The sequence below is a fragment of the Klebsiella sp. 54 genome, assembly GCF_018223875.1.
Lineage (GTDB): Bacteria > Pseudomonadota > Gammaproteobacteria > Enterobacterales > Enterobacteriaceae > Klebsiella > Klebsiella quasipneumoniae.
Window position 1 is genome coordinate 1 of sequence record NZ_JAGRRA010000013.1, and the last position, 110,430, is coordinate 110,430.

A 110,430-nucleotide genomic window follows, 5' to 3' on the forward strand; every position below is an offset into this window, starting at 1 on the left:
ACCCAGGGGCGGGCGGTGGAACAGGATCTGCCGGTGGCGCTGCGTCCGGAAACCTTCGACGGCTATATGGCGGATATCGAACGGCTGGTCAGCCGCTATCACGACCCCCGGCCCGATTCTCTGCGCCGGGTGGTGATGGCGCCCACTACCGTCCTGCACTCCGCGCCGGGCGCCCAGCTGCGGGAGATGGCGAAGCTGGCCCGCCAGCTGGGGATCCGGCTGCACAGCCATTTATCGGAAACCGTCGATTATCTTGACGCCGCGCGGCAGAAATTCGCTATGACGCCGGTGCAGTTCTGCGCGGAGCATGACTGGCTGGGAAATGACGTGTGGTTTGCCCATCTGGTGAAGCTGCTGCCGGAGGAGATTGCCCTGCTGGGCCGCACCGGAACCGGCATCGCCCATTGCCCGCAAAGCAACGGTCGGCTGGGCAGCGGCATCGCCGATCTGCTGGCGCTGGAGCAGGCCGGGGTCCCGGTCTCGCTGGGGGTGGATGGCGCTGCCTCCAATGAGGCGGCGGATATGCAAAGCGAAGCCCACGCCGCATGGCTGCTGCAGCGCGCGCGCAAGGGGATGCTGGCGCAGCCGCGCTACGCCGGAGGCACCTTCGAGGGCGGGGCCGATGCGGCCACGGTGGAGGATGTGGTGCGCTGGGGCAGCGCCGGCGGGGCGCAGATCCTCGGCTTAGCGCAGAGCGGCACTCTGCAGGTCGGGATGCAGGCGGACCTCGCCATTTACCGGCTGGACGATCCGCGCTACTTCGGCCTGCACGATATGGCCATTGGGCCGGTGGCCTGCGGCGGGCGCGCCGCGCTGAAGGCGCTGCTGCTCAATGGCCGACCCATCGTGGAAGATGACGCCATTCCCGGTCTCGACCTTGACGCGATGCGCCACGACGCGCTGGCGGCCGTCCGTACCCTCCAACAGCGCGCCGCTGTTTAACTGATAACAGGATAATGACGATGAACGCAACCACCCAGAATCAACGCTATGCCTTACAGGAACTGGAAAAAGAGGCGCTGATGGGCGCCGAGGGCGAAGAGACCTTCGCCCGCGAAGTGCGCTGTATCGACCTGTCGAACTTTGCAGAAAGAAAACATGATATTGCCGAACAACTGTGGGAGGCGGCGGTGGAGATCGGCTTCTTCCAGGTCAGCCACCATGGTATTCCGCTGGCGGAGATCCGCCAGGCGTTCAGCACGACCGAGGCGTTTTTCAACCTGCCCGACGAGGTGAAACGCCAGTATCCGCTGGCCGGCAACGCCGGCTGGGAGAGCAAGGCGCAGGTTCGGCCATCGACCCGCACGCCGGATCAAAAAGAGTCCTATCAGATAACCCGTCCGCTGATGGATGGGCGCTGGCCCAGCGATCGGGAGCTGCCAGGCTTCCGGCAGACGATGCTCGGGTTTGAATCGCAGTGCTGGCAGCTGGGGATGAAGATTCTCTCCTGCTTTGCGTTAAAGCTTGGTTTTCCGGAATCGTTTTTCACCACCGCGCACGATCCGCAGCGTGACACCTATCAGAGCACCTTGCGCATGCTGCACTACTATGCAACCGAGCAGTCGCAGCAGGGAATGTGGCGGGCCGGCGCGCATACCGATTTTGACTGTCTGACGCTGCTGTTCCAGCGCCCCGGTCAGGGCGGCCTGCAGGTTTGTCCCGGTAAAGACCGCGAAAGCCAGCAGTGGACCAGCATTGAGCCGCGCGAAGAGGTCATCACCTGCAATATCGGCGATATGCTAATGCGATGGAGCGACGACCAGCTGCCGTCTAACTTCCACCGGGTGAGAAACCCGCTGCCCCACGAATATCAGGGGCCGCGCTACAGCCTGGCGTTTTTCTGCCAGGCCAATAAAGATGTCGAGATCCTCGGACCGCAGAGAAAGTACCCGCCCATCAGCGCCGAGGATTATCTGCAGCAGCGGATCCAGGCCAATTTTGCCAAAGGGTAAGATGCGCTCTTGAATGGTATACCTGCCGCCGGCTTTCGCTGGCCGCGCGGCAGGACATCCGGCGCTGAGCTTTTCAGGGGGTAGGGCTTGCCGATACGGGTGACAAGGGTATCTCTGCCGCAGCCATAAAATCGATAAAACAGCGTATTCGCGGTGACAGGTAGCGGCTGGCGGGCCACAGGACCGAGAAATGCCCATCCTTGACGCAACAGCCGGGCAACACCTCCTGCAGTTGTCCCTCGTTGATGGCCTCGCGCACGACAAAATCAGGCACATAAGCGATGCCCATCCCCGCCGCGCTTAAGCGAATGGCGGCCTCAATGTTATTGACTGTCATAATGGCAGCGGCCCTGAAATCTCCCGTCAGCCGCATATCGCGCAGTTCCCAGGGCTGGATCAGCCCTGTCGCGGGGAAGCGAAAAAAAATACACTTGTGCGCCGCTAATTCCGCTGGCGAGCCGGGAACGCCGTATTCCGCCAGATAGGCCGGACTGGCGCAGAGCACAAAACGAAAGCCCCCCAGCTTTCTGGCGATCAAGCGGGAGTCCGCTAGTTCGCCGCTGCGGATAGCGACATCAAATCCTTCATCGATCAGATTGACCAGCCGGTCACTAAAATCGAGATCCAGTTCAACCTGCGGATAAAGACGGCTAAAGGCGGTGAGGGCAGGGAGCAACAGGCGGTAGCCGATGACAGGCAGTGAAATCCTCAGTTTACCGGTGGGCTGTGAGAGACTGCTGGTCAGCTCAGACTCGGCCTCCTGGATCTGCTCCAGGATACTCTGGCAGCGGGTCAGAAACGCGGCCCCCTCCGCCGTCAGGCTGACGTTTCTGGTGCTGCGGTTGAACAGCCGGACCCCCAGCTTATGCTCAAGCCGGGCGACATTCTTACCCACCGCCGAGGCAGATATGCCCAGCAGCCTGGCGGCCTGAACAAAGCTTAGCGTTTCGGCGGTGCGGACAAAGGACGTCAGCGAAGTGAGGCTGTCCATCGATTATAAACCTTTTGTCTCTTAAGAAGATATTTTCAGTCTATTTATCGGCAAGAACATCCGCAATAGGATGGCGATAGTTTATTCATTCCTTGCCGACTGATGAGGGCCGCCCGATGTTACTCACCGCCAGAACACCTTCCCGATACGCCAGCGCCCTGGCCGCGCTTTCTGTCTTTATGGCGGCCTTGCTGCTGCCGTTAAGTTTTACCGGCGGCGTCATGACCACCCCGGCGATACAGCAGTCGCTGGGCGGCTCTCCCGCTGCGCTGTCGTGGCTGACCAATGGCTTTATGCTGACTTTCGGCAGCTTTTTGCTGGCCGCAGGGGTGACGGCGGATGCCATCGACAGAAAACGTATTTTTATCGCCGGCGCCGCGCTGTTTTGCCTGAGCAGCCTGCTGTTTTGTCTGACGCACAATCTCTTCCTGTCAGGCGTGCTGAGGGCGCTGCAAGGTCTGGCCGCGGCGATGATTTTAGCCAGCGGCAGTGCGGCGCTGGCCCAGCTGTATGACGGCGCTCAGCGGACGCGGGCATTCAGCATCCTGGGCACGGTGTTCGGCGCCGGCCTGGCGTTCGGCCCGCTGCTGATCGGCTTCATGACCGACGCGGTGGGTTGGCGCGGGGTATACGCCCTGTTTGCGCTGCTCTCGGCGATGGTTCTGCTTATCGGTCTGGCGTATCTGCCGGCGGCAGAACAAAGCCAGCCGCGGACACCTGACAACCTCGGCTTAACCCTGTTTACGCTGGCCCTGATGCTGTTTACTGCATCGCTTATGGTCATTCCGGCCCGCGGCTTTTTATCGCTGACCACGCTGGCCTTGTTCATCGCGTCGGCGGGACTGTTCGTGGCGTTTGCCGTGCGCTGCCAGAGGGTGAGCAACCCGGTGCTGGAACTCTCCCTGCTGCGCCATCCGCGTTTTGTCGGCGTACTGTTGCTGCCTGTCGCCACCTGCTGTTGCTACGTGGTCCTGCTGATTGTTGTTCCACTGCATTTTATGGGCGGAGAGGGGATGAGTGAGTCGCAGAGCGCGCTATATCTGATGGCGCTGACCGCGCCGATGCTGATTTTCCCATCCGTTGCGGCCCTGCTCACCCGCTGGTTTTCACCGGGGCGGGTATCCACGGGAGGGCTGATGATGGCCTCCGTCGGGTTGCTGTTGCTGGGCGATGCTTTTCACAGTAACCATCTTTCGCAATTGGTGCTGGCGCTGATCCTCTGTGGGGCGGGGGCGGCGCTTCCCTGGGGGCTGATGGACGGCCTGGCGATATCCGCTGTGCCGGTGGCGAAAGCCGGTATGGCGGCAGGCCTGTTCAACACCGTTCGCGTTGCCGGCGAGGGGATCGCCCTGGCGATAGTCTCCGCGGTATTAACGGCAAGCAATACCCTGACCCTGCAGAGTCGCGTTCACGGGTATGCCCCCGAGGTGATTCACCGCGCCGCAGGCTGGCTGGGAGCCGGCAATATGCCGCAGGCGGCTGCGCTTTTGCCTGACTTTTCCCTCCGGGCGCTGCGCGAGAGCTATGACTCTGCTTATACGCTACTGTTTAGTGGGCTGGCGGTCGTCACCCTGCTGTGCGCCCTGATGGTCTGGCGGACGCTATGCCGGAAGGCGGGCGCTATCCAAACCCGCGACAGCGGATGCTGAACCCCCTTGATAGCGCGGTGGCGTCACGCTTCCCGGTCTGCTTAGCGAACCGGGACTGTCATTGTTTCGCTGGCGGAACTATGCTGATCAGGGCGGCCACATGCGCCGCTCCGGCAGCGGAAACAGTGACTCACAGGTGGCGGTATGGCGATTGATCCGGAACTGATTTACATCGAGATCCTGGAAACGGTGCTGATGGCCACCCTGGATCCCGATTTGTGGAAATCGGCATTGCAGAAACTGGCGTTCCTCACCGGCCATCAGTACGCGGCATTTCTGTTCTACGATAAAGGCAATGCGCATCTGTTGACCGATTCATTCCTGTTGGAGGAGAAGGTCTTCACCGCCTATCGCGACGTGTTTCTGGCCATCGATCCCGCCGAAAAAATATTGACCGCGTTACCGGTCGGACAAATGTACCGGGACCGCGAGTATTTAGGCGATAAATTTATTGCCGGCAGCGTCTATTACAATGAGTTTCATCACCCCAACGATCTGAATAATCTTACCAGCGTCAAGCTGTGCACCCTCAATGGCTATGCCACCTATCTGTCACTGATGACGGCCAATACGGCGGCTTATCCGCAGCCGGCGCAGTTTGAGCTGTTCAGGCGTTTGATCCCGGCGCTAAAAACCGCCTGCCAGCTTCACGCCCGATTTGAACAGCTACGAGACACCATAAAATACCAGAGCGCGGTGATGGACAACGGGATCTACCCGGTATGGCTGGTGGATCATGGCGGTAAAATTCTCTACGCCAGCGCGCATGCCGAACGCTACCTGCGCGCCAACGCCCGCCTCTCCTGGTATAGCGGGGGCGATACGCTGTGCCTTGATACCGACAGCAAAAAACTGAAACGGACTATCGAGCAGGCCACCCGGACGGCAGAGCCGCCGAGGGCAGGCGTGTGCTATACCGCCGGGCGTCAGCCGAAACCAATCCTCGTGATCCCGGCGGCCCGCCAGACCGGGATGGCCTGCGTGATTATTCCCGAGCCGTTTCTCACCGGCAGCGCCTTGATGGAACTGTTTAACGTCAAGCCTGCCGAAAATGCGGTGGCGGAGCTGCTGGTGCGGGGCATGACGCCGGATGAGTGCGCCTTACATCTGGGCGTATCTATCGCCACCATCAGAACCCACCTTAGCGCCCTGTACCGGAAAACCCACACCCGTAATCAGGCAGAACTACTGCTGATCATTCGCGCGATTCACGGCTGATTTATTTCATCCACTCATTCATATGGATGAGTGGATCTGTTATTACCGCCATTATAATCCTCCTAAAACGAATGAAGGATTTAATCGCTCTCTGAGCGGTCAGTCCGTATATCTAATTCCTGCTGGATGGGAGTGGTTAATATGTTTTTCTTCCGTGTGATAGCCATCGCGATTTTATTCCCTGCTTTAATATCCTGCACAACGCAAAAAGCCCTAAATGAAACCGGGAAGGAGATTGATAAAGGCCATTATGGTGTCGCGACATGGTATGTCGCAACCTTACCCGTTGTCATGCTTTATGACGTATTTACTCTCGGCGGTACCAGCGACCCGCAAACGGGATATAATACGGTCGTCAGCGTCGCGAATAAACAACCGGTGACTCAGTCAGCCCACAGTTCATCAGGTACGCGGCCTCAATCTACAATTCAAACCGCTGCTGGCGGTTCAGTCGCGACTGTCACAACGCCTCAAAACGTCGCCCTGAGAACGGCGTCTTCGCAAGGGCCGTCATCGGTTTCTTCGTCAGTCAAATCCTATCCTCCGGCTGATAATTGCCTTACCCGTGATTCGACGTCGAATTCACGGGCAGACTTCTGGATTAACCACTGTGGCTTTGCCGTTACCGTGATGTGGTTTGATGCGAATGATTGCCGTACGGGGTGTATGGATGGCGTGGGGGCGAATTCACGCCAATCAATAACAAAAGGAAGGGCGGGAAGCGCTTATACTTCCGTGGCTTGTCCAAAACCTTCTACACCAAAAGGACCCGATGGCATTCATCAGTGGGCCAACGAAGGGCATCATCAGTGTACTTCCTGAGTCGTGGATAGCCAGGCCAGAGATATTCTGGCCTGGCTATCCAATCGAGCTTTTCGTCTCTATCGAATGGTCGACGACGTTAGCCGGAACCGAGCCAGCAAACATCGCGCGTAATCAGTCAGCAGAACGTCGCGCCGTCTGGATCGTCATCAGCGCGGCCACGATCAGCATCCCGGCGCTCAGGCAAAAGGTGCTCTCATAGCCCAGATGGTCGAATATAATACCGCCGACCGTTGCACCAAGGGCAATAGAAAACTGCACTGTGGCGACCATCAGTCCCCCGCCTGATTCGGTATCCGCTTTGCTGGCATGGGCGACCCAACTCCACCACCCCACCGGCGCTGCGGTGGAGAGTACGCCCCACAGGGCCAGCAGAATCGACACCGCAACAAGGTTTGTCGCCAGCGGGATCAGTAATAACGCAATCAGGGCCATCAGTAGCGGAATAATGATTAACGTTTTATAGAGCTGCTTTTTAATCACCAGTCCAATAGCCGTAGTCCCCGCGAGTCCGGAAATACCGATCGCTAATAATAGTAGCGAGATGGTCCTGGCATCGACCTGAGCGATCAGTTCGAGGTACGGGCGAATATAGGTGAATAAGGTAAATTGCCCCATAAAAAAAATACCGGCCGCGCCCATGCCAATCGCCACCGAACGATCGCCCAGTAGTCTGCGCAGACCGGAACCGCTAGCGGCCTGGTGCGCTCCCGCTTTCATTGAGGGAAGGCTTATCCATTGCCAGATAAAGGTTACCACGGCGATGGGCACCAGGCTCAGAAAGGCGCCACGCCAGCTGGTGACTGACGACAGATAGCTACCCAGCGGTGCGGCCACCACGGTGGCAAGCGCATTGCCGCCATTAAAAACGGCCAGAGCGCGCGGAACCTGACTAATATGGACCAGCCTGACCGCCGTGGCGACAGACATTGACCAGAAGCCGCCAATGACTACACCAATCAATGCGCGCCCTAGCATATAAATGCTGAAATTCGGCGCCATCGCTACAATTAAAGCCGAAATTCCCATCAACGCGGTCAGGAGTAACAGCAAATATTTGCGGTTCATTTTACCTACCAATCTGCGAATACACAGGCTGGTTAAAACAGCACATATTCCTGAGATCGTCATTCCCTGACCCGCGGTACCTTCGGTGATCTCCAAATCCATAGCGATGGGGGAGAGCAGACTCACCGGCATAAATTCTGAAGCAATTAGCGTAAATACGCAGAGCGTGATGGAAAATACCCCCCTCCAGTTGGAGGAGTGATTTTTATCATCATCATAAGCTGAATGTTTTCTGAGATCCATAATAGGGTTTATTACACCTTAACGTTTACGGCAGGCGTCACTCTGTATTGGTTGATCGCGAATGAAAGGGACCTTCCCGAAGCCCATTCGTATTCGCCATTAAAGCGCATTATGCAAAATAACTTCGACAACATCAGGCGAATAGGTTTCGGCGATACCAAAGGCCCGGATATGCGATTTAACATTGTCGATAATTGAAGGTAATGCCTCGGCAGAAATATTCACCTCGGAAAGTCTCACCGGCGTGCCGATTTTCGTAAACCAGGATTCCAGTGCAGCAATACCTTCTTCCGCACTTTCCACGTTAAAAACTACCCGGGCGAAGCGGTTAAACTGGGCTTTATTTTGGGACTGGTACCATTTCATCCATGCAGGCATCACCACCGACATCCCGGCGCCATGAGGCACGTCGAACAGGGCAGACAACGAGTGCTCAATCGCATGGTTAGGATAACTATAATCTGCGGCGCCGGAGAAGGTTATCCCATTTTGCGCCAGCGTCGAAGCCCAGGCAAATTCGCCGCGTGCCGCAATATTTTGCGGATCGTTAATCAGTATATCCGTCGTTTCGATGACGGTTTTAATCAATGATTCAATTAGTCTGGACTGCAGCCTGGGCAGTACGGTGGCCGTAAAGTACACCTCGATCAAATGCGAAATAATGTCCGCTGCCGAGTAGACCAGGTATTCCCTCGGAACACCCGTCATCAACGCCGGGTTTAATACCGTCACCCGTGGACGAGTGGCATCGTTACCAATGGATAATTTTTCTTTTGTTTCTTCGTTAACCACCACGGCATACGGATTCATTTCGCTACCGGTGGCCGCGAGGGTCAGAATGGCATATATCGGCAGGGCGGAGATTAATTCCCCGTCGCCAGTGAACAATTCCCAGGCGTCGCCTGGATAGTCGACTCCCGCAGCAATCGCTTTCGCGCTGTCAAGAACCGAGCCGCCACCGATGCTGATAATCGCCTGTACCTTTTCCTTACGCGCCATCTCAACGGCGCTTCTGACCGATGAAATGACCGGGTTGCTGATAATACCGCCAAATTCACACCAGCTTATTCCCTGGGATACGAGACGGCGCGTGACCTTCTCGAACAGACCCTCATTTTTGATTCGCTGGCTGCCATAGCAAATCAGCACATGATGAATACCGTCTTTGGCGATATGGTCAGCAAGGGTATCTTCTTTATCGATGCCGAATTCAATACGTGTTGGATTATAAAAATTAAAATTATGCATATTCGCTCCTGTGCGCCGGCTTAATTCCGACACAGGTATTAAAATGGTTATCAATAAAAAGTTATTTCAGAGTGGCTTTAAAGAAATGGTCCAGTTTATCAAAAGGAATTCTTCCACTCTGGTTGTCATATAAGTCCACGTGGTTAGCGCCCGGAACAATGACCAGTTCTTTAGGCTGAGCCGCTTGCTGGTAGGCGGTTTCCGCAAAGTAACGCGAATGCGCTTTCTCACCGGTAATAATCAGTACCGGTCGTGGCGAGATTTCCTTAATATGATCCAGTTGCGCGAAATTCATAAACGGCATTGGGGTTGTCACTGACCATGACCCGGCGGAGTTAACCGACCGCGGGTTATACCCACGCCTGGTGCGATAATAATCGAAGAATTCTCGAGTAATGGGATCGGCATCCGCTTGCAGCGTTGCTGGCAGGATAGTTTTATCCCGGACCACGTTACCCGCTTTATCAAAGCTGACATTGTGGCTCTCATAAGCAGGCACGCCATTCTCGGCGTCTTTCCAGCGCTGCAGGCTCATGTTTTCCAGCACTTTGCTACGCTGTTCCGGGGTATAGCTGTCCTGGAAGCCTTTACCCCACAGGCGCGACATATCATACATCACCGAGGTGGCGACAGCCTTGATACGTTTATCCATTGCCGCCGCGCTAAGGTTCAGCCCGCCGTAGCCGCAGACGCCCAACAGGCCAATGCGTTGACGGTCAACGATATCCAGCAGACCCAGATAGTCGACGGCCGCCATGATATCTTCCGTGTTGATATCGGGTGAGGCGATATTACGCGGTTCGCCGCTGCTCTCGCCGGTATAGGAAGGATCAAAAGCCAGAGTAACAAAACCACGCCGGGCCATTTCCTGAGCATAGAGACCGGATGACTGCTCCTTTACGGCACCGAATGCCCCACTGACCGCCAGGGCAGGAAGCTTACCGGCCGGGTGATTTTTCGGCACATAGACATCGGCGACAAGGGTAATACCGTAGCGGTTTTTAAAGGTGACTTTTTGATGGTCGACGGCGCTGCTCAGCGGAAAGGTTTTATCCCAGATCTGAATGAGCTTAACATCCGTGTCGCCTTTCATAGGCAGCGCCAGGTCTGCGATGGCGGCATTGGAACCAAACAGCATCGCCATCCCAACGATCATTCCCGTGCGCAGCGTTCGATGAGAAAAAGTAGCCATAAATACTCCTGAATGGTGTAAAGGACAGGCCAGGATGTCCCGTTCGGTGTGAGTGTTGATGGCGCTTATAGTAGAGAACCAAAACCGTTCTGATTAGCAGGCAAAACCGCACTTCATTAATGTGTCCATGTTATAAATAGAATCCTTGAGACCGACCAGACGCAGGAGGCAGGGTGGATATTTTTCGTCGTGAGGATTTGCATCATCTTTATCTTTTTTATCATGTGGCTAAAGAGGGGGGATTTACCCGTGCCGCGGCCAGGCTGGGGCTTGCCCAGTCGAGTATCAGCCGCAGCATCAGCATGCTGGAGAAAAGTATTAATCTGCAGTTACTGGTGAGAAGTACCCGCAAGGTCGCGCTCACCTCGGCCGGGGAAAAACTACTGCGTTCGCTCGATCAGGGGTTCGGTCAACTGGAAAATGGCTGGATGCTGCTGAATCAGCTTCGGGAGAAACCTGCAGGAACCGTGCGCATTAACGGCAGCAGGCAGGCCATCGAGCAAGTGTTGCTACCGCGACTGCAGTCGTTACGGGATGCATACCCAGATATCGCGCTGGAGCTTATTGAAAATAATACCTTTGTTGACATTGTGAAGGAGCGATATGATGCCGGGGTTCGCTACGGCAGCATGGTCAACGAGGATATGGTTTCCGTGCGTATTGGCCCCGATGTGCCGATGCGGGTTGTCGGTAGCCCCAATTTTCTTCGCCAGCATGGGATCCCCGCACATCCCCGCGAACTCGATAAGTATCCCTGTATTGGCTACCGCATGTCCGACGGTTCACCATGGGGATGGGAGATGCATGATGGCGATCGGTTATATCGACATAACCCCGCCGGAGGATGGGTGTTCAGCGATGCCGGCACAGTCATTAAAGCCGCGACGCTGGGAGTGGGGCTGGCCTATGAAGCGGCGGATCTGATGCAGGACGAACTGGCAAGCGGTCGGCTGATACCGGTTCTGGAGAATTACAGTCACACCTTTCCTGGGTTTCATATCTATTATCCGCACCGGAACGTGTCCAGTGCGCTGCGAGTGATTATCGACATTCTGAGGGACTATCCCGGAGCGGACAGCCGCGCTATCAGAACGGGCTGATCCCTTGCGGACCCGTCGCGAACCGTGGTGCCGGCAGGGCATGGCTCCCGCCGCTGGTTTTTCAGGATATCAGCGGTAGCCAACTGCCTGACGATCAGCGTCAGCTAATAGCACGCCTCTCCGGGTAAAGGTAGTCCTGGCGGGGCAGGGTGAGAAGGAGATGCTCGCCGCCGGGAAGCGGTTTACCTGTTCCGCGCATCACTTTTAATGACCTCAATCATTAGCAGGGAGTGAAGGATGAAGTTAAAGATTACTATCAATGATAACGTGCTCACCGCGACCCTGAACGGTAGTCAGGCCAGCCGCGAATTCGCTGGATTGTTACCTTTAACGTTGCAGCTCAGCGACTATGCAGGAGAGGAAAAGATAGGCGATTTACCCGCCCGGCTGTCGACGGCGGATTCGCCTGTAGGGTCAGCAGCCAGCAAGGGCGATATCATGGTCTTTTTACCCTGGGGCAATCTGGCCATTTTTTATCAGGCTCATGGTTACGTTGACGGGCTCATCCCTCTTGGGAGGCTGGATGAACCTGACGCATTACCTCTGCAGCCTTCATCATACCCGGCACGATTCGAATTAGCCGCTGCAGCATCGCTCGGGAGCGATTAGCAAGCCGTTACGGCGACGGACAGAACGGCATCATTCGCCACGAGGACGTTCCCCGAGGGAAACGTCACGGGATAAGATTCAGGAATGATGGTCGCGCAGGAAAACGGTCAGCACATCTTTCGGCGGCACGCCGCCGCATTCGCCAATCATCCAGCCTACCGCGCCGCGGTGATAGGCGCCGTGAAAGAGCATGTGGTTCAACATCTCCATCGCGGTCATATTGCCGTCGCCGCCGTCGACAAATTTGAAGGCGATACGTTCGTGGAAATCGGCGGGGGTCATGGCGCTGACGTAGTGAATGTATTCGTCCGTACAGGCGGTCATTGCCGTTTCCAGCGCATCAATGGTTGGCGTCTCGGGGGTATTCAGCGCGGTGTAACCGTGCGTCCTGCCGCGCAGATTCGCCCGGAAAATCATGTCAACGACATGGATATGGTTCATCAGCCTGAGGGTCAGGTGGCGTTTTTCGCCATGTACTGTTCCGTCTATCGTGCGGATCGCCTGTAAGGTGGCAAGGTCAATCCAGCGCTTGTACTTCAACAGCGTCACTACAGTGTCTTTGTCCATAGTCGGTCCCGGGTTGGTTGAGCCATTATCTTAGCGATGATGCCAGCGAGTTGTCACTCGCCAGCGCAAGGCACAAAAAAAGCCTCGCCGGGGCGAGGCTTTTCAATAAGCAGGTGAGTTAGTCAAACACACCGTTAATCACGGCGGTGACAATGGCAGTGCTCAGCGCTACCAGCACCAGGTCATCGCCGACCGCCCTCCATTCATAGCCCGGATAATAGGGCAGATCGTTAATCATAGAAGCTGGCAGGGTCTTTTTCGCGATACCCGGAGGGAGCGGTTTGCCGCGGGCGACATTTTTGGCGATACCCGGAGGCAGCGCCTGATAGCCGACCAGACCGTAGTTCACGGCCAGGGAGCGCGCCCGTGAGAAGCTAATATCGCTGTCGACGTGGTCGGGCTTGCCGTAGTTTTTGCGGTTGCCATGATCGGCGGTGGACTGACCTTTATTTTGTCCTTTATTACCATGGTCGCCGCTGTTACCGCTGTTACCATGATTGCCGCTATTGCCATGGTTACCACTGTTCCCGTGATTACCGCCGCCATTGCCATTGCCATTACCGTTACCCGGGTTGGCATAGGCCGGTGCCGCCATGACGGCGAGAGAAATAACCGCCGCCAGTGCTGTTTTAATAGTGCGACGCTTAAGCATGATCTTGCTTCCTTAATGTGGAGTACACGCTTAAAAAATAAGATAACGCTATGCCTCAGGCAATCTCATATAGTCTTATTTTTTTCCGGGATTTCACGGGAAGGTCATTAAGGAATAGCGGGACGCGGGCGAGCAATTCCATTGCTGCGTTTTGACAGACGGGCGACCGCGCCCCGCTAAATTTGTCGCCGGCAGGATCGCTCCCGGGCGTGTCGCAAAAAAATGCCCGAAGCCATCGGGCAAAAATGAACAAAAATATTACGCTTCATTCATAACGCGTCTCACAAGACGGAGCGGATAGTAAATCCTGGCGCCGCTGCGCACAATCGACCGGTTGTTTAGAAATAAATAACCCCCGTCGGCCGCGCTCAGGACGCGACCCAATGGCAGGCCACTCGATGGCCAGGGGCCACCTCGCGCAGCGCCGGAGCTTCTCTGCGGCACAGATCGCCGGCCTGCGGGCAGCGAGATGAAAAGCGGCAGCCGGCGGGAGGATTGGTCGGATCCGGGATCTCGCCTTGCACCAGCGCCTGCGGTTCGCTGTGCGGGTCGAGGGTCGGCACCGCGGCTAGCAGAGCGCGGGTGTAGGGATGGAGGGGGCGGCTGAACAGCGCATCGCGGCTGGCGCTTTCCACCAGTTGCCCGAGATACATTACCGCCACATCGTCACATAAATGCTCCACCACCCCGAGGTCGTGGGAGATAAACAGAAACGTGACGCCGCGGTCGTCGCGCAGGTCGGAAAACAAATTGATGATCTGCGCCTGAATCGACACATCGAGGGCCGAGATGGGCTCATCGGCGACGATAAAATCCGGGTTGAGGATCAGCGCCCGGGCAATACCGATCCGCTGGCGCTGGCCGCCCGAAAACTGATGCGGAAAGCGGGCGTAGTGTTCCGGCGCCAGGCCGCAGATCTTCATCACGTCGATCACCCGGTCATAGAGCTCATCGCGGGTGCAGAGCTTGTGCTGCAGCATGGCTTCGCCTATCGCCTCGCCAATACGCAGCCGCGGGTTCAGCGAGCTGTAGGGATCCTGAAATACCAGCTGCATCCTCGGCCGAATGGCGCGCAGGGCGGGCCCGGTCAGGTCGGCCAGCTCCTGACCGTGAAATTTCACGCTGCCGGCGCTCTTCTCGTACAGGCCAAGCAGGGTTCGGCCGACGGTGGTTTTGCCACTGCCGGACTCGCCCACCAGGCCAAAAATAGTGCCCGGACGGATGTTAAAGCTGACGCCGTCCACCGCGCGAAGCTCGCCGGTCTGCTGGCCAAAGAGGCCGTCGCGCAGCGGAAAATACTTCTTCAATCCATCCACTTCAATAACATAGCGATCGCTCATGCTGTCGCCTCCGCAAATTCGCTATAAAAGCAGGCGGCCCGCTGGCGCTCGCCGAGCAGCGGCGGAATCGCCTCCCGGCAGCGCGGCGTCGCCCGTTCGCAGCGCCCGGCAAAAGCGCAGCCCGCCGGCAGGGCGGCCAGATCCGGCACCTGACCGGGAATCGAGTACAGTCGCCGACGCCGCTCGCCCGGCACCGGGCGGGAGGCGATGAGCCCACGCGTATAAGGGTGCTGCGGATGGCGTAGCACCTCCGCCGTGGCGCCCTGTTCCACGATCCTCCCGGCATACATCACCACCACCTGTTCGGCCATCTGCGCGATCACCCCCAGGTCGTGGGTAATCAGCATCATCGCCATCTGGCTGGCCCGCGACCGGTCCCGCAGCAGGCGCAGGATTTGCGCCTGCACGGTGACGTCCAGCGCGGTGGTCGGTTCGTCGGCAATCAGCAGTTTGGGCTGACAGCTCAGCGCCATGGCGATCATCACCCGCTGCAGCATGCCGCCGGATAGCTGGTGGGGGTAGTTGGCCATCAGGCTGTCGCCGCGCGCCAGGCCGACCTCGCTTAGCAGCCGGGTAGCCAGCTGCCAGGCGGCTTTCGGCGTGGCGCCGAGGTGGCGGATCGCTGGTTCGCACAGCTGTTCGCCGATGGTCAACACCGGGTTCAGGGCCGACATCGGTTCCTGAAAGATCATGGCCAGCTGGTGGCCGCGCAGGTCGGCCATCTGTCTGGGGTTCAGCCGCAGCAGATCGCGGTCCGCGAAACGAATTTCGCCGCCGTCGATGCGCGCTGCCTGCGACGGCAGGAGGCCCATCAGCGCCATGGCGGTGACGCTTTTGCCGCAGCCGGACTCGCCCACCACGCCAACGGTTTGCCCGGCCTGAATCGTGAAAGAGACGTCCTGCACCGCGCGCACGCGATGACGTTCGCCAGCGAAAGAGACGGAGAGATGATTAAAAGAGACTAACGGTAGGGTCATTTCAGCCTCGGTTTCATATTGGGATCCATGGCGTCGCGCAGGCCATCGCCCAGCACGTTAATGGCGATCACGGTGAGAAAGATGGCGATCCCAGGCGGCATCCACAGCCAGGGACGGCGCTGGAAATCGATCAGGCTATTGGCGGCATCCATCATATTGCCCCACGACGGCGTTGGCGGCACCACGCCGAGGCCGAGATAGCTCAGCGCGGATTCGCTGAGAATGGCGTTGGCGACAGCCATGGTCGCCATCACCACCAGAATCGGAATGGTATTCGGCAGCAGGTGGCCGAACAGCCGGCGACGCGCCGACAGGCCCAGTACCCGGGTGGCCAGCATAAAATCGCGTTCGCGCAGGGAGAGACATTGCCCGCGCACCAGCCGCGCCAGTCGGGGCCACTCCAGCAGGCTGAGCATTACCACCACCATATAGATGCGCGAGTCCGGGGAAAAATCGAGCTCGGAAAGCATCGCCCCGGCGACAATCAACAGCGGCAATCCAGGGATGGTCATCACCAGGTCGGCCACGCGCATGATCACTCTGTCGGTTAACCCACCGACATAACCCGAGAGGGCGCCGAGCAGATAGCCGAGGAATACCGACATCACCATGGTCAGCAGGCCGATAATCAGCGAGATGCGCCCGGCCAGCAGCAGGCGGGTGTAGACATCGCGACCAAGGAAATCGGTCCCCAGCCAGTGTTCCGCGCCGGGCGGTTGGTTGATGCTCAGGGCGTCGGTGGCATCATCTTTCCACGGCGACCAGACGGGCCCCAGCACGCACCACACCGCCATTACGGCCAGCAGGATCAGGCAGAACATGGCCAGCCGGTTACGGCGCAGCTGTCGCCATCCCTGGCGCCAGGGAGAGGGGGTAATGTGCGCCAGCGCCGGGATAGCCGCCTGCCGCTGGCGGCGACGGGAAGCAAAGTAAGACAGGATCATCATGACCTCACCCGAATACGTGGATCGGCCCAGGCGTACAGCACGTCGGTGAGCAAATTACCGACTATCGTCAGCACCGCCAGAAACAGAGTAAACCCCATCAGCACCGGATAGTCGCGGGCGGCCAGCGAGTCGATATGGATGTGGCCTGCCCCCGGCCAGTTGAATACCTTTTCGGTAATGATCGCCCCGGAGAACAGCCCCGGCAGCTCAAAGCCCAGCAGGGTGATGATCGGCAGCAGGGCGTTGCGCAACGCATGTTTAAGGATCACCGTGCGCTCATGCAACCCCTTGGCGCGGGCGGTACGGATAAAATCCATTTTCACCACGTCGAGCATACTGGCGCGCACATAGCGCGTCAGGCTGCCCGCCTGCAGCATCACCAGCGCCAGCACCGGCAGCGCCAGGTGGGCAGCCACTTGCAGCACATACTGCCAGCCGCTTTCGTCGCTGCCGGTATTGGTCATCCCGCCTACCGGCAGCCAGTGGAGATCGACGGCAAACCATTTAATCAGCAACAGGCAGAGGAAAAAGGTGGGGAATGACATGGCGGCAAACACCGCAACGCTCACCAGATGATCAAACCAGGAGCCAGGTCGCAGGGCCGACACCACGCCGACCGCCAGGCCAATGCCCCAGTAAAAGACCAGCGCGACGCTGGCCAGCAGAAAAGAGTTCCAGATGTACTGGTTGAGCAGCTGGCTGACCGGGATCTGATACTGCAGCGAAAAGCCTAAATCGCCTCGCAGAAGCTGTCCCAGCCAGTGGAGATAGCGGGTGAACAGCGGCTGGTCGAGGCCATAGATCGCCTTCAGCTCCGCAGCGCGGGCGGCGGTCAGGGTAATATTGCCATCGATAAAGTCGCCGGGGGTTTTGGCAAACAGCATAAAAATAATGAACGAGGCCAGCAGTAGCATCGGCAGCGTTTGCAGCAGGCGCCTCAGGATGAAATTTTTCATGACGATCTCGCATCAGCCGCCGGTTAACCCGGCGGCCAGGGGATTTACTTAACGATTTTCACATCCGGCAGGCTGCCGGTCAGGCCGTTGTAGATATCCGGTTTAAAGCCGGTGACGCGGGCGCTGCTGGCGGAAAGGATGTTGCGATAGCCGAGCAGGATCACCGGCGGATCGTCGGCCAGCACTTTATACAGCTGGTGATAGATCGGCTTGCGCTTTTCGATGTCGAGCACCGCGTTGCCAGCGTTAATCAGCTTATCGACCTCCGCGTTGTGGTAGCCGGACTCTTTAGCTTCGCTGCTGTAGAAATCCCATACCCCGTCGTGCGGGTCGTTGAGAGTGCTGGTGCTGAACGAGGCGAGATCGTAATTTCCGGCTTTGCGCTGCGCCATCAGAGCGTTGAAATCCACCACCTGCGGTTTAAGCAGCACGCCGATCTGCCGCCAGTTCTCCTTGGCGATGGGGATCAACGCATCGTTGAGCACCTTCTTGCTCACCAGCAGGGTTAGCTCCAGGCGCTGGCCCTCTTTGACGCGGATACCGTCGGCGCCAGCTTTCCAGCCGGCCTCATCCAGCAGCTTTTTCGCCTGCGCCGGATCGTAATGGTAAGGATTGACGCCTTCTGCGTTAAAGGCCCAGGAGATCGGGGCGATCGGCTCGATGGCGACTTTGCCGTACCCCTGATAGACCACGTCGATCAGCTTCTGCCGGTCCAGGCCGTAAATCAGCGCCTGGCGTACCCGCTTATCCTGCAGCGCCGGACGATGAACGTTGAATTCCACCTGGCTGTAGTCGCTGGAGCCGTAAAGATTAATGTTGGCGAAGCCGAGCATCTTCAGCTGTTCGATATCGTCAGGACGCGAGGTAAAGGCGTCGTAGTCGGTCTCCCCGGTCTGGAACAACTGGAAGTTGGTCGACGGATTGGTCACGCGATAGATAAAGCGCGGCGTTGGCGGCGTCCCACGGTAAAAATGGCTATTGGCATGGAAGCGAATTTCCTGACCGGGAATATAGGTATCGTACACGTAAGGGCCGTTGCCCAGCGGCTTGCCGTGCAGTGAGCGCAGATAGTCGAGATGTCCCCGTTGATATCCTTTGCCGTACCAGGCTTTCGACAGCACTGGCCCGCCAATTTTGGCCAGCGTGGTGGCGCCTGGCTGGGTGGTGGTCACCTGAAGAGTGAGCGGGTCGATGACCTTCAGGCCGCTGACGCTGTCAGCCTTGCCGGCTTTGTATTCTGCGCCGCCAGCGATATTGGCCAGGGTGATGTCGGTATCGCCATCATATTTGGGGTCGAGCAGGACCGTCAGGGTAAAGGCGACATCTTCCGCCGTCAGCGGTGAACCATCGCTGAAGGTCAGACCAGGGCGCAATTTAATGGTATAGACTTTACTGTCCGGGCTGACCGTCCAGCTCTCCGCCAGCCCCGGGACCAGCTTGCCCTGGCTGTCCCAGTCGATCAGGCGTGAAAAAATGACGTTCGTGACGTTCTCATCCCAGCCGTTGACGAAAAAGTAGGGGTTAAAGATCCCCTGCGGCTCGGAGATCCCGGCTACCACCGTGTCTTTGCGCAGCTTGGCGCTGGCCGGGATCTGACTGGCGTCAGTGGCCGGGGTGATGCCTTCTTTCAGGAGACCCTCAGCAAAGACAGCAGAAGAAAATGCTACCACGCCGCCGAGCAGGGCCACTTTTAGCGCCAGGGCGAAGCGGGTTTTTTGGGTTTTTAATCCTTGTTGTAATCTGGACAAAAGTGCTACCTCATCAAGTGATTGCGTGGTGATTTACAATTCATGACGAAAGATAAGAGGCGCACTTCGCCCTGTCTAACACTGAAACGCTATGATTTATAACCAATTATCCTTAGCAAAGGATCGGCAATATAATTCCATTCTATGGCTATGGCGCAGTGGTTTCCGCTGCCTGAAGAGGGTGGGCTAGCATGCTGTCCGCGACCCAGCCTTTCCATCGCGAGGTTCTGAACAGGCGTCACACCTGCGCGGTATTCGCCGGATGGGCGAGAACGATGAGAGTGGACCCGTACCGACCGCCGTGTACGGCGTAAGGCACCGTGACGGTCGGTTCCGGGCGGACGTTAACGCTCCTTCGCCGTAGGGGGGAGCAGTGAGGGGGCGGTCGCGGTTAGCGGCTGCCAGAGCCGCTCGGGGTCACGAAACCCCGCTTCGACGAGGGCATAAAAGCGGCTGGCATGGAGACCATCGACGAAGGCATGGTTAAATCGCCCGGCCACCGGGATCACGCCGTTCTGCAGTTTCCCCCAGGTGAGCGCAGGAACCGCGGCGCCCACCGCGTATTCCGCATGGGTCATCGAGGTAAAGTGGAGCCACGGCAGACAGCTGGCGCAGATAAAATGTTCGCCATCGACGATGAGCGGCGCCGGCGATGTCTCTCTTGCCGCGACGATCTTCGGCGTTGCCGCGGCGCTGAAGGCGGTGAACTCGGCAGCGTTGTCGCACCATACCTGGCGGAAGCCCTCCTCGACGGTCATCACCGGCGTCATGACCGCCAGGCTGTCATATTCAATCACCTCGCCATCGCGCACGCGCTGCCGGAGCTGCGGCACCCCGTTGGCCGCGCGCAGCAGGGCATAGAGCGCGAGCTGAAAAAATGAGACCCGCCGGTCCTTCGCACATTCGTACAGGCGCTGCGCCTCTATCGGAACGCAGAGATTAAAGCTGGGGTTGGCAAATTGTCGGTAAAAGGTGAAATGGTCCCGGCGGGGCCAGGCCGCGGTGTCGATGATCCGGTAACGTGCCATGGATGCCTCCTTATAGCTGGCGGTCTACTGACTATGCGACGATTTCAATCAGGTTGCCATCGGGATCGGCGATCACCGCCTCATAATAGCCGTCGCCGGTGGTGCGCGGGGGTGAAACCAGTATTCCCGCCGCTCCAGCGCGTTGGGCAAGGGCATCGACCTGTTCTGCGCCGCCCACCGAGAGGGCCAGATGCGCCCAGCCGGTATGGTTATTATCCGCGCTGGCCTGCTGCAGGCCAGGCTTGGTCATCAGCTCGATCACTACTTCGTCGTCGATGGTGACAAAATAGGAGGCAAATCCGGGGTTGGTCTGGCTGAGGTATTTTTCATTAATACTGGCGGCAAAGAACTCGACCCAGAAGCGGGCCTGAGCCTCAAGCTGTTGGGTCCACAGAGCGAAATGGGCAATTTTCATGGTAAACCTCCGGGCAGGAACATTGACAATCACAGCAGGGCAGACGATCATGCTTACTGTTGCTCGTTTATGATTATTTAAGGAGTTGCTTTGCTCGATTATGCTGCTTTTCCCCAACAGCGACAAGCGCTGATTTGCCAGATCCTGCAGGAAAACGGCAGGGTGGTGTGTGCGGATCTGGCGGCGCGTCTTCAGGTGTCTGAACATACTATCCGCCGCGATCTGCATGAGCTTAGCCGCGAAGGCGTCTGTAAAAAAGTCTACGGCGGGGCGGTGTTGAGCCTGCCGGAAGCGGGAGACTACAGTGAACGGAAAGATAAAAACCGAGCAACAAAACTCAGGATCGCGCAGCAGTGCGCCCGGCTGGTGAAACCCGGCGGCACTATTTTCATTGATACCGGCACCACCAATCTGGCGATGGCCGAGGCGCTGCCCGCCGAGCTTGCGCTGACGGTGGTGACGAACTCTCCGGAGATCGCCGCGGTGCTGGTGAAAAAGCCGCTCTACGACGTGGTGATGCTCGGCGGTCAGGTGCAGCGGGCGAGCGGGGGCTGCGTTGGGGCCGCGGCGGTGGCTCAGGTGCAGGGGATGTTATTCGACCAGGGGTTTATCGGCGGCTGCGCCATGGCGCCAGAGTCAGGCCTGACCGGCTTTGACTATGCCGACTGTGAGTTTAAGAAAGCGGTGATTAAGCAGTGCAGCGAAATTATCATCGGCCTGACCTCGGATAAAATTCCGGCGGTGGCGCGGTTCGTGGTGGCCGCGAGCAGCGATATCGATGTGCTGGTGGTGGAGGAGAATATTAGTCGCGAATATCGCGTTGCCTTTCAGCAACACGATATCCGTATCCATACCGTGTAGCCGCTAGCGGGTGAGTGAGGTCGCGATAAGCCGCAGGCCCAGCGCCCCCAGCACCGTCGCGGTGGCGATATCGATTCGCCGCTTCAACCGCAGGTAGACCCGACGCGGGCGATCGGCGGAGAGCACCAGCGCCACCAGCGAATACCAGCTTACGTCAATCAGAAAACTCATCAGCGGCACGATGTAATAGAACGCGGTGGGGATCTGCGTCGGCAGCAGGGCGGTAAAAATCGAGGCAAACACCAGCGCGGTTTTGGGATTGCTCAGCTGGGTATACAGCCCGTCGCGGAAGGTCTTCAGCAACGAACGGTTACCGGCCATACCGTTGGCGGAGAAATCCATCGGCTGCGCCGAACCGCGGAAAATCTTATAGCCCAGCCATAACAGGTAGAGCCCGCCCGCTACTTTTAAGCCAATAAACAGCTCTGGCACCGCGGTGAGCACCTTCTGCAGGCCCAGCATCGCCATAATAGAAAAAATGGCGGCGCCGGCGCCGGTGCCGAGGGCGGTCACCAGACCATGCAGGCGCGAGCGGGCGACCGCATTGCGCGCGACAAAAATAAAGCTCGGGCCGGGACTGATCACGCCCATGATCAGCACCGCGGCAATGGCCATCAGGCTGGATAAGAACATAGCAACTCCTGGTGTGTTCGCCGCCGTCAGGCGGTCGGCAACGTGGGGGCGGTACGAGCAGACAGAGTAGCAAACTGGCTCAGGAAAGCACGTGAAAACCCTGTGGAATAGGCGAGGCTGAATGGGCATCCGCGGCGCGCGTTTTCTGCGCAACTGTTTGAATAACGATTCCCATTCTTGTCAGCAATGGTAAACTGAATAACTGTGATCTTTGTCATACCGTAATAACTACAGAGAAGAGACACTGCTATGCAACATATCATTGAGGGCTTCCTCAACTTCCAGAAAGAGATCTTCCCCCAGCGTAAAGAGCTCTTCCGCAGCCTGGCTTCCAGCCAGAATCCCAAAGCGCTTTTCATCTCCTGCTCTGACAGCCGTCTGGTGCCGGAACTGGTTACCCAGCAGGAGCCGGGACAGCTCTTTGTTATTCGTAATGCCGGGAATATCGTGCCGTCTTTCGGGCCGGAGCCGGGCGGTGTATCCGCGACCATTGAGTATGCCGTGGTTGCGCTGGGCGTGACTGATATCGTGATCTGCGGCCACTCAAACTGCGGGGCGATGAAAGCGATCGCCACCTGCCAGTGCCTGGAGCCGATGCCGGCGGTGTCTCACTGGCTGCGCTACGCTGATGCTGCGAAAGCGGTGGTGGAAAAGAAAACCTGGGCCAGCGAAACCGATAAGGTCAACGGCATGGTGCAGGAAAACGTCATCGCTCAGCTGAACAACATCAAAACCCACCCGTCGGTGGCCGTCGGCCTGCGCGACCATACCCTGCGCCTGCACGGCTGGTTCTACGACATTGAAAGCGGCGAGATTCAGGCGCTGGATAAAAACACGAAATCCTTTGTTTCGCTGTCGGACAATCCGGACGTCTTTTTCGAATAAAGCCGTTCCCAGGGCACGGAGGCCCTGTTCATCTCATCTCCTCACCCCTACCACTCCACGCAAATTTTGCCGAAATGGGCGCCGCTTTGCAGATAGCGGAAGGCGTCTGGTAAGGCCGCAAAATCAAACACTTTATCGATGACCGGCCGCGACGCCTGCAGGTTCAGCGCGTTGACGTAGTCCTGTTGTTGCCGGCGATGACCCACCACTAGCCCCTGCAACCGGGCCTGTTTACTCATCAGCAGATGGGTGGGCACATGACCTTCGAAGCCAGTCAGGACGCCGATGAGGGCGATGTGTCCGCCAACACGGACGGCTTCGAACGACTGGCTCAGGGTGCCCGGTCCGCCGAGCTCGAGGATAATATCGGCCCCGCGATGACCGGTGATGTCCTGCACCGTAGCACCCCACGCCGGGGTGGTGCGGTAATTGATGAGATGGTCAGCCCCCAGGGCGCGCGCGCGGGCGAGCTTTTCATCTGATGAGGAGGTGACGATGACCTGCGCGCCCATGCTTTTCGCCAGCTGCAGGGCGGTTATCGACACGCCGCCGGTGCCGAGCGTCAGCACCGTATCGCCCGCTTTTAGCCGCCCCTCCACCACCAGCGCGCGCCAGGCGGTGAGGCCGGAGGTGGTGATAGTCGCCGCTTCCCTGAAGCTCCATCCGTCAGGCGCATGGGTAAAATGGCTGGCCGGTCTGACCACATACTGGCAGGCAAACCCCTCGGCGCCGTCGCCCGGGGTCTGGCTGAAGTCCTTCACCTGCGGGCCAGGACGGCCATCCAGCCACTGCGGGAAAAAGCCAGCCACCACCCGGTCGCCTGGCTGAAACTCGCTGACTCCGGCGCCAACCGCTTCGACCACCCCCGCGCCGTCCGCCATCAGGATCCGCCGATCGGCGGTGGGAATCACCCCCGTCGCTACCAGCAAATCGTGATAATTCAGGGAGGTGGCGTGGAGCGCTACGCGGATCTCGCCTGCCGCCGGCGCGCCGGGGTCGGCAAGATCGACAAGCTGCAGATTGTCCAGTGAACCGGGTTTGTTGACGATCCAGGCTTTCATCATCGGGTTCTCTTTTCCGGGGGATACGGTAAGTATTGGCCCGGAATTGGCTGAACGCCACAGCGCGCCGCTCAGGAAATCACTGCCCGGAGAAAGAGGCGAAAAAAAAGCGCCGTTTTTGACGGCGCTTTTTTCATTGCGAAAGAACGAAGAGATTATTTGCTCAGCTCAGCCGTCATATGGACGCGATTATTAAACTGGGCGCTGGTGATTTTATAGAACGCACCCTGCTCAGCGGCCTGGGCGGCGATTTTGGCTTCAGCACGGTCCAGGGTGGAGGCGGTGGCGCTGACGCTCTGGGCGAAGCTAACGGAAGAGAACAGTGACAATGCAGCAACAGCAACGAAAGTTTTGATGGATTTCATGGTCGTATTCCTTAATCTGGTGTCTGATATAGGGCTTGTCGCCCTGATGTGATAAAGAATACGCGCAATACCTCGTGGTTAAAATCAAAACAATTTGCGAAACTCATTCAAATTATATGAATGATTTTCGGTCGGTCGCGATGCGGCTCGTCGTTGCCGGGCTGGCCGTACTCCTGGTCTATAGCAGCTGAGATCGGCGCAGAGGTGGCTAAACGTGGCCTCCGCGGTCATAAAATGATGAAAATGAGTATGGCTGACGAGGCGAAAATTCATTTTGATCCGCTCCAGTCCGTTATAAACCCGCTTGCGATTAACCCCCAGCGCGTCCGCCATCTGATTAATTGACTGTCCGTCGACCACGCCACGAATCATCTGCATCTCCAGGTCATTAAGTGGGGCTCGCAGCCGGGAGGAGTGACTCTGACGCTGATGGCGCGGCGCGAAAGGGCGGCTACGGTCTGCCAGCCGGCGCAGAAGGCGGCCGATCTCGTGAACGCTTTCCCGCTGGCTGACCCACAGGAGGGTATCCGCGTAAAAGGCGCGTCCGCGTCTCACATTGTTGGCGGAGGAAAATCCGACCACCAGACCGGGATAGCGCTGGGCTAATTCAGCAGCGGCCTGATAATCGTGATAGTTTTCCAGCGCTAAAATAATTACATCCATCCCGGCCAGATCGGGCAGATGGCTGAGCGGCAGTGAATGAATAATATTCAGACCGGGCAGGGTTTCCTGAATATCTCTGAAACACTGGGCGAGGCCGATATTAAAATAAATATTATTGCTGTGAATTAAAATATTCAAAGAATAAACCCTGTTGCAAGCGATCTAAACGGCGTGGAGAGGAGATTAGTTGCGAACCAGGAGCTTATTCATATCAGCAGGCGAGTTGTTTATATAATTCATCATGCCCGGCGGTTTGAAGGAATAAATTTCGGCTACGCAAGCAGGATTAATATAATACCCTGCGCATTTAACGCGGACAATTAATGTGCTTTCGACCCCCGCCTGGTTTAAGCGAGATTTTAGGGTCTGGATAACCTGCCATAATCGCTGCGCGGACGGACGGAGATTATTTTTTTCCCAGACGTTAATCATTAACTCTTCATCGCTGACCAGACGTTCTCTGCCATGTGCCAGCAAATACTCCAGTAAACAAGCCATGGTGCTGCGCAGCTGAACCTGCGTTCGCGTCCCACGTAACGCGATAATTTCCCGATGATGCAGGCAGTAGAAAATATTATCCGCTAACTTATAGCCAAGTAGTTTATAGCCTGTAGTCATCCACCACTCCCTGACAAATCCCCGTATTGCCGGTGCAGAGTACCCGCCTGCGGCGGTCTGACCAAGTGAATTTTATTAGCTAGAATAATCAAAACAATTAACCACATTAACATACATAACTAGAATAAAAATCTGATAATCTTGCTATCTTCTGTTGGATTATGTGGTATAGGAAAAGTCTTAATCAAGCGGCGGCCGAAGTTAAACGGTTGAAAATATAGGTGGCGAAATCAAAAAATCGCACTTACATTGATCTAGATCAATTTAATACCTTTCAGGTGGCAATCACCATTTACATAGCAAAACAAAGATTGAAATAACTACGTTTAAGCGGTGATAAGCTGATTCTGAACTTATGGAATTACCCAGGGAACTGTTCATTACTTTCAGGAGCGTTTTTATGGTCAATGCAACTCGTAAGCCTCTGTGCAACAAACGCTGGTCGGCCAGCCCGGCCTCTCAGGATCTTCAGTTAACCCAACTGCGTCAACCATGGGTCGCCACCAAAGCCAGCTGCAAAAGTAAAAAAGGCTGGAAGAGCCGCGGTTAACGGCTAGTCCACTTCCCCAGACACCACGCCCCGGTCGCGTTAATGTCACGACCGGGGTTTCGCTGTGATCGGTGTTCACCGCGAAGGTCACACCGGGCGCAGGCAGTAGCCTGAGGCGGTATTCTCCACGCGGGCGAAACCCGGCAGGCCAAGATGCATACCGGCGATGAGCCACCGTTCGCGGGCGGCCTGGCGCAGCAGACTTTCCCGTGTATGCCGGGCCTGGTCAGGATCGACGTCAAATGCCACCGACACCTCTGGCCGGGCGCTCTGGATCGAGGGAAAGTGGACGATATCCCCCCAGATTAGCAGCGACGTTCCGCCCGCCTCAAGGCGATATCCGGTATGCCCTGGCGTATGGCCGGGCAGGGGACATGGCCGGATCCCGGCTACCGGCTCGTCTTCATCAATATCACGAATTTGCGTCGCACAGATCGCCATTATGCGGCGGACGAGCAGCACGTTACGTTGTCCACGATCGCTGGCGTTGTCCAGTGTCGATGGCGCCAGCCAGTAAGCGCTTTCCCGCGAGGGTAGGAACACCATGGCGTTGGGATAAGCCGGTGTACCGGCGGCGGTCAGCAGGCCGCCGATATGGTCCGGGTGCGCGTGGGTGAGAAGGATGGTGTCAATTTCCTCAGGGCGCACGCCGAGCAGCGCCAGATTGGCAATAAGCGCGCCGCCGACGCCGTTGGCCCCGCCGGTGCCGGTATCCACCAGCACCGTGTGCCCGCGTCCGCGGATCAGGTAAGCGCCGATCTCGATGGCCTCCGGCGAGGTTAATCCGGTCTGGCGCTGCAGACGCGCCACCTCTTCAGGGGCGATCCCCGCGAGTAGCGTCAGCGGCGCCGTCATCTGACCATCACTGATGGCGCTTATCGTCAGGTCGCCTGCTGTCAGGGTATAAAAGGGAGCTGGTGTCATGTTGACCTCACGCTTGCTCCGCCGGGTGACGCAACCTGGCGGTAATGGGCTGATAGATAAAGACCGCGGCAGAGGTGACCCGGTGATGCAGGTCGTCACGCGGGACGATGGCGGCATAGCGGGTATGCCGGGTGGCCAGACCCCCGGGCTGCAGGACGATCGGCGCAGCGACGGGCAGGGCTTCCGCGGTATCGCTCAGCAGCAGCACCTCGTCAGGAGCCACCTCCCGCAGCGCGTTAGTCGTGAGATAGAGGTGGCGATGCCAGTCGGCGATCGCCGATTGCCAGCGGGCAAAATGACCCCCACCATTGCGGCGATAGGCGTCGCTGTCGAGGACGGCGGCATCGCGGATATCGTGTAGGGCCAGGTAGCGAGGGTAGCCCTCGCTGAACGCGCAGAAGCGCTGGGAGGCATGAAAACCGGGCACCGAGACCAGCGCCGGCAATTTTTCCCGATTGTAAAAGGTATTCCACGCCGCTTCGCTTTGCGGGTCGGTGTAGGCGCATTCGACGACATAGAGCATAGTGACCTCGAGAGACAGATGATTCAGCGCATAACGCGCTTTAGTGAGTTTTATTCATCCTATCCGGCAATAATGGCGCTGAAAAACGATGTTTATTCATCACTCAGTGATATTCTGTCACTGAACTTCAATGGGCCCGCACAAGGAGCATTGGTTATGCGTCGTAAAATCCCCAGCAGCGCTGCGCTACTGGCCTTTGAGGCCGCCGCCCGCCACGGCAACTTTGCCCGCGCGGCGGCGGAGCTCGCGTTAACGGAAGGGGCCATCAGCCGGCAGATCGCCCGTCTGGAAGCGCTCCTCGACAGCAAACTCTTTGACAGGATCGGGAGCCGGGTACGGCTCAATCCGGCCGGCGCCCGCTATGCCAGACAGGTCCGCGAGATCCTCAGCAGGCTGGAGCGGGAAACCCACGACGTTAGCGGGATGCCCGCCGATGGCCGCAGTCTCGAGATCGCCGTGCTCCCCACCTTCGCCAGTCGCTGGCTCATCCCCCGGCTCGGGCAGTTCACGGCGCAGCATCCGCATATCGTGGTCAATATCGCCGCCCGCAGCGACCCCTTTATTCTGCCGGGCAGCGGATTTGATGCGGCCATCCATTTTGATCACCCGGCGTGGACCGGAATGGATGTGACGTTTTTGTTTGCGGAGTATCTGCTGCCGGTCTGTCATGCCGCGCTGCTGACGGATGACGATCTCCCGGGGCTGCTGAACCGGCTGCCGCGCATTCATCGGCGGCAAAACCCGGACGCCTGGCTGCACTATGCCCGCGAGTGCGGTCTGGCGCTGGATAATCCGGCGCAGGGGCCGCGCTATGATCTGCATGAGATGGCAATCGCTGCGGTACTCAGCCAGCAGGGCGTGGCCCTGGTGCCGAAGATGTATGTGGAGAGCGAACTGCGCAGCGGGACGCTGGTCGCCCCATGGCCGGGCTTGCCGACGCTGGCCAAGCGCTTTTGCCTGATCAAACCCGGCGGCGGCGAGGGGGAGCCGGCGCTGCAGGTGTTTGAGCGCTGGCTGCAGACGACGATTGCGGCAGGTTAACTTATGGCGGGCCTGGGGGGCGCTGCGCCGCCCGCTGGCGGGCATATTTGCCCGGCGATATCCCGGCATATCGGATAAAGGCCACGCTGAACGCGCTGGTCGAGCCATAGCCGAGGCGCTCGGCGATATCCGTTATGCTGATGCCCGTCTCGCCCAGCCACTGCATGGCCAGGGTCATGCGCCAGCTCAACAAATAGCCCATCGGGGTCATTCCGGTCAGGCCGGTAAAGCGTTCAAATAACGTCGAGCGAGACAGCGCGCAGTCGGCGGCCAGGGCGTTGACGGTCCAGCGTCTGGCGGGGGCCTGATGCAGCAGGCGGATTGCCTGGGCGACCCGCGGGTCGCTCAGGCCGCGCATCAGTCCGGGGGTGGCGAGCGTTCCGCAGGATCGGATGGCCTCGATAAACAGCAGCTCAACCATCCGCGCCAGAACGAAAGATTTGCCTGCGCGATCCGCCTGGGCTTCCTCTTTCAGCAGCCCGACAAAGGTGGCCAGCCGCGGCTGGTTGCGAACCACCACTAAGGCGGGCAGCAGGGAGGTTAGCAGGCTGGCGTTATCCGAATCGGCAGCGCAGTGGCCAATCAGCGCCTGCATCTCCGCTGGCTGGTCGAGAGCTCCCAGGCGAAAGTGTTCCGCCGCCAGTTTCACCGGGGTGGTCTCCAGCGCCGGTGAAGGCGGCGGGGTCAGGCTGGTTAACGCGAAGCGGTACGCCGCCGGGATCAACATAAAATCCCCGGCGCGCAGGATCTGCGGTTCATGCTGGTCTATTTCCAGCCGACAGCCGCCTTCCAGTACCACGCCGTAGAACGACATTCCCTGGTCTGAACGTTTAACGCGCCATTCTCCCGCCCCCTCAATGGTTTTGGTCAGCACCGCTCTGAGATTGAGCATCGCTATGATTTCCGCCAGCGGGTCGCTCATTTCCGGACTCCTGCTAAAGAATAATGGATTATTGACCCTATATCGTCCGGAGCGGGCTGTCTATGATGAAAAGGAAGAAACCAATCGGAGACAGAGATATGCAAACGATTATGATCACCGGCTGTTCATCGGGTTTTGGTCTGGAGACGGCGCGTTATTTTCTTGAACAGGGCTGGAAGGTTATCGCCACAATGCGGGTTCCGCGCGAGGATCTGTTGCCGGCCAGCGACCGTCTGCGGCTGGTGCGTCTTGACGTCACCTCAGCGCAGAGTATCGCCGAGGCGATTGCCGAGGCCGGAGAGATTGACGTTCTGGTCAATAACGCCGGAGTGGGGATGCTCAACGCCCTGGAGGGGGCGTCGCACGAGGCGATAGCGAACCTGTTTGCCACCAACACGCTTGGGTCTATCGCCATGACCCAGGCGGTACTTCCCCGGTTCAGAGCGCGCCGTAGCGGGACGATCGTTAATATCACCTCGGCGGTCACCCTGCAGCCGATGCCCCTGCTGGCGGTCTATACCGCGAGTAAAGCGGCGGTGAATGCCTTCACGGAGTCGCTGGCGCTGGAGCTGCGGCCCTTTAATATTCGCGTCGGTTTGATCCTGCCGGGACGCGCTCCCCAGACCCGCTTCGGGGAAAACGCGCGTCGAACGATGGGCCAGCTCCCGGAGAGCTATGCGCCGCTCGGCCAGCAGATCCTCGACAGCATCCAGGATAACGCCAGCGTGACGCAGGCTGTCGATGTGGCTCAGGCCGTCTGGCGGATGGTGAACGATCCTCAAGCCCCTTCGCGGTTGCCGGCAGGGGAGGATGCCCTGGCGATGGCGCAGGCTATTCATAGTCGCGAATAATCGGGTTTCGCTTTGTCGCTGGCAGGGTTCGATGACGTTCAGGCTGGAAGCGCAGAAGGCGTGCGTTTTCCGGTCACGATGCAGCAGGCTAATGTTGAGAGGGAATGATACGAAACGAGATTGGTGCGTCTGAATGGACTCGAACCATCGACCCCCACCATGTCAAGGTGGTGCTCTAACCAACTGAGCTACAGACGCATTATGGTGCGTTTAATTGGACTCGAACCAACGACCCCCACCATGTCAAGGTGGTGCTCTAACCAACTGAGCTATAAACGCATAATGGTGCGTTCGATTGGACTCGAACCAACGACCCCCACCATGTCAAGGTGGTGCTCTAACCAACTGAGCTACGAACGCAATGTTGTGGTGACAACGGGGACGCATATTAGCGGCAGGCAGGGGATGTGGCAAGAGGTAAACGTCACTTTTCTTGTACATTGTATGCGATTGCGGATCTTTTACCCACTCCGGCGATATTTTACTGAACCACAAGGATATTTCTTCGCCAGCAGGCGCCTCGCCTCTCTTTTCTTTGCCGGTCTCACCCTGCGCGTAAGGGTTGCCGTTGTGTTAAATTATCGCCCACCAGAAGAGAGGAGTAATAAGGAAGATGAAATCGATTGGTATTTTCTGCGGTTCTTCAGCTGGCGAACATCCGCTGTATCTCGAAACCGCCCGACGGGTTGGCCACATGCTGGCGCAGCAGGGACTGGCTGTTGTCTATGGCGGCGGCAAAGTTGGTTTGATGGGGGCGGTTGCCGATGCGGCGCTGGAGGCCGGGGGCACGGTCATCGGCGTAATGCCGCGCGGCCTGGTGGAGCGGGAAATTGCCCACCGCGGGTTGACGGAGCTGCATGTGGTGGAGGATATGCACGAACGGAAAACCAAAATGGCGGCGCTGGCCGACGGCTTTATTGCTCTGCCGGGCGGAGCGGGGACGCTTGAAGAGATTTTCGAACAGTGGACCTGGGCGCAGTTGGGCATCCATGAAAAACCGTGCGCATTCCTGAATATCAAGGGGTATTACGATCCGCTGCAGGCGATGGTCAATAACATGGTACGGGAAGGATTTATGCACCCGCGCTACGCGGAGATGCTGCCGTTTGCTGCTTCGCCAGAGGAGATTATCGCCGGTTTCCGCGACTATACGCCGCCGGCCCGTAAATGGGTTCAGCAGCCCGCTATTTAAACATCAAGCGAAGGGTAAACAGCGCGCAGACGATGAGCAGAACCAACAGCAATTCGAAGCGATAGCGTTGCAGCATGATGTCCTCCTGAAAAAAAACCGGCGCTATTCAGCGCCGGTTTATCACCTTAACGCCCTGACCGTTATGCCGCCGGTTGTACCGCCGGTTTGGCTGCGTGGTGCGCCGCTTTATGGTGCTTCTTCGCCGCCTGGGCTTTCTGCGCTACGGCCGGTTTCGCCGCGGCTTTATGGTGCTTTTTAGCTGCCTGGGCTTTCTGCGCTGCTTCCGGTTTCGCCGCGGCTTTGTGGTGCTTCTTCGCTGCCTGGGCTTTCTGTTCGGCTGCCGGTTTCGCCGCCGCTTTGTGATGTTTCTTGTGGTGAACGGTGGTGTGGCTGGCTGCGGTAGCCGGGGTGGTGGTCGCGGCGTCGGCTGCGAAAGCAACAGATGACAGACCCATAGCAGCGGCAACAACCAGAGCTAATACTTTTTTCATGCTGAAATCCTCGAATTGGTTTCCTGAGTAACCCCACTGCGGGGCTGTTGGCCACACTATATGCATCTCCGGGGCGCTCATCAGTGAGTCTTTGGTGTCGGGGAGTAACGGAATGTACAACGTCGGAACATAACTGAAGAAAGAAAAAGCCCGCCAGGGTGGCGGGCTTTGGCAGGATTAGCGCGCGGCGCGCTGTAAGATGATGCTGGAGGGCTGGCGCTGCAGAAAACGCATCCGCAGCATCATCATAATAGCGGCGGAGGTCAGGCCGATGATAAATCCGCACCAGAAGCCGGCGGGCCCCATGCGGGGGACAATCACGTCGGTCAGCGCCAGCAGGTAGCCGCTGGGTAAACCCAGCACCCAGTACGCGGTAAAGGTGATAAAAAAGATAGACCGCGTATCTTTATAGCCGCGCAGGATACCGCTGCCGATCACCTGAATAGAGTCCGAGATCTGGTAGACCGCCGCCAGCAGCATCAGATGCGAGGCCAGCATCACCACCTCCGGGTTATCGTTGTACAGCAGGGCAATTTGCTTACGCATCAGCACGGTAAAGATAGCGGTAAACACCGCCAGGCAGACGCCCACGCCCACACCCGTACGGGCGGAAACCTGGGCATCGATCGTTGAGCCCTGGCCGAGGCGGAAGCCGACGCGAATGGTGACCGCGGCCGCCAGCGACAGCGGCAGAACGAACATCAGCGAGCTGAAGTTCAGCGCAATCTGGTGGCCGGCGACGTCAATGATCCCGAGCGGGGAGACCAGCAGCGCGACGACGGCAAACAGGGTCACTTCGAAGAATAGCGCCAGGGCGATGGGTAGCCCCAGCTGCACCAGCCGCAGCAGGACGGCGAAATCGGGGCCGCTGAAGCCCTCGGCGCAGCGGATATCGCGCATCGAACGCGACCGGCGCACCCACCACAGCATGCTGGCAAACATCACCCAGTAAACGGAGGCGGTCGCCACGCCGCAGCCGACGCCGCCCAGCTCTGGCATGCCGAAATGGCCATAGATAAAGATATAGTTCACCGGAATGTTGACCAGTAAACCGATAAAGCCCATGACCATTCCGGGCTTGGTTTTTGCCAGCCCTTCACACTGGTTACGGGCGACCTGGAAGAACAGATAGCCCGGCGCCCCCCACAGCAGCGCGCGCAGATAGCCAACCGCTTTCTCCGCCAGCAGCGGGTCGATATTATGCATGGAGCTGATGATATACCCGGCATTCCACAGCACGACCATGATCAGCACCGAGACCAGCCCCGCCAGCCAGAAGCCCTGACGCACCTGCGGCGCGATACGCTCCCGACGCCCGGAGCCATTAAGCTGCGCCACCACCGGGGTCAGCGCCAGCAGCAGCCCATGGCCGAAGAGAATGGCCGGCAGCCAGATGGAGGTTCCGATGGCCACCGCGGCCATATCGGTGGCGCTGTAGCCGCCCGCCATCACGGTATCGACAAAACCCATCGCCGTCTGCGCTACCTGCGCAAGAATGACGGGTATAGCCAGAGCTAATAACTGACGCGCTTCAATGAAATACTTCTGCACGTGAACACCTTTGTATTGTTGTTATTTTGAGACTAAAAAAGCCGCCGTAACTGGCAGCAAGGGGATAAAAATGAGGAAATTCCAGTCTATTGTAGCGAGGATTAGCCATTAAGCCAGTGAAAAAAGAGTCGAGGCACGAAGCGCGCTGGCAACCGCTCAGCCCTCCTGTTATTGTTCCCGATAGCGAAAACGGTAATGATACCGTCATGATTTTCAACAGGAGCCAAACATGTTTACTGGTATTGTTCAGGGAACCGCGAAAGTGGTCTCCATTGATGATAAACCCAATTTTCGCACCCACGTGGTGGAGCTGCCGGCGCATATGCTGGAGGGGCTCGAAACCGGGGCATCGGTAGCCAACAACGGTTGCTGTCTGACGGTGACCGACATCAACGGCGCGCGCATCAGCTTTGATCTCATGAAAGAGACGCTGCGGATTACCAATCTCGGCGATATTCAGGTCGGGGATGAAGTTAACGTCGAGCGGGCGGCGAAATTCAGTGATGAAATCGGCGGGCATTTGATGTCCGGCCATATTATGACCACCGCGGAAATCGTGAAGATCCTCACTTCCGAAAATAACCGTCAGATCTGGTTTAAAGTACAGGACCCGACGCTGATGAAATATATCCTTTATAAAGGATTCATCGGTATCGATGGCATCAGCCTGACGGTAGGTGAGGTGACGGCAACCCGATTCTGCGTGCATCTTATTCCGGAGACGCTGCAGCGGACCACGCTGGGGGCGAAAAAGCTGGGCGACCGCGTCAATATCGAGATCGACCCGCAAACCCAGGCGGTTGTCGATACGGTCGAACGCGTGCTGGCGGCGAAAGAGATGGCGGCAAAGGTCAGTGAAGCCTGAAAAAAAATCCCCCGCCGGTGAGCGGGGGACTGTGTTTTAACGGGCGACGCGCAGTCCGTGTTCAACCCCGCGCGAGAACACCACCTGCCAGAGCTGAATGTCGCGGGCGCGGAAGGCGCCGGCGCAGGCGTTCAGGTAATAACTGAACATGCGTTTGAAACGCTCTGAATAGTTATCGGCAATTTCCGGCCAGCTGGCGAGGAAACGCTCATACCAGGCCATCAGGGTGGTGTCGTAATCGGCGCCGAAGTTGTGCCAGTCTTCCATCACAAAGTGCTTCTCGCTGGCATCGGCGATCTGCCGTACCGACGGCAGGCAGCCGTTGGGGAAGATATATTTATTGATCCACGGGTCAACGTTATGGTCGGTGACTTTGGAACCGATGGTGTGCAGTAAGAAGCGGCCGTTGGGTTTTAAATTACGATCGGCGACCTCAAAGTAGGTGGCGTAATTTTTGGGACCTACATGCTCGAACATGCCGACGGAGACAATGCGGTCGAAGCTGTCGTGCAGATCGCGATAATCCTGAAGACGAATCTCTACGTCAAGGCCATCGCAGCGCGCCTGGGCCATCTTTTGCTGTTCGGCGGAGATGGTCACGCCGACAACGCTCACCTGGTAATTTCGCGCCATATATTCGGCAAGACCGCCCCAGCCGCAGCCGATATCCAACACTCGCATGCCTGGCTCGAGCTCCAGCTTACGGCAGATGAGATCCAGCTTATCCTGCTGCGCGGCTTCGAGGGTCTGCGCCTCTTTCCAGTAACCGCAGGAATATTGCATGTAGGGATCCAACATCCGGCTGAAAAGATCGTTGCCGAGGTCATAGTGCTCTTTGCCGACAATCCAGGCGCGTTTTTTACTTTGCAGGTTAAACAGGCGAGCGCCTGCGATGCGGAGTGTGTCTTTGAAATGATGAGGGAGTTGTTTTTCCAGCCCGGCGCGGAGCACTTTATGGAAGAATATATCCAGACGCTCGCAGTCCCACCAGCCGTCCATATAGCTTTCGCCTAAACCCAGCGACCCCTCCTGCAATACGCGTTTAAAAAAAAGAGGGTTTTTAATCCGCAGGTCTGACGGCGCGGAGCCGTTGATTTCAATTCCCGCACGGCCCAACAATTCAGCTGCAATCCGGTACCAGTCATCATTTGGTACACTTACTTCTTCTATACACGATGAACTCATAGCTTCTCCATCACGCCCAAGTGATCAGAACCTTAAAACAGCGTAGACGCTTTTTTGGCTTTGTGAGAAATCTCACGGATAATCCGTGAAGTCGCTATCCGACGTAGAACAGAGGAAGGGAGATAACCCTTGCCGAAAGGCCTTCCATGGTGAAACGGAGGCATCCTGCATCCGTTAATCTGTTAAATATTTTTTATTTATGTGAACCCGGATCCAGTATAGGACGCTAAGTACTGGCTTTCAATAAAAATATCTTAGCGTGCTAATCACTGGTCCGGGCTCTGGCGACGGGCGTCAGGCGTGGGAAGAGTGGACCGCCAGCTCTGGCGTCTGCTGCAGTCGATAACCCACTCCGGCTAACAAAATAGAGACCAGCATCACGCTGGTGGTGGTCAGCAGCGGCGTGGCGATCAGCGCGGAGACTAACAGGCTGGTCAGGAAGCACAGGCCAAGCTGGAGCGTGTTCTGCAGCGCCGCCGCGCGGCCGGTTGCCTGCGGGAAAGGCTTCAGCGCCTGAGCGACCACGATAGGGTAGATCCCGCCGTTGACTACCGCCATTAGGCAGAACGGGATCATTAACGCCACCAGCGAGGCATGCGTTTGCAGACCCACCAGCCAGGTGGCGGCGACGCTGACGGCGAAGATCACCAGCAGCCAAGGTAGCATCTGCTGTCCGGACCATTTTTGCAGCAGCGCGCGACAGCCATAACCGCCCACCAGAAAAGCGATGGTCTGCGGGATATAGCTCAACCCGATAGCGGTTGGGCCGTAGCCCATCTCATGAAGGATAAACGGCGAACCGGTAAGCCAGGCGAAGAAGCTGGCGGAACAGGCGGCGTAGATCAGGACGTTGCCGCTGTATTCCCGGGAGCGCAGCAGCGCGAGAAAAGTGATTTTCTTTTCAGTCACAGTGGCCGACTTAGCGGCGGCTTTCAGGCGCAGGGCAGGCAGCATCAGCAGCAGGGTGATGGCAAACAAGGTGGCGAAGATGGCCTGCCACTCGAAATGCACCAGCAGCCAGCTGCCCAGCAGCGGGGCCAGCGCAGGGGACAGCCCTACCAGCGGCATAATGGTGGCGAAGATGCGGTTGGTGCGCTGGGCGGGATAGTAATCGGTCACCATCGCCTGCCAGGTGACCGCCGCGGCGCAGACGCCAATCGCCTGCAGAAAGCGCAGCGCCAGCATCAGAGTGGCGTTCTGCACCCACAGCATCCCCAGGCAGCCGACCGCGAAAATCGCCAGGCCGCTCAGCAGCACCGGTTTGCGCCCGTAGCGGTCCGACAGCGGCCCCCAGAACAGCTGGCCCAGCGCGAAGCCGGCAAGGAACAGGCTCAGGCTGGCGCTAATGGATGCGGCGGAGGTGTCGAGATCCTGCTGCATGGCGGCAAATGCCGGCAGGTACATATCGGTGGCCAGAAAGCCCAGCACGCTCAGGCCGGCCAGCCAGACTAAAAATCCTTTCCCAGGTTGTGACATAACGTTCTCTTTTTTGGAGTACAGGTACGATGCCGCAGAGTGTAGGGAGTGCATGGTGGCTTGTGAAACGCTAATATTTGTCACATGCATTCAAAAATTTTGCAGGCAGAAAATGTGGTCTGAATACTCTCTGGAAGTGGTTGATGCCGTCGCCCGTAACGGCAGCTTCAGCGCGGCGGCGCAGGAGCTGCACCGGGTGCCTTCCGCCGTCAGCTATACCGTGCGTCAGCTCGAAGAGTGGCTGGCCGTCCCCTTGTTTGAGCGCCGTCATCGTGACGTGGAGCTGACCCCTGCCGGGGTCTGGTTTTTACAGGAAGGGCGCTCTGTTATCAAAAAAATGCAGATCACCCGCCAGCAGTGCCAGCAAATCGCTAACGGCTGGCGCGGGCAGTTGTCAATCGCGGTGGACGATATCGTGAAACCCGCGCGGATGCGCCAGATGATCGTGGATTTCTATCGCCATTTTCCCGACGTCGAACTGATCGTTTTCCAGGAAGTGTTCAACGGCGTATGGGATGCGCTGGCCGACGGCCGCGTGGAGCTGGCGATTGGCGCAACGCGCTCTATTCCGGTCGGGGGGCGCTACGCGTTCCGCGATATGGGGATGCTGAGCTGGGACTGCGTGGTGGCGAGCGATCATCCGCTGGCGAAGATGGCGGGTCCGCTGAGCGATGATGTCCTGCGCAACTGGCCGTCGCTGGTGCGGGAGGATACCTCGCGTTCATTGCCCAAAAGGACAACGTGGCTGCTGGATAACCAGAAGAGGGTGGTGGTCCCCGACTGGGAATCGTCGGCCACCTGTCTGTCGGCAGGGCTCTGCGTCGGCATGGTGCCAAGCCATTTCGCCCGGCCATGGGTGGATCGCGGCGAGTGGACCGCGCTGGCGCTGGAAAATCCGTTTCCGGATGCGGCCTGCTGTCTGACCTGGCAGCAGAATGATGCTTCACCGGCGTTAAACTGGATGCTGGACTACCTGGGGGACAGCGACACGTTGAATCGGGAGTGGCTGCGGGCGCCGGAGTGATCCGCGCCCGCCAATGCTTTAGCGACGATAGTCGACAAACGGGCCATCCGCCACCGAGCGGCGTTCGACCAGCCGAGGGTGCACTTCGATAGACTGCGACTCTTCGCGCTTGTTGACGATACGATCCAACAACATATTGAACGCGGCTTCGCCCAGCGAATCTTTCGGCTGATGAATGGTGGTTAACGCCGGGCTGAAATAGCGGGCGTTGCGCACATTATCATAACCGATCAGCGAAATGTCCTGCGGCACGCGCAGCCCCATTTCATCCGCGGCGCAGATGGCGCCCATCGCCATAATGTCGCCGCCGCAGAAGACCGCCGTTGGACGGTGCTGCTGGCTGAGGATCTGCTGCATGGCGCGGTAGCCGGACTCCGGCTCGAAGTCGCCCTGAACAATCCAGTTTTCCGGCACGCTGATATGCGCCTCTTTCATCGCCTGCATGAAGCCGGCCAGTCGCCCCGCGCCGGTGTTGCGCTCCAGCGGGCCCGGGATCACGCCGATTTCGCGGTGACCGCGTTCAATCAGGTAACGTCCGGCGATATACCCGCCCTGGAAGGCGTTATCGATCACCGCATCGGTAAAGTCGGCTTTGGCTTCGCCCCAGTCCATCACCACCATCGGAATATGGCGGTACTCTTCCAGCATGCTCAGGACGGAATCCGGATATTCCGAACACATCACCAGCAGACCGTCGACGCGTTTTTGCGCCATCATCGACAGATAGGCACGCTGTTTTTCCGGGTCGTTCCATGCGTTGCCGAGGATCAGAGTATAGCCCTTCTGGAAACAGCTCTTTTCCACGGACTCAATAATTTCAGCGAAATAGGCGGCTTCGCTACTGGTCGCCAGCAGGCCAATCGATTTTGTATGATTGACTTTCAGGCTGCGGGCCACCGCGCTCGGCGAGTAGTGCAGCTCTTTAATCGCCGCCCATACCGCATTACGCGTCTCTTCGGCAACGAAACGGGTTTTGTTAATTACATGTGATACAGTTGTAGTGGAAACGTTTGCGCGCTTCGCTACATCTTTAATAGTTGCCATTACATCTCACTCCATGCCTTGACCTGATCGCCTGATCATCGATACGTAAACGTTTGCCTACACACACCCTGAATACAATTTTCAACATTGCATCACGTCGGGAAAACGACACAGAACGACAGGAAGGGGTCAATGGCCGATACGCTTTTAAATTAGCGTGGGATTTTGTCCGATCTTGGGGCAAAGTGGAAGAGCAAAAATGTGCATCGCCCTAAATCCCGGAAGATTTTTGCGATTTTTTGTGCAAAAATGAGCAAGCTCACTTTTGGTGTGGGGATAACAAGAGGGAAAAATGATGGATACCAATTTAAAGTTTTCGCTGATCACCACGATTATTGCTCTCGGCGTGATCGTCGCATTCAGCCTGACCGCCATTCTGCACTAATGCTCCAATGAGGGAGGAGCGCGGCTTCCTCCCCGTATCCCGCCATTATTATCAATTCTGCAAAAATCTTTTGTCATTTCGTTCACTTTTGTTTTTTTGTGATTGATGTCATGCTTTTGGCTTCTGATGTTATGCCGTCCCTCCCGACGGTCTGATGGAGTCATTGAATGAAAATCAACTTTCCTTTACTCGCGCTGGCGATCGGCGCCTTTGGCATCGGTACCACCGAGTTCTCCCCAATGGGATTGCTGCCGGTGATTGCCAAAGGCGTGGACGTTTCAATACCGGTGGCGGGAATGCTGATCAGTGCATATGCCATCGGCGTCATGGTCGGCGCGCCGCTGATGACTCTGCTGCTGTCGCATCGCGCCCGACGCAATGCGCTGATTTTTCTGATGGGGATCTTCACCGTCGGCAACCTGCTGTCATCCATTGCGCCGGATTACACTACGCTGCTGCTGTCGCGCATTATTACCAGCCTCAACCACGGCGCCTTTTTTGGCCTGGGGTCGGTGGTGGCGGCCAGCGTGGTGCCCAGGCACAAGCAGGCCAGCGCGGTGGCCACCATGTTTATGGGCCTCACCATCGCTAATATCGGCGGCGTGCCTGCCGCGACCTGGCTTGGGGAAACCATCGGCTGGCGGATGTCCTTCCTCGCCACCGCGGGGTTAGGCCTGCTGGCAATGGTGAGCCTGTGGTTCTCCCTGCCGAAGGGCAGCGCGGGCGAGCGGCCGGATGTCAAACAAGAGCTTTCGGTCCTGTTACGGCCGCAGGTGCTCTCAGCCTTGCTGACCACCGTGCTGGGCGCCGGGGCGATGTTTACGCTGTATACCTACATTTCGCCGGTCCTAAATACGCTGACCCATGCTTCATCGCTGTTTATTACCGCGATGCTGGTGCTGATTGGGGTTGGTTTTTCGCTGGGCAACTATCTGGGTGGCAAATTCGCCGACCGGTCGGTCTCCGGCACGCTGAAAGGCTTTCTGCTGCTGCTGATGGCGATCATGCTGGCGATCCCGCTGCTGGCGCAATCCCAGGCGGGTGCGGCCATCAGTATGATCGTCTGGGGCGCAGCCACCTTTGCGGTGGTGCCGCCGCTACAGATGCGAGTGATGCGCGTGGCGCATGAGGCGCCGGGGCTCTCATCTTCGGTGAATATTGGGGCGTTCAACCTTGGCAACGCACTGGGCGCCGCCGCCGGCGGGGCGGTGATCTCCGGCGGACTGGGATACGCTTTTGTGCCGGTGATGGGCGCGATCATTGCCGGTCTGGCGCTGCTGCTGGTCTGGTTTAGCGGACGAGCGCAGCCGGAAGAGGCCTTTGCCAGTCAGTCATAAACGGGTGGGAAAGCGCTAAAAAAAACCGCAGCCGGGGGGACCCAGCTGCGGTTTGTCGTTTATGCGGCCAGGTTAGCGGCAACAAACTTCCAGTTAACCAGCGCCCAGAAGTGATCCAGATAGCTTGGACGGGCGTTGCGGTAGTCGATGTAGTAAGCGTGTTCCCAGACGTCAACGGTCAGCAGCGGCTTGGCGTCGGTGGTCAGCGGGGTACCGGCGTTGCTGGTGGAGACAATAGCCAGGCTGCCGTCGGCATTTTTGACCAGCCAGGTCCAGCCAGCGCCAAAGTTTTTCGCCGCGGCGTCGGTAAATTTGGCCTTAAACTCAGCGAAGCTGCCGAAGGATTTGGCAATAGCGGCAGCCAGCTCGCCTTCCGGTTCGCCGCCGGCGTTCGGTGCCAGGCAGTTCCAGTAGAAGGTGTGGTTCCAGACCTGCGCCGCGTTATTGAAAACACCGCCTTCAGAGGTGCGCACGATCTCTTCGAGCGACTTCCCTTCGAATGCGGTGCCTTTGATCAGGTTGTTAAGGTTAGTGACATACGCCTGGTGGTGTTTACCGTAGTGGTATTCCAGGGTTTCTGCGGAAATGTGCGGCGCCAGGGCGTCTTTTGCATATGGTAATGCAGGTAATTCAAACGACATTGCTACTCTCCTTATAACTTTTTTGTTTTATCTCACATTGACAAGATGAGGTTTTCACCTGAATCGAGTGCTGACCGCCCGACGCTGTCGCGTCCCGGGCCTGTTATTGTATTGAGAATGTTAACATTTGCCGCAGGCAGTGAAAAGCCTTACAACGATAAAGGCTATTATCACAGGCTCAACTGCCGAAGGCTTAACCGTTTTCTGCGGAGCAGAGCGTTAAGACGCCCGTAGATGTTGCAAAAATGTATAAGTTAAAGGGGGCAGGGGCACGGGTCTCTCGCCGCGATGGTTCATTCCTCAGCTCGTCATTCGAAGATCCCTGCAGCGCAAGCGCCTGAGTGGAAATAAGCATTTTAAATCAATTAATTAATGATGCTATGCTTTCAGGTAATCGCCGCTATGCCAATAATTCATTGTCTATTTTTATATTTGTATGACAAATATAGCCGCCGGCATCAATTTCCACAGGATGGCTACGATGGCAAAAACAGATGAAGTGGTAAGCCCGAAAATGATCCCGGTAGTGCAGGGGATCGTTGACTGGATCGAAGCACATATTTTTGACACCCTGCCGGTGAGCGCGATAGCGAAAAAGTCCGGCTACTCGCACTGGTATTTCCAACGGCAATTCGCCATGGTGACCGGCTGTACGCTGGCGAGCTACGTCAGCCGACGGAAGATGACCATCGCGACAATCTACTTAACGCAGACCGAGGCCTCGATGCAGAGTATTTCTCAACGTTTGGGGTACGACGGGCAGGCGGCATTCTGCCGCACCTTTCACCGTCACTTTGGCATGTCGCCCACCCGCTATCGTCGGGAAGGGCCGGTCACAGAGGCGAATATGCAGTTTCCCCTGACGGTAGGGGCGGAGAACGGGCAGGTGAAGAGGGCTGCCGCCGTAGCGGCAGACCGGGATCAGCGAATGGTTTTCGGGGTCATGACGCGCCGGGCACCGACGTAATGGCGAACCCAGTAATCTTCGCTCAGGGAGGTGATTTGTATATCGCGACCTGTGCGCGGTGACTGAATGAATTTCCCGTTGCCGACGTAAACGCCTACGTGGTCGGCAGTGCCGCGTCCGCGGGTGCGGAAGAAGACGAGGTCGCCGCTCTGCAGTTCGTCACGATCGACCGGACGCGCATCGCGCAGGTGATACATTTCGTTGGCGGTACGCGGGATATGAATCTTGACCAGGTCTTTGTAGGCGTAATAGACCAGCCCGCTGCAGTCGAACCCGGTGCGCGGGGAGGTGCCGCCCCAGCGATATGGTTTACCCAGCTGGCCCATCAGTTTGTTCATGGCGGTACTCTGCGCTTTTTGCACCCGGACTTTATGCGCATCGGCGATCGTCAGATTCGCTTCGCTGGCCTCGGGTTTACAGCGCTTTTTATAGCCCTTACGCACCACGCATTTGCTTTTGACGCTGTTCAACGCCAGGGTAGGCTCGGCGCTGGCGGCCACCGTTTTCGCGCACTGCTTTTTATACCCTTTACGCAGCACGCATTTTTTCGTGGCGCCGACGGCCTGACGATGAAGCGCGGTTTGGCTTGCTGCGGTAGTGCGGGTAGGGAGCCGGGTGCTCGAGGACTTTTTACTGGTGGTTTTAGCGGTGGTTTTACTTTTTTGACTGGTTGCTTTTTTCTTGCGCTCTGAGCCGCTTTTCGCGGGCAACGCCTTTGGCGAGGCGGAGGCGTGCGTATGCCCTGAAGCCTGAGCCAGTGGTGTGAATGAGATAGATGTGAACAGTAATGCACAGAGCGATATCGCGATTTTGTTTAGCCGCGCCACTGAGCAATCCCCTGATTAATTACAGACATGTACAAATGCCTGACGATGAATGACAAACCGGAACGATTCTAAAGCATAAAAACCCGGAAAGTTAATATTCTTTTGTATCAAAAATGTCGATTGGTTAACGATTGCAAGAAAACGCGTCAGACATTGACCGCCTCGCACAGAAAATGCGCAACGCGCGCCTGCCCGCGGCGTCAAAATGATATTTTTAAGGCAACTTCGCGCAACAGAAGATAAAATATGAATAGTGAAAAAAATGTTATTATCGGTCCTGCCCTCGGGACGCTACAATGACAAGTTACTGCCGTAGAAAGAAGTTTAAGGAAGCACGACAATGAGCTCGACTTTAGAAAAGATCCAACGCCAAATCGCTGAAAACCCGATCCTGCTGTACATGAAAGGTTCGCCGAAGCTGCCAAGCTGCGGTTTCTCCGCTCAGGCCGTTCAGGCGCTGTCCGCCTGTGGCGAACGTTTCGCTTACGTTGATATTCTGCAGAACCCGGATATCCGCGCTGAGCTGCCAAAATATGCCAACTGGCCGACCTTCCCGCAGCTGTGGGTGGACGGTGAACTGGTGGGCGGCTGCGATATCGTCATCGAAATGTACCAGCGCGGTGAACTGCAGCAGCTGATCAAAGAGACCGCGGCGAAATATCACACTGACGAGCCGAAAGCGGAATAATTCCCGCTGTCAGTAAAAAAGCGACTTCCTGGAAGTCGCTTTTTTTATCACTCCGGCGTCGCTACCGGCAGCGGCCAGCCGCCCAGACGCTTCCAGCGGTTCACTATCTCGCAAAACAGCTGCGCCGTCTGCTCGGTATCGTAGAGGGCGGAATGGGCCTGCGCGCCGTCGAACGGCATACCTGCGGCAATACAGGCTTTCGACAGCACCGTCTGGCCCAGCGCCAGCCCGCTCAGCGCGGCGGTGTCAAAGGTGACAAACGGATGGAACGGGTTGCGTTTTAGCCCCGCCCGTTCGGCGGCGGTCATGGTGAAGCTGTGGTCAAATGTGGCGTTGTGCGCCACCATGATAGCCCGACTGCAGTCGCTCTCTTTCATCCCTTTGCGTACCATTTTGAAGATGGCATGCAGGGCATCGTATTCGCTAACGGCGCCGCGCTCTGGATCGTGCGGGTTAATCCCGTTAAAGGCCAGCGCTTCGGGCTGGAGATTGGCGCCCTCGAAAGGTTCAACATGGAAATGCAGCGTTTCATCGGGCATCAGCCAGCCTTGCTCATCCATCTTCAACGTAATGGCGGCGATCTCCAGCAGGGCGTCGGTTTTGGCATTAAATCCTGCGGTTTCAACATCAATCACCACTGGATAAAAACCGCGGAAACGGTCGCACAGACCATTCAGTTGAGCGTTCTCGGACATCAGATTCTCTTAGCTGGTAAAAAGTAGCGCGCATTATGGCAAATTTTGCCACGGCTTGCAGCAGGCAGGGGTGAAAACAACGGGCGCCGCAGCGCCCGGGCGAGCGATGAAAATAAAGACGCTATGGTCGGGAGGGGTTAGTTGCCCAGCCCTTTGCCGGCGTCTTTCTCTTCAATCAGCTCAATTTTGTAACCGTCAGGATCTTCCACGAAGGCGATAACGGTGGTGCCGCCTTTTACCGGCCCGGCTTCACGGGTGACGTTGCCCCCGTTCTGGCGGATCCGCTCGCAGGCTTCGGCGGCGTTGTCGACGCTCAGCGCGATGTGACCGTAGGCGGTGCCCAGCTCATAGCTGTCCACGCCCCAGTTGTAGGTCAGTTCGATCACCGCGGTATCGCTCTCTTCGCCGTAGCCGACGAAGGCGAGGGAGTATTTGTACTCCGGGTTTTCGCTGGTGCGCAGCAGCTTCATGCCCAACACGTTGGTATAGAAGTCGATAGAACGTTGCAGGTCGCCAACGCGCAGCATGGTATGGAGTAAGCGCATAATGTCCCCTATGCAGTTTATTTGCTAGATCAGAGCGTTGAGTATAGCGGCGATACGTCGCCGCTATCAATGGAGGGATTACAGCGTAGGATAATCGGTGTAGCCTTCCGCGCCGCCGCCGTAGAAGGATTCCGGGCGCTGCGGGTTAAGCGCCGCTTTTTTCTGCAGGCGGGCCACCAGATCCGGGTTGGCGATGTAATCGCGGCCAAAGGCCACGGCATCAATCAGCCCTTTGTTGATCAGGTCGTTGGCTTTTTCAACGGTGTAGGCGCCAGCGCCAATGATCACGCCAGGGAAGCGGTCGCGAACTTTCTGACGGAAAGCTTCGCTATACGGCTTGCCGCCCGCCCAGTCCGGCTCGGACATGTGCAGATAGGCGATACCGCGTTTCGCCAGCTCGCTAATCAGATACAGCGCGTCTTCTTCTTCATTCGGGCCATTATCCACATTCTGGAAGCTGCCAATCGGCGACACACGGATGCCAATCCGGTCAGCGCTCCACTCTTTGCTCACGGCGTCGACCACTTCCAGCACCAGACGGGCGCGGTTTTCCACGCTGCCGCCATACTGGTCGGTACGCTGGTTCGCCGACGGCGAGAGGAACTGGTGCAGCAGATAGCCGTGGGCCGAGTGCAGTTCAACCAGATCGAAACCGGCGTCACGGGCATTGCCCACCGCCTGACGGAAATCATCGACGATCCCCGGGATCTCTTCGGTTTCCAGAGCGCGAGGCATCGAGGTGTCGACGCGGATGGCGTGGCCGTTTTCGTCGCGCAGCGAGGTGCGGGTGCCGGCGCTCAGCGCAGACGGCGCTACCGGTGCGGCGCCGCCGGGCTGCAGGCTGCTATGGGAAATTCGTCCGGTGTGCCACAGCTGCACGGCGATATGGCCGTTTTCCGCGTGAACGCCGGCGGTGATTTTCTGCCAGGCGGCAATCTGCTCCGGGCTGTGCAGCCCTGGCGCGCCGGCATAGCCTTTGGCCTGGGCGGAAATCTGCGTCGCTTCGGTGATGATCAGCCCGGCGCTGGCGCGCTGACGGTAGTATTCGCCCATCAGCGGGGTAGGGATATCGCCCGGCTCGATGCTGCGCAGACGCGTCAGTGGAGCCATAAATACGCGATTAGGGACGGTGACGGCACCGACTTTCAACGGGGTGAATAATTTTGATTCCGACATAATGACTCCTGAGTAGACCGGTCGTCTAGGAACTGATGAAATAAAAACGCCTGTTATACAGCAGGCGCCGCAATAATCTGTTTCGCGTGGGCAAGGGCGCTCTCCAGCGGCGTTGCGCTACGCGTTATTTTGGCCTGCAGGTTGGCGCCGAGCCACAGGGAATAGAGTACCTGCGACAGCGTCCTGGCCTCGCCGTCAAAGGTCAGACTGCCTTCCTGACGCCCTTTCTCCAGCGCGTCGCCCAGCAGGGCGATGATCTGGCTGGCGCCGTGGTCCATGGCGGTGCGCATGTCTTCCGACAGATCGCAAACCTCTGCCGACAGCTTGACGGTGAGACACCCGCTAATAATCCCCTGCTGGTAAAACTGATTCAGCGTGTGCTGATAGTAGGCCAGCAGCCGATCGCGATAGTTGCCCTCGCCATGGGCGAAGTGATCGACCAGGCGCTGCAGATATCCGGCGTAATGGTTTTCAAGCAAGGCGACGCCGAAGGCTTCTTTAGAGCGAAAGTAATGATAGAAAGAGCCCTTGGGCACTTCCGCCGTCTTCAGGAGTTCGCTCAAGCCCATGCCGGTAAAGCCGCGATGCATGCATAGCTGCTCGCCGGTGGCCAGGATATGTTCTCGGGTATCGCAATCGCTGTGTCTGTTCATGGCGCACACTGTAGTAGACCGATTGGTCTAATGCAAGACTTAGCGCAAAAATGTTAACTGGCGCAGCACGGAGTGAACAAAATTTGCGTCGGCGCAGGGAAACGTCTTCAATGAAAGGAGATGAGGGGACAGGAGGCGTGTGGTGGCAGAGCAGTTAGAGTTTTTCCCGGTGCAGAGCCCGTGCCGGGGAATTTGTCAGACCGATGAGCGCGGCTACTGTCGCGGCTGTTTCCGTAGCCGTGAGGAGCGTTTTAACTGGCAAACGATGAGCGATGCGCAGAAACAGGAGGTATTGCGTCTGTGCCGTCAACGCCTGCTGCGCAAAATACGCGCGAACAGACCAGAGGCGGCGGAAGAACCGCAGCAACCCTCACTGTTTTAAGCCAAAAATTACGTATACTCAGAGCACTTTTTTATTGAGGAAGCGGTTATGGTTCAGCGTATTGCTATGGCTCCCCAGGGGCCGGAATTTTCGCGTTTTGTGATGGGCTACTGGCGTCTGATGGACTGGAAAATGTCGCCAGACGAGCTGGTCGGCTTTATCGAACAGCATCTCGATTTAGGCATTACCACCGTCGATCACGCCGATATCTATGGCGATTACCAGTGTGAATCCGCCTTTGGTGAAGCCCTGAAGCTGGCGCCGCATCTGCGTAGCCGGATGGAGATTGTCAGCAAATGCGGCATTGCCACCCGGGCGCGCGCTGAAAACACCATCGGTCACTACATTACCGACCGGGACCACATCGTGCTCAGCGCCGAGCAATCGCTGCGCAACCTGGCAACGGACCATCTCGATCTGCTGCTGATCCACCGGCCGGATCCGCTGATGGACGCCGACGAGGTGGCTGAAGCCTTCCTCGCGCTGCACCACAGCGGCAAGGTACGTCATTTCGGCGTCTCGAACTTTACCCCTGCCCAGTTCACCCTTCTGCAGTCGCGCCTGCCGTTTACGCTTGCTACCAACCAGGTGGAGATCTCGCCGGTGCATCAGCCGTTGCTGCTTGACGGTACCCTCGACCAGCTGCAGCAGCTGCGTATTCGTCCGATGGCCTGGTCCTGCCTCGGCGGCGGCCGCCTGTTTAATGAAGAGGGCTTTCAGCCGCTGCGCGACGAGCTGGCCCAGGTGGCCCACGAGCTCAACGCCGACAGCATCGAGCAGGTGGTTTACGCCTGGGTGATGCGCCTGCCGTCGCAGCCGCTGCCGATTATCGGCTCGGGTAAAATTGAGCGCGTGCGCTCGGCGATTGTGGCCGAAAAACTGAGTATGACCCGCCAGCAGTGGTTCCGTATCCGCAAAGCCGCGCTCGGTTACGACGTGCCGTAACGGGCATTTCGCCTCCGGAAAGCAGTTCCTGGTTTACACTTAACAGAGAGACAGCCATCCGGAGGTGTTATGCAACGATGTATTCTCGCTATCCTTTCCCTCGCATTTTGCGCTGGCGCGCAGGCCGTCAGTGAAGATGTGCCACTTAATCTCGTGACCAGCCAGGGCGTTGGTCAATCCATCGGCAGTGTAAAAATCACCGAAACCGACCGCGGACTCGAATTTGCTCCTAATCTGCGGGCGTTACCGCCGGGCAAGCACGGCTTTCATATTCATGCTGAAGGCAGCTGCCAGCCGGCGATGAAAGAGGGCAAAGCCGTAGCCGCCGGAGCGGCGGGCGGACATTACGATCCGCAACATACCGGTAAACATGAAGGGCCGTTGGGCACCGGGCATCTTGGCGATCTACCGCTACTGGTGGTCAACGACGCGGGTGTGGCTGACCAGCCGATTATCGCTCCGCGTCTGAAAACGCTGGCGGAAGTGAAAGGCAAAGCGCTGATGGTTCATGTCGGCGGCGATAATATGGCCGACAGTCCGCAGCCGCTGGGCGGCGGCGGCGAACGGTTTGCCTGCGGGGTGATTAAGTAATCTTTTCGCCAATCGTTCCGGCGACCGGAGCCTGTTCCAGCTGCGACAGCGCGCAATACAGTCGCCATATCGCGGCGGCCAGCTCCCGGGCCGCCGGCTGATGATGGTGGTTCAGAACTTCGCAGATCCGCAGCAGCTCCTGCAGCGTGGAGGCCAGCGGCCGCTGCTGCACGCCACGCTCGCTCATCACATCGCGCAGCAGGTTGATACACAGGTCGCGCACCTGGGCGAGAGGATCGGAGCGCGTTTCCCACTCGCGAAGCTGCCAGACCACGTGGGAGCAGTTCAGCAATACCACCCCCCAGCGCAGCAGCCAGCGGCGAGCCAGCGCATCCTGGCTCTGACTGAGCTGGCTGACATGGTGATATACCAGCGATTCAAATTCGTGCTCGCTGTGCTGGGGGTGGCGGCTGAGCTGATCGACAAAGTGACGCCGTAACGCTCTGATGTGGCGTCGACCTTTACGGGCGTCCGAGCCGGGACTGAGCACCGCAAAGGCCAGCCATGCAAAGCCCACGCCGACAATCTTACTTAAATTGTCATTAAAAAAGGCCGCATAGTCGTAAACCGGTGGGTTGGTGACGGAGATAAACGAGCCCATAAAGACGATAAGCTGCCCCCACAGGCCGGCAAATTTTGGCCACTGCAGCTTGAGTAACTGCATGGTGGTCAGCAACGGGAACAGAAACAGCAAGAACTGCCACAGGTCGGTTATCTGCACCATCAGGCCAAATTTCACCACAAAACTGAACAGCGACAGCAGCACCAGGGTCTGCATCAGCAGCGTCAACGAACGAAACGGCGAGGCGGAAACCGAATAGAGCACGCAGCAAATGGAGGCCAGGGTCAGGGCCGCCGCGCAGCTGGTCCACTGGGTACTGATCCCCCACGCGCCAATCGCCACCAGCGCGCAAAAGGTACGGATGCCGTTGAGCAATGCCTCTGCCTGGTCGGTGTGGCGGGCCAGCGCGGGCGCGGAAGGGACATTGAACTCGGCGATCGCCGAGGCATTTTCAACCCGGCGGATCCAGCGGCTGCTTTCCAGATAAATGCGGCAGAAATAGCGTAACCGCGCCCAAAAGGCGAGGTGGCGGTAATCCGCGTCCGGCGGCGGCGCCAGCGGCGCCAGAATGCGGGCGACGTGATAGCTGTCAGCACTGGAGGTGGCGAGCTCCGCGAGCAACGATTCCAGCACCTGGCGGGTATTGGCCGGGGCGTCAGGCCAGTTCAGCAGCATACGCCGCAGACTGGAAATGACGCTGGTCATGCGGAGCTGCTGGTGCAGCAGGTAGTTCAGCAGGGGATTTTGCCGACGGAAGCGGTAGTGGCTCCAGAAGGCCTGGATGCGCAGCAGGTTCATGGTCAGGATCTGGCCAATTACGCTTTCATGGGCGGTGCGGATGGCATCCGTCGTTTCCGGGACCCACAGCAGACTGGCGTGCTCCAGCAGGCGGGCGTGCATGGTTTTCAGGGCCGTCAGCAGATTGCTGCCATCGGAGGTGCTGGGCAGGATCATCATCATCAACCCGCCGCACAAGATCCCAACGATGACTTCGCACACGCGCGACTGGGCAATCACCCATAGCTCGTAGCTGTCGCTGATATTAATCACCGGAAAGGCGATGATGGCGCAGGTATAGCCCGCCAGCTGAAAGGCGTAGGCCACGTTATTGGTGAACAAGGCGCAGGCCCAGGTGCACAGCGCCAGCCAGCCGGAGATACTGAACAGGAACAGCCAGGGATCGTTGAGCGTATGGCCCGCCAGCAGCAGGGCGGCGCAGGCGCCGAGAAGGCTGCCGGCAATGCGGCCAAAACTTTTACTGATCACCCCGCCGACGGTGGGAAAGCTGACCACCGCCGCGGAGGTCATCGCCCAGTAGGGCTCATCCAGATCCAGTGCGTAGGCGATGCTTAACGCGAGACACATGGCGATGCCGTTGCGTAGCGCGTATCGCCACTGCGGTCGGGTGGCTTTAACCCAGGGCAGCGTGCGCCATGACAGGGTCTGCAGATTCATCACTGTCCGCCGATCGAGACGGTGCAGGTGGTACCGGAGACCAGAGTGACATCGGCCGGCAACGTATCAAAGGCAATCCGCACCGGCACGCGCTGGGCGAGGCGGACCCAGGGGATATTCGGTTTGATATTGGCCACCAGCCCGGTTCCCTGTTCCACGCTCTGGTCGACAATCGCGCGACCGATGCTGGCGACATGCCCCTGCAGCGTCTGCTGATTGCTGTAGAGAATGATTTGCGCCGGATCGCCGATGCGAATATGGCGCAGTTTGGTCTCTTCAAAGTAGCCCAGCACGTAGAACGAATGGCTGTCCACCAGGGCAAAGACCGGATGGCCGGTGGTGGCGTAATCGCCGACCCGGGTGGAGAGGTTAGTCACCCAGCCGTCTACCGGCGCTTTGACGACCGTCTGGCTGAGCTGCCACTGCGCATGTTTCAGCGCCGCCTCGCTGACACCGACTCCCGCTCTGGCGGCCGCCAGGGTAGTGGTGGCGGTATTCAGGGCGGTATTGGCGTTTTCAAGGTCTTCAGCTGAGATGGCATTTTGCGACAGGTTTCTGCGACGGCGGGCTTCGCTGGCGGCTTTGCTTTGCTCCGCCTGCGCTTTCGCCACCTCAGCTTGCGCTTTCGCCAGCTGCGCCTGGGCGTTCAGCACCGCGATGCGGTAGGGGGTGTCGTCGATGGTAAACAATACCTCACCGGCCTTGACCTGCTGGTTATCGGCCACGTTCAGCTGCAATATACTGCCGGAAACCTGAGGGGTGATCCCGACCTGCTCGGCGCGCACTTTACCGTCGCGGGTCCAGGGGGACTGAGTGTAGAAATTCCATAACAACCACGCGGCAACCAGAGCGATGGCCGCCACCAACAGTGTTGAAAGATATTTTAATTTTTTCATAGCAGGAAGATCACCAGGCAATCAGTAACACCAGGGCCAGACAGACCGAGAGCGCGAACAGGGAGAGATCCATCAGCAGTGGATGCCAGATGTCGCCCGCATACATCCAGTCACGCAGCTGGCGATGTAAAAACAGCCAGATAAAGAAGCCCAGCAGGACGGCTTTGAACAACGGAGGGAAATAGACGGATGCGCCGAACACCAGGTCCTGCAGCGGCAATCCGGATGAATTAAGACTCAGTTTCACAAGCAAAAATCCTTTGCCATAACAGGGATAACCTCAGGACGTGCTACTCTTTAACAGTGTAAATCATTGTTTTGGTTTTTGTTGAATCAAGTAATTCATTTGTTTTGATTATTCAAATGCTGCACACTATTCTAAAATCAGTATAATAACTTAGCAAGCTAATTATAAGGAGATGAAATTGGAATCGCCACTTGGTTCTGATCTGGCACGTTTAGTTCGCGTCTGGCGCGCGCTAATCGACCATCGCCTGAAACCTCTGGAGTTAACGCAGACCCACTGGGTTACGCTGCATAACATCCACCAGCTGCCGCCTGAGCAGTCGCAGATCCAGCTGGCGAAAGCCATCGGTATTGAACAACCGTCCCTGGTGCGCACGCTCGATCAGCTGGAGGAGAAAGGGCTTATTTCTCGCCAGACCTGCGCAAGCGATCGGCGAGCCAAACGCATCAAGCTGACGGAAAAAGCCGAACCGCTGATCAACGAGATGGAAGAGGTGATAGGCAAAACCCGCGATGAAATCCTCGCAGGGGTCTCGAAGCAGGAAGTGGAAACGTTGCTTCACTTAATTCGTAAACTTGAACAAAATATCCTCGATCTCCAGGCAAAAGATTAATCGTTTTGCGGCCCGGTTTATCCCGGGCCTTTTTTTACCTGCCCTGGCGTCGCCAGATTACCACCCGGTTACGTCCGCTGTTTTTTGCTTCATACATGGCTTCGTCCGCGCGTTGGACGCACTCTTCGGCTGTCACACTGCCGTCATGGGTCGTATACACGCCCATACTGATGGTCATCCGCTCTGGCGGAGGGGTTTGTTCGGCGCTGACCGCCAGGCGGATGCGCTCGGCGATCGCCTGCGCCTCGTCCTCTGCGGTGTTGACCAGCAGCAGGGCAAACTCCTCACCGCCAATGCGGGCGGCCGCGTCATCCTTACGCGAATGGCTGTCCAGCACCGAGGCGGCAAACTGGATCACCTTGTCGCCGGCGATGTGGCCATAGTTATCGTTGATGCGTTTAAAATGGTCGAGGTCGCAGATGATCACCGACAGCGGATGCTGGGCCTTCACCTTTGCCAGCTGCTGGTTGAGGGTATCGTAGAAGAAGCTGCGGTTGTAAAGCCGGGTCAGCGGGTCGCGTATCGAATTCTGGTATGAGTTGACATACTTGTGGTTAGACTCGCGATAGAGGATAAAGACGTCTACCAGCAGCACCAGGATCAGGAACAGGGTGCACAGCGTTTCAAAAAAACGCGCCTGATACCAGGCCTGATCGAGCTCCCCAACGGCAGAGAGCAGCTGGAAAATGGTGAACAAATATGCGCTGCAAAAAAAAGCGCCGCTGTACCAGAAAATATTGCGAAGTTTGCTAAACCAAATTATTAAAATCAGCGCGATAAACCAGACTGCCATCAGCAGCCAGCCAATAATACTTCGCCACAGCGGCGTAAAAGTATGGCTCAGATCGTCAATAAACCTAATGCTCAACCATGGCGAGTGGCTGGAGAAGATCCATGACAAAAAAATTATCATTAACGTAAAAACAATACATGCCGCGAAAGTCATTACATGGGCTTTAAAGGAGTGCATGATCCGTCGGCGAAAATAATACAAAATAATTGACGACGTGAATAAGACGGCCATCATTATATTGCGAAAGAAATAATATATCACAGCGTCATTTTGTTTCACCACCGGCGCGGGATTACAGCTGAGCCAGTCCGGATAGCTACTGAGGGTGCCCAGCATCAGTAACGCCGAACAGGCAAAACCGAAAGCGACAGGCGTCAGATACAGGCGACGCTTGCTGCTCCAGTATTTCATGCCCATAAAACAGGCAATAGTGATATGAAAAACCATCAGAAAACTGGTCAGCAGGGGAAATAGTATTGATGAGGTGCTGTTGAATCTGGTCTCAAAAGAGCTGGTTAACCCGGTAATGCCGACTCCGGCCAGCAAACAAATAAAAAAATAAATGATAAGACGTCTAACAACATGATTCACATGTTTGTTCATAGGCAATATTCCAGAATAATAACAACAGCAACGAGGTTGGGTTGGCTTAATAATATTAACGGTTATAAGAGTAGTGGGGGCTGTGGGCAAAGATATTGCGCAGGCGCAATGATTGATGAAATATTAAAATTAATATGTGTTATCGCTAATACAAAACTTTTACGGCGAGATAAATGTGGGTGATAAGTACGATGCGGCGCAACTGGCCGCATCGTGACAGGTGTTAGCGAGGAGAGACGGTGACCTGGCTGCCGCTGCCGGCAATGGCTACGCGCTGTCCAACAGAGAACGGGGTGCTGCCCTGTTTCTGTACCACCATGATGGTGTTGCCATCATCTTTACGAATTTCCAGTTCCACGCCCTGTGTTTTATTCATGGCGCCCTGTACGCCCTGACCGGCTACGCCGCCCGCGACCGCGCCAGCCGCAGTGGCCAGAGAACGTCCGGTGCCGCCGCCGATGGTATTCCCGAGGAAGCCGCCCAGAACCGCGCCGCCAATCGCCCCGATGGCATTGCTGTCGTCGCCGCTCTGGATCTGTACGGCGCGGGTATGCACGATGGTACCGTATGTCACGCTCTGCACCTGTTTGGCTTCAGATGCGGAATAAACGTCGCCGGACAGGCCGCTGCTGCTCACACAGCCCGCGAGCGTAAAACCAATCATCGATACAGCCAAAACACGTAAAATCATTTATGAATCTCCTGTTCACCGAAGGTGTTCAATTGAACGTCCATGCGGTTAATTATATGGCATTTAGTCGTCGGCGGGCATAGCTTCCCCCCGGGATATACAAAAAATAATAATTAATGGTGCTTCAACCTAAACTAAACGCCGGTTCTTTACGATGTTCTCCGAAATGTCTCTCTATTGTTAAAAAGTATTATTACAACATAGCATTAGCAGACACTTTATGATGGACTGAGACGCATACGAGGGTCATGGAATGAAGGAAAAACGTATGAGATCGGGTCGCTTTATTGGCGTTATGTCGGGTACCAGCCTTGATGGTATTGATGTCGTTTTAGCCGCTATCAACGAAAACATGGTGGCGCAGCAGGCCAGTCTCACCTGGCCCATCCCACACGCGATAAAAGAAGAGATCCTGGCGATTTGTCAGGGCCAGTCGCTGACCCTCTCGCAGCTGGGGCGTTTGGATACCCGCCTCGGAAGGCTGTTTGCCGAGGCCGTGCTGGCGCTGATGCGTCAGGAAAGTCTCAAACCCGCGGACGTCATCGCCATCGGCTGTCATGGGCAGACTGTATGGCACGAGCCGCAGGGCGATGCCCCGCACACGCTGCAAATTGGCGACAACAACCAGATTGCCGCCCATACCGGCGTCACTGTGGTGGGGGATTTCCGTCGGCGTGATATGGCGCTTGGCGGGCAGGGGGCGCCGCTGGTGCCGGCTTTTCATCATGCGCTGCTGGCGCACCCCGTTGAGCGGCGGATGGTGCTGAATATTGGCGGGATCGCTAATGTGTCGCTTCTGGTGCCGGGCCAGCCGGTGCGCGGCTATGATACCGGGCCGGGCAATATGTTGCTGGACGCCTGGATCTGGCGTAAGCAAGGTAAACCTTACGATAAAGACGCCCACTGGGCCAGTGAAGGCAAAGTGCTCCTGCCGCTGCTGCAGGATATGCTGAGCGATCCGTGGTTTGCCTTGCCGGCGCCGAAAAGCACCGGTCGGGAATATTTCAATTACGGCTGGCTGGAGCAGCATCTGGCTCGTTACCCGGGGCTGCGCGGACAGGATGTGCAGGCAACCCTCGCGGAATTAACCGCCGTGACCATCAGTGAGCAGGTATTGTTAAGCGGCGGCTGCGAGCGTTTGTTAGTGTGCGGCGGCGGCGCGCGTAACCCATTGTTAATGGCGCGCCTGGCGGCCCTGCTGCCGGGAACCGAAGTCTCCACCACCGATGAAGCGGGGATCAGCGGCGATGATATGGAAGCGCTGGCCTTTGCCTGGCTGGCCTGGCGCACCATCGCTGGCCTGCCGGGGAATCTGCCCTCTGTGACTGGCGCCAGCGAAGCCACGGTGCTGGGCGCCATTTTCCCTGCTAACCCGCCGCAGAATCGGAGTTAACTGAAATCTTAAATACGACGCGACCGGTAAACTGGACATGTTAAGCGGAGGGCGGAGTGCCCTCCGTGACCGGGAAAGTCGAAGGCAAACGAATGAAAAAAATTCTTATCGCAGTTGTACCTTTTATGCTGGCGGGCTGTAGCTACTACAACCAGTTTGTCGAGCGGATGCAGACGGACACGCTGGAGTATCAATGCGACCAGAAACCGTTGACGGTCCATCGCAATAACTCACGCCAGCAGGTGAGTTTTATTTATGACAATCAGCAGCTGAATCTGTCAGAGGGGCTGTCGGCTTCCGGAGCGCGCTACACCGACGGCGTCTATGTCTTCTGGTCGAAAGGCGATACCGCCACCGTCTATAAGCGCGACCGCATCGTTCTCGATAACTGCCAGCTGCAGACCGCCAAACGTTGAGATTTCTGTCCGGGGGGCGCACAATAACGCCACCTTATGACTATATCCTCAATGGCCATGTCTGATAACGACGAACTCCAGCAAATCGCGCACTTGCGCCGTGAATACACCCGTGGCGGTTTGCGTCGCCACGATCTTCCAGCTGAACCTCTGCCGCTGTTTGAGCGCTGGCTGCGTCAGGCCTGCGACGCGAAACTCGCCGACCCGACGGCCATGGTGGTTGCCACCGTTGATGAAAGCGGCCAACCTTATCAGCGTATTGTGCTGCTAAAGCATTACGACGAAAAAGGGCTGGTGTTTTATACCAACCTTGGCAGCCGCAAAGCCCATCAGATTGAAAATAACCCGCAGGTCAGTCTGCTGTTTCCGTGGCATATGCTGGAGCGCCAGGTGATGGTGATCGGCAAAGCGGAACGCCTGTCCACGCTGGAGGTGGTCAAATATTTCCACAGTCGCCCGCGCGACAGCCAGATCGGCGCCTGGGTCTCGAAGCAGTCGAGTCGGATCTCTGCTCGGGGTATCCTGGAGAGCAAATTCCTCGAGCTGAAGCAGAAATTCCAGCAGGGTGAAGTACCGCTGCCGAGTTTCTGGGGCGGATTCCGCGTCAGCATTGAGCAGATGGAGTTCTGGCAGGGGGGCGAACATCGCCTGCACGATCGCTTTTTATACCAGCGCGATAACGGCGCCTGGAAAATAGACCGCCTGGCACCGTAATTGCCGAAATTAGTTATCGAAGCGCTGGCGCTGAAAGGGCCGGCGCTTTATTCTATGTACTTTTCGCATCTGGCGAAAAGTCGTGTACCGGCAGAGGTGCAGTCGTTTATACATGGAGAATTTGATGGCAAGCAGTAACTTGATTAAACAATTGCAAGAGCGGGGGCTGGTAGCCCAGGTGACGGACGAGGAAGCGTTAGCAGAGCGACTGGCGCAAGGCCCGATCGCGCTCTATTGCGGCTTCGATCCTACCGCTGACAGCTTGCATTTGGGGCATCTTGTTCCATTGTTATGCCTGAAACGCTTCCAGCAGGCAGGTCATAAACCTGTGGCGCTGGTGGGCGGCGCTACCGGTCTGATTGGCGACCCAAGCTTTAAAGCCGCTGAGCGTAAGCTGAATACCGAGGATACCGTGCAGGAGTGGGTGGATAAAATCCGCAAACAGGTAGCCCCGTTCCTTGATTTTGACTGCGGCGACAACTCGGCGATCGCGGCGAACAACTATGACTGGTTTGGCAGCATGAACGTGCTGACCTTCCTCCGCGATATCGGTAAACACTTCTCTGTTAACCAGATGATCAATAAAGAAGCGGTGAAGCAGCGCCTGAATCGTGACGATCAGGGCATCTCCTTTACCGAGTTCTCCTACAATCTGCTGCAGGGTTACGACTTCGCCTGTCTGAACAAACTGCATGGCGTGGCGCTGCAGATTGGCGGCTCCGACCAGTGGGGCAACATTACCTCCGGTATCGATCTGACCCGTCGTCTGCACCAGAACCAGGTGTTTGGCCTCACCGTGCCGCTGATTACCAAAGCGGACGGCACCAAGTTCGGTAAAACCGAGGGCGGCGCCGTGTGGCTGGATCCGAAAAAGACCAGTCCGTATAAATTCTATCAGTTCTGGATCAACACCGCGGATGCTGACGTCTATCGCTTCCTCAAGTTCTTCACCTTCATGGACATTGCAGAGATCAATGCCCTGGAAGAAGAAGATAAAAACAGCGGTAAAGCGCCGCGCGCCCAGTACGTGCTGGCAGAGCAGGTGACGCGTCTGGTGCATGGCGAAGAGGGTCTGGAAGCGGCGAAACGCATTACCGAGAGCCTGTTCAACGGCAACCTGAGCGACCTCAGCGAAGCTGACTTCGAACAGCTGGCTCAGGACGGCGTGCCGATGATCGAGATGGAAAAAGGCGCCGATCTGCTGCAGGCGCTGGTGGATTCCGAGCTGCAGCCGTCCCGCGGCCAGGCGCGTAAAACCGTCGCCTCTAACGCGGTGACCATCAACGGTGAAAAACAGGCCGATCCGGAATATGTTTTTGCTGACAGCGATCGCCTGTTTGGCCGCTACACCTTGCTGCGCCGCGGTAAGAAGAATTACTGCCTGGTCTGCTGGAAATAAAAAAATACTACCAGGGCGTGGGAAACCACGCCCTTTTTCTTTTTAGGGTTGTGGTAAGAAAATGAAGAACATCCTCGCCATTCAGTCTCACGTAGTGTTTGGCCACGCCGGCAACAGTGCCGCCGAGTTCCCGATGCGCCGCCTGGGTGCCAATGTCTGGCCCCTCAATACCGTACAGTTCTCTAACCATACGCAGTACGGCAAATGGACCGGCTGTGTGATGCCGCCTTCGCACCTGACGGAGATCGTCCAGGGCATCGCCGACATCGACAAGCTGCAGACCTGCGATGCGGTACTGAGCGGCTATCTCGGATCTGCTGAACAGGGCGAGCATATCCTGGGCATCGTGCGTCAGGTAAAAGCGGCCAATCCGGAGGCGAAGTATTTTTGTGACCCGGTGATGGGCCATCCGGAAAAGGGCTGCATCGTCGCCCCGGGCGTGGCGGAATTCCACGTGCGCTACGCGCTGCCGGCCAGCGATATCATTGCGCCTAATCTGGTGGAGCTGGAGATCCTCTGCGGTCATCCGGTCGCCAGCGTGAGCGAGGCGGTGGCCGCCGCGCGGGAGCTGATTGTCCAGGGGCCGGAGGTAGTGCTGGTTAAGCATCTTTCCCGCGCCGGCATGAGCATGGACCGCTTTGAGATGCTGCTGGTGACCGCAGAGGAAGCCTGGCATATCAGCCGGCCGCTGGTGGATTTTGGCCTGCGTCAGCCGGTGGGCGTTGGTGATGTGACCAGCGGTCTGCTGTTGGTGAAACTGCTGCAGGGCGCCAGCCTGCGCGACGCGCTTGAGCACGTCACCGCCGCGGTGTACGAGATCATGTTGACCACCAAAAACATGCAGGAGTATGAACTGCAGGTGGTGGCGGCGCAGGATCGTATTGCCGTGCCGGAGCACTGCTTCAGCGCTACCCGGCTGTAACTTTCTGACTCTGCCCGGCAGACCGCCGGGCAGAGTCTGGTCTTACTTTAAGCCTTCCGCCGCCAGTGCGTCAGCCACTGCCGGACGCGCCGCCACCTGCGCCATCCAGCTGCCGATATGACCGCAGGCGGCCATATCCAGTTTAATCGCATAGCCCCAGCGCAGCACCGTGAACAGATAACCATCGGCGATGGTGAAGCGATGGCCGGTCAGCCACTGTTTATCCGCCAGCGAGGCATCCACGTACTGCAGTTTTTTCTCGAGCAACGCGCGGGCAACGGGCTTATAGTCTTCCGGGGTGTCCGGGCGGAAGAGCGGCGTAAAGCCTTTATGCAGTTCGGTAGCCACGTAGTTCAGCCATTCCAGGGTCTGGTAACGGGCAACGGAGCCCACGGGCGCCAGCAGATGGCGGTCCGGCACCTGATCGGCGATGTATTGCATAATAGCCACGCCCTCGGTGAGCAGGATGTCATCATCCAGCAGCAGCGCCGGCACCTGACCTTTCGGGTTGATCAGCAGATAATCTTCCCCGTTTTCCAGCTGTTTCCTTGCCAGATCCACGCTCTGCAAAGTGAAATCCAGGCCGCTTTCGCGCAGGGCGATGTGTGAGGCGAGGGAACAGGCGCCGGGTTTGTAGAACAGTTTCATGCGTTACTCCTCGTGGCTGCAGTTTTCTGTATGTTAGTCCCGCCAGGGGTAAAAAAAAAGCCGCTAACCTAACGTTAGCGGCTTAAAAATAATTGGTTTTCCCTGCGGCGTCAGGCTGCCGCGGTTTCGCGTGCTTTTACGTCCGCGCTGTCGTCCTGAGTCATTCGGTTCAGCTTCGGCGCGGTCAGCAGCATCAGGGCGGCGATGACCGCGGTGACGATACCGATCTGCAGGAACACATGACCGTACACTTCCAGCGACACCAGCGGATCGGTGACGTTTTCCGGTACCGCCATCAGGTTGGCGATTTTCCCGGCGATGATTGCCGCACCGGCGGTGGTGAGGAACCAGCTGCCCATAATGAAGCCCATCAGACGCTGAGGAACCAGCTGAGCGACCATCGCCAGGCCGAGGCCGGAAATCATCAGCTCACCGATAGACTGCAGCGCATAGCTCAGGATCAGCCAGTTTACCGAGACGATACCAGCGTCGCTGGCGAACTTCGCCCCTAAAGGCAGGACGAGGAACGCGCCGGAGCACAGCACCATACCGATAGCGAACTTGTGCGGCATCGGCAGGCGGTCGCCCATCTTGTTATAGATGGCGGCCAGAATAGGGCTACCAATCATGATCCAGAACGGGTTCAGCGCCTGATACTGTTCCGGCTCGAAGGCGATGCCGAGGATCGAGTGCTCCACGTTGCGGATAGCGAAGAAGTTCAGAGAGGTCGGCATCTGGCTGTACAGTACGAAGAAGACGATCGCTTCTACCATCAGCAGGAAGGCGACGATCATTTTCCGACGCGCGGCACCTTTCAGGCCCATCGCTTCTTTGGCGAAAATCACCACGATACCCAGCGCGATGACGCCCAGCGCCATGCGTGCGATACCCTGGTTGTGCAGCAGCCAGGTCGCGATAGCGACCAGCACCACCACGCCAGCGATGGTCGCCAGCAGTTTACCCATATGCACCGGGGCAAAGTCCGGTTTCGAACCGTACTGTTTCACCCATTTCTGGCAGAAGGCGAAGTTGATGATGGTGATCACCATCCCCACCACGCTCAGGGCGAAGGCGACGCTCCAGCCGAAACGCGCGGCCAGCCACGGAGTTGCCAGCATCGAGAAGAACGAACCGATATTAATGGACATGTAGTACATGGTAAATGCACCGTCCAGACGCGGGTCGTTTTTGTCATAGCAGGTAGAGAGCAGGGAAGACGGGTTGGCTTTAAACAGGCCGTTACCGACGGCGATTGTCGCCATACCCATATAGACGATAGCGGCGTCATGGCCAGACCAGGCGACCAGCGCATAGCCGATGGCCAACACGATAGCGCCCAGCATAATGACGCGTTTGGTACCCAGCACTTTATCGCCCAGCCAGCCGCCAATGGCGACCAGGCCATAAACCAGCGCGCTAAAGGAGGAGAACAGAGTAATGGAATCCGCTTCCGACATACCCAGCTGTTTTACCAGGTAAACGGCCATGATCCCTTGCAGGCCGTAGTAACCAAAACGCTCCCACAACTCGATCGAGAAAATGAGATAGAACGCGCGTGGTTGTTTGAAAGCGTTCAGACTCACGCTTTCTGCTGGTTTATTGTTTGCAGTAGACACATATACCTCTTTTTTTACATCCCATATTTACTGGGGGGTGTTCGGGGCGCAATCTCGTTGGACCGCCGCCTTTATAGTTATTCTTGGAGGGAAAACGGCAGGTAATGTTCACTATCCTGGCGCATCAGGCAAGGCTTTTGTAATAATCTGTTACACATAATCAGGGTGGCATAATGCTCCGGACATATGAATGTTATCCAGAGTTAAATTTCACCGTTACGTTATCGTTGATATTTTTATCTTTTTGATTGCCCGCTTTTCTTCAAAATGGCGATATATTCTGCTGATCGCGCAGTGAGGTAGTGATATGGTCCATTATCCTAAAAATTCATGGGCTATTATCCTGGCAATCTTTGCTCAGCCGTTGTATTACCTGACTTTAATTTCCATTTTTATAACATTCGTTCAACATTGAGTTGCGAGCATGATCTGGATCACAAATGTATAGAAATTTTGCGTTGATAAAAAATGAATGAGCTAGTTGTTTGTTATATAACCGGATAATTGCCCAGCAAAATGCAGTTTATGCGGTGTTAACGGCGGGTTAAATAGCTAAATACGGACCATAACCCAGAGTGAGGCTATGGTCGTGAGAAAGGCGCTCAGGCGTAGACTTTTTCTTTGAATTCGCAAAGGTCTTCAATCAGGCAAGAGCCGCAGCGCGGCTTGCGAGCGATACAGGTGTAACGGCCGTGCAGAATAAGCCAGTGATGGCAGTCGACCTTAAACTCGGCGGGAACGACCTTCAGAAGCTTCTCTTCAACCTGTTCGACGTTTTTCCCGGGAGCGAATTGCGTCCGGTTGCAAACACGGAAGATATGGGTATCCACGGCGATCGTCGGCCAGCCAAAGGCGGTATTCAGCACCACGTTGGCGGTTTTGCGGCCCACGCCGGGCAATGCCTCCAGCGCCGCTCTGTCCTCTGGTACCTCGCCGTTGTGCTGCTCCAGCAGGATACGGCAGGTTTTGATGACGTTTTCCGCTTTGCTGTTAAACAGGCCGATGGTCTTGATATAGGATTTCACGCCCTCCACTCCCAGCGCCAGCATCGCCGCGGGCGTGTTGGCCACCGGGTAGAGTTTGGCTGTCGCTTTATTGACGCTCACGTCGGTTGCCTGCGCCGAGAGCAGGACGGCAATCAGCAGCTCAAACGGCGAGCTGAAGTGCAGCTCGGTGGTGGGGTGGGGATCATTGTCCCGCAGCCTGGTCAGGATCGCCAGGCGTTTGGCTTTGTTCATGTTACGCTTTCCCTGTCGCGTCAGACGGGGCGACAGCGTCGGCCCGGGCCGCCTGCGCCTTCCGCTGCTTGCTACGTTCATCGATAAGGTATTTTACCGCCAGCATCATGCCGAGGCCAATAAAGGCGCCTGGCGGCAGCATAGCCAGCAGGAAAGGGGTGTCCGTATGGAAAACCTCGATGCGCAGCACCTTTGCCCAGCTGCCAAGCAGGCTGTCGGCGCCGTCAAACAGCGTGCCATTGCCGAGGATTTCGCGCAGGGAGCCCAGCACGAACATCGCGCAGGTGGCCCCCATACCGATAGAGAAACCGTCCAGCGCCGACAGCGCCGGCCCTTTTTTGGCGGCAAAGGCTTCGGCACGGCCTACCACGATGCAGTTGGTGACGATAAGCGGGATAAATATCCCCAGCGACTGATACAGACCGAACGCATAAGCGTTGATCAGCATCTGCACCACGCTCACTACCGAGGCGATGATCATCACGTAGATCGGGATGCGGATCTCCGCCGGGGTCCAGCGGCGCAGGCTGGAGATGGTCAGGTTGGTCAGGGTCAGCACCAGGGTGGTCGCCAGACCCAGCCCAAGGGCGTTGGTGGCCGTCGAGGTGACTGCCAGCAGGGGACACATCCCTAACAGCTGAACCAGAGCGGAGTTGTTTTTCCACAGACCCTGGACGATGACGTCTTTAACTTCGCTCATGGTTACTCTCCACAGGCGCTGAATTCAGGAAGTTGCGCAGGCAGCGTTTGTGCATACAGGCCTGCGCGCTTAACGGCATTGACCACCGCCCGGGGGGTGATGGTGGCGCCGGTGAACTGGTCAAAATCGCCGCCGTCTTTTTTGACCGCCCAATGGCTGTCGCCCTGACCGTGGATGGCTTTCCCGGCAAAATGGGTGATCCAGTCCGACAGGCGAAGCTCGATTTTATCCCCCAGACCCGGGGTCTCATGATGCTCGGTCACGCGGGTGCCGAGGACCGTGCCGCTAAAATCGGCGGCCACCAGCAGCTGGATCGCTCCGGAATAGCCGTCCGGCGCGGTGGCTTCCATGACCGCGCCAATCGGCTGACCGTTATTTTTGGCGATCCACACTTTATGCTGGCCTTTGCCCAGCGCCGGGGCGCTGACCAGATAGCAGCTCTTAAGCAGATCGTTATTATAGCGGTCGGCAGGTAAAACCTGGTCGAATAACGCTTTCTGCTGCAGGGCCGCCTGCTGGTCGATGGTGCTTTTGGTCAGCTCATTGATCGCCGCCGTTAGCCCGGTGGAGCCGGCGGCAAAAAGCGCCAACGTGACGCCGTGTTTTCGCATCGTTTTTAACATCATCGTTCTCTCAACGGTGGCCATACACGCGCGGGCGCGTGTAGTAATCGATCAGCGGCACGGTAATATTCGCCAGCAGAACGGCAAACGCCACACCGTCCGGGTAACCGCCGAAGCTGCGAATAAGCCACACCAGCAGGCCGGCGAGGGCGCCGAAGATCAGACGTCCGCGGTTGGTTGTCGAGGCCGTCACCGGGTCGGTCAGAATAAAGAAGGCGCCAAGCATGGTGGCCCCGGAGAATAAATGCATCTGCGGCGAGGCCAGACTCTGCGGCGAGAAGATCCAGCCGAGGGTTGCGCACAGGCCAAGGCTGACGAGGAAGCTGACCGGTATATGCCAGCGGATCGCCTTCTGCCACAGCAGGAACAGACCGCCCGCCAGCCAGGCGATATTCACCCACTGCCAGCCCAGCCCCGCCAGAACGCCGCCGTAAACCGGCAACTGCAGTACCTGCTGGACGCTATGCCCGGAATGCAGGGAGGTTTTGAAAGTATCCAGCGGGGTGGCCTGACTGATGCCGTCGATACCCAGCCGCAGGGTGGCCATGTCGTCTCCGACGGCGGTATGACCGGTGAAGATCATCTGCAGCGTATCGCTGAACGTCGGGATATGGGCGGCAATCTCGTAAGAAGGCAGCCAGGAGGTCATCTGCACTGGGAACGAAATCAGCAGCACGACATAGCCGATCATCGCCGGGTTGAAAGGGTTATGGCCGAGTCCACCGTACAACTGCTTGGCGATCACTACGGCAAAGGCGGTGCCGAGCACCACCATCCACCAGGGGGCCAGCGGCGGAATACTCACCGCCAGCAGCAGGCCGGTGAGCAGGGCGGAGTTATCCCTCAGGGTGGCCGCAACAGGCTGTTTGCGCAGTTTGAGAATAGCGGCTTCCGTTGCCCAGGCCGTCAGGGCGGCGAGGACAATCTGCAGGACGGTGCCCCAGCCGAAAAACCACGTCTGGATCACAATACCAGGCACGGCGGCGAGCAGCACCAGCAGCATAATGCGCGAGGTCTGCCGCTGGTTATGGGTATAGGGGGAGCTTGCGATTCTGAAAACCATTTATTCCTCGTTAACTGCCTGCTGTGTTGCTTTGCGCGCCTGAACGCGAGCGATCGCCGCGGCGACGGCCGCTTTGCGTGGGTCGTCATTGGCTGCGGTTGACGCAATATCCGCCTGGGCAGCCTGCTGTTCGGCTTTGCGCGCTTTGGCGCGGGCGATAGCGGCCTCCACCGCGGCCTTGCGCGGGTCGACCGGCTCGGCTGGCGGGGCTTCCGCCGGCGCGGCCTGCTGTTCAGCTTTGCGCGCTTTGGCGCGGGCGATAGCGGCTTCCACCGCGGCCTTGCGCGGGTCGACCGGCTTGGCTGGCGGGGTTTCCGCCGGCGTGGCCTGCTGTTCGGCTTTGCGCGCTTTGGCGCGGGCGATAGCGGCTTCCACCGCCGCCTTGCGCGGGTCGACCGGCTCGGCCGCCGGGGTTTCCGCCGGCGCGGCCTGCTGTTCGGCTTTGCGCGCTTTGGCGCGGGCGATAGCGGCTTCCACCGCCGCCTTGCGCGGGTCGACCGGCTCGGCCGCCGGGGCTTCCGCCGGCGCGGCCTGCTGTTCGGCTTTGCGCGCTTTGGCGCGGGCGATAGCGGCTTCCACCGCCGCTTTGCGGGGATCGGCTGCGTCGGTCGACGGGGATTCTGCCGGCGCGGCCTGCTGCTGCGCTTTACGCGCCCGGGCTTCGGCCTTCCGCGCTTCGCGGGCGGCAATCGCCTCGCTGTTGTCCGGTCTGGCGCCGGCCTGAATCACGATAGGCTGCGCGGCGTCGCGCTGTTTATCACGTACCCGGGCCAGGGCGGCGTTAATCGCATCCTGATCTTTGGCGGCTGGCTGGACGGCGGCTTTTTTATGCCGCTCGGCGCGGGCCGCTTTCTCACGCTCCAGGCGCGCCTGTCGGGCCTCGAATCGCGCCTTGGCTTCCGCAGCGCGCTGCTCTTCCAGACGAATCGCCGCGATCTCGGCTTTCTCCTGGCGGAAGTACTGCACCAGCGGAATATTGCTTGGGCATACCCACGCGCACGCGCCGCATTCGATGCAGTCCGCCAGATTGTGAGCGGTGGCTTTATCGTGCTGCTGGCCTTTGCTGAACCAGTACAGCTGCTGCGGCAGCAGATCGGCCGGGCAGGCGTCGGCGCAGGCGCTACAGCGAATGCAGCCTTTTTCTTCCTGCGGCTCGCCCATTTCGCTGGCGGAGGGCGCTAAGAGACAGTTGGTGATCTTCACTACCGGGACGTCGAGCCCCGGCAGAGTAAAGCCCATCAGCGGGCCGCCCATGATCACCATCGGCTCAGCGCTGGCGCAGAATCCGGCGTCGTTCAACAGATGGCGCACCGGCGTGCCAAGGCGCGCCCAGACATTGCCCGGCCGGGTTACCGCCTCGCCGGTGAGGGTGACCACGCGCTCGGTTAACGGTTCGCCGTCAATTACCGCGCGTTTCACCGCGTAGGCTGTACCGACGTTCTGCATTAGCACGCCAATGTCCGAAGAACGACCGCCGTGCGGCACCTGTTTCCCGGTGAGAATCTGGGTGAGCTGCTTGGCGCCACCGGAGGGGTATTTGGTGGGAATCACGCGCAGCGAAATGCCATGGGCGTCGCAGAGTACAGCCCGCAGCATGGAGATGGCCTGCGGCTTATTGTCTTCAATGCCGATCAGCACCTCGTCAGGCTGCAGAATGTGGGCGAGGATGCGGATCCCTTCGACAATCTGCGCCGCGCAGTCCTGCATCAGGCGGTCGTCCGCCGTGATATAGGGTTCGCACTCGGCGGCGTTAATGATCAGCGTTTTAATTTTATCGCCGCCGCCGCGCAGTTTACTGCCGGTGGGGAAGCCGGCGCCGCCGAGGCCGGCAACGCCAAACTGGTGGATGCGCTCAATCAGCGCTTCACGTGTGCGGGTCTGGTAGTCGCTCCAGCCGTCGCGTTCGATCCAGCGGTCTTCGCCGTCGGCGTCAATGATCACGCTCATCTCCGCCAGCGCGGATGGATGGGCGGTGGTGTGCGGGGCGATAGCGGCAACGGTGCCGGAGGTGGGGGCGTGAACCGGCAGCATTCTTCCCCAACCGCGGGTTAGCGGCTGGCCGCGCAGCACCCGGTCGCCTACTTTGACGCACAGTTCGCCTTCGGCGCCGATGTGCTGCTTCAGCGGGATCACAAAGCGCTGCGGCAGGGAAACCTGGCGCAGCGGGGTGCCGTTTGACTGGGTTTTCATCTCCGGCGGGTGAATACCGCCGTTAAAATCCCAGACTTTGTCTTTTCGGAAAGCGGAAAATAGCTTAAACATGTTGTTCCACAGGAATATTTCGCACCGGGATCGTGTGCAGATCCCATTTCCAGGTCTCCGGGGTGGTCGCCACCGGAACGAGTGAAATGCACTGGGTCGGGCAGGGGGCAACGCACAGGTTGCAGCCGGTGCACAGGTCGCTCATCACGGTATGCATGGCGCGGGTCGCCCCGACAATGGCATCCACGGGACACGCCTGAATACATTTGGTACAGCCGATGCAGTTCGGCTCGTCAATCACGGCGAGCATGCGGGCCGGCTCGGCTGCCTGCTCGTCGCCGTCGACAGGCTGCGGGTCGACGTTGAGCAAGGCGGCGATTTTTAACATCACCGCTTCGCCACCCGGCGCGCAGCGATTAATTTTCTCACCCTGCACGCCCACCGCTTCCGCATAGGGGCGGCAGCCAGGGTAGCCGCACTGCCCACATTGGCTCTGCGGTAACAGTTCATCAATTTTTTCCACCACCGGGTCGTCCTGCACCGCGAAACGGCGCGACGCATACCCCAGTATTAAGCCGAAAATCAGCCCTAACAGGCTGATGGCGATCACGGCTATCCAGACTGCGCTCATTACAACTTCACCAAACCACTAAAGCCCATAAAGGCCAGAGACATTAAACCGGCGGTAATCAGCGCGATGGCATTACCGCGGAACGGCGCGGGGACATCGGCCACCACCAGACGTTCGCGGATCGCCGCGAACAGCACCATCACCAGCGAGAAGCCGACGGCGGCGGCAAAGCCGTACAGCGCCGACTGCAGGAAATTGTGGCCCAGGTTGATGTTCAGCAGCGCCACCCCGAGCACCGCGCAGTTGGTGGTGATAAGGGGCAAAAAGATGCCCAGCAGGCGATAGAGCGCCGGGCTGGTTTTACGCACCACCATCTCAGTGAACTGGACCACCACGGCGATAACCAGAATAAAGGCCAGGGTACGTAAATAAACCAGATTTAGCGGGATAAGGATCCAGGTATCAATCAGCCAGGCGCAAATAGAGGCCAGGGTCATCACGAAGGTGGTGGCGAGCCCCATCCCCATTGCGGTTTCCAGCTTTTTGGAAACCCCCATAAACGGACACAGGCCAAGGAACTTCACCAAAACGAAGTTATTGACAAGGACAGTACCGATAAAGAGCAGTAAATAATCAGCCATCATGCGACCTGAAACGAAAAAAAGCCGCTTATTATCGAATAAAACGATACCGGCGACAACAGGTTAAGTGTGGGGTTATTACGGATTAACAAAGGTCCGTTTTACCCGCTGTGAACGGCGAAAATAGGGCGCCAGCAGCGCGGCGGCCAGCAGCGGAAACAGTAGCTGACGCAGTGCAAGGACATCCGAAACGGGGGAGAAGGCAAACGCCTTTATCGCCAGCAGCAGCGTAATGAGCAGCCAGATAATATAGTGTTTCGGCACCAGCGAGCGCCGCTTGAAAAAGGCGATGGTCAGCCAGAGCGTATAAAACCACATGGCGAGGGCAAACAGCAACGAGGCGACCCACAGCGCCATGTGTCCGGTGCTCATGGCGCGCAGCAGGGCCCAGGTTTGCGGCGACATGAGGGCATTGGCAAAAAACAGCAGCGATAACGAGGCGCTCAGCAGCGCCACCAGCAACCAGGCCAGCGGTGCCAGCAGCCATCCGCCGATGCGTTCCGCAGATTGAGACGTCATGGTTCTCCCCTATTTAACGCCAGTATATAAAAGCAGGCCGGGAAGTATAAGCAACTGGCGTGAAGGATGACAGTCTTACTGCACGAATCGCCAAACGGATTTAGGCACCTGGCCCACATCGAACAATTTACCGCCGGAAACCAGCTCTGCCCGGCGGTGATCGGCGGCGCGATACATATTAACGATCTCTTCGGTGTCAGTCAGGGAGTAGTTAAGGTGATCAAATAGTTTTTCAAGACTTTCCAGCGAACTGATTTTGCGGAATTTTAATAAATAGTCCAGAACGGTCATTTTCGTATCCATTTTATAATCGGAATAATTACGTTGAATATTATCAGCATTCACTAAACCTACTCTCAACCAACGGCGCCTTCTGCCGGGGCCGCGTGGAATGTTTCAGGTTATATAAACCCATGACAAGGGGCAAAGCCAGCCTTGAAGAGCAGGGAGATGTTTAAGAATATTCTAAATCAGACCGGGCGCCGAATGGCGCCCGCAGGAGAAGATTAACGCTGTTCGCCGCGACTGGCAATAACAGATTTGTACCAATAAAAACTCTTCTTTCGTTTCCGTGCCAGATTTTGCTGGTGGTCCACATAGACAAAGCCATATTGCTTTTGATATCCGTTGAGCCAGCTAAGCAGATCGATAAACGACCAGGGATAATAGCCGCGAACGTCAGCTCCCTGCGCCAGCGCCTTTTCCAGAGCGCCAATATGGCTGCTCAGGTAGTCGATTCGCGGATCGTCGACCACCTCACCGGCAATAATCGGGTCTTTCGCTCCCAGGCCATTCTCGGTGATATAGATCGGGATATCGCCATAGCGCGCCTTGATCATCATAATGCCGTCGGTTAGCCCCTGCGGCCAGATCTCCCAGCCCCATTCGGTATAAGTGCTCTGCGGATTACGCACGAAATAGAATAACCCCTCCACGCCAGGCTCGCCGCCGGTGGGGATTTCGGGCGGCTGGGCGGATACCGTTTCCCGACGATAGTAATTCAGACCGATAAAGTCACAGCGGTTGTCTCGCAGCAGCGCGTCGTCGCCTGGAGCAAAGCGCGGTACTCCCCACAGGGCTTGAGTCTGCGCCAGCAGGGCAGCAGGATAGGTGCCTTTTAGCACCGGATCGTACAGCCAGTGGGTATGGATGGCGTCAGCCAGGTCGGTAGCCTGCCTGTCCGCCTCGCTGTCGGTGAGCGGGGTATGCGGCTGCAGCACATTGACGAAACCAATCTCGCCCGCCACGGCCATCTCGCGAAACGCCTTCACCGCCAGCGCATGGGCGATAAACACGTGATGACAGGCCTGGATGGCGCGCGCCGGATCGCGAACGGCCGGCGGATGCAGGCCGTTAATGTAGCCGTGGCCGATAAAGACGATGGTCTCGTTAAAGGTAGCCCACAGCTTCACCCGCGAACCAAAGCGGGCGTAGCACAGGCGGGCGTACTCGGCGAAGGCTTCGGCGGTGCTGCGTGCTTCCCAGCCGCCCTCATCCTGCAGGGCCTGCGGCAGGTCCCAGTGATAGAGGGTAATCATCGGCTCAATATTATGCGCCAGCAGTTCATCGATCAGATCGCTATAAAACTGCACGCCTGCTTCATTAACCTCGCCGCGCCCGGTGGGCAGCAGGCGCGGCCAGGAGATGGAAAAGCGATAGCTCTGCAGGCCCATCTCGGCCATCAACGCCACGTCTTCGCGAAAACGGTGATAGTGATCGACGGCGATATCGCCGGTGGTCCCTTCAAAGGTGGTTCCCGGCAGGTGAGAGTAGATATCCCAGATTGACGGTCCTTTACCGTCAGCGTCGTGCCCACCTTCAACCTGATACGCTGCGGTAGCGGCACCCCATAAAAAATGTTGCGGAAAAGCGGCCATGAAAAGCTCCCAGTCTGATGATAGAGGGAGTGTAATCAAAGCAAGGATAACTGTGCAACCGGTTTCTGAAACCGGTTGCACAGTTGCGAAGCGGGTCACTGTTTCACGGCGGCGCTACTTTGTCTGCACCACATCCGCTGGCGGTGGCGACTGGTAGTTATCAATATGGTGCGCGATAACCAAAAGCAGTGCGGAAATCCCAAAAACAATCCAGCCAATAAGTTCTACAATACGAGTAAAAACAGTCGTCATAACACTTCAATATCCTTTGAACACAGTGGGAAATGTTACTCTATGGTCAGCAGATCACAAGGGGTATCTGTCTGATTTTGCACGCATGCGTTAAAACCTTAAGTGAAAAAATGATAAGTTTTATTCACGTTTTGTAAGAATATTCTCATTAGTCAGATATTGACATCAGCTGAATAAGAGAGGCGGTTAAATGAGTGATGCGATCCGGGTGGGGCTGGTGGGCTATGGCTATGCCAGCAAAACGTTTCACGCGCCATTAATCAGCGGCACGCCGGGCCTGGCGCTGACGACGGTCTCCAGCAGCGACGCGGCCAAAGTTCATGCCGACTGGCCTGGCGCGAAGGTGGTTAGTGCGGCGGGTGAATTGCTGAACGACCCGGAGATCGATCTGGTGGTCATCGCCACGCCGAACGACACCCACTTCCCACTGGCGAAAGCGGCGCTGGAGGCCGGTAAGCACGTGGTGGTGGATAAACCCTTTACCGTGACACTGTCACAGGCTCGTGAGCTGGAGAGCCTGGCGAAGCACTGTGGCCGGGTGCTGTCGGTATTTCACAATCGGCGCTGGGACAGTGATTTCTTAACGGTCAGAACGTTAATCGACGAAGGCCTGCTGGGAGAGGTGTGTTACTTCGAATCCCATTTCGACCGCTTCCGCCCGCAGGTACGCCAGCGCTGGCGGGAACAGGCGGGCCCCGGGAGTGGAATTTGGTATGATCTCGGACCGCATCTGCTCGACCAGGCGGTGGTGCTGTTTGGTCTGCCGGTGAGCATCACGGTGGAGCTCGCTCAACTTCGGCCCGGCGCGCAATCCACCGACTATTTTCACGCGGTGCTGGCCTATCCACAGCGGCGGGTGGTGCTGCACGGCACATTGCTCGCCGCCGCGGAGAGCGCGCGCTTTATCGTCCACGGCTCGCGGGCCAGCTTTATCAAGTACGGTCTCGACCCGCAGGAGGAGCGGCTGAAAAATGGCGAGCGTTTGCCGCAGGAGGACTGGGGGTATGATATGCGTGACGGTACCCTGACCCGCGCCGAAGGCGACGAACGTAGCGAGGAGACATGGCTGACGCTACCGGGCAATTATCCCGCTTACTATGCCGCTATCCGCGATGCACTCAATGGGGTGGGAGAAAACCCGGTTCCGGCCAGCGAGGCGATTCAAATCATGACCCTGCTTGAGCTCGGTATCGAGTCGGCCCGGCATCGCGCCACGCTCAGCCTTGTGTAAGAGATAGCCCGGCAGCGCGGCTGCCGGGCCGGCTATCAGCCTTTAGCCACCCGCTGAATGAGCGCGGCTTTTTCCTGTTCGCTCAGAAACGCCTGGGTCAGACCATTGATCTGGGCCTGGCGGATCTGCTCCCGGCTCAGGCCCGCCGCCGGCGCCGCCACGGTGTATTCGTGGATAATATCGACCCCCTGGACCGCCGGATCGTCAGTGTTGAGGCTCGCCAGCACGCCGTGCTCAAGGAACTGCTTCAGCGGATGCTGGGCCAGAGAGGGTACGGTGCTGGTTTGCACGTTCGAGGTGAGACAGGATTCAATCCCGATGCGGTGCTCGGCCAGATAGTCCATCAGGGCGGGATCCTGTACCGCTTTTACCCCGTGGCCGATACGCTCGGCGCCCAGCTCACGAATGGCCTGCCAGATACTTTCCGGGCCGGCCGCTTCGCCAGCGTGAACGGTGATATGCCACCCGGCATCGCGGGCCTGGTTAAAATGACTGAGGAACAGCGCCCCCGGGAAGCCCAGCTCATCGCCAGCGAGGTCGAGGGCGGTGATGCCATCGCGGTGGGCGAGCAGCGCCGCCAGCTCTTCCTGACAGGCCGCTTCGCCAAAGGTGCGGCTCAAAATGCCGATCAGGCGGGCGTCGACCTGAAAATCGCGGCACCCCTCACGTACCCCGGCGATCACTGCCTCTACCACGCCGTCAACCGGCAACTGGTGGGTCATCGCCATATAGCGTGGGGAGAAGCGCAGCTCCACGTAGTGCAGGCCATTGCGCGCCGCGTCTTCGACGTTCTCATACGCCACGCGACGGCAGGCTTCCAGCGAGGCCAGGACTTTCACCCCCCAGTCGAGCTTGGCGAGAAAACTGACCAGATCGGGCTCCAGGCTGGTGACCTGGACGTGGGGACGCAGCGTGTCAAGGGTGGTAGCGGGAAGGGTGATATTAAACTCGCGGCCAAGATCGAGGATGGTTTGGGCCCGGATGTTACCGTCAAGGTGGCGGTGAATGTCGGTTAATGGCAATGAGGAATCAATCATGGTCGCACTCTTTTTTTAGTTAAAGTGCACGTCATTATACAACATGAGCATAACTGTTTAAAAGCATTGAAAAAATCTATGCGATACAAACAGCTGGGGGCAATCAGGTCATTTTTACGCGCTTTTTGACTGGCCCCTTCAAAACAGGGGCCGAATGTCATGATCGACGCGATCCTGACCAGACAAGAAAAGCACACGCGCTGACCGCGGCACCCGCAAGGCAGACCGCCTGCCATCCCCAGTGGGAATAAAGCTGTGTGGCAACGATAGCCCCTGCCGCGCTACCCAGCGAATAAAAACACATGTAAGCCCCAACCAGGCGGCTTGCCGCTGCAGGCCTGGCGGCAATGATCAGGCTCTGGTTAGAGACATGTACGGCCTGTACCGCAAAGTCCAGCGCAATGACGCCAGCTAACAGCCAGAGCAAAGAGGTTTCAACATAGGCGATAGGCAGCCATGAGAGAGCCAGCAGCGCCAGCGCCAAGCCGGTAGTACGCTGAGCCCATCCCTGGTCAGCCCACTTTCCCGCTCTTGAGGCGGCCAGCACGCCAGCGAGGCCGGCTAAGCCAAACATCCCCGCCTGGGTGTGCGAGAGGGAAAGGGCGGTAAGCGGCATGACCATAGTTGTCCATAGCATGCTGAAGGCGGCGAAGATAAGAAGCGCCAGGATGCCGCGCTTTCTCAGTTGCGGTTCAGTGATATATAGCTGAAACACTGACTTCAATAAGGAAAGGTAGGTGGACTTTTGTGGCTGCGATTGCTTTGAGGGCGAAGGCATGACCTTCCAGACGACACCGGCCATCAACAGCATCATACAGGCAGCCGTGAGATAAACGGCTCGCCAGCCGGCAATATCGGCTATCGCGCCTGAGATAAACCGAGACAACAGGATGCCTGAAACAATTCCGCTGGTCAGGGTACCCACCGCCTGGCCTCGTTTCTGCGGTGTCGCCAGTATTGCCACCCACGCCACCATCAACTGCACCACAACGGCCATCAGGCCAACGATCAGCATGGCGCCAAGCAGAGTGGCTATATTGGGGGATAACCCTGCTACAACTAACGCCGCCGCTGAAAGCAACAGCTGAGTCATCGCCACGTATTTACGGTTCAGCCAGTCCCCGAGCGGAACCAGGAACAGTAAGCCAATGGCATAGCCCAACTGCGTAGCGGTGATGACGCCGCCAATCATGCCTGGCGCCACCTTGAGGCTGACCGCCATCGAGTCGAGTAAAGGTTGAGCTGAATAAACGTTGGCTACCGCCAGCGCGCAGGTCAGTGAAAACAACGTCGTTATCCCTGCGGTGAGCATCGCGTCGGGGGCTGACGCGGTTTGAATTCCGTGGCCGGTACACCTGCTTGTCTTATCTTTCATAAGAGACCTTCTATCTGGTTGCTTTTTAAAACTCGTTTACCTATAGAAATAGCCATAGTGGTTTTTTTTTGCAACTGGTAAAACGGAAGATTAAGCTAGCATTAGTAGACAGATTGATGAGGAGCGCGCAGATGGCAAAACAGGAATCACTCAGAACCAGTGAATGTCCGGTGGCGAGAACGTTGGAATCCATTGGTGAACGCTGGTGCCTGATGATTATCCGCGAAGCATTTGACGATGTACGGAGATTCAGCGAGTTTCAAAAAAATTTAGGGCTGGCCAAAAATATCCTTGCCGCGCGCCTGAAGCACCTGGTCGAGATCGGTATTTTCGAGATTTTACCGGCATCGGATGGCAGCGCATATAAGGAATACGTCCTGACTGAAAAGGGGCGCTCCGTGTTTCCCATTGTTGTGGCGATGCGTCAATGGGGAGAGCGTTATATGTTTGAGCAGGGAGAAACCTACTCTGTCCTGCTGGATAACGAACACGGCCAGCCGCTTCAATATCTGGATGTGCGTTCCGCTCAGGGAGATAAATTGCAACCAGGCGACTGTCATCGCCGGCGCGTTGTATCAGATACCAGCGCCGAATAATGTCGTGAAGGGTTTGCGGGATTCTAGTGAGAATACGATCGTACCGCTAAAGGGTTGTGGAACAATCCTGACCTATTTTTTGCGCACTGCTTCTGATGCTAACTCCCCGGACGCGTAACAGTGACCCGCCGCCAGCCGCATAATCATTTACATTTATATTTTATTTGAATGTATTCATGTTACATATTAAATTCTGCTTACTTTATCGACGATGAGGCAGGGATGCGGATGTGGAAAGCGTAATCCATAGTAATATTGAGGGTTTTCTGCTGTTGTTATTAAGCATGTGGCCCATTCTGCTGGTGGTATTCGTTGGCGTCGCGATCTCCTTCTATACCATGCTGTTACGCAAAACGGCGCTGGCCTGCCTGCTGTTCGCCGTCGCCATCGGCGCCGCAGGCTGGAGCTTTGCCTGACGCCAGGCCTCAGGGTTTATCCAGCAGGCTCATACTGGAGGTGGCGGCGCCATCATTCAGATTGGACGGCGAATGCCAGTCGCGACCCGCCAGGGCGCTGTCTCCCTGACCACTACTGGCGACGCTGTCCTGCTGCGTCGACAGCGTTGACCCTTCAAGCGCTTCCTCTGCCCCCGACTGGTCGGGCAGAGAACTGCTATACCCGCCATTATTCGAATACGTATCCATACCGTTGACTTCATTCGGCACCGTGTCGGTAGTGGTCCCGTCATCGTTAATGCAAAATGAGCCACCGATGCCGTTAGGCTGACAGTCCGCGGCGAAAGTCGGGCTGGCCAGCGCGGTCAGCAGCAATAGCGGTAAGCTCATTTTCTTCATTTTCATCTCCATACGCAGCGTGGCCGACAGATGTTCTCAACTATAGAGGGGAGAGCGCGGCGGCAGGTAACAAAAATGTTTAATTTTGTAATAGCGGATGGTATCCGGCGCCCGTTCGCGTGGTCCGGGTGCAGCGGCTCGGCACAATGCGGTAATCAATGGTTAATTCAACGTAAAGGTTAATGAAAATTTAAGAGAAGGCCGCTATGTTGGCACAATCACACTTTCCATTAAGGATATTCCATGCGCGATAAATATTCCGGCCTGCAGATCGGCATCCACTGGCTGGTCTTTCTGCTGGTGGTGGTGGCCTATGCGGCGATGGAGCTGCGCGGATTTTTCCCCCGCAGCGATCGGCCGCTGATCAATATGGTTCATGTTTCCTGCGGAATCACCATTTGCGTGCTGATGGTGGCGCGTCTGCTGGTGCGGCTGAAAATGCCGACGCCGCCGATCGTGCCAAAGCCGTCACCGATGATGACTGGTTTCGCCCATCTCGGCCATCTGATTATCTATCTGCTGTTTATCGGCCTGCCGCTGATTGGCATGGTAATGATGTACTGGCGCGGGAATCCCTGGTACGCCTTTGGCCTGACGATGCCGTATGCTCCGCAGAGCGATTTTGAGCGGGTGGACACCCTGAAAGCGATCCATGAATGGTTAGCGAACGCCGGTTACTTCGTGATTGGCCTGCATGCCTTTGCTGCGCTGCTCCATCATTACTGGTGGAAAGATAATACCCTGCTGCGAATGATGCCCCGTAAGCGCTGAAGGGTTTGCTTCAACATTCAGACCCCGTCCCGCGACGGGGTTTTTTTTGCCTTTGTGGTGAATAAAATATAGTATACCCCCCTATATGATACGGAGGCGTTATCGTGCCACATTCACCTGAAGATAAAAAACGGGCGCTCAGCCGCGTACGACGCATCCGCGGCCAGGTTGAAGCCCTTGAACGCGCGCTGGAGTCCGGCGAGCCCTGTATGACTATCCTGCAGCAGATCGCCTCGATTCGCGGGGCGGCAAACGGTCTGATGGGCGAAATGGTGGAGATCCACCTGCAGGACGAGCTGGTCAGCGGCGACACCACCCCGGACCAGCGGGCCGCGAGAATGGCAGAGGTCGGTCATCTGCTACGATCCTATTTAAAATAACATCACGACGAGGAAGAGACAGTTATGAAATCACGCGCAGCAGTGGCCTTTGGCCCCGGTCAGCCGTTAAAAATCGTAGAGATCGACGTCGCGCCGCCGAAAAAAGGCGAAGTTCTGGTGAAAATCACCCATACCGGCGTGTGCCATACCGATGCTTTCACCCTTTCCGGCGACGATCCGGAAGGGGTCTTCCCGGCGGTGCTGGGCCATGAAGGCGGCGGCGTGGTCGTGGAAGTGGGCGAGGGCGTCACCAGCCTTAAGCCGGGCGATCATGTCATCCCGCTGTATACCGCCGAATGCGGCGAGTGCAAATTCTGTAAGTCGGGTAAAACCAATCTCTGTCAGGCGGTACGCGCTACCCAGGGCAAAGGGCTGATGCCGGACGGCACCACCCGTTTCTCGTATAACGGCGAACCGATTTATCACTACATGGGCACCAGCACCTTCAGCGAATACACGGTCTGCGCTGAGATCTCGCTGGCGAAAGTCAATCCGCAGGCGCCGCTGGATAAAGTGTGTCTGCTGGGCTGCGGCGTGACCACCGGTATCGGCGCGGTGCACAACACGGCGAAGGTTAAGGCCGGGGATACCGTCGCGGTCTTTGGTCTGGGCGGCATCGGCCTGGCGGTGATCCAGGGCGCTGTGCAGGCGCAAGCCGGGCGCATTCTGGCAGTCGATACCAACCCGGATAAGTTCACTCTCGCTAAAGAGATGGGGGCTACCGACTTTATCAACCCCAACGACTACGATAAGCCGATTCAGGATGTGATCGTTGAGCTGACCGACGGCGGGGTGGATTTCAGCTTCGAGTGCATCGGTAATGTCAATGTGATGCGCGCGGCGCTGGAGTGCTGCCATAAGGGTTGGGGCGAGAGCGTCATTATCGGCGTGGCCGGCGCCGGGCAGGAGATCAAAACCCGTCCGTTCCAGCTGGTGACAGGCCGCGTGTGGCGCGGCTCCGCCTTTGGCGGCGTGAAAGGCCGTAGCCAGCTGCCGGGAATGGTGGAAGACGCGATGGCGGGTAAAATTCGCCTCGACCCGTTTATTACTCATCGCCTGCCGCTGGAGCAGATTAACGAGGCCTTTGACCTGATGCATGAAGGCAAATCGATTCGCACCGTGATCCACTTTGGCGACCAGTAATCGCTAACGCGCAAGGCGTTTCGGCAACAGCAAAAAAGGGCCCGGATGGGCCCTTTTGCTTAAGTCAATCAGTGATGGTCAGGGAGCGCGTAGGCGATAATGTAATCGCCGCGATCCGGAGACTGACGGGCGCCGCCCGCATTGATAATGATGTACTGCTTACCGGTTTTCGGCGACACGTAGGTCATCGGGCCTGACTGGCTGCCAACCGGCAGACGGGATTTCCAGATCTCCTTGCCGTTAGCGGTATCAAAGGCGCGCAGGTAGAAATCCTGAGTGCCGGCGAAGAACAGCAGCCCGGACTGCGTCGCCAGCGACGCGCCAAGGGTCGGCATACCGATCGGAATCGGCATGTGCATGCGGATCCCCAGCGGCCCGGTATCCTCTACGGTACCTACCGGCACCTGCCACACCAGTTTCCCGGTTTTCAGATCCACCGCGGACATGGTGCCGAACGGCGGCTTCTGGCACGGAATGCCCAGCGGCGACAGGAAACGTTCGCGCATGGCGCCAAACGGCGTGCCTTCCATCGGCACGATGCCCATCTCGATGCCGCTGGCGTCTTTCGCCACCTTCTCGCGCGGCACCATATAGTTGGCGAGACCCAGACGCATATCGTTAACGAACATCAGGCTGTTGTTGGGATCCACCGAGACGCTGCCCCAGTTCATGCCGCCAAGCGAGCCCGGGAACTGCAGGGAGCGGTCTTCTCCCGGCGGGGTAAAGACGCCCTGATGGCGCATCTCTTTGAACTGGATACGGCACAGCAGCAGGTCGATCGGCGTCGCTCCCCACATATCGGACTCGGTCAGCGTCTGGTTACCGATCATCGGCATTCCCACCGAGTAAGGCTGCGTCGGCGAGTAGCGCTCGCCTTTGACATTGCCCACCGGCACCGGCCGCTCTTCCACTTTCGCCACCGGCTCGCCGGTTTCGCGGTTGAGCATAAAGATCATGCCCTGCTTGCTGGTCTGCACCAGCACCGGGGTGGTGCCGCCCTTGCCGTCAGGCAGATCGTACAGCAGCGGCTGAGACGGCAGGTCAAAGTCCCACAGGTCGTGGTGGGTGGTCTGGAAGTGCCAGCGTACCTGGCCGGTAGCGGCATCCACGGCGACGATGGAGGAGCTGTATTTATCGTCCAGCGCGGTTCGTTCGCCGCCAAAGAAGTCAGGCGTAGCGTTACCGGTCGGCAGATAGATCAGGTTCAGCTTCGCGTCGTAAGACATCGCCGACCAGACGTTCGGCGTGCCGCGCGTATAGGTCTGGCCCTCCGGCGGTACGCCGGTCAGCGCCGGATTACCCGGATCCCACGCCCAGGCCAGTTTACCGGTGTGGACGTCAAACGCACGGACCACCCCCGGCGGTTCCCCGGTAGAGTAGTTATCCGCGACGCGGCCGCCGACCACCACCACATTACCCGCGACCAGCGGGGTGGAGGTCTGCTGATAGTAACCTGCTTTGACTTCGCCCATCCCGACGCTAAGGTCGACAATACCGCGATCGCCGAAGCTCTCGCACAGTTTGCCGGTGTCGGCATCAATGGCGATCAGGCGGGCATCGATCGTTGGCAGGAACAGACGACGGGAGCAAGCGGCAGGCTGAGCGCCTGACGCTGGCGTCGTCTGCGCCTGGCTATCTTCGTAATAGCCTAAGCCGCGGCAGCGCTGCCAGTTAGGCGAAGAGGATTTGGAGTCATAGCGCCATTTCTCTTTGCCGCTGTCGACATCCAGCGCCAGCACTTTGCTGTAAGGGGTACAGACGTAGAGGGTATCGCCAATCTGCAGCGGGGTATTCTGATCTTCCGCGCCGGAGCCATTGCTCTGTGGGATATCGCCAGTATGCGCCACCCAGGCTACCTGCAGCTGGTTGACGTTTTGCTTGTTGATTTGATCCAGGGCGGCGAAGCGGTCGCCGTGGGTGGTGTTGCCCCAGTGCGCCCAGTTTTTCTGCTCTTCGCCCGGCGCGACGGGTTTCACCGGCACCGCTTCCGTGGCGCTGACCAGCGGTTCGGATTTAAACATCCAGCCAAAGCTTCCCGCCAGCGCCACGGCGAGCACGGCGGCGATGGCAAAAGCCGGGCCTTTTTTCGCCGGCGAGCTGGCAAGGAAAGGCCAGACCAGGGCGGCGAGGAAGGCCAGCACGCCAAGGGCGAACAGACGCGAGAAGAGCGGCCAGAAGTTCCAGCCAGCGTCGCCGATCGCCCAGATCACCGAAGCGATAAACGCCACGGCGTACAGCAGAATACCCCCGCGGCGGCGACGGAAAATCAGCACCGCCGCGATAACCATCACCACGCCCATCAGCGCGAAGTACAGCGTGCCGCCGACGAGAGCCAGTTTTGCCCCCAGAATACCGATAGCCAGACCGATGATCAGCATCAGTCCGGCGAGAAGCCACTGCAGGATCCGGGGGAATCCGCGCGGCGCGTTGCCAGTTGTCATGAAATCTCCTTAACCACACCAGCCACCTCAGTGCGAACCAAATGAAACAAAGTTATTTTGTTTTATTTTTGAATGAAGTGGTTTGTATCTTCATAAAGCCAAGTTTATTGCCTGTTTTGATTTCGTATGAACCATTTGGTGAAATCGCGATATGATAGATCTGTTAAAGAAATTTGCGCAAATGTTAATAAATAATTTCGCACTAAATGATTATTTTGCTGAATGTGACGCAGTCAGCGTTGGCTCCCCGGCCGCTACGGGCCGGGGGATCAGCGGATCAGGCAGGCATTGATTTACGAATAGCGCTGAGCAGGGTTTGTGTACCGGGGGTCAGCGTCGCATCGACGCGGGTTAGAATGCCGATGGGCTCCCCGGCGCCCTGGGTGGCAATCGGCAGGGCGGTCAGTACGCCACGGCGAAGATCGTCTTTCACCGCCCCGGAAGGGACGAACCAGACATAGTCAAAATCGACCGTCAGCTGGCGCGACAGTGAAGCGGAGAGGGTCTCGATGCAGCCGGCGGGCATTTTACAGCCCTGGCTCTGGAGCAGCGCTTCGGCGTTTTGCCGCGGCACGGTGCCCTTTGGCGAGACCACCACCGGCCACTCCATCACCCGACTGAGGGTCACGGTCTCCTGCAGCAGAGGATGTCCCGGGCGTACCACCAGCTTAAGGGATTCCAGGAACAGCAGTTCGTAATGCAGCCCGCTCATCAGCTCCGGATCGGACATCCGTCCGATGCCGATGTCGATCTCCCCGGATTTTAACCCGGCGAGCAGCATGGTGTTGTTCATGGTGGCGACCTGCAGCGTGATATCTTTTTGCTGCTTATGGAACTGGCCGATCACCGTCGGTAGGATCCCCAGCGCGGCGGTAGGCAGCGCGCCGATGCGCACGATATCGTTATTCAGGCCCTCTTTACGGTTCAGCGCCTGGCCCGCCGAGTTAAGGGCATCAAGCACTTTCACGGCATGAGTCAGAAACTGTTCCCCGACCAGCGTCAACTGCGCCCCCAGACGTCCCCGCTCAAACAGACGGGTACCGGTCAGCTGTTCAAGCTCGTTAAGCGTTTTTGAAAGTGCTGGCTGGCTCAGATTTAAAGTTTCAGCCGCGCGCCCCAGCGTTCCCTGTTGAGCGACGGCCACGAAGGTGTGTAGATGGCGCAAGCGAATGCGCTGACTGAAGAGACCATTTTTTTCCATAGTAAGATGATGTTAAAAACACAGCGGTGAAAGAGACAAGCGGCCTTGTTTAAATTTGATAACCAGATTGCAAAATATTATTAACATTTGAGCTGATTACATTACAAGATCTTTCCCTATGGTTTAACACGCCGTCGCCCCGGCTGTACGGGGCGACGGCGGTGGTCAGCATGGCCGCTAGATATCGAAAAAGACGGTTTCGTTCTCGCCCTGCAGATAAATGTCGAAACGATAGACCACTTCCGCACCGCGAACCTCGCGCTCGGCGATTAAGGTTTTGCGTCTCACCTCCCATTCGATGAGATTCAGCACCGGGTCGCTGGCATTGGCCTCGTGCTCATCGGCGAAATACATCCGCGTATTCAGGCCAATGTTGATCCCCCGAGCCACCACCCACAGATTGACGTGCGGCGCCATCAGACGGCCGTCGCGGCCAACCACCGCGCCGGGCTTGATGGTTTCAAAGCGCCAGACGCCGGAGGTGAAGTCAGAGCAGGTGCGCCCCCAGCCGCGAAAGCCTGGGTCGACCGCTTTCTGCTGCTGACGGTCCTCAGGATGGTTATAGCGTCCCGCGGCGTTAGCCTGCCAGATCTCCAGCAGCACGTCGCGGACCGGAGTCCCGGAGCCGTCGATAACCCGGCCTTCAATGGTGATCCGTTCCCCGATCGTATCGGCGGTGGTGAGAACCGGACCAAAATTTTTTTCAAAAATATGAAAACCCGCCGCGTCCGGTGCCAGACCGATATGAACATAGGGTCCCGCAGTCTGCGAGGCGGTTTCAGGCAGATACTCTTTCATCGGGCGGCCCCCTGAGTGCGATTTTCAAACAGCGTGGCGCGATGGCCGCGCAGAACAAGGTCGAAGCGGTAGGCCAGACAATCCAGCGGCACGGCGGCGTGCATGTCCAGCTCGGCGATCAGGGTGCGCACGGCGTCGTCATTATTAATGGTCCTGACGATCGGACACTGCTTGATCAACGGGTCGCCTTCGAAATACATCTGGGTGATCAGGCGCTGGGCCCAGGCGTCGCCTGAAAGCGAGAAATGAATATGCGCCGGACGCCAGTCGCTGGCCTGGTTGCGCCAGGGGTAGGGGCCGGGCTTGATGGTGCGAAAACAGTAATAACCGTTCTCGTCGGTCAGCACCCGACCGCAGCCGCCGAAGTTCGGGTCAATCGGCGCCAGATACTGATCTTTTTTATGTCGATAGCGGCCGCCGGCATTGGCCTGCCACACTTCCACCAGGGTGTTTTTCATTGGTCGGCCGAAACCATCCCGCACATAGCCGTGCACAATGATCCGCTCGCCAATCGGCAGGCCTTCTTTGGCATAGTTAAGGATAAGGTCATTATCCAGCGGTCCCAGGTCGTCGCGGCTAAACACCGGGCCGGTGATCTCTGACAGCGAGTTCTGCAGGGAGATTAGGGCGTTTTTCGGGGAGCGCAGGACGCTGGTTTTATAGCCCGGGGCGTAAGCGGGCGGGTGACTACTGTAATCGCGATGGATAACCTCGCGCGGGGACCATTTATCGTTCATCGGGTACTCCGTATAGAGGGTAGAGAGGCATGTTGTTGTAATGTCGCCAGAAACAGTGTGTGTAAATATATTGTTAATTTAAAGTGAAATTACAGGGTGTTTTTCATAACCGTCGGTTATGCCCTGCGCCATGCCCATGACCGGAAGCAGGTTATCGCCATCACAGTTTGTAAATTCTTCCCCCCGCCGGGAGGCAGCTTTCCTACACTCCAGGAAGTATTCACTGGAGGTAACACATCATGGCGAACACCATCACGGCTGATGAGATTCGGGAGCAGTTTTCGCAGGCCATGTCGGCCATGTACCAGCAGGAAGTTCCGCAGTACGGGACGCTGCTGGAGCTGGTGGCTGACGTCAACCTGGCGGTACTGGAAAATAATCCGAAGCTGCATGAACAACTGGCCAACGCCGACGAGCTGGCTCGCCTGAACGTTGAGCGCCACGGGGCGATCCGCGTGGGCACAGCGGAGGAACTGGCGACGCTGCGTCGCATGTTTGCCATCATGGGGATGTATCCCGTCAGCTATTATGATCTTTCACAGGCCGGCGTGCCGGTTCATTCCACGGCGTTTCGTCCTGTCGACGATGCCGCGCTGGCGCGCAATCCGTTTCGGGTTTTTACCTCGCTGCTGCGTCTGGAGCTGATCGAAAACCGCGCTCTGCGTGAGCGAGCCGAGGCGATCCTCGCCCGGCGCAACATATTCACTCCCCGCTGTCTGGCGCTGATCGCCCGGCACGAGGCCGAAGGGGCGTTCACCCCTGCGGAAGCCCGCGAGTTCGTGCAGGAGGCGCTGGAGACCTTCCGCTGGCACCGGCATGCCACCGTCGATGAGGAGACCTACCACGCGCTGCATCGCGAGCATCGCTTGATTGCCGATGTGGTCTGCTTCCCGGGATGTCATATCAACCACCTCACGCCGCGGACGCTGGATATTGACCGCGCGCAGGCCCTGATGCCGGAGTGCGGCATTGAGCCAAAGGCCTTGATCGAAGGTCCGCCGCGCCGGGAGGTACCGATCCTCCTGCGACAGACCAGCTTCAAGGCGCTTGAGGAGCCAGTAATGTTCGCCGGCGAACACCGCGGCACTCACAGCGCCCGCTTCGGCGAAATTGAGCAGCGCGGCGTGGCGCTGACGCCAAAAGGACGCGCGCTATACGACCGATTGCTGCAGGCAGCAGGGACCGGCAAAGACAATCTCAGCCACCAGCTGCATCTGCAGGAGGTATTCCGCGAATTTCCCGACAGCGAATTTCTGCTGCGTCAGCAGGGGCTGGCCTGGTTTCGCTACCGCCTGACGCCGGCTGGCGAGGCCCATCGCCACGCGTTTCGCCCGGGCGACGATCCCCAGCCGCTGATCGAGCGCGGGTGGATAGTGGCCCAGCCTATCGTCTATGAGGATTTTTTACCGGTCAGCGCGGCGGGCATTTTTCAGTCCAATCTGGGTAACGAAACCCAGGCCCGCAGCCACGGGAATGCCAGCCGCGAAGCCTTTGAAGCGGCGCTGGGTTGTCCGGTGCAGGATGAATTTGAACTGTACCAGCAGGCGGAGGAGCGCAGCAAACGACGTTGCGGTCTGCTGTAAAATCAGTAACCTGCTGGCATCAGCCTTACAGGGAGCAGGTTATGCAACATCCGTCGAAACCGTTGGCGAAAACCCGGCAGGGCACGCTGGCCGGGAGCGCAGAGCAGGGGATCCATATCTGGCGCGGCATTCCGTACGCCGCGCCGCCCGTGGGGCCGCTGCGCTGGCGCGCGCCGCAGCCTCCCGCCCGCTGGCCGGGCGTGCGTCAGGCCGACGCCTTTTCCGCCGCCAGCTGGCAGGACATTGACTACTGCCGCGAACTTGGCGGCGGGGATCCCGGTCGCTTCAGCGAAGACTGTCTCTATCTCAACGTCTGGGCCCCCGCCAGCGCAGCGCAGCCGCTGCCGGTGATGGTCTGGCTGCACGGTGGCGGGTTTACCATCGGCGCCGGTAGCCTGCCGCCTTACGATGGCCTGGCGCTGGCCAGCCGCGACGTGGTGGTGGTGACGGTCAACTACCGTCTGGGCCACCTCGGCTTTTTCGCCCACCCGGCGCTGGAAGAAGAGGCGGGCGAGCGGCTGTATAACTTCGCGCTGCTCGACCAGATCGCCGCCCTGCAGTGGGTCCAGGAAAACATTCACGCCTTCGGCGGCGACGCCGCCAACGTCACGCTGTTTGGCGAATCCGCCGGCGCGCGCAGCGTGCTGTCGCTGATGGCCTCGCCGAAAGCGAAAGGGTTGTTCCATAAAGCGATTATTCAGAGCGGGTATACCTTACCCGATCTGCCGCGGGAAAAGGCGCTGGAGAAAGGCCGTCTGCTGGCGGAACATTTCGCCTTACCACAGGCCAGCGCTGAGCAACTGCGGGCAATCCCGGCGGAGGCCTTCTGGTCGCTTTCCGCCCCGCTGAATATCGGGCCAGCGCCCATCGCAGGCGATACCGTGCTCCCGCAGCCGATGCTGGAGACCTTTTTTGCCGGGCGCCAGCATCCGATGCCGGTGATCATCGGCTCCAACAGCGATGAAGCCAGCGTGATGGCGGTGTTTGGCGTCGACATCGCCGGGCAGATCCAGAAACTGCGCCGTGAGCGCCGTCTGGGTCTGGGACTGATCAAACTCCTCTATCCCGGCGTAAAAGGCGATGAAGCGCTGGGGCGGGAAGTCTGTCGGGATATGGCGTTTACCACCCTCGGCTATGTGGTGATGCAGGCCCAGCAGCGCGTGGGCCAGTCGTGCTGGCGGTACTGGTTCGATTATGTCGCGGAAGCGGAACATGACGCCTATCCGCACGGCGCCTGGCACGGCAACGAGGTGCCCTACGTGTTTGATAACCTGCGGCTCACCGACCCGGTGCGGCAGTATGCCAGTGAAGCGGATCTGGCCTTCGCCGCTCAGGTCGCTGACTACTGGGTCCAGTTTGCCCGCGTCGCCAGCGGCGAGCAGGTGCTTGCCGGCGCGGTGCGCTGGCCGGCGTGCCTGCGCGGACGGGATCGTTTGCTGCGCATTGGCCTGCATAAGCGTGCCGGGTTTAAAGTGGAGAATCGCTTTATGCGCGCCCGGCTGGCGCTGTTTCGCCGGGTGATGAAGCACCACGTGACCCTCGAATAAAGGGGATGGGGGCGGCTCAGCGGGGCACGCCCCTGCTGCAGGCCGCGGGTGGCTAAGAAACGGCCCGGCGATGAGACAGGGTGCCGGGAGAGTGCTGTCCGCTTTGTTTAAGACGGGTTTGCGTTAGATATTGCGCTCTCCCTCCGCCGGCGATGAAAAAACAGCCTGTTCTGGTAGACAGGGCTTTTTTACCGTTTTTCTGCTGGCAACAATTGGATTATTAATCGTTTTTGTCTAGAGTGGGCGGAAATTATCACGCAGCGTGATGACGCGTTGCGAATCATTTCACCCGTGCAGAAGGACGCTTTCTCAGGCATGAACCGCAGACGTTTTCTTAAATCTTCCATGGCTGTTGCCGCCGTATGCGGAACGTCAGGAGTCGCTTCCTTATTCAGTCAGGCCGCGTTTGCTGAAGACGCGGGCATTGCCGACGGGCAGACGCGTCGGTTCGATTATGCCGTGCTGCAGGCGATGGCCCACGATCTGGCGCGCCAGCCGTGGGGCGGGGCACCGCGCGATCTGCCGCCGACGCTGGCCAATCTCACCCCGCAGGCTTATAACAGCATTCAGTATGACGCTAACCACTCGCTATGGAACAATATTGAAGAACGCAAACTGGATATCCAGTTTTTCCACGTCGGGATGGGGTTCCGTCGCCGCGTGCGCATGTTCTCTTTAGACGCCGCCACCCAGCAGGCGCGCGAGATCCACTTCCGTCCGGAGCTGTTCAAGTACAATGACGCCGGGGTAGATACCCGGCAGCTGGAAGGGCAGTCCGACCTCGGCTTCGCCGGGTTCCGGGTATTTAAAGCACCTGAGCTGGCGCGCCGGGATATCGTGGCGTTTCTCGGCGCCAGCTATTTTCGCGCGGTAGACAGCACCTACCAGTATGGCCTGTCGGCCCGTGGGCTGGCGGTGGATACCTTTACCGATACCCCGGAAGAGTTCCCCGATTTCACCTCTTTCTGGTTCGAAACGGTCAAAGGGGACGCCACGGTCTTTACCGTTTACGCCCTGCTCGACAGCCCGAGCATCACTGGCGCCTACAAGTTCACCATCCACTGCCAGGATACCCAGGTCATTATGGACGTGGAGAACCATCTCTACGCCCGCAAGGATATCAAACAGCTGGGGATCGCGCCGATGACCAGCATGTTCAGCTGCGGCAACAACGAGCGTCGGATGTGCGATACCATCCACCCGCAGATCCACGACTCCGATCGGCTGTCGATGTGGCTGGGCAACGGCGAATGGGTCTGCCGGCCGCTGAACAACCCGCAGAAGCTGCAGTTCAACGCCTTCCAGGACAAGAACCCGCGCGGCTTTGGTCTGCTGCAGCTGGACCGTGATTTTTCCCACTACCAGGACGTGATGGGCTGGTATAACAAGCGTCCCAGCCTGTGGGTTGAGCCGCGTAACCAGTGGGGCAAAGGGGCGGTCAGCCTGATGGAGATCCCGACCACTGGTGAAACGCTGGATAATATCGTCTGCTTCTGGCAGCCGGAAAAGGCAGTGAAGGCGGGCGACGAACTCGACTTCAGCTACCGTCTCTACTGGAGCGCACAGCCGCCGGTCAGCACACCGCTGGCGCGTGTGCTCGCCACCCGCACCGGGATGGGGGGCTTCCCGGAGGGATGGGCGCCGGGCGAACACTACCCGGACAAGTGGGCGCGTCGTTTTGCCATCGACTTTGTTGGCGGCGATCTGAAAGCGGCCGCGCCGCGCGGTATTGAACCGGTGATCACCCTCTCCAGCGGCGAAGCGAAGCAGATTGAAATCCTCTACGTCGAGCCGTTCGATGGCTACCGGATCCTCTTCGACTGGTATCCGACTTCCAACTCGACCGACCCGGTGGAGATGCGTCTGTTCCTGCGCTGTCAGGGAGAAGCCATCAGCGAAACCTGGCTCTATCAGTACTTCCCGCCGGCGCCGGATAAACGTAACTACATTGACGACCGGATCATGAAATAACCCCGTGACAGCCGTGGCCCCAGGCACCCCCTGCGGGCCCGTAGAGAGCCCCATGACCACAGACATTCCAGCAGTACCGGAGTCGATCCCGGTGACCGAGGCGCTGACGCTTATCGCCATTGATGAACGCTACGTCAGCGACCTGCACCAGCTGGTGGTGAAAAACCAGCGCTGGCTACAGCAGTCGCTCAGCTGGGCCGGCGAGGTGCGCAGCGAAGAGGAGACCCGCCGCCATGTGCAGGGTAACGTGATGCTGCATCAGCGGGATTACGCCAAAATGTTTTTGCTGTTTCTCGAAAAGCGGCCGATTGGCGTTCTGTCGTTCAACCAGATCGAGCCGCAGAATAAGACGGCCTATATTGGCTACTGGATCGATGAGGATCACCAGGGGCAGGGGTATCTGTCCCGTTCCCTGCAGGCCTTTATCCACCACTATGCCCGCAGCGGGCTGGTGCGCCGGTTTGTGATCAAATGTCGGGTGGCGAATACCCGCAGCAACCAGGTGGCGTTGCGTAACGGGTTTGTTCTGGAAGGCTGTCTCCGACAGGCCGAGTATCTGAACGGCAGCTATGACGATCAGAATATCTACGCCCGTATTATTGACCGCGACGAGGCGCTACAGGGCGCCTAACAGCGGCGTTCGGGTGATCTGCTGTTGGCCGCCGAGGGTCTTCGGGCCGCGCAGGTGAATGGCTTCTCCTTCCCGTGCGGCGATTTGCACCTCGTCCCCAAGAGTGACCTGGTGCTCAACGATCACATCGCCGACGATGACAGCCCGCCCCTGGATCAGCACGTCGTCATCAAGCAGAATCGGTCCACCGCGCAGCTGCGCCTCGCCGCCCACCATCGCCCGATGCTTTAGCAGACAGTTGCCTTCAATCACCGCATTCTCCGCGACCTGCGAGCTGTAGCGCACGGTGGGAATGGCGTCCTCACCGCGTCCCGCGATCAGACGGGCATGCCCGTAAATCCGCGCGTTATCGCACACCCAGACGTCGTTCTCCTCGTTTCCCTCGAGCCTGGCATGCTCAAAGACTTCCGCCCGATGTTCGACAAAAGCGTGTTCGACGAAGGCCTCGCCATAGATCTGCGCCTGGTGGAGAATGCGCGACGCGCTGACGGTGGCTCGCTGATAAATCTGCAGCACTTTGTCGCGATCGGCGGTCAGCCCACGGGCGGCAATGACTTGACAGTGGGGCAGAAGACGCGCCTCGTCGGCGAGGCGACAGTAGCCGCGCACCAGACTCTGGCTAATCGTGACGTTGTCACCAATCTGCGCGTGATGGCTGACCTGCGAGGCGTGAATGGATGCCCGTCCGCTGATGATAGCCCCATGGCTGACCACGCAGGGGCCATTGAGTCGGGCATCGTCGAGGATGCGCGCCCCGGCGAAGACCACGCTATTGGCATCGTAGATCCAGCACTCTCCCTGCTGGCTGAGGGCGCTTTCTTCATCCACCCAGCCGCCTTCGCTGCCCGCTTTGACGTCAGCGAAATCGATAAGCGCCACGATCTGGCGCAGGGTGACGCACTGTTTGCCATCCTCTTCCTGGTAACAATACTGCCGGGTCTGTTCGCTGAGACGGTATTTACGCATTCCCGATCCTCATTACTTATGGTTAACATAAACATAGCAAAGATCGCCGTAGCGCGTGGTATAAGGTTCCTTTAGAATGCAACTTCAAATTTAATTGATAACATCAATAAAATGAACAAAACGTATAGGTCGCAGCAGGTGCTTAACCTGCCGGCGGGATATTTTGGCATGGTGCTTGGCACCATCGGGATGGGCTTTGCCTGGCGTTACGCCAGCACCCTCTGGCCGGTCAGCCGCAGTATTGGTGATGGGCTGGTGACGCTGGCGATAGCGATATGGGTCCTGCTCAGTATGGCGTTTATCAGCCGGGCGATCCGCTTTCCGGCGAGTGTGCTGCAGGAGATGCGACATCCGGTCAGCAGCAGCTTCGTCAGCCTGTTTCCCGCCACCACGTTGCTGGTATCGATTGGTCTGGCGCCCTGGTGTCGACCGCTGGCCATCGGGCTGTTTGTGCCGGGCGTGGCGCTGCAGCTGGCCTATGCCGCCTGGCAAAGCGGCGGCCTGTGGCGGGGAAACCATCCTCGCGAGGCCACTACGCCGGGGCTGTATCTGCCCACGGTGGCGAATAATTTTATCAGCGCGATGGCCTGCGGCGCGCTGGGGTTTACCGACGCCGGACTGGTGTTCCTTGGCGCCGGGGTCTTCTCCTGGCTGAGCCTCGAGCCGGCTATCCTCCATCGTCTGCGCAGCGCAGGCGAACTGCCGACCGCGCTGCGCACGTCGCTGGGGATCCAGCTGGCGCCTGCGCTGGTGGCCTGCAGCGCCTGGCTCAGCGTTAACGGCGGTGAGGCCGATACCTTCGCTAAGCTGCTGTTCGGCTACGGTATGTTACAGCTGCTGTTTATGCTGCGTCTGATGCCTTGGTATCTTCGCCAGCCGTTCAATGCTTCTTTCTGGAGCTTCTCGTTCGGTATCTCCGCCCTGGCCACCACCGGCCTGCATCTGGGCCAGGCGAAGGCGGACGGCTTTTTTCATCATCTGGCGCTGCCGCTCTTTATTTTTAGCAATCTGGTCATCGGCCTGCTGCTGCTGCGCACAGGGCTGCTGTTGGTCAGCGGGAAACTGTTGCTACAGGTCGACCGGGAAACACTCCTGAATAAGAAGGAAGGATCATGACAACGCGAGACGCGGATTATTTTAGTGAAAAATATGGCCTGACCCGCACCCACTCTGAGGTGCTGCATGCCGCGACGATTGTGCCGCCGGGAAGGGCGCTGGATCTGGGCTGCGGCAACGGACGTAACAGTCTTTATCTGGCGGCGAATGGCTTCACGGTGACGGCGTGGGATAAAAATGCGATGAGCATCAACAATCTGGAGACTATTCGCGCCGCCGAAGGGCTGGATAATCTGCAGACCGCGGTGAAAGACCTCAACAGCCTGGCCTTTGACGGCGAGTATGATCTGATCCTCTCCACCGTAGTGATGATGTTCCTCGAGCCTGACACCATCCCTGGACTCATCGGCAATATGCAGCGCTGCACCGCCGCCGGGGGCTATAACCTGATTGTCGCGGCGATGGACACCGAGGACTATCCCTGCACCGTCGGCTTCCCGTTTGCTTTTAAACCCGATGAACTTCGGGAGTACTACCGGGACTGGGAATTACTGAAATATAATGAGGACGTCGGTGAGCTGCATCGGACCGACGCCAGCGGCAACCGGATCAAATTGCGCTTCGCCACGCTGCTGGCGCGCAAGCCCGCATAATCCTCAGCGGCGCGTGTAATTACTGAGATTGACCGCGCCGCCTCTCACGAATACACCTCGGATCAAGAAGCGCGAAAATCCTCGCTGAAAAGAAAGGTTAAAGCCGACCTGTTAACGTTTTAAGTAATTATTTAATAACGTAATGTTGATCCCATCAATATTTGTATATCTTCCTTGACGAAGCCCTCATTTTGTCACAAAACTAGTGGGTCTTATCTGCTATAACGTCTGCCGAAAAAACTGCATTTACAGGGATCTCTTTATGCGTACTCGCGTGTTATTTAAAGTCGCCGCTCTGGCGGGGATGTTAGCGTTGACGGGCTGTGCGTCCAAACTGGCGCAACCGAATCAGTATTCGGGCTTTTTAAAAGACTATTCCAACCTGAAAGAAGCCACCACTGCCTCCGGTAAGTCGGAGCTGCGTTGGATCGATCCAAACTACAATCCGGCCAACTACGATAATGTCGTCTACCATCCGGTAACGTACTATCCAGTACCGAAGCCGACGACCCAGGTGGGTGAAAAGGCGCTGCAGGATATTTTGAATTACACCAACAAACAGCTCAAACAGGCCATTTCCGAGCGTAAACCGCTGGCAACCACCGCCGGCAAGCGTAGCCTTATTTTCCGCGGGGCGATTACCGGAGTGGACTCCAGCAAAGAAGGGCTGCAGTTCTATGAAGTGGTTCCGGTAGCGATGATTGTTGCCGGTACTCAAGCCGCCACCGGCCATCGTACGATGGACACCGACCTCTATTTTGAAGCCGAACTGATTGACGCCAGCACCAACAAGCCGGTGATCAAAGTGGTTCGTAAAGGTGAGGGCAAAACCCTGGCCAATGAAAACACGCCGCTGACTATCGAAACCATGAAGCAGGTGATCGATGATATGGCGGTAGACGCCGTCAAATTCGACCCTTCCCAGCGGTAATCTCGTCAGCGCCGTCTGCTGACGGCGCTGATTTATCTTCCGCCGTTTCAGGCCAGCTTTCGGCGCAGCAGCAGCTGTTCCGGTTTGGCAAACATCACCAGATTACCCAACAGGATCAGCGCCAGTCCAATAACGGCGTTGCTGTGCCATACATACCCTTCATAGACGGTGGAGATGGACAGGGCGACCAGCGGAAACAGCAGCGTACTGTAGGCGGCTTTGCTGGCGCCGATGCGCCCCACAAGGGTGAAATAGGCGCCGAAGGCGACAACTGAGCCGAACAGCGCCAGGTAAAGCAGGGCGCCAAGATAGCTGACGGTCCACTCCGGCATGAAATTATCCCCGCGGAGCAGAGCGATAGCCCCCATCACCAGCGTGCCGTACAGCATCGCCCAGCTGTTGGTGGTCAGCGTCTCCAGCCCCCGCCGCTGGTGACGAATACTGAACATATTGCCCAGCGAAAAGCCATAGGTGCCCAGCGCGCTCAGACCGATCCCCCACAGTAGCGTAGCGTTTAGCCCGTTGGCCAGCAGGTCATCCCAGAACAGGGTGACGATACCGGCCAGACCGAGCGCGGCGGCAGCCCAGAAGCGTCCCGGCGGCTGCTGGCGGAAGAAAAGAAAGCTGTTGATGGCGTTAAACAGTACCGCCATGGAAAAGATCACCGACTCCAGACCGGTGTTGATCCAGGCGGCGGCGGTATAAAAGCACCAGAAATTGAAGCAGAAGACGCAGCAGCCCTGCAGCAGGCAGCAGAAATGGTCCTTCGCGCCCAGCGGCCGCAGACGTCGTGTGACGAGCAGAATCGTCAGCATTGTGACGCTGGCCACGGCGAAACGCCAGAATATCGATACCGGCGCCGCCACCGGCCCCTGCTGTAAAAAAATAGCAATCCACGTCGTCCCCCAGATAACGACAACGAGTGCATAAAGTAATGCGTTCACCCTGGTTCTCCTCTGCTTGTTGAACGGAGGAGTATGCCGCCTGCCGCAACCTGCGGCTTTCATCCGCTTGTTGTCGGCTTGCAAATTCTTGCGCTTATTTGTCTTTTGCCGGCGGTGAGGACTGGAAACCGCATCGCAGTCTCCCTAGACTAGAGTTTTCTTGACAGAACAGATGTGTGAAGGCGATGGGTTACGGGACGTTTGAAACATTACGGCGACAGAATGCGGTGCTGAAGGGCACCGTGGAGCTGAATTCCGGTATTCAACTGGCCGCGTGGTATAACAACTGCGATACCGTGACGGTGCGCAGCGATCATCATACCTTAAGCCTGTACATCGCCGATGGTTATGAAAGCTATCAAAAGACGCCGCACGGCTGGAAGAATGGCGGCGGCCCGGATCGCTTTTGCCTGATGCCGAAAGGCGATGAAAGCGTCTGGGATATCCGCGGCGATCTGTCGTTTGTCCATCTCTATTGTACCGATGCGCATCTGCGCCGCGTTGGGGAGGAAGTGTGGGATCGCAGCCCGGCTAACTTCACCCTGCAGGAAAAAACCTTCGCCAGCGATGACAAAATCACCAGCGTGTATCGTCAGTTTTTGCTGGCTAATGACTGGCGACAGCCGGCGAACCAGCTGACACTTAGCGCCGCCAGCAGTTTGTTGCTCACCCATCTGATCCAGCACTATTCCACAGTGCAGTGGCGCTTGCCCTCGGTCACAGGAGGACTGGCGCCAGGGGTGAAGCGTCACGTGCTGGCCTGGATTGACGCTCATCTCGATCAGCCGTTGACCCTGGCCGACCTGGCGCAGCAGGCGGGACTGAGTGAATTTCATTTTGCCCGTATGTTCCGCCAGTCGCTGAATATGGCTCCGCATCAATATGTGATGCAGCAGCGAATGGCGAAGGCGCAAAACCTGATCTGCCACAGCGCGCTGCCGCTCACCGAGATCGCTCTGGCATGCGGTTTCAGCTCCGCCAGCCATTTCAGCCATCGGGTCAAAGCCGCCACCGGCCTGACGCCCTCCCAGCTACGGGCGGCGCAGCGCGGATAACACGCCGTAGCTCACTCCGCCGAGCATCACGCCCCAGAACGCCGAACCAATTCCCGCCAGCGTCACCCCGCTGGCGGTGATCAGAAAGGTCAGCACCGCCGCGTCGCGCTCACTGGCCTGGTGTACCGCCTGAAACAGGCTACCGCCGATGGTGCCGAGTAGCGCCAGGCCGGCCAGCATCTGGATCCACGCTGTCGGCAGGGCCGACATCAGCGCAGTGATCGATCCCCCGAACAGACCGGCCAGCAGATAAAAACCGCCGGCAGCCATGGCCGCCAGCCAGCGCTGCTGAGGATCCGGGTGCGCTTCCGGGCTCTGGCAGATGGCGGCAGTGATCGCCGCAATACAGATGGAGTAGACCCCAAACGGCGCCAGCAGCAGCGCCAGCCCCCCGCAGACAACGATCAGCGCGGAGACCGGTACGACATAGCCTGCTGCCTGCAGGGTAGCGAACCCGGGCGCGTTCTGTGAAGCCATGGTGACGAGGAAGAACGGCAGGCCGACGCTGAGAAGCAGCGCCGGGGTAAACTGCGGGGCGATCCATTCCGGTGCGACAAACGCCAGCGGCACAGCGGCGCTGGCCACTTCCCCGGAGACCGCGGCTATCAGCGCCCCCGCAGCCAGCGCGGCCACCACGGCGAAGCGGGGCCACAGCGTCTTACACAGAAGCCAGGCGGCGAGCATGCCGCCGCACAGCAGCAGATGATCCTGTAAGCCGGCGAAGGCTTGCAAACCGAAACGCAGCAGAATGCCGGCCAGCATTGCGGCGGCCAGCGAATGGGGAATGATTTTCATCAGCCAGGCAAACAGGCCTGTGACGCCGCAGAGGACGATCAGCGCATTGGCGAAGATAAATACCCCCACCGCCTCGGGTAGGGTCACCCCCTGCAGGCCGCTGACCAGCAGGGCGGCGCCCGGCGTTGACCAGGCGGTGAGCACCGGCACTTTTCGCCAGCCGCTCAACGCTAGGGTGCTGACGCCCATGGCGAGGCCCAGGGCCGTCATCCAGCCGGCGATCTGCCCGGGCGTGGCGCCGGCGGCCGCGGCGGCCTGCCAGATGATGGCGGCAGAACTGGCGTAGCCCACCAGCACGGCGACGAAGCCGGCGAACAGGGTGGGAAGCGGAACGGTAAACGAGCGCATAGTTTTCTCTTGTGCGTTATAACGTCCGTTTACTCTATCATTGTACGTTATAGCGCACAAGCTATCCGCGGCGTGAGGGTAGCGCCACCGAGGCGCTCGTCGCAAACGGCCCGCGATGCCGCTAATCGCCCTGTAGAATGAGGCAAATGGGGGTATACTCTGGGCTGAAAAATCAGGAGGTAGGATGAATATTGCGCAACATCTGGCGGCCACCCTCAAACATCTGCGTCAGCAGCGCGGCTGGAGCCTGTCGCGTCTGGCGGAAGAGACCGGGGTGTCGAAAGCCATGCTCGGGCAGATAGAGCGGAATGAATCGAGTCCGACGGTAGCGACGCTGTGGAAGATTGCCACCGGGCTGAACGTGCCGTTTTCGGCATTTATCGTTCCGGATGACAGCGTGGCGCCCTCCGCGTTTGACCCGCAGCAGCAGGCGATGGTGGTAACCCCGGTCTTTCCGTGGGACCCGGAGCTGCGCTTTGATCATTTCTCGATAACCCTCGCTCCCGGGGCGTTGAGTGAATCGACGCCGCATGAACAAGGGGTGATTGAGCATGTGGTGGTGATTAGCGGTACTCTGGAGCTCTGCTTACAGGGGGAATGGCACTCGCTGCAGGCGGGTGAGGGTCGGCGCTTTGCCGGCGATGCGGCGCATGCCTATCGGAACAGCGGCGTCCTGGCGGCTCATTTCCATTCGCTTATCCATTATCCAAAAGAAAAAACCGCGGGCGAACCCGCGGCCAGACAAGATGACTGATGATAACCACTCACAACGTGACGAGGAAAATCCGGAATACGTAATGACAGTACTCTGTACGGTGATTTGAAGGAAATATCTTTTCCTTCAATACTTTGCTGAAAACTGAAAATTCGTCGTCCCATGACGGCGGAAAAGGTTTTCGTCTGCGCCCGGTTCTGACTACAATAGCCGCCATTTCGACCCCCTTATACTGGATAACAACACGCGTATGCGCCTGCACAATCATCGTCTTGAACTTCTTAGTCCTGCCCGCGACGCCGGTATCGCTCGCGAAGCGATCCTTCACGGCGCTGACGCCGTTTATATCGGTGGACCTGGCTTTGGCGCCCGCCACAACGCCAGCAACAGCCTGAGTGACATCGCCGGGCTGGTGCCTTTCGCCCATCGCTTTGGCGCCAAGGTCTTTGTGACGCTGAACACCATTCTGCATGACGATGAGCTGGAGCCGGCGCAGCGGCTGATCACGGATCTCTATGACGCGGGCGTCGATGCGCTGATTGTTCAGGATATGGGGATCATGGAGCTGGATCTGCCGCCAATCGAGCTGCACGCCAGCACCCAGTGCGATATCCGTAGCGTGGAGAAAGCAAAGTTTCTCTCAGACGCCGGCTTCAGCCAGATCGTGCTGGCGCGCGAGCTGAACCTCAGTCAAATCAAAGCCATCTACGATAATACTGACGCCACCATTGAATTCTTTATCCATGGCGCACTGTGCGTGGCCTATTCCGGCCAGTGCTACATTTCCCACGCCCAGACCGGACGCAGCGCCAACCGCGGCGACTGCTCGCAGGCCTGTCGCCTGCCGTATACCCTGAAGGACGATCAGGGGCGCGTGGTGGCCTATGAAAAGCATCTCCTGTCGATGAAAGACAACGACCAGACCGCCAACCTGGCGGCGCTGATCGACGCCGGGGTACGCTCCTTCAAAATTGAAGGCCGTTACAAAGACATGAGCTACGTGAAAAACATCACCGCTCACTACCGCCAGATGCTGGACGCCATAATCGAAGACCGCGGCGACCTCGCGCGCGCTTCAGCCGGCCGCACTGAGCATTTCTTTATCCCGTCCACCGATAAAACCTTCCACCGCGGCAGCACCGACTACTTCGTTAATGCCCGTAAAGGCGATATCGGCGCCTTTGATTCGCCAAAATTTATCGGACTGCCGGTGGGCGAAGTGCTGAAGGTGGGTAAAGACCATCTCGACGTCGAGGTTAGCGAACCGTTAACCAACGGCGACGGCCTTAACGTGATGATTAAGCGCGAAGTGGTGGGTTTCCGCGCCAATACCGTGGAAAAAACTGGCGAAAATCGCTATCGAGTGTGGCCGAACGAGATGCCTGCGGATCTGCATAAAGTGCGTCCGCATCAGGCGCTTAACCGCAACCTCGACCACAACTGGCAGCAGGCGCTGCTGAAGACCTCCAGCGAACGCCGCATCGCCGTAGACGTCACCCTAAGCGGCTGGCAGGAGCAGCTGGTTCTCACCATGACCTGTGAAGATGGCGTCAGCGTGACCCATACCCTTGACGGGGCGTTTGCCGAAGCTAACCAGGCAGAGAAAGCGCTAACCAACCTGCGTGACGGTGTCACAAAACTGGGGCAAACCATTTATTATGCGCGCGATGTGCAGGTCAACCTGCCGCCGCTGTTTGTTCCCAACAGCCTGCTCAACCAGCTGCGTCGTGAAACCGCCGAAATGCTGGATGACGCGCGTCTCAACGCCTGGCAGCGCGGTACCCGCAAGCCGGTCTCCGTGCCGCCCCCGGTTTACCCGGAGACCCATCTCTCCTTCCTCGCCAACGTCTATAACCATAAGGCGCGGGCGTTCTACCAGCGCTATGGCGTGCAGCTGATTGATGCCGCCTATGAAGCGCACGAAGAGAAGGGCGATGTGCCGGTGATGATCACCAAACACTGCCTGCGCTTTGCCTTCAATCTCTGTCCGAAACAGGCGAAAGGCTCCATCAAGAGCTGGAAAGCCACGCCGATGCAGCTGATCCATGGCGATGAAGTGTTGACCCTGAAGTTTGACTGCCGTCCGTGCGAAATGCACGTGGTCGGCAAGATCAAAAACCATATCCTCAAAATGCCGCATCCGGGGAGCATCGTGGCCTCCGTTAGCCCTGACGAGCTGATGAAGACCCTGCCGAAGCGCAAAGGGGCCTGATCTGCGGCGACGCTACTGGCTGTGTGATGCCCGCGGTTTGCGGGCGTCCTGCCAGCGGTGATGCTCGCGCAGGTCGGCGGCGTTCTCTTCGCACCGGCTGCGAAGCTCATCGCTATCCGCCTCATGCAGCAGCTGCTGTTCGAGACCCTGTACCGGAAAGTAATCGTGCCCCTGACGGTGGGCCAGCAGATGCCCGGAAAATAGCGCGCACAACAACAGCAGGGCACTCGTGCTTCTTCTCAACATACCTTTTCTCTGCGAATCAATGGCGTGGGCTTACTATGCCAGGGGCTGTGCAGGTTTTTTTCCCGGTTTATCAAAGAAGGGCAAGAGTTTGTCAATGTCTGCTGAAAGAGGGTGAAAAAAGCCTGGCGTAGAAGGCCAGGCCTGAGGGATTACGCTTTTGGCGGCAGTGGTTTCCCGCTGTGCTCGCCGCCTTTTGGCGGCTGCTTACCACCATGCTGCGGTTGTTTGCCGTCTCGTTGCGGCTGCTTGCCATCATGCTGCGGCTGCTTGCCGTTGTGTTGCACTTGCTTACCGTCGTGTTGGCCCTTTTTCGCCGGCAATTTACCCTGATGGTGCGCGCCTTTTTCTGGCGGCGGCGGCGGGTTGTCGGCAGCGAAAGCCCATGACGATATTCCCAGCGTCAACGCGGCGGAGAGTAAAGCTAACTTCTTCATAGCAATATCCTTTATTCTGATGTGTCCGCGTATTTCAGCAGGTAAAAGTGAAGACAAGATGGAGAAGTCCAGATCCGGAATACTCTGCATCCCGGTTCAAACTTTAAGACCTGCGGCGGTCATCAGCAGGCGAAATAGCAGGCTGATGGCGGCCAGCGTCAGCACGCTGCCTCCCCACAGCGCGATCAGCCACAGCAGACGTTTGGACCAGACGGTTTTCATCAATGATACCCCTCCCCGGGCTGGACTTTGCCGCGGAACACGTAATAGCTCCAGCAGGTATAGCCAAGAATAACCGGAATAATCAGCAGCGCGCCCACCAGCATAAAGCCCTGGCTTTGCGGCGGGGCGGCGGCCTGCCACAGGGTGATCGACGGCGGAATAATATGCGGCCAGATGCTGATCCCCAGTCCGCTAAAGCCGAGAAACACCAGGCCCAGCGTCAGGGTGAAAGGCGAGACATGGCGGTCATGCAGAGGTAGCGTGCGCCATAGCCAGGCGCTAATCAGGAGCACCAGCAGCGGCACCGGCAGCAGGAAATAGAGATTCGGCAGGCTGAACCAGCGGGCGGCGATCGCCGGGTGCGCCAGCGGCGTCCACAGGCTGATGACGGCAAATACCCCCAGCAGCGCGACCAGCATCTGCCGCGACGCCCTGCGCATCCGCTGCTGCAGCGCGCCTTCGCTCTTCATTACCAGCCAGGTGGCGCCGAGGAGCGCATAGGCCACGCACAGCCCGAGTCCGCAAAAGAGGTTGAACGGGGTCAGCCAGTCAAACATGCCGCCGCTGAAGGTGCGACCGCTGACGGTAAAACCATTAATCACCGCTCCGACCACCACGCCCTGGCTGAAGGTTGCCAGCAGGGAACCGCCGAAAAAGGCGCGATCCCAGAACGGCCGGTGCGACGGCGTGGCCTGGAAGCGAAATTCAAAGGCCACGCCGCGAAAGATCAGGCCGATCAGCATCAGGGTCAGGGGGATCGACAGGGCGTCGATAATCACCGCGTAGGCAAGAGGAAAGGCGCCAAACAGACCGGCGCCGCCCAGCACCAGCCAGGTCTCATTGCCATCCCAAACCGGGGCGACGCTGTTCACCATCACGTCGCGCTCTGTGCTGCCCTGGACCGTGCCGAACAGTATGCCAATGCCCAGATCAAAGCCGTCCATGACGATGTACATCAGCGTGGCAAAGATGATAATCACGAACCAGATCACCGATAATTCGATACCCATTAGCGGGACTCCTTCTGCAGATAACCTTCAGTAGCGGCGGACAGCGGGCGGGCTGGCGTACCGGTTGTCGCGGGTTGCACCGCCTGCGGCCCCTTGCGGATCAGGCGCAGCATATAGCTGTAGCCGACGCCGAAGACGGCGCTGTAAACCACAATAAAGGTCAACAAACTGACCGACATATGCAGATCGCCGTGGGCGGAAACCGCCTCGGCGGTGCGCTGAACGCCATACACCACCCATGGCTGGCGGCCCACTTCGGTAGTCACCCAGCCGGCGAGAATCGCAATCAGTCCTGAGGGGCCCATCCACAGGGCAAAGCGCAGAAACGGCCGCGAGTGGTACAGCCGGTCGCCGCGGCGCAGCCACAGGGCCAGCGCCCCGAGCAGCAACATCAGCATGCCGAGACCGGCCATCAGGCGAAATGACCAGAACACCACGGTGGAGTTTGGCCGATCCTCAGGGGCGAACTCCTTCAGCGCCGGCACCTGTTTATCCAGGCTGTGGGTGAGGATCAGACTGCCCAGCGCCGGGATCTCAAGCCCGTAGCGGGTGCGCTCCTGTTCCATATCTGGCCAGCCAAACAATAGTAACGGCGTCGGCTCGCCGGGCGGGTTTTCCCAGTGGCCCTCAATGGCGGCGATTTTTGCCGGCTGGTGTTTCAGGGTGTTCAGGCCATGCATATCGCCGATCAGCGCCTGGACCGGCGCGACCAGCAGCGTCATCCATAGCGCCATGGAGAACATCTTGCGGATCGCTGGCGACTGATTGCCGCGCAGCAGATGCCAGGCCGCCGAGGCGCCGACGAACAGCGCGCTGCTGAGAAATGCCGCCACCGTCATGTGCAGTAAGCGGTAGGGGAACGACGGGTTAAAAATCACCGCCAGCCAGTCGACGGGCACTACCTGGCCATCGACGATTTCAAATCCCTGCGGAGTCTGCATCCAGCTGTTGGAGGCGAGGATCCAGAAGGTTGAGATGATGGTCCCCAGGGCTACCATGCAGGTGGCGAAAAAGTGCAGCCCCGGCCCCACGCGGTTCCAGCCGAAGAGCATGACCCCGAGAAAACCGGCTTCGAGAAAGAACGCCGTCAGGACTTCATGGGTCAGCAGGGGGCCGGTGATGCTGCCCGCGAACTGCGAGAAACCGCTCCAGTTAGTGCCGAACTGATAGGCCATCACCAGCCCGGATACCACTCCCATACCGAAGTTGACGGCGAAGATCTTCGACCAGAAATGGTACAGCGAGCGCCAGGTGGGATTTTTGCTTTTCAGCCACAGGCCTTCGAGAACCGCCAGGTAGCTCGCCAGGCCAATGGTGATGGCGGGAAAGATAATATGAAACGAGACCGTAAAGGCGAATTGAATTCGCGCCAGATGGAATGCATCAAGACCGAACATGCAGGACTCCACAACAAAATTGATTCAGCGCAATTTTAGGCAGGGCGGTGGCAAGGGGGCAGAGGCAGTCGGTTCATTTTTTAGCATAACAGTTGGCGGCTGTTATGATCTTTTTGCCGGTCTCCGGGACATTCAGCGCAGTACTGCCCCTCGGGGGAGTCGCGCCGTTTTTTCAACCCTAAAAGCACAACCAAATTATTGGCCATGGGGAAATATGGATTATATATATCCTTTAATTATCGCAGGCTTACGAATTGGCTTAGACCTGAACTGAGGCGGGTATGGCCATTCAGGTTTTTTGGGCAATATCCTCAGAGCACGACAGTCAAAGCATTTCTTGTCGGTACTTTATTCATAAAAGTTTATGCCTCAACTCATTTATTAGTATTAGGAACAGTAAAAAAGATGAGGCAGTTAATTGTGAATTAAATAATTTTAAATTGTCGTCTTTTACCGCGCTTTGTATTTTATTCTCAGGATATCAATACAAAGGAATGTACATGTCAGAAAAAGGATTACATAGTTTATGTATTACGCTCGGTATCATGCTCATTTTTTGGTTGGGCATAATTACGTTGTTTTGGGCAATTTTCGCGTAACTCCGGCCTGGGGGCTTTCTGAGCGATAGGGTTGCGCTGTTTTACATAACAGTTTCTTAAAACTGTTAATTTATAACAACTGATATATGATAAAAGGAGTTTGCAGCAAGGAAAGGGTAACAATGAAAAAGTATCAACAGCTGGCGCAGCAGTTGACCGACCAGATCGCGCTGGGCGTCTGGTTACCGGGCGATCGGCTCCCCTCGCTGCGCGAGCAGGTGATCAGCAGCGGCATGAGCTTTATGACCGTCAGCCATGCCTATCAGCTACTGGAAAGCCAGGGGCGCATCGTCGCCCGACCACAGTCAGGGTATTACGTTGCCCCCCAGCCGGTGAAGCTTCGTCAGCCGGCGCCGCCTGCCCAGGTGACCCGCGATGAAGCGGTTGATATCAATACCTACATCTTTGAGGTGCTTCAGGCCAGCCGCCAGGCGTCAATGCTGCCCTTTGCCTCGGCCTTCCCGGATCCGCGCCTCTTTCCGCTCCAGCAGCTTAACCGTTCGCTGGCGCAGGTGAGTAAAACTGCCACCGCCATGAGCGTGATTGAGAACCTGCCGCCGGGCAACGCGGAGCTACGGCACGCCATTGCCCGGCGCTATGCTCTGCAGGGGATGAACGTCTCGCCCGACGAGATCGTCATTACCGCCGGAGCGCTGGAGGCGCTAAACCTCAGCCTGCAGGCGGTGACCGAGCCCGGCGACTGGGTGGTGGTGGAAAATCCCTGTTTCTACGGAGCCCTGCAGGCGCTGGAGAGGCTGCGTCTGAAGGCGCTGTCGGTGGCCACCGACGTCAAAGAGGGCATTGACCTGACGGCGCTGGAGGCGGCCCTGCAAAACTATCCGGTCAAGGCCTGCTGGCTGATGACCAACGGCCAGAACCCGCTCGGCTTCACCCTCAGCGCCGAAAAAAAAGCAGCGCTGGTGGCGCTGCTGGCGCGCTATGACGTGATGCTGATTGAAGATGATGTTTACAGCGAGCTCTACTTTGGCCGCGAGAAGCCGTTGCCGGCGAAGTTCTGGGATCAACAGGATATGACGCTGCACTGCAGTTCGTTTTCAAAATGTCTGGTGCCCGGCTTTCGCATCGGCTGGGTGGCGGCCGGGAAACAGGCGCGGCGGATCCAGCAGCTGCAGCTGATGAGTACGCTCTCCACCAGCTCGCCGATGCAGTTAGCCCTGGTGGATTACCTGTCGACCAAACGCTATGACGCCCATCTGCGCCGTCTCCGTCGCCAGCTGGCGGAACGTAAACAGCAGGCCTGGCAGGCGCTGCTGCGCCATCTGCCGCCGGAGGTCATTATTCATCACAGCGACAGCGGCTATTTTCTGTGGATCGAACTACCGGAAGGGGCGGATGCCAGCGTGCTGAGCGCCCGGGCGCTGGCGTCGCACATCAGCATCGCTCCGGGAAAAATGTTTTCCACCTCTGCCAGCTGGACCTCGTTTTTTCGTTTCAATACCGCCTGGGGCTGGGGAGAACGCGAAGAGCAAGGGGTGAAGCGGCTGGGTGAACTAATTCGTGAGCAGCTTTCCTGATCGCTTTGGCTATTTTTCGCCGCGATAACCAATCGCTATAAATAAACGAAGAGTTTTTTTTATCGAGGCCGGTCATTATTTTACCGGCGCTCACCATAGGAAATATGCATACCCCTCCTTTTTCTCTAACTCGTTGTCTATAATCCATAAAGTCATTCTTGTGTTGGCGATCTTTGCGTAATGCGTCCCGGGTCACAACCTGAATAAATTCCCTCGAGGGCGTTAATCCGCTGACTACCCTTATTTCAGGAGATATTTTTACGGCACGGCTGCCGCTAATTCCCTTGTGACAGGAGTAACACCTGATGAGCAAAAAATTGGCCCGTTGCAGCCTTTATGTGCTGGGGATGGCCTGCCTGACCGTACAGGCGGCTGAGCCACTCACCTCGCTGGATAAACCGGAAGGGCGCCTGGATATTATCGCCTGGCCGGGGTATATCGAACGCGGTCAGACCGACAAGCAGTACGACTGGGTCAGCCAGTTTGAAAAAGAGACCGGCTGTCAGGTTAATGTGAAAACTGCCGCCACCTCTGACGAAATGGTTAGCCTGATGGCCAAGGGCGGCTACGATCTGGTGACTGCCTCGGGCGATGCTTCGCTGCGTCTGATCATGGGCAAACGCGTTCAACCGATTAACACAGCGCTGATTGCCGGGTGGCACACTCTCGACCCGCGCATTGCGCAAGGGGCATGGTTTAACGTCGGGGGCAAAGTTTACGGCACGCCGTATCAGTGGGGACCGAATCTGCTGATGTACAACACCCGCGTATTCCCGACGCCGCCGGACAGCTGGAGCGTGGTCTTCGTGAAGCAGGATCTTCCGGATGGCAAAACCAATCAGGGGCGGGTGCAGGCCTATGATGGCCCGATCTATATCGCCGACGCCGCGCTGTTTGTCAAAGCCACCCAACCACAGCTCGGGATCGACGACCCCTATCAGCTGACCGAAACCCAGTACAACGCGGTGCTGAAGGTGCTGCGTGACCAGCAACCGCTGATCCACCGCTACTGGCATGACGCCACCGTGCAGATGAACGACTTCAAAAACGAAGGGGTGGCCGCCTCCAGCTCGTGGCCCTATCAGGCCAACGGCCTGAAGGCGGAAGGCCAGCCTGTCGCTACCGTATTTCCGAAGGAGGGGGTGACCGGCTGGGCGGATACCACCATGCTGCACAGCGAGGCGAAGCACCCGGTCTGCGCTTATAAATGGATGAACTGGTCGCTCACGCCGAAGGTGCAGGGCGATGTGGCGGCCTGGTTCGGCTCGTTGCCGGTGGTGCCTGAGGGCTGTAAAGCCAGCGCGCTGCTCGGAGAGAAAGGCTGTGAGACCAACGGCTATGACCAGTTTACCCGCATCCACTTCTGGAAAACGCCGATTGCCGAGGGGGGGAAATACGTTCCCTACAGCCGCTGGACGCAGGACTACATTGCGATAATGGGCGGCCGCTAAGGATCGGAGGTAAACAATGACGTACGCGGTCGAGTTTCAGAATGTATCGCGCCTGTATGGCGATGTACGGGCAGTGGACGGGGTCAGCATTGGCATCCGTGACGGCGAGTTTTTCTCGATGCTGGGTCCTTCGGGCTCGGGGAAAACCACCTGCCTGCGGCTGATTGCTGGTTTTGAGCAGCTCTCCGGCGGCACCATCCGGATCTTCGGTCAGCCGGCCAGCGAGCTGCCGCCCTGGCAGCGGGACGTCAATACCGTGTTCCAGGACTATGCGCTGTTTCCCCATATGTCGATCCTCGACAATGTTGCTTACGGCCTGATGGTCAAAGGCGTGGCGAAGAAAGCGCGCCATGCCCGCGCCCAGGAAGCGCTGGAGAAAGTGGCCCTCGGTTTTGCGCACCATCGCAAGCCCTCCCAGCTCTCCGGTGGTCAGCGGCAGCGGGTCGCCATCGCCCGGGCGCTGGTGAACCAGCCGCGGGTGCTGCTGCTCGACGAGCCGCTGGGCGCTCTGGATTTAAAGCTGCGCGAGCAGATGCAGGTGGAGCTGAAAAAGCTACAGCAGTCGCTGGGGATCACCTTCATCTTCGTTACACACGACCAGAGCGAAGCGCTGTCGATGTCCGATCGCGTGGCGGTGTTTAACAACGGGCGCATTGAGCAGGTGGACGCCCCGCAGGATCTTTATCTGCATCCGAAGACCGCCTTTGTCGCCGGTTTTGTCGGCACCGCCAACGTCTTTGAGGCCGAGGCGGCCCGGCGGTTATGCGGCCTGGCGGGCTGCTGGTCGCTGCGCCCGGAGCATGTTCGCCTGCAGGGCGGCGGGGAGGTGCAGGTGCAGGGCGTGGTTCAGGCGGTACAGTATCAGGGGGCGGCGACGCGGATCGAGCTCCGGCTGGCGGATGGCGACAAGCTGCTGGTCAGCCAGGCCAATATCGACGGCGCGGCGGCGGCGAGCGTTCCTCGAACCGGGCAAACGGTGCAGGCGTCATGGTCGCGGGCGGCGATGACCCCGCTGGAAAGCGGAGGCTGAGATGACCATGGCGATTGTTCCTGCGCAGGCCGGACGCGTATCGGGGATCTTCTGGCGCCGGCCGGCGCTGGGCCTGTTTTTGCTGCTGCTTGGGCCGTTGATGTGGTTTGGCATCGTCTATCTGGGCTCGCTGCTGACCCTGCTGTGGCAGAGTATCTACACTTTTGACGACTTCACCATGTCGGTGACCAGCGACTTTACGCTGGTCAACCTGCAGGCATTGTTCAACCCCGCCAACTACGACATTATCGTCCGCACCCTGGTGATGGCGCTGTGCGTGACCTTGGCCAGCGCCCTGCTGGCGCTGCCGATGGCCTGGTATATGGCGCGCTACACCAGCGGCAAAATGAAGGCCTTCTTTTATATCGCGGTCATGCTGCCGATGTGGGCCAGCTATATCGTCAAGGCCTACGCGTGGGTGCTGCTGCTGGCCAAAGATGGCGTAGCGCAGTGGTTCCTCGGCCATCTCGGGCTGGAAGGGGCGCTGAACGCTCTGTTGACCGTCCCGGCTGTGGGCGGCAACACCTTATCCACTTCCGGCCTCGGACGCTTTCTGGTCTTCGTCTACATCTGGCTGCCTTTTATGATCCTGCCGGTGCAGGCGGCGCTGGAGCGTATTCCGGGCTCTCTGCTGCAGGCCTCGGCCGATCTTGGCGCTGCCCCACGGCAGACCTTTCGCTACGTGGTCCTGCCGCTGGCTATTCCCGGAATTGCCGCCGGGTCGATCTTCACCTTTTCGCTGACGCTGGGCGATTTTATCGTGCCGCAACTGGTCGGCCCACCGGGGTACTTTATCGGCAATATGGTCTACTCGCAGCAGGGGGCGATCGGCAATATGCCGATGGCGGCGGCGTTTACCCTCGTGCCGATCGTGCTGATTGCCCTTTATCTGGCGTTCGTGAAACGTCTGGGAGCCTTCGATGCACTCTGAACGCGCACCCTGGTACCTGAAACTGGCGACATGGGGCGGGGTGGTGTTCCTCCACTTTCCGCTGCTGATCATTGCCATCTATGCTTTTAATACCGAAGATGCTGCCTTCAGCTTTCCGCCGCAGGGGCTGACGCTGCGCTGGTTCAGTGAGGCGGCAGGGCGCAGCGATATTCTGGAGGCAGTGACGTTGTCACTTAAGATCGCCGCCCTGTCGACGGCCATTGCCTTAGTGCTTGGCACGCTTGCTGCAGGTGCCCTGTGGCGGAGCACCTTTTTTGGTAAGAACGCGGTGTCGCTACTGCTGCTCCTGCCCATCGCCCTGCCGGGGATTATAACCGGCCTGGCGCTCCTGACAGCCTTTAAAGCGGTCGGCCTGGAGCCTGGTCTGCTGACCATCGTGGTGGGGCACGCGACCTTCTGCGTGGTGGTGGTGTTTAACAACGTCATCGCTCGCTTCCGCAGGACCTCCTGGAGCCTGGTGGAGGCCTCGATGGATTTGGGGGCGACTGGCTGGCAGACCTTTCGCTACGTGGTGCTACCCAATCTGGGTTCGGCGCTGCTGGCGGGCGGGATGCTGGCATTCGCCCTGTCATTTGATGAAATCATCGTCACGACTTTTACCGCGGGGCATGAGCGAACCTTGCCGCTGTGGTTACTGAATCAGCTGGGGCGGCCGCGAGATGTGCCCGTCACCAACGTTGTCGCGCTGTTGGTGATGCTGGTAACAACGATACCAATCTTAGGGGCCTGGTGGCTCACCCGCGACGGCGATAACGTCGCCGGAAACGGGAAATAAAACCATGAAACAGGATAATGCTATGCAACACAACCTCTTAATAAACGGTAAGTTAGTGGCAGGTGAAGGCGAAAAGGTGCCGGTATACAACCCTGCGACCGGCGAAGTGATCCTGGAGATTGCCGAAGCGACAGCGGCCCAGGTGGATGCCGCCGTTGAGGCGGCGGATCGGGCGTTTGATGCCTGGAGCCAGACGACGCCGAAAACGCGCGCGGAATGTCTGCTGAAGCTGGCGGATGCCATCGCGGCGCAGGCGGAGCCCCTGGCGCAGCTGGAGTCGCTGAACTGCGGCAAGCCGCTGCACTGCGTGCTTAACGATGAGATGCCGGCCATTGCGGACGTTTTCCGCTTCTTCGCCGGGGCCGCCCGTTGCCTGCCGGGGATGGCGGCCGGAGAGTATCTGGAAGGGCATACCTCGATGATCCGTCGCGACCCGGTGGGCGTGGTAGCCTCCATCGCACCGTGGAATTATCCCCTGATGATGGCGGCCTGGAAGCTGGCCCCGGCGCTGGCGGCAGGCAACTGCGTGGTGCTAAAACCCTCCGAGATCACGCCGCTGACGGCGCTGAAGCTGGCAGAGCTGGCAAAAGATATCTTCCCGGAAGGGGTGATCAACGTACTGTTTGGCCGCGGCAAAACGGTGGGCGATCCGCTGACCGCTCACGCGAAAGTGCGGATGGTTTCCCTGACCGGGTCGATTGCCACCGGCGCCCATATCATCGGCCATACCGCCTCGTCGATTAAACGTACCCATATGGAGCTGGGCGGTAAGGCGCCGGTCATCGTCTTTGACGACGCGGATATCGACGCGGTAGTGGATGGCGTTCGGACCTTCGGGTTTTACAACGCCGGCCAGGACTGTACGGCCGCCTGCCGGATCTACGCCCAGCAGGGTATTTATGAGCAGCTGGTGGAGAAGCTCGGGGCGGCGGTGG

The 110,430-nt window shown here is 58.1% G+C and carries 115 protein-coding genes, 3 tRNA genes and 1 pseudogene (1 of these 119 only partly in view); 50 read left to right on the forward strand and 69 right to left on the reverse strand.

The genetic code is table 11. The features are described from left to right. On the forward strand, positions 1 to 942 hold a 942-nt coding region (locus KHQ24_RS21520), incomplete at its 5' end, for an amidohydrolase family protein (RefSeq protein WP_040188933.1). 20 nt (positions 943 to 962) lie between these two features. Beyond that, entirely contained in the window at positions 963 to 1,952 is a 990-nt protein-coding gene (locus KHQ24_RS21525; protein WP_023318462.1) for an isopenicillin N synthase family dioxygenase, read from the forward strand. Positions 1,953 to 2,025: 73 nt separating this feature from the next. Here KHQ24_RS21525 and KHQ24_RS21530 read toward each other — a convergent pair whose 3' ends face one another. Beyond that, positions 2,026 to 2,943: a LysR family transcriptional regulator gene (locus KHQ24_RS21530; RefSeq protein ID WP_017899554.1), complete on the reverse strand. Its 918-nt coding sequence runs from the start codon at positions 2,941 to 2,943 to the stop codon at positions 2,026 to 2,028. Positions 2,944 to 3,059: 116 nt separating this feature from the next. Here KHQ24_RS21530 and KHQ24_RS21535 point away from each other — a divergent pair, with 116 nt between their 5' ends. The 3 genes and pseudogenes from KHQ24_RS21535 (at position 3,060) to KHQ24_RS24450 (ending at position 5,810) form a co-directional block, all read left to right on the forward strand. Continuing rightward, a complete protein-coding gene (locus KHQ24_RS21535; RefSeq protein WP_211777460.1) occupies positions 3,060 to 4,592 on the forward strand; it encodes an MFS transporter in 1,533 nt (510 codons plus the stop codon). Between the two features lie 144 nt (positions 4,593 to 4,736). Next, positions 4,737 to 4,850 (forward strand): annotated as a pseudogene (locus KHQ24_RS24445) (LuxR family transcriptional regulator); the annotation flags it as partial. A gap of 822 nt (positions 4,851 to 5,672) precedes the next feature. After that, entirely contained in the window at positions 5,673 to 5,810 is a 138-nt protein-coding gene (locus KHQ24_RS24450) for a hypothetical protein (protein WP_229583961.1), read from the forward strand. A 936-nt stretch (positions 5,811 to 6,746) separates the two neighbouring features. On the opposite strand, the gene KHQ24_RS21545 is transcribed toward KHQ24_RS24450, so the two are convergent. The 3 genes from KHQ24_RS21545 to KHQ24_RS21555 all read right to left on the reverse strand — a co-directional run bounded on the left by KHQ24_RS21545 (position 6,747) and on the right by KHQ24_RS21555 (position 10,284). Then, on the reverse strand, positions 6,747 to 7,943 hold the full coding sequence (locus KHQ24_RS21545; RefSeq protein ID WP_080841530.1) for an MFS transporter: 1,197 nt from the start codon (positions 7,941 to 7,943) through the stop codon (positions 6,747 to 6,749). 99 nt (positions 7,944 to 8,042) lie between these two features. After that, positions 8,043 to 9,191 carry an iron-containing alcohol dehydrogenase gene (locus tag KHQ24_RS21550; RefSeq protein WP_049093728.1) on the reverse strand — a complete coding sequence of 383 codons (1,149 nt, stop codon included), beginning with the start codon at positions 9,189 to 9,191 and terminating at the stop codon, positions 8,043 to 8,045. A 61-nt stretch (positions 9,192 to 9,252) separates the two neighbouring features. Then, complete coding sequence (locus KHQ24_RS21555) at positions 9,253 to 10,284, reverse strand: alpha/beta hydrolase (protein ID WP_369707498.1); 1,032 nt, start codon at positions 10,282 to 10,284, stop codon at positions 9,253 to 9,255. Between the two features lie 272 nt (positions 10,285 to 10,556). Between KHQ24_RS21555 and KHQ24_RS21560 the strand changes: the two genes are divergently transcribed. Together KHQ24_RS21560 and KHQ24_RS21565 are read left to right on the forward strand one after the other, a co-directional pair. Beyond that, a complete protein-coding gene (locus KHQ24_RS21560) occupies positions 10,557 to 11,483 on the forward strand; it encodes a LysR family transcriptional regulator (protein ID WP_017899548.1) in 927 nt (308 codons plus the stop codon). Positions 11,484 to 11,720: 237 nt separating this feature from the next. Further along, the gene (locus tag KHQ24_RS21565; protein ID WP_017899547.1) at positions 11,721 to 12,092 is read left to right on the forward strand and encodes a cyclophilin-like fold protein; all 372 of its coding nucleotides are present in this window, start codon (positions 11,721 to 11,723) and stop codon (positions 12,090 to 12,092) included. 78 nt (positions 12,093 to 12,170) lie between these two features. Here KHQ24_RS21565 and KHQ24_RS21570 read toward each other — a convergent pair whose 3' ends face one another. From KHQ24_RS21570 to KHQ24_RS21610, 9 genes are all read right to left on the reverse strand, one after another. Next, positions 12,171 to 12,659 carry a DinB family protein gene (locus KHQ24_RS21570; protein WP_094334033.1) on the reverse strand — a complete coding sequence of 163 codons (489 nt, stop codon included), beginning with the start codon at positions 12,657 to 12,659 and terminating at the stop codon, positions 12,171 to 12,173. Between the two features lie 118 nt (positions 12,660 to 12,777). Continuing rightward, on the reverse strand, positions 12,778 to 13,311 hold the full coding sequence (locus KHQ24_RS21575) for an anti-virulence regulator CigR family protein (RefSeq protein WP_048294989.1): 534 nt from the start codon (positions 13,309 to 13,311) through the stop codon (positions 12,778 to 12,780). 368 nt (positions 13,312 to 13,679) lie between these two features. Then, positions 13,680 to 14,651, reverse strand: coding sequence for an ABC transporter ATP-binding protein (locus tag KHQ24_RS21580; protein ID WP_017899544.1), 972 nt, complete (start codon positions 14,649 to 14,651; stop codon positions 13,680 to 13,682). Continuing rightward, a complete protein-coding gene (locus tag KHQ24_RS21585; RefSeq protein WP_211777462.1) occupies positions 14,648 to 15,628 on the reverse strand; it encodes an ABC transporter ATP-binding protein in 981 nt (326 codons plus the stop codon). The genes KHQ24_RS21580 and KHQ24_RS21585 overlap by 4 nt, the downstream gene beginning before the upstream one ends. After that, on the reverse strand, positions 15,625 to 16,575 hold the full coding sequence (gene opp4C, locus KHQ24_RS21590; RefSeq protein WP_017899542.1) for an oligopeptide ABC transporter permease: 951 nt from the start codon (positions 16,573 to 16,575) through the stop codon (positions 15,625 to 15,627). The genes KHQ24_RS21585 and opp4C overlap by 4 nt, the downstream gene beginning before the upstream one ends. Next, positions 16,572 to 17,531, reverse strand: coding sequence for an ABC transporter permease (locus KHQ24_RS21595; protein ID WP_211777463.1), 960 nt, complete (start codon positions 17,529 to 17,531; stop codon positions 16,572 to 16,574). The genes opp4C and KHQ24_RS21595 overlap by 4 nt, the downstream gene beginning before the upstream one ends. 44 nt (positions 17,532 to 17,575) lie before the next feature. Then, the gene (locus KHQ24_RS21600; protein WP_004202925.1) at positions 17,576 to 19,279 is read right to left on the reverse strand and encodes an ABC transporter substrate-binding protein; all 1,704 of its coding nucleotides are present in this window, start codon (positions 19,277 to 19,279) and stop codon (positions 17,576 to 17,578) included. 344 nt (positions 19,280 to 19,623) lie between these two features. Further along, entirely contained in the window at positions 19,624 to 20,307 is a 684-nt protein-coding gene (locus KHQ24_RS21605) for a CatA-like O-acetyltransferase, family 1 (protein ID WP_094334037.1), read from the reverse strand. Between the two features lie 31 nt (positions 20,308 to 20,338). Continuing rightward, entirely contained in the window at positions 20,339 to 20,722 is a 384-nt protein-coding gene (locus tag KHQ24_RS21610) for a VOC family protein (RefSeq protein ID WP_004202917.1), read from the reverse strand. 90 nt (positions 20,723 to 20,812) lie between these two features. On the opposite strand from KHQ24_RS21610, the gene KHQ24_RS21615 reads away from it, so the two are divergent. Next, entirely contained in the window at positions 20,813 to 21,583 is a 771-nt protein-coding gene (locus KHQ24_RS21615) for a DeoR/GlpR family DNA-binding transcription regulator (protein ID WP_004202915.1), read from the forward strand. Between the two features lie 3 nt (positions 21,584 to 21,586). Here the strand turns inward: KHQ24_RS21615 and KHQ24_RS21620 are convergent, their stop codons facing one another. Beyond that, positions 21,587 to 22,216 (reverse strand): LysE family translocator, encoded by a 630-nt coding sequence (locus KHQ24_RS21620; protein ID WP_064149860.1) that lies wholly within the window; start codon positions 22,214 to 22,216, stop codon positions 21,587 to 21,589. A gap of 249 nt (positions 22,217 to 22,465) precedes the next feature. Here KHQ24_RS21620 and KHQ24_RS21625 point away from each other — a divergent pair, with 249 nt between their 5' ends. After that, positions 22,466 to 23,101: a carbonic anhydrase gene (locus KHQ24_RS21625; RefSeq protein WP_004202911.1), complete on the forward strand. Its 636-nt coding sequence runs from the start codon at positions 22,466 to 22,468 to the stop codon at positions 23,099 to 23,101. A 47-nt stretch (positions 23,102 to 23,148) separates the two neighbouring features. Here the strand turns inward: KHQ24_RS21625 and KHQ24_RS21630 are convergent, their stop codons facing one another. The 4 genes from KHQ24_RS21630 to KHQ24_RS21645 form a co-directional block, all read right to left on the reverse strand. Continuing rightward, a complete protein-coding gene (locus tag KHQ24_RS21630) occupies positions 23,149 to 24,165 on the reverse strand; it encodes a zinc-dependent alcohol dehydrogenase family protein (protein WP_023318447.1) in 1,017 nt (338 codons plus the stop codon). A 152-nt stretch (positions 24,166 to 24,317) separates the two neighbouring features. Beyond that, positions 24,318 to 24,527 carry a YdgH/BhsA/McbA-like domain containing protein gene (locus tag KHQ24_RS21635; protein WP_211777464.1) on the reverse strand — a complete coding sequence of 70 codons (210 nt, stop codon included), beginning with the start codon at positions 24,525 to 24,527 and terminating at the stop codon, positions 24,318 to 24,320. 84 nt (positions 24,528 to 24,611) lie between these two features. Further along, a complete protein-coding gene (locus KHQ24_RS21640) occupies positions 24,612 to 25,328 on the reverse strand; it encodes a hypothetical protein (protein WP_094311992.1) in 717 nt (238 codons plus the stop codon). A 45-nt stretch (positions 25,329 to 25,373) separates the two neighbouring features. After that, positions 25,374 to 25,808, reverse strand: coding sequence for a winged helix-turn-helix domain-containing protein (locus tag KHQ24_RS21645; RefSeq protein ID WP_017899535.1), 435 nt, complete (start codon positions 25,806 to 25,808; stop codon positions 25,374 to 25,376). Between the two features lie 400 nt (positions 25,809 to 26,208). Here KHQ24_RS21645 and KHQ24_RS21650 point away from each other — a divergent pair, with 400 nt between their 5' ends. Beyond that, entirely contained in the window at positions 26,209 to 26,358 is a 150-nt protein-coding gene (locus KHQ24_RS21650; RefSeq protein ID WP_053087913.1) for a hypothetical protein, read from the forward strand. Between the two features lie 87 nt (positions 26,359 to 26,445). Here KHQ24_RS21650 and KHQ24_RS21655 read toward each other — a convergent pair whose 3' ends face one another. Then, a complete protein-coding gene (locus tag KHQ24_RS21655) occupies positions 26,446 to 27,282 on the reverse strand; it encodes an MBL fold metallo-hydrolase (protein ID WP_049115441.1) in 837 nt (278 codons plus the stop codon). A gap of 7 nt (positions 27,283 to 27,289) precedes the next feature. After that, on the reverse strand, positions 27,290 to 27,805 hold the full coding sequence (locus KHQ24_RS21660) for a hypothetical protein (protein WP_116397429.1): 516 nt from the start codon (positions 27,803 to 27,805) through the stop codon (positions 27,290 to 27,292). A gap of 156 nt (positions 27,806 to 27,961) precedes the next feature. Here KHQ24_RS21660 and KHQ24_RS21665 point away from each other — a divergent pair, with 156 nt between their 5' ends. Beyond that, positions 27,962 to 28,846 (forward strand): LysR substrate-binding domain-containing protein, encoded by an 885-nt coding sequence (locus KHQ24_RS21665; protein ID WP_032456178.1) that lies wholly within the window; start codon positions 27,962 to 27,964, stop codon positions 28,844 to 28,846. A gap of 1 nt (position 28,847) precedes the next feature. Here the strand turns inward: KHQ24_RS21665 and KHQ24_RS21670 are convergent, their stop codons facing one another. Then, a complete protein-coding gene (locus tag KHQ24_RS21670; RefSeq protein ID WP_211777465.1) occupies positions 28,848 to 29,768 on the reverse strand; it encodes an AraC family transcriptional regulator in 921 nt (306 codons plus the stop codon). 98 nt (positions 29,769 to 29,866) lie between these two features. On the opposite strand from KHQ24_RS21670, the gene KHQ24_RS21675 reads away from it, so the two are divergent. Beyond that, on the forward strand, positions 29,867 to 30,619 hold the full coding sequence (locus KHQ24_RS21675; protein WP_211777466.1) for an SDR family oxidoreductase: 753 nt from the start codon (positions 29,867 to 29,869) through the stop codon (positions 30,617 to 30,619). Positions 30,620 to 30,740: 121 nt separating this feature from the next. On the opposite strand, the gene KHQ24_RS21680 is transcribed toward KHQ24_RS21675, so the two are convergent. The 3 genes from KHQ24_RS21680 to KHQ24_RS21690 form a co-directional block, all read right to left on the reverse strand. Next, positions 30,741 to 30,817: transfer RNA gene (locus KHQ24_RS21680), tRNA-Val, on the reverse strand. A 4-nt stretch (positions 30,818 to 30,821) separates the two neighbouring features. Continuing rightward, a tRNA-Val gene (locus KHQ24_RS21685) sits at positions 30,822 to 30,898 on the reverse strand. A gap of 4 nt (positions 30,899 to 30,902) precedes the next feature. Then, positions 30,903 to 30,979, reverse strand: a tRNA-Val gene (locus tag KHQ24_RS21690). A gap of 253 nt (positions 30,980 to 31,232) precedes the next feature. Here KHQ24_RS21690 and KHQ24_RS21695 point away from each other — a divergent pair. Continuing rightward, complete coding sequence (locus KHQ24_RS21695) at positions 31,233 to 31,811, forward strand: TIGR00730 family Rossman fold protein (RefSeq protein WP_004202897.1); 579 nt, start codon at positions 31,233 to 31,235, stop codon at positions 31,809 to 31,811. A 140-nt stretch (positions 31,812 to 31,951) separates the two neighbouring features. On the opposite strand, the gene asr is transcribed toward KHQ24_RS21695, so the two are convergent. Together asr and mdtK are read right to left on the reverse strand one after the other, a co-directional pair. Further along, entirely contained in the window at positions 31,952 to 32,302 is a 351-nt protein-coding gene (gene asr, locus KHQ24_RS21700; RefSeq protein ID WP_048294977.1) for an acid resistance repetitive basic protein Asr, read from the reverse strand. Positions 32,303 to 32,479: 177 nt separating this feature from the next. Beyond that, entirely contained in the window at positions 32,480 to 33,853 is a 1,374-nt protein-coding gene (mdtK, locus tag KHQ24_RS21705; protein WP_004202895.1) for an MdtK family multidrug efflux MATE transporter, read from the reverse strand. Positions 33,854 to 34,082: 229 nt separating this feature from the next. On the opposite strand from mdtK, the gene KHQ24_RS21710 reads away from it, so the two are divergent. Beyond that, positions 34,083 to 34,718, forward strand: coding sequence for a riboflavin synthase (locus tag KHQ24_RS21710; RefSeq protein ID WP_004202894.1), 636 nt, complete (start codon positions 34,083 to 34,085; stop codon positions 34,716 to 34,718). Between the two features lie 36 nt (positions 34,719 to 34,754). Here KHQ24_RS21710 and cfa read toward each other — a convergent pair whose 3' ends face one another. Both cfa and punC read right to left on the reverse strand, forming a co-directional pair. After that, complete coding sequence (gene cfa / locus KHQ24_RS21715) at positions 34,755 to 35,903, reverse strand: cyclopropane fatty acyl phospholipid synthase (protein WP_023318439.1); 1,149 nt, start codon at positions 35,901 to 35,903, stop codon at positions 34,755 to 34,757. 294 nt (positions 35,904 to 36,197) lie between these two features. Next, a complete protein-coding gene (gene punC / locus KHQ24_RS21720; protein ID WP_048294975.1) occupies positions 36,198 to 37,379 on the reverse strand; it encodes a purine nucleoside transporter PunC in 1,182 nt (393 codons plus the stop codon). 112 nt (positions 37,380 to 37,491) lie between these two features. Here punC and punR point away from each other — a divergent pair, with 112 nt between their 5' ends. After that, on the forward strand, positions 37,492 to 38,403 hold the full coding sequence (gene punR / locus KHQ24_RS21725; RefSeq protein WP_004202889.1) for a DNA-binding transcriptional activator PunR: 912 nt from the start codon (positions 37,492 to 37,494) through the stop codon (positions 38,401 to 38,403). A gap of 18 nt (positions 38,404 to 38,421) precedes the next feature. Here the strand turns inward: punR and purR are convergent, their stop codons facing one another. Then, a complete protein-coding gene (gene purR / locus KHQ24_RS21730; protein ID WP_004202888.1) occupies positions 38,422 to 39,447 on the reverse strand; it encodes an HTH-type transcriptional repressor PurR in 1,026 nt (341 codons plus the stop codon). A gap of 292 nt (positions 39,448 to 39,739) precedes the next feature. On the opposite strand from purR, the gene KHQ24_RS21735 reads away from it, so the two are divergent. Beyond that, a complete protein-coding gene (locus KHQ24_RS21735) occupies positions 39,740 to 39,832 on the forward strand; it encodes a YnhF family membrane protein (protein ID WP_002907776.1) in 93 nt (30 codons plus the stop codon). Positions 39,833 to 39,999: 167 nt separating this feature from the next. Next, entirely contained in the window at positions 40,000 to 41,169 is a 1,170-nt protein-coding gene (locus tag KHQ24_RS21740) for an MFS transporter (protein WP_004202887.1), read from the forward strand. 59 nt (positions 41,170 to 41,228) lie between these two features. Here the strand turns inward: KHQ24_RS21740 and sodB are convergent, their stop codons facing one another. After that, positions 41,229 to 41,810 (reverse strand): superoxide dismutase [Fe], encoded by a 582-nt coding sequence (sodB, locus tag KHQ24_RS21745; protein WP_004202885.1) that lies wholly within the window; start codon positions 41,808 to 41,810, stop codon positions 41,229 to 41,231. A 481-nt stretch (positions 41,811 to 42,291) separates the two neighbouring features. Between sodB and KHQ24_RS21750 the strand changes: the two genes are divergently transcribed. After that, positions 42,292 to 42,777 (forward strand): helix-turn-helix domain-containing protein, encoded by a 486-nt coding sequence (locus tag KHQ24_RS21750; RefSeq protein WP_004202883.1) that lies wholly within the window; start codon positions 42,292 to 42,294, stop codon positions 42,775 to 42,777. Here KHQ24_RS21750 and KHQ24_RS21755 read toward each other — a convergent pair. Beyond that, positions 42,732 to 43,604, reverse strand: coding sequence for a C40 family peptidase (locus KHQ24_RS21755; protein ID WP_004189707.1), 873 nt, complete (start codon positions 43,602 to 43,604; stop codon positions 42,732 to 42,734). The two genes, KHQ24_RS21750 and KHQ24_RS21755, sit on opposite strands and share 46 nt — an antisense overlap. A gap of 340 nt (positions 43,605 to 43,944) precedes the next feature. On the opposite strand from KHQ24_RS21755, the gene KHQ24_RS21760 reads away from it, so the two are divergent. Continuing rightward, positions 43,945 to 44,292 (forward strand): Grx4 family monothiol glutaredoxin, encoded by a 348-nt coding sequence (locus KHQ24_RS21760; RefSeq protein WP_002907768.1) that lies wholly within the window; start codon positions 43,945 to 43,947, stop codon positions 44,290 to 44,292. A gap of 47 nt (positions 44,293 to 44,339) precedes the next feature. Here KHQ24_RS21760 and rnt read toward each other — a convergent pair whose 3' ends face one another. The 4 genes from rnt to KHQ24_RS21780 all read right to left on the reverse strand — a co-directional run bounded on the left by rnt (position 44,340) and on the right by KHQ24_RS21780 (position 47,361). Continuing rightward, positions 44,340 to 44,987, reverse strand: coding sequence for a ribonuclease T (rnt, locus tag KHQ24_RS21765; protein ID WP_004202881.1), 648 nt, complete (start codon positions 44,985 to 44,987; stop codon positions 44,340 to 44,342). 137 nt (positions 44,988 to 45,124) lie between these two features. Further along, positions 45,125 to 45,532, reverse strand: coding sequence for a lactoylglutathione lyase (gene gloA, locus KHQ24_RS21770; protein WP_004202879.1), 408 nt, complete (start codon positions 45,530 to 45,532; stop codon positions 45,125 to 45,127). Positions 45,533 to 45,610: 78 nt separating this feature from the next. Continuing rightward, complete coding sequence (locus KHQ24_RS21775) at positions 45,611 to 46,708, reverse strand: alkene reductase (RefSeq protein ID WP_004202878.1); 1,098 nt, start codon at positions 46,706 to 46,708, stop codon at positions 45,611 to 45,613. Positions 46,709 to 46,761: 53 nt separating this feature from the next. Next, entirely contained in the window at positions 46,762 to 47,361 is a 600-nt protein-coding gene (locus KHQ24_RS21780; RefSeq protein ID WP_004202876.1) for a TetR/AcrR family transcriptional regulator, read from the reverse strand. A gap of 139 nt (positions 47,362 to 47,500) precedes the next feature. On the opposite strand from KHQ24_RS21780, the gene KHQ24_RS21785 reads away from it, so the two are divergent. The 3 genes from KHQ24_RS21785 to sodC all read left to right on the forward strand — a co-directional run bounded on the left by KHQ24_RS21785 (position 47,501) and on the right by sodC (position 49,279). Next, positions 47,501 to 47,743, forward strand: a complete 243-nt coding sequence (locus KHQ24_RS21785) for a DUF1289 domain-containing protein (RefSeq protein ID WP_017901094.1) — start codon at positions 47,501 to 47,503, stop codon at positions 47,741 to 47,743. A 48-nt stretch (positions 47,744 to 47,791) separates the two neighbouring features. Beyond that, positions 47,792 to 48,688 (forward strand): aldo/keto reductase, encoded by an 897-nt coding sequence (locus KHQ24_RS21790; RefSeq protein ID WP_004202873.1) that lies wholly within the window; start codon positions 47,792 to 47,794, stop codon positions 48,686 to 48,688. A gap of 69 nt (positions 48,689 to 48,757) precedes the next feature. Beyond that, positions 48,758 to 49,279 (forward strand): superoxide dismutase [Cu-Zn] SodC, encoded by a 522-nt coding sequence (gene sodC, locus KHQ24_RS21795; protein ID WP_017901092.1) that lies wholly within the window; start codon positions 48,758 to 48,760, stop codon positions 49,277 to 49,279. Here the strand turns inward: sodC and KHQ24_RS21800 are convergent. The 3 genes from KHQ24_RS21800 to KHQ24_RS21810 are packed head-to-tail and all read right to left on the reverse strand — an operon-like array spanning position 49,272 to position 52,439. Then, positions 49,272 to 51,296, reverse strand: a complete 2,025-nt coding sequence (locus KHQ24_RS21800) for an FUSC family protein (RefSeq protein ID WP_004202870.1) — start codon at positions 51,294 to 51,296, stop codon at positions 49,272 to 49,274. The two genes, sodC and KHQ24_RS21800, sit on opposite strands and share 8 nt — an antisense overlap. Continuing rightward, complete coding sequence (locus KHQ24_RS21805; RefSeq protein WP_023318434.1) at positions 51,296 to 52,192, reverse strand: HlyD family secretion protein; 897 nt, start codon at positions 52,190 to 52,192, stop codon at positions 51,296 to 51,298. The genes KHQ24_RS21800 and KHQ24_RS21805 overlap by 1 nt, the downstream gene beginning before the upstream one ends. 10 nt (positions 52,193 to 52,202) lie before the next feature. Beyond that, the gene (locus tag KHQ24_RS21810) at positions 52,203 to 52,439 is read right to left on the reverse strand and encodes a DUF1656 domain-containing protein (RefSeq protein ID WP_004202868.1); all 237 of its coding nucleotides are present in this window, start codon (positions 52,437 to 52,439) and stop codon (positions 52,203 to 52,205) included. A gap of 172 nt (positions 52,440 to 52,611) precedes the next feature. Between KHQ24_RS21810 and slyA the strand changes: the two genes are divergently transcribed. After that, positions 52,612 to 53,052: a transcriptional regulator SlyA gene (slyA, locus tag KHQ24_RS21815; RefSeq protein ID WP_017901090.1), complete on the forward strand. Its 441-nt coding sequence runs from the start codon at positions 52,612 to 52,614 to the stop codon at positions 53,050 to 53,052. Between the two features lie 34 nt (positions 53,053 to 53,086). On the opposite strand, the gene KHQ24_RS21820 is transcribed toward slyA, so the two are convergent. Together KHQ24_RS21820 and slyB are read right to left on the reverse strand one after the other, a co-directional pair. After that, positions 53,087 to 54,448 carry a GGDEF domain-containing protein gene (locus tag KHQ24_RS21820; protein WP_211777467.1) on the reverse strand — a complete coding sequence of 454 codons (1,362 nt, stop codon included), beginning with the start codon at positions 54,446 to 54,448 and terminating at the stop codon, positions 53,087 to 53,089. A gap of 223 nt (positions 54,449 to 54,671) precedes the next feature. Then, positions 54,672 to 55,139, reverse strand: coding sequence for an outer membrane lipoprotein SlyB (gene slyB, locus KHQ24_RS21825; RefSeq protein ID WP_002907749.1), 468 nt, complete (start codon positions 55,137 to 55,139; stop codon positions 54,672 to 54,674). A gap of 268 nt (positions 55,140 to 55,407) precedes the next feature. Here slyB and anmK point away from each other — a divergent pair, with 268 nt between their 5' ends. The 5 genes from anmK to pdxY all read left to right on the forward strand — a co-directional run bounded on the left by anmK (position 55,408) and on the right by pdxY (position 59,983). Beyond that, complete coding sequence (anmK, locus tag KHQ24_RS21830) at positions 55,408 to 56,532, forward strand: anhydro-N-acetylmuramic acid kinase (RefSeq protein ID WP_004202863.1); 1,125 nt, start codon at positions 55,408 to 55,410, stop codon at positions 56,530 to 56,532. 92 nt (positions 56,533 to 56,624) lie between these two features. Further along, positions 56,625 to 56,948 carry a C-type lysozyme inhibitor gene (gene mliC / locus KHQ24_RS21835; protein ID WP_004202862.1) on the forward strand — a complete coding sequence of 108 codons (324 nt, stop codon included), beginning with the start codon at positions 56,625 to 56,627 and terminating at the stop codon, positions 56,946 to 56,948. A gap of 57 nt (positions 56,949 to 57,005) precedes the next feature. Continuing rightward, positions 57,006 to 57,662 carry a pyridoxamine 5'-phosphate oxidase gene (gene pdxH / locus KHQ24_RS21840; protein WP_004202860.1) on the forward strand — a complete coding sequence of 219 codons (657 nt, stop codon included), beginning with the start codon at positions 57,006 to 57,008 and terminating at the stop codon, positions 57,660 to 57,662. A gap of 124 nt (positions 57,663 to 57,786) precedes the next feature. Next, positions 57,787 to 59,061: a tyrosine--tRNA ligase gene (gene tyrS, locus KHQ24_RS21845; protein ID WP_004175868.1), complete on the forward strand. Its 1,275-nt coding sequence runs from the start codon at positions 57,787 to 57,789 to the stop codon at positions 59,059 to 59,061. Between the two features lie 61 nt (positions 59,062 to 59,122). Then, complete coding sequence (gene pdxY, locus KHQ24_RS21850; RefSeq protein WP_004202858.1) at positions 59,123 to 59,983, forward strand: pyridoxal kinase PdxY; 861 nt, start codon at positions 59,123 to 59,125, stop codon at positions 59,981 to 59,983. A gap of 42 nt (positions 59,984 to 60,025) precedes the next feature. On the opposite strand, the gene gstA is transcribed toward pdxY, so the two are convergent. The 13 genes from gstA to blr form a co-directional block, all read right to left on the reverse strand. Beyond that, positions 60,026 to 60,631 (reverse strand): glutathione transferase GstA, encoded by a 606-nt coding sequence (gene gstA, locus KHQ24_RS21855; RefSeq protein WP_004202856.1) that lies wholly within the window; start codon positions 60,629 to 60,631, stop codon positions 60,026 to 60,028. Between the two features lie 110 nt (positions 60,632 to 60,741). Next, a complete protein-coding gene (dtpA, locus tag KHQ24_RS21860) occupies positions 60,742 to 62,247 on the reverse strand; it encodes a dipeptide/tripeptide permease DtpA (protein WP_004202855.1) in 1,506 nt (501 codons plus the stop codon). Positions 62,248 to 62,849: 602 nt separating this feature from the next. Next, complete coding sequence (gene nth, locus KHQ24_RS21865; RefSeq protein ID WP_004202854.1) at positions 62,850 to 63,485, reverse strand: endonuclease III; 636 nt, start codon at positions 63,483 to 63,485, stop codon at positions 62,850 to 62,852. A gap of 1 nt (position 63,486) precedes the next feature. Then, positions 63,487 to 64,185: an electron transport complex subunit E gene (locus tag KHQ24_RS21870; protein ID WP_017900824.1), complete on the reverse strand. Its 699-nt coding sequence runs from the start codon at positions 64,183 to 64,185 to the stop codon at positions 63,487 to 63,489. 2 nt (positions 64,186 to 64,187) lie between these two features. After that, a complete protein-coding gene (rsxG, locus tag KHQ24_RS21875; RefSeq protein WP_208527172.1) occupies positions 64,188 to 64,808 on the reverse strand; it encodes an electron transport complex subunit RsxG in 621 nt (206 codons plus the stop codon). Between the two features lie 10 nt (positions 64,809 to 64,818). After that, positions 64,819 to 65,871: an electron transport complex subunit RsxD gene (gene rsxD, locus KHQ24_RS21880; protein WP_049004654.1), complete on the reverse strand. Its 1,053-nt coding sequence runs from the start codon at positions 65,869 to 65,871 to the stop codon at positions 64,819 to 64,821. Continuing rightward, on the reverse strand, positions 65,872 to 68,133 hold the full coding sequence (rsxC, locus tag KHQ24_RS21885; protein WP_065877553.1) for an electron transport complex subunit RsxC: 2,262 nt from the start codon (positions 68,131 to 68,133) through the stop codon (positions 65,872 to 65,874). Then, complete coding sequence (rsxB, locus tag KHQ24_RS21890) at positions 68,126 to 68,704, reverse strand: electron transport complex subunit RsxB (RefSeq protein WP_004202846.1); 579 nt, start codon at positions 68,702 to 68,704, stop codon at positions 68,126 to 68,128. Before rsxB ends, rsxC begins: the two co-directional genes overlap by 8 nt. After that, positions 68,704 to 69,285 carry an electron transport complex subunit RsxA gene (gene rsxA, locus KHQ24_RS21895; protein WP_002907658.1) on the reverse strand — a complete coding sequence of 194 codons (582 nt, stop codon included), beginning with the start codon at positions 69,283 to 69,285 and terminating at the stop codon, positions 68,704 to 68,706. Before rsxA ends, rsxB begins: the two co-directional genes overlap by 1 nt. A gap of 78 nt (positions 69,286 to 69,363) precedes the next feature. Beyond that, positions 69,364 to 69,804, reverse strand: coding sequence for a DUF2569 domain-containing protein (locus KHQ24_RS21900; protein WP_004202845.1), 441 nt, complete (start codon positions 69,802 to 69,804; stop codon positions 69,364 to 69,366). Positions 69,805 to 69,879: 75 nt separating this feature from the next. Then, the gene (gene ydgT / locus KHQ24_RS21905) at positions 69,880 to 70,095 is read right to left on the reverse strand and encodes a transcription modulator YdgT (protein WP_004202843.1); all 216 of its coding nucleotides are present in this window, start codon (positions 70,093 to 70,095) and stop codon (positions 69,880 to 69,882) included. Between the two features lie 215 nt (positions 70,096 to 70,310). Further along, positions 70,311 to 71,681 carry a GH1 family beta-glucosidase gene (locus KHQ24_RS21910; protein ID WP_017900465.1) on the reverse strand — a complete coding sequence of 457 codons (1,371 nt, stop codon included), beginning with the start codon at positions 71,679 to 71,681 and terminating at the stop codon, positions 70,311 to 70,313. A gap of 114 nt (positions 71,682 to 71,795) precedes the next feature. Continuing rightward, complete coding sequence (blr, locus tag KHQ24_RS21915; protein WP_012541534.1) at positions 71,796 to 71,933, reverse strand: division septum protein Blr; 138 nt, start codon at positions 71,931 to 71,933, stop codon at positions 71,796 to 71,798. 190 nt (positions 71,934 to 72,123) lie between these two features. Between blr and KHQ24_RS21920 the strand changes: the two genes are divergently transcribed. Further along, positions 72,124 to 73,164 carry an oxidoreductase gene (locus tag KHQ24_RS21920; RefSeq protein ID WP_211777468.1) on the forward strand — a complete coding sequence of 347 codons (1,041 nt, stop codon included), beginning with the start codon at positions 72,124 to 72,126 and terminating at the stop codon, positions 73,162 to 73,164. A gap of 35 nt (positions 73,165 to 73,199) precedes the next feature. On the opposite strand, the gene add is transcribed toward KHQ24_RS21920, so the two are convergent. After that, on the reverse strand, positions 73,200 to 74,201 hold the full coding sequence (gene add / locus KHQ24_RS21925; RefSeq protein WP_004202835.1) for an adenosine deaminase: 1,002 nt from the start codon (positions 74,199 to 74,201) through the stop codon (positions 73,200 to 73,202). A gap of 157 nt (positions 74,202 to 74,358) precedes the next feature. Next, complete coding sequence (locus tag KHQ24_RS21930) at positions 74,359 to 75,513, reverse strand: MFS transporter (protein ID WP_074194523.1); 1,155 nt, start codon at positions 75,511 to 75,513, stop codon at positions 74,359 to 74,361. A gap of 194 nt (positions 75,514 to 75,707) precedes the next feature. On the opposite strand from KHQ24_RS21930, the gene KHQ24_RS21935 reads away from it, so the two are divergent. Both KHQ24_RS21935 and KHQ24_RS21940 read left to right on the forward strand, forming a co-directional pair. After that, positions 75,708 to 76,172 (forward strand): winged helix-turn-helix transcriptional regulator, encoded by a 465-nt coding sequence (locus tag KHQ24_RS21935; RefSeq protein ID WP_023318421.1) that lies wholly within the window; start codon positions 75,708 to 75,710, stop codon positions 76,170 to 76,172. Between the two features lie 230 nt (positions 76,173 to 76,402). Further along, positions 76,403 to 76,588 (forward strand): hypothetical protein, encoded by a 186-nt coding sequence (locus KHQ24_RS21940; protein ID WP_053810313.1) that lies wholly within the window; start codon positions 76,403 to 76,405, stop codon positions 76,586 to 76,588. Positions 76,589 to 76,597: 9 nt separating this feature from the next. On the opposite strand, the gene KHQ24_RS21945 is transcribed toward KHQ24_RS21940, so the two are convergent. Then, a complete protein-coding gene (locus KHQ24_RS21945) occupies positions 76,598 to 76,966 on the reverse strand; it encodes a hypothetical protein (RefSeq protein WP_032456163.1) in 369 nt (122 codons plus the stop codon). 243 nt (positions 76,967 to 77,209) lie between these two features. Here KHQ24_RS21945 and cybB point away from each other — a divergent pair, with 243 nt between their 5' ends. The 3 genes from cybB to KHQ24_RS21960 all read left to right on the forward strand — a co-directional run bounded on the left by cybB (position 77,210) and on the right by KHQ24_RS21960 (position 79,260). Further along, positions 77,210 to 77,737 carry a cytochrome b561 gene (gene cybB / locus KHQ24_RS21950; RefSeq protein ID WP_032456162.1) on the forward strand — a complete coding sequence of 176 codons (528 nt, stop codon included), beginning with the start codon at positions 77,210 to 77,212 and terminating at the stop codon, positions 77,735 to 77,737. A gap of 104 nt (positions 77,738 to 77,841) precedes the next feature. After that, positions 77,842 to 78,117, forward strand: coding sequence for a metal/formaldehyde-sensitive transcriptional repressor (locus KHQ24_RS21955; RefSeq protein WP_004202822.1), 276 nt, complete (start codon positions 77,842 to 77,844; stop codon positions 78,115 to 78,117). A gap of 24 nt (positions 78,118 to 78,141) precedes the next feature. Then, positions 78,142 to 79,260, forward strand: coding sequence for an S-(hydroxymethyl)glutathione dehydrogenase/class III alcohol dehydrogenase (locus KHQ24_RS21960; RefSeq protein WP_004202819.1), 1,119 nt, complete (start codon positions 78,142 to 78,144; stop codon positions 79,258 to 79,260). Between the two features lie 68 nt (positions 79,261 to 79,328). On the opposite strand, the gene KHQ24_RS21965 is transcribed toward KHQ24_RS21960, so the two are convergent. The 4 genes from KHQ24_RS21965 to pcaH form a co-directional block, all read right to left on the reverse strand. After that, positions 79,329 to 81,701: a glucose/quinate/shikimate family membrane-bound PQQ-dependent dehydrogenase gene (locus tag KHQ24_RS21965; protein WP_065697001.1), complete on the reverse strand. Its 2,373-nt coding sequence runs from the start codon at positions 81,699 to 81,701 to the stop codon at positions 79,329 to 79,331. Between the two features lie 277 nt (positions 81,702 to 81,978). Next, positions 81,979 to 82,902, reverse strand: a complete 924-nt coding sequence (locus KHQ24_RS21970) for a LysR substrate-binding domain-containing protein (protein ID WP_004143800.1) — start codon at positions 82,900 to 82,902, stop codon at positions 81,979 to 81,981. Between the two features lie 177 nt (positions 82,903 to 83,079). Then, positions 83,080 to 83,700 carry a protocatechuate 3,4-dioxygenase subunit alpha gene (gene pcaG / locus KHQ24_RS21975; protein ID WP_211777469.1) on the reverse strand — a complete coding sequence of 207 codons (621 nt, stop codon included), beginning with the start codon at positions 83,698 to 83,700 and terminating at the stop codon, positions 83,080 to 83,082. After that, positions 83,697 to 84,437, reverse strand: coding sequence for a protocatechuate 3,4-dioxygenase subunit beta (pcaH, locus tag KHQ24_RS21980; RefSeq protein WP_004202816.1), 741 nt, complete (start codon positions 84,435 to 84,437; stop codon positions 83,697 to 83,699). Before pcaH ends, pcaG begins: the two co-directional genes overlap by 4 nt. A 239-nt stretch (positions 84,438 to 84,676) precedes the next feature. Here pcaH and KHQ24_RS21985 point away from each other — a divergent pair, with 239 nt between their 5' ends. From KHQ24_RS21985 to rimL, 4 genes are all read left to right on the forward strand, one after another. Beyond that, the gene (locus KHQ24_RS21985; RefSeq protein WP_023318417.1) at positions 84,677 to 86,020 is read left to right on the forward strand and encodes a VOC family protein; all 1,344 of its coding nucleotides are present in this window, start codon (positions 84,677 to 84,679) and stop codon (positions 86,018 to 86,020) included. A 41-nt stretch (positions 86,021 to 86,061) separates the two neighbouring features. Further along, positions 86,062 to 87,567: a carboxylesterase/lipase family protein gene (locus KHQ24_RS21990; RefSeq protein WP_211777470.1), complete on the forward strand. Its 1,506-nt coding sequence runs from the start codon at positions 86,062 to 86,064 to the stop codon at positions 87,565 to 87,567. 315 nt (positions 87,568 to 87,882) lie between these two features. Continuing rightward, positions 87,883 to 89,538: a glucan biosynthesis protein D gene (locus KHQ24_RS21995; RefSeq protein ID WP_043519995.1), complete on the forward strand. Its 1,656-nt coding sequence runs from the start codon at positions 87,883 to 87,885 to the stop codon at positions 89,536 to 89,538. Between the two features lie 52 nt (positions 89,539 to 89,590). After that, a complete protein-coding gene (rimL, locus tag KHQ24_RS22000) occupies positions 89,591 to 90,169 on the forward strand; it encodes a 50S ribosomal protein L7/L12-serine acetyltransferase (protein ID WP_004202802.1) in 579 nt (192 codons plus the stop codon). Here rimL and ydcK read toward each other — a convergent pair. Next, complete coding sequence (gene ydcK, locus KHQ24_RS22005) at positions 90,155 to 91,135, reverse strand: YdcK family protein (protein WP_087833022.1); 981 nt, start codon at positions 91,133 to 91,135, stop codon at positions 90,155 to 90,157. The genes rimL and ydcK overlap by 15 nt on opposite strands. 111 nt (positions 91,136 to 91,246) lie before the next feature. Here ydcK and tehA point away from each other — a divergent pair, with 111 nt between their 5' ends. From tehA to KHQ24_RS22020, 3 genes are all read left to right on the forward strand, one after another. Continuing rightward, positions 91,247 to 92,251, forward strand: coding sequence for a dicarboxylate transporter/tellurite-resistance protein TehA (gene tehA, locus KHQ24_RS22010; RefSeq protein ID WP_119620712.1), 1,005 nt, complete (start codon positions 91,247 to 91,249; stop codon positions 92,249 to 92,251). Next, complete coding sequence (gene tehB, locus KHQ24_RS22015; protein WP_017900473.1) at positions 92,248 to 92,844, forward strand: tellurite resistance methyltransferase TehB; 597 nt, start codon at positions 92,248 to 92,250, stop codon at positions 92,842 to 92,844. Before tehA ends, tehB begins: the two co-directional genes overlap by 4 nt. A gap of 262 nt (positions 92,845 to 93,106) precedes the next feature. Beyond that, a complete protein-coding gene (locus tag KHQ24_RS22020) occupies positions 93,107 to 93,775 on the forward strand; it encodes a DUF3313 domain-containing protein (protein WP_004202796.1) in 669 nt (222 codons plus the stop codon). Positions 93,776 to 93,822: 47 nt separating this feature from the next. Here the strand turns inward: KHQ24_RS22020 and KHQ24_RS22025 are convergent, their stop codons facing one another. Next, positions 93,823 to 94,719, reverse strand: a complete 897-nt coding sequence (locus tag KHQ24_RS22025; RefSeq protein ID WP_032456156.1) for a DMT family transporter — start codon at positions 94,717 to 94,719, stop codon at positions 93,823 to 93,825. A 185-nt stretch (positions 94,720 to 94,904) separates the two neighbouring features. Between KHQ24_RS22025 and KHQ24_RS22030 the strand changes: the two genes are divergently transcribed. Further along, a complete protein-coding gene (locus KHQ24_RS22030) occupies positions 94,905 to 95,774 on the forward strand; it encodes an AraC family transcriptional regulator (RefSeq protein WP_004202793.1) in 870 nt (289 codons plus the stop codon). On the opposite strand, the gene KHQ24_RS22035 is transcribed toward KHQ24_RS22030, so the two are convergent. Then, positions 95,751 to 96,917 carry a benzoate/H(+) symporter BenE family transporter gene (locus tag KHQ24_RS22035; protein ID WP_211777471.1) on the reverse strand — a complete coding sequence of 389 codons (1,167 nt, stop codon included), beginning with the start codon at positions 96,915 to 96,917 and terminating at the stop codon, positions 95,751 to 95,753. The genes KHQ24_RS22030 and KHQ24_RS22035 overlap by 24 nt on opposite strands. Positions 96,918 to 97,101: 184 nt before the next feature. Here KHQ24_RS22035 and KHQ24_RS22040 point away from each other — a divergent pair, with 184 nt between their 5' ends. Further along, entirely contained in the window at positions 97,102 to 97,671 is a 570-nt protein-coding gene (locus KHQ24_RS22040) for a helix-turn-helix domain-containing protein (RefSeq protein WP_004202791.1), read from the forward strand. A 10-nt stretch (positions 97,672 to 97,681) separates the two neighbouring features. On the opposite strand, the gene KHQ24_RS22045 is transcribed toward KHQ24_RS22040, so the two are convergent. Continuing rightward, positions 97,682 to 97,849: a hypothetical protein gene (locus KHQ24_RS22045; RefSeq protein WP_032425876.1), complete on the reverse strand. Its 168-nt coding sequence runs from the start codon at positions 97,847 to 97,849 to the stop codon at positions 97,682 to 97,684. A gap of 33 nt (positions 97,850 to 97,882) precedes the next feature. On the opposite strand from KHQ24_RS22045, the gene KHQ24_RS22050 reads away from it, so the two are divergent. After that, on the forward strand, positions 97,883 to 99,844 hold the full coding sequence (locus tag KHQ24_RS22050) for a peptidase U32 family protein (protein ID WP_085846096.1): 1,962 nt from the start codon (positions 97,883 to 97,885) through the stop codon (positions 99,842 to 99,844). 12 nt (positions 99,845 to 99,856) lie between these two features. Here the strand turns inward: KHQ24_RS22050 and KHQ24_RS22055 are convergent, their stop codons facing one another. From KHQ24_RS22055 to KHQ24_RS22075, 5 genes are all read right to left on the reverse strand, one after another. Continuing rightward, the gene (locus tag KHQ24_RS22055) at positions 99,857 to 100,090 is read right to left on the reverse strand and encodes a DUF2554 family protein (RefSeq protein WP_017900476.1); all 234 of its coding nucleotides are present in this window, start codon (positions 100,088 to 100,090) and stop codon (positions 99,857 to 99,859) included. Between the two features lie 149 nt (positions 100,091 to 100,239). Continuing rightward, positions 100,240 to 100,524, reverse strand: coding sequence for a hypothetical protein (locus KHQ24_RS22060; RefSeq protein ID WP_004202787.1), 285 nt, complete (start codon positions 100,522 to 100,524; stop codon positions 100,240 to 100,242). Positions 100,525 to 100,620: 96 nt separating this feature from the next. Next, positions 100,621 to 100,746 (reverse strand): DUF2474 domain-containing protein, encoded by a 126-nt coding sequence (locus tag KHQ24_RS22065; RefSeq protein ID WP_004202785.1) that lies wholly within the window; start codon positions 100,744 to 100,746, stop codon positions 100,621 to 100,623. After that, positions 100,746 to 101,756, reverse strand: a complete 1,011-nt coding sequence (gene cydB, locus KHQ24_RS22070; RefSeq protein ID WP_114508200.1) for a cytochrome d ubiquinol oxidase subunit II — start codon at positions 101,754 to 101,756, stop codon at positions 100,746 to 100,748. The genes KHQ24_RS22065 and cydB overlap by 1 nt, the downstream gene beginning before the upstream one ends. Beyond that, positions 101,756 to 103,153 carry a cytochrome ubiquinol oxidase subunit I gene (locus KHQ24_RS22075; RefSeq protein WP_211777472.1) on the reverse strand — a complete coding sequence of 466 codons (1,398 nt, stop codon included), beginning with the start codon at positions 103,151 to 103,153 and terminating at the stop codon, positions 101,756 to 101,758. Before KHQ24_RS22075 ends, cydB begins: the two co-directional genes overlap by 1 nt. Positions 103,154 to 103,874: 721 nt before the next feature. Between KHQ24_RS22075 and KHQ24_RS22080 the strand changes: the two genes are divergently transcribed. From KHQ24_RS22080 to patD, 6 genes are all read left to right on the forward strand, one after another. After that, a complete protein-coding gene (locus KHQ24_RS22080; RefSeq protein WP_094334059.1) occupies positions 103,875 to 105,287 on the forward strand; it encodes a PLP-dependent aminotransferase family protein in 1,413 nt (470 codons plus the stop codon). Positions 105,288 to 105,592: 305 nt separating this feature from the next. After that, positions 105,593 to 106,738: a putative ABC transporter substrate-binding protein YdcS gene (gene ydcS / locus KHQ24_RS22085; protein WP_048324447.1), complete on the forward strand. Its 1,146-nt coding sequence runs from the start codon at positions 105,593 to 105,595 to the stop codon at positions 106,736 to 106,738. A gap of 16 nt (positions 106,739 to 106,754) precedes the next feature. Continuing rightward, positions 106,755 to 107,768, forward strand: a complete 1,014-nt coding sequence (locus tag KHQ24_RS22090) for an ABC transporter ATP-binding protein (RefSeq protein WP_004202778.1) — start codon at positions 106,755 to 106,757, stop codon at positions 107,766 to 107,768. Position 107,769: 1 nt separating this feature from the next. Beyond that, entirely contained in the window at positions 107,770 to 108,699 is a 930-nt protein-coding gene (locus KHQ24_RS22095; RefSeq protein ID WP_211777473.1) for an ABC transporter permease, read from the forward strand. Next, positions 108,689 to 109,495, forward strand: coding sequence for an ABC transporter permease (locus KHQ24_RS22100; RefSeq protein WP_017900483.1), 807 nt, complete (start codon positions 108,689 to 108,691; stop codon positions 109,493 to 109,495). Before KHQ24_RS22095 ends, KHQ24_RS22100 begins: the two co-directional genes overlap by 11 nt. Before the next feature lie 22 nt (positions 109,496 to 109,517). Then, positions 109,518 to 110,430 carry the 5' portion of an aminobutyraldehyde dehydrogenase gene (gene patD, locus KHQ24_RS22105; RefSeq protein WP_094311973.1) on the forward strand. Its footprint extends 515 nt past the window's final position, so 913 of the gene's 1,428 nt are visible here — the first part of the coding sequence; the start codon lies at positions 109,518 to 109,520; its stop codon lies off the right edge, out of view.

Bases quoted from the DNA above. Each gene is read 5' to 3' on its own strand.
- KHQ24_RS21525 (WP_023318462.1), top strand. From the start codon at position 963: ATGAACGCAACCACCCAGAATCAACGCTATGCCTTACAGGAACTGGAA.
- KHQ24_RS21530 (WP_017899554.1), bottom strand. From the start codon at position 2,943: ATGGACAGCCTCACTTCGCTGACGTCCTTTGTCCGCACCGCCGAAACG.
- KHQ24_RS21535 (WP_211777460.1), top strand. From the start codon at position 3,060: ATGTTACTCACCGCCAGAACACCTTCCCGATACGCCAGCGCCCTGGCC.
- KHQ24_RS24450 (WP_229583961.1), top strand. From the start codon at position 5,673: ATGACGCCGGATGAGTGCGCCTTACATCTGGGCGTATCTATCGCCACC.
- KHQ24_RS21545 (WP_080841530.1), bottom strand. From the start codon at position 7,943: ATGGATCTCAGAAAACATTCAGCTTATGATGATGATAAAAATCACTCC.
- KHQ24_RS21550 (WP_049093728.1), bottom strand. From the start codon at position 9,191: ATGCATAATTTTAATTTTTATAATCCAACACGTATTGAATTCGGCATC.
- KHQ24_RS21555 (WP_369707498.1), bottom strand. From the start codon at position 10,284: ATGAAAGGCGACACGGATGTTAAGCTCATTCAGATCTGGGATAAAACC.
- KHQ24_RS21565 (WP_017899547.1), top strand. From the start codon at position 11,721: ATGAAGTTAAAGATTACTATCAATGATAACGTGCTCACCGCGACCCTG.
- KHQ24_RS21570 (WP_094334033.1), bottom strand. From the start codon at position 12,659: ATGGACAAAGACACTGTAGTGACGCTGTTGAAGTACAAGCGCTGGATT.
- KHQ24_RS21575 (WP_048294989.1), bottom strand. From the start codon at position 13,311: ATGCTTAAGCGTCGCACTATTAAAACAGCACTGGCGGCGGTTATTTCT.
- KHQ24_RS21580 (WP_017899544.1), bottom strand. From the start codon at position 14,651: ATGAGCGATCGCTATGTTATTGAAGTGGATGGATTGAAGAAGTATTTT.
- KHQ24_RS21585 (WP_211777462.1), bottom strand. From the start codon at position 15,628: ATGACCCTACCGTTAGTCTCTTTTAATCATCTCTCCGTCTCTTTCGCT.
- opp4C (WP_017899542.1), bottom strand. From the start codon at position 16,575: ATGATGATCCTGTCTTACTTTGCTTCCCGTCGCCGCCAGCGGCAGGCG.
- KHQ24_RS21595 (WP_211777463.1), bottom strand. From the start codon at position 17,531: ATGAAAAATTTCATCCTGAGGCGCCTGCTGCAAACGCTGCCGATGCTA.
- KHQ24_RS21605 (WP_094334037.1), bottom strand. From the start codon at position 20,307: ATGGCACGTTACCGGATCATCGACACCGCGGCCTGGCCCCGCCGGGAC.
- KHQ24_RS21610 (WP_004202917.1), bottom strand. From the start codon at position 20,722: ATGAAAATTGCCCATTTCGCTCTGTGGACCCAACAGCTTGAGGCTCAG.
- KHQ24_RS21620 (WP_064149860.1), bottom strand. From the start codon at position 22,216: ATGTTCTTATCCAGCCTGATGGCCATTGCCGCGGTGCTGATCATGGGC.
- KHQ24_RS21625 (WP_004202911.1), top strand. From the start codon at position 22,466: ATGCAACATATCATTGAGGGCTTCCTCAACTTCCAGAAAGAGATCTTC.
- KHQ24_RS21630 (WP_023318447.1), bottom strand. From the start codon at position 24,165: ATGATGAAAGCCTGGATCGTCAACAAACCCGGTTCACTGGACAATCTG.
- KHQ24_RS21635 (WP_211777464.1), bottom strand. From the start codon at position 24,527: ATGAAATCCATCAAAACTTTCGTTGCTGTTGCTGCATTGTCACTGTTC.
- KHQ24_RS21645 (WP_017899535.1), bottom strand. From the start codon at position 25,808: ATGACTACAGGCTATAAACTACTTGGCTATAAGTTAGCGGATAATATT.
- KHQ24_RS21650 (WP_053087913.1), top strand. From the start codon at position 26,209: ATGGTCAATGCAACTCGTAAGCCTCTGTGCAACAAACGCTGGTCGGCC.
- KHQ24_RS21655 (WP_049115441.1), bottom strand. From the start codon at position 27,282: ATGACACCAGCTCCCTTTTATACCCTGACAGCAGGCGACCTGACGATA.
- KHQ24_RS21660 (WP_116397429.1), bottom strand. From the start codon at position 27,805: ATGCTCTATGTCGTCGAATGCGCCTACACCGACCCGCAAAGCGAAGCG.
- KHQ24_RS21665 (WP_032456178.1), top strand. From the start codon at position 27,962: ATGCGTCGTAAAATCCCCAGCAGCGCTGCGCTACTGGCCTTTGAGGCC.
- KHQ24_RS21670 (WP_211777465.1), bottom strand. From the start codon at position 29,768: ATGAGCGACCCGCTGGCGGAAATCATAGCGATGCTCAATCTCAGAGCG.
- KHQ24_RS21675 (WP_211777466.1), top strand. From the start codon at position 29,867: ATGCAAACGATTATGATCACCGGCTGTTCATCGGGTTTTGGTCTGGAG.
- KHQ24_RS21695 (WP_004202897.1), top strand. From the start codon at position 31,233: ATGAAATCGATTGGTATTTTCTGCGGTTCTTCAGCTGGCGAACATCCG.
- asr (WP_048294977.1), bottom strand. From the start codon at position 32,302: ATGAAAAAAGTATTAGCTCTGGTTGTTGCCGCTGCTATGGGTCTGTCA.
- KHQ24_RS21710 (WP_004202894.1), top strand. From the start codon at position 34,083: ATGTTTACTGGTATTGTTCAGGGAACCGCGAAAGTGGTCTCCATTGAT.
- cfa (WP_023318439.1), bottom strand. From the start codon at position 35,903: ATGAGTTCATCGTGTATAGAAGAAGTAAGTGTACCAAATGATGACTGG.
- punC (WP_048294975.1), bottom strand. From the start codon at position 37,379: ATGTCACAACCTGGGAAAGGATTTTTAGTCTGGCTGGCCGGCCTGAGC.
- punR (WP_004202889.1), top strand. From the start codon at position 37,492: ATGTGGTCTGAATACTCTCTGGAAGTGGTTGATGCCGTCGCCCGTAAC.
- purR (WP_004202888.1), bottom strand. From the start codon at position 39,447: ATGGCAACTATTAAAGATGTAGCGAAGCGCGCAAACGTTTCCACTACA.
- KHQ24_RS21735 (WP_002907776.1), top strand. From the start codon at position 39,740: ATGATGGATACCAATTTAAAGTTTTCGCTGATCACCACGATTATTGCT.
- KHQ24_RS21740 (WP_004202887.1), top strand. From the start codon at position 40,000: ATGAAAATCAACTTTCCTTTACTCGCGCTGGCGATCGGCGCCTTTGGC.
- sodB (WP_004202885.1), bottom strand. From the start codon at position 41,810: ATGTCGTTTGAATTACCTGCATTACCATATGCAAAAGACGCCCTGGCG.
- KHQ24_RS21750 (WP_004202883.1), top strand. From the start codon at position 42,292: ATGGCAAAAACAGATGAAGTGGTAAGCCCGAAAATGATCCCGGTAGTG.
- KHQ24_RS21760 (WP_002907768.1), top strand. From the start codon at position 43,945: ATGAGCTCGACTTTAGAAAAGATCCAACGCCAAATCGCTGAAAACCCG.
- rnt (WP_004202881.1), bottom strand. From the start codon at position 44,987: ATGTCCGAGAACGCTCAACTGAATGGTCTGTGCGACCGTTTCCGCGGT.
- gloA (WP_004202879.1), bottom strand. From the start codon at position 45,532: ATGCGCTTACTCCATACCATGCTGCGCGTTGGCGACCTGCAACGTTCT.
- KHQ24_RS21775 (WP_004202878.1), bottom strand. From the start codon at position 46,708: ATGTCGGAATCAAAATTATTCACCCCGTTGAAAGTCGGTGCCGTCACC.
- KHQ24_RS21780 (WP_004202876.1), bottom strand. From the start codon at position 47,361: ATGAACAGACACAGCGATTGCGATACCCGAGAACATATCCTGGCCACC.
- KHQ24_RS21790 (WP_004202873.1), top strand. From the start codon at position 47,792: ATGGTTCAGCGTATTGCTATGGCTCCCCAGGGGCCGGAATTTTCGCGT.
- sodC (WP_017901092.1), top strand. From the start codon at position 48,758: ATGCAACGATGTATTCTCGCTATCCTTTCCCTCGCATTTTGCGCTGGC.
- KHQ24_RS21800 (WP_004202870.1), bottom strand. From the start codon at position 51,296: ATGAATCTGCAGACCCTGTCATGGCGCACGCTGCCCTGGGTTAAAGCC.
- KHQ24_RS21805 (WP_023318434.1), bottom strand. From the start codon at position 52,192: ATGAAAAAATTAAAATATCTTTCAACACTGTTGGTGGCGGCCATCGCT.
- slyA (WP_017901090.1), top strand. From the start codon at position 52,612: ATGAAATTGGAATCGCCACTTGGTTCTGATCTGGCACGTTTAGTTCGC.
- KHQ24_RS21820 (WP_211777467.1), bottom strand. From the start codon at position 54,448: ATGAACAAACATGTGAATCATGTTGTTAGACGTCTTATCATTTATTTT.
- slyB (WP_002907749.1), bottom strand. From the start codon at position 55,139: ATGATTTTACGTGTTTTGGCTGTATCGATGATTGGTTTTACGCTCGCG.
- anmK (WP_004202863.1), top strand. From the start codon at position 55,408: ATGAGATCGGGTCGCTTTATTGGCGTTATGTCGGGTACCAGCCTTGAT.
- mliC (WP_004202862.1), top strand. From the start codon at position 56,625: ATGAAAAAAATTCTTATCGCAGTTGTACCTTTTATGCTGGCGGGCTGT.
- pdxH (WP_004202860.1), top strand. From the start codon at position 57,006: ATGTCTGATAACGACGAACTCCAGCAAATCGCGCACTTGCGCCGTGAA.
- tyrS (WP_004175868.1), top strand. From the start codon at position 57,787: ATGGCAAGCAGTAACTTGATTAAACAATTGCAAGAGCGGGGGCTGGTA.
- pdxY (WP_004202858.1), top strand. From the start codon at position 59,123: ATGAAGAACATCCTCGCCATTCAGTCTCACGTAGTGTTTGGCCACGCC.
- gstA (WP_004202856.1), bottom strand. From the start codon at position 60,631: ATGAAACTGTTCTACAAACCCGGCGCCTGTTCCCTCGCCTCACACATC.
- nth (WP_004202854.1), bottom strand. From the start codon at position 63,485: ATGAACAAAGCCAAACGCCTGGCGATCCTGACCAGGCTGCGGGACAAT.
- KHQ24_RS21870 (WP_017900824.1), bottom strand. From the start codon at position 64,185: ATGAGCGAAGTTAAAGACGTCATCGTCCAGGGTCTGTGGAAAAACAAC.
- rsxG (WP_208527172.1), bottom strand. From the start codon at position 64,808: ATGTTAAAAACGATGCGAAAACACGGCGTCACGTTGGCGCTTTTTGCC.
- rsxD (WP_049004654.1), bottom strand. From the start codon at position 65,871: ATGGTTTTCAGAATCGCAAGCTCCCCCTATACCCATAACCAGCGGCAG.
- rsxC (WP_065877553.1), bottom strand. From the start codon at position 68,133: ATGTTTAAGCTATTTTCCGCTTTCCGAAAAGACAAAGTCTGGGATTTT.
- rsxB (WP_004202846.1), bottom strand. From the start codon at position 68,704: ATGAGCGCAGTCTGGATAGCCGTGATCGCCATCAGCCTGTTAGGGCTG.
- rsxA (WP_002907658.1), bottom strand. From the start codon at position 69,285: ATGGCTGATTATTTACTGCTCTTTATCGGTACTGTCCTTGTCAATAAC.
- KHQ24_RS21900 (WP_004202845.1), bottom strand. From the start codon at position 69,804: ATGACGTCTCAATCTGCGGAACGCATCGGCGGATGGCTGCTGGCACCG.
- ydgT (WP_004202843.1), bottom strand. From the start codon at position 70,095: ATGACCGTTCTGGACTATTTATTAAAATTCCGCAAAATCAGTTCGCTG.
- KHQ24_RS21910 (WP_017900465.1), bottom strand. From the start codon at position 71,681: ATGGCCGCTTTTCCGCAACATTTTTTATGGGGTGCCGCTACCGCAGCG.
- blr (WP_012541534.1), bottom strand. From the start codon at position 71,933: ATGACGACTGTTTTTACTCGTATTGTAGAACTTATTGGCTGGATTGTT.
- KHQ24_RS21920 (WP_211777468.1), top strand. From the start codon at position 72,124: ATGAGTGATGCGATCCGGGTGGGGCTGGTGGGCTATGGCTATGCCAGC.
- add (WP_004202835.1), bottom strand. From the start codon at position 74,201: ATGATTGATTCCTCATTGCCATTAACCGACATTCACCGCCACCTTGAC.
- KHQ24_RS21930 (WP_074194523.1), bottom strand. From the start codon at position 75,513: ATGCTCACCGCAGGGATAACGACGTTGTTTTCACTGACCTGCGCGCTG.
- KHQ24_RS21935 (WP_023318421.1), top strand. From the start codon at position 75,708: ATGGCAAAACAGGAATCACTCAGAACCAGTGAATGTCCGGTGGCGAGA.
- KHQ24_RS21945 (WP_032456163.1), bottom strand. From the start codon at position 76,966: ATGAAGAAAATGAGCTTACCGCTATTGCTGCTGACCGCGCTGGCCAGC.
- cybB (WP_032456162.1), top strand. From the start codon at position 77,210: ATGCGCGATAAATATTCCGGCCTGCAGATCGGCATCCACTGGCTGGTC.
- KHQ24_RS21960 (WP_004202819.1), top strand. From the start codon at position 78,142: ATGAAATCACGCGCAGCAGTGGCCTTTGGCCCCGGTCAGCCGTTAAAA.
- KHQ24_RS21965 (WP_065697001.1), bottom strand. From the start codon at position 81,701: ATGACAACTGGCAACGCGCCGCGCGGATTCCCCCGGATCCTGCAGTGG.
- KHQ24_RS21970 (WP_004143800.1), bottom strand. From the start codon at position 82,902: ATGGAAAAAAATGGTCTCTTCAGTCAGCGCATTCGCTTGCGCCATCTA.
- pcaG (WP_211777469.1), bottom strand. From the start codon at position 83,700: ATGAAAGAGTATCTGCCTGAAACCGCCTCGCAGACTGCGGGACCCTAT.
- pcaH (WP_004202816.1), bottom strand. From the start codon at position 84,437: ATGAACGATAAATGGTCCCCGCGCGAGGTTATCCATCGCGATTACAGT.
- KHQ24_RS21985 (WP_023318417.1), top strand. From the start codon at position 84,677: ATGGCGAACACCATCACGGCTGATGAGATTCGGGAGCAGTTTTCGCAG.
- KHQ24_RS21990 (WP_211777470.1), top strand. From the start codon at position 86,062: ATGCAACATCCGTCGAAACCGTTGGCGAAAACCCGGCAGGGCACGCTG.
- KHQ24_RS21995 (WP_043519995.1), top strand. From the start codon at position 87,883: ATGAACCGCAGACGTTTTCTTAAATCTTCCATGGCTGTTGCCGCCGTA.
- rimL (WP_004202802.1), top strand. From the start codon at position 89,591: ATGACCACAGACATTCCAGCAGTACCGGAGTCGATCCCGGTGACCGAG.
- ydcK (WP_087833022.1), bottom strand. From the start codon at position 91,135: ATGCGTAAATACCGTCTCAGCGAACAGACCCGGCAGTATTGTTACCAG.
- tehA (WP_119620712.1), top strand. From the start codon at position 91,247: ATGAACAAAACGTATAGGTCGCAGCAGGTGCTTAACCTGCCGGCGGGA.
- tehB (WP_017900473.1), top strand. From the start codon at position 92,248: ATGACAACGCGAGACGCGGATTATTTTAGTGAAAAATATGGCCTGACC.
- KHQ24_RS22020 (WP_004202796.1), top strand. From the start codon at position 93,107: ATGCGTACTCGCGTGTTATTTAAAGTCGCCGCTCTGGCGGGGATGTTA.
- KHQ24_RS22030 (WP_004202793.1), top strand. From the start codon at position 94,905: ATGGGTTACGGGACGTTTGAAACATTACGGCGACAGAATGCGGTGCTG.
- KHQ24_RS22035 (WP_211777471.1), bottom strand. From the start codon at position 96,917: ATGCGCTCGTTTACCGTTCCGCTTCCCACCCTGTTCGCCGGCTTCGTC.
- KHQ24_RS22040 (WP_004202791.1), top strand. From the start codon at position 97,102: ATGAATATTGCGCAACATCTGGCGGCCACCCTCAAACATCTGCGTCAG.
- KHQ24_RS22045 (WP_032425876.1), bottom strand. From the start codon at position 97,849: ATGGCGGCTATTGTAGTCAGAACCGGGCGCAGACGAAAACCTTTTCCG.
- KHQ24_RS22050 (WP_085846096.1), top strand. From the start codon at position 97,883: ATGCGCCTGCACAATCATCGTCTTGAACTTCTTAGTCCTGCCCGCGAC.
- KHQ24_RS22055 (WP_017900476.1), bottom strand. From the start codon at position 100,090: ATGTTGAGAAGAAGCACGAGTGCCCTGCTGTTGTTGTGCGCGCTATTT.
- KHQ24_RS22060 (WP_004202787.1), bottom strand. From the start codon at position 100,524: ATGAAGAAGTTAGCTTTACTCTCCGCCGCGTTGACGCTGGGAATATCG.
- KHQ24_RS22065 (WP_004202785.1), bottom strand. From the start codon at position 100,746: ATGAAAACCGTCTGGTCCAAACGTCTGCTGTGGCTGATCGCGCTGTGG.
- cydB (WP_114508200.1), bottom strand. From the start codon at position 101,756: ATGGGTATCGAATTATCGGTGATCTGGTTCGTGATTATCATCTTTGCC.
- KHQ24_RS22075 (WP_211777472.1), bottom strand. From the start codon at position 103,153: ATGTTCGGTCTTGATGCATTCCATCTGGCGCGAATTCAATTCGCCTTT.
- KHQ24_RS22080 (WP_094334059.1), top strand. From the start codon at position 103,875: ATGAAAAAGTATCAACAGCTGGCGCAGCAGTTGACCGACCAGATCGCG.
- ydcS (WP_048324447.1), top strand. From the start codon at position 105,593: ATGAGCAAAAAATTGGCCCGTTGCAGCCTTTATGTGCTGGGGATGGCC.
- KHQ24_RS22090 (WP_004202778.1), top strand. From the start codon at position 106,755: ATGACGTACGCGGTCGAGTTTCAGAATGTATCGCGCCTGTATGGCGAT.
- KHQ24_RS22095 (WP_211777473.1), top strand. From the start codon at position 107,770: ATGACCATGGCGATTGTTCCTGCGCAGGCCGGACGCGTATCGGGGATC.
- KHQ24_RS22100 (WP_017900483.1), top strand. From the start codon at position 108,689: ATGCACTCTGAACGCGCACCCTGGTACCTGAAACTGGCGACATGGGGC.